113 protein-coding genes and 1 tRNA gene (1 of these 114 only partly in view) are annotated in these 112,920 nt (G+C 61.9%); 62 read left to right on the plus strand and 52 right to left on the minus strand.

The genetic code is table 11. The features are described 5' to 3' along the window. Positions 1-303: 303 nt before the first annotated feature. Both CIT26_RS20745 and CIT26_RS20750 read right to left on the minus strand, forming a co-directional pair. The gene (locus tag CIT26_RS20745) at positions 304-1,404 is read right to left on the minus strand and encodes a CobW family GTP-binding protein (RefSeq protein ID WP_095494305.1); all 1,101 of its coding nucleotides are present in this window, start codon (positions 1,402-1,404) and stop codon (positions 304-306) included. Between the two features lie 4 nt (positions 1,405-1,408). After that, positions 1,409-2,572 carry a D-alanyl-D-alanine carboxypeptidase family protein gene (locus CIT26_RS20750; protein WP_095494306.1) on the minus strand — a complete coding sequence of 388 codons (1,164 nt, stop codon included), beginning with the start codon at positions 2,570-2,572 and terminating at the stop codon, positions 1,409-1,411. Between the two features lie 231 nt (positions 2,573-2,803). Between CIT26_RS20750 and CIT26_RS20755 the strand changes: the two genes are divergently transcribed. After that, positions 2,804-3,967, plus strand: coding sequence for a M20 aminoacylase family protein (locus CIT26_RS20755; protein WP_095494407.1), 1,164 nt, complete (start codon positions 2,804-2,806; stop codon positions 3,965-3,967). Between the two features lie 107 nt (positions 3,968-4,074). Here CIT26_RS20755 and CIT26_RS20760 read toward each other — a convergent pair whose 3' ends face one another. After that, a complete protein-coding gene (locus CIT26_RS20760) occupies positions 4,075-4,368 on the minus strand; it encodes a DUF768 domain-containing protein (protein WP_095494307.1) in 294 nt (97 codons plus the stop codon). A gap of 214 nt (positions 4,369-4,582) precedes the next feature. Here CIT26_RS20760 and CIT26_RS20765 point away from each other — a divergent pair. After that, positions 4,583-4,659, plus strand: a tRNA-Arg gene (locus CIT26_RS20765). Positions 4,660-4,664: 5 nt separating this feature from the next. Here CIT26_RS20765 and CIT26_RS20770 read toward each other — a convergent pair. From CIT26_RS20770 to CIT26_RS36710, 3 genes are all read right to left on the minus strand, one after another. Beyond that, positions 4,665-4,919, minus strand: a complete 255-nt coding sequence (locus CIT26_RS20770) for a hypothetical protein (protein WP_095494308.1) — start codon at positions 4,917-4,919, stop codon at positions 4,665-4,667. Between the two features lie 21 nt (positions 4,920-4,940). Further along, complete coding sequence (locus CIT26_RS20775; protein WP_095494309.1) at positions 4,941-5,567, minus strand: imm11 family protein; 627 nt, start codon at positions 5,565-5,567, stop codon at positions 4,941-4,943. A 749-nt stretch (positions 5,568-6,316) separates the two neighbouring features. Then, positions 6,317-6,502: a hypothetical protein gene (locus CIT26_RS36710; RefSeq protein ID WP_167391488.1), complete on the minus strand. Its 186-nt coding sequence runs from the start codon at positions 6,500-6,502 to the stop codon at positions 6,317-6,319. A gap of 852 nt (positions 6,503-7,354) precedes the next feature. Here CIT26_RS36710 and CIT26_RS20780 point away from each other — a divergent pair. Beyond that, complete coding sequence (locus CIT26_RS20780; protein WP_095494310.1) at positions 7,355-7,573, plus strand: Flp family type IVb pilin; 219 nt, start codon at positions 7,355-7,357, stop codon at positions 7,571-7,573. Positions 7,574-7,968: 395 nt separating this feature from the next. On the opposite strand, the gene CIT26_RS20785 is transcribed toward CIT26_RS20780, so the two are convergent. The 5 genes from CIT26_RS20785 to CIT26_RS20805 are packed head-to-tail and all read right to left on the minus strand — an operon-like array spanning position 7,969 to position 12,431. Then, the gene (locus tag CIT26_RS20785) at positions 7,969-8,493 is read right to left on the minus strand and encodes a prepilin peptidase (RefSeq protein WP_095494311.1); all 525 of its coding nucleotides are present in this window, start codon (positions 8,491-8,493) and stop codon (positions 7,969-7,971) included. 9 nt (positions 8,494-8,502) lie between these two features. Further along, a complete protein-coding gene (locus CIT26_RS20790) occupies positions 8,503-9,048 on the minus strand; it encodes a tetratricopeptide repeat protein (RefSeq protein ID WP_167391490.1) in 546 nt (181 codons plus the stop codon). A 57-nt stretch (positions 9,049-9,105) separates the two neighbouring features. Beyond that, positions 9,106-10,056: a type II secretion system F family protein gene (locus tag CIT26_RS20795; RefSeq protein WP_095494313.1), complete on the minus strand. Its 951-nt coding sequence runs from the start codon at positions 10,054-10,056 to the stop codon at positions 9,106-9,108. Between the two features lie 18 nt (positions 10,057-10,074). Continuing rightward, complete coding sequence (locus tag CIT26_RS20800) at positions 10,075-11,046, minus strand: type II secretion system F family protein (protein WP_095494314.1); 972 nt, start codon at positions 11,044-11,046, stop codon at positions 10,075-10,077. Then, positions 11,046-12,431 (minus strand): TadA family conjugal transfer-associated ATPase, encoded by a 1,386-nt coding sequence (locus CIT26_RS20805; RefSeq protein ID WP_095494315.1) that lies wholly within the window; start codon positions 12,429-12,431, stop codon positions 11,046-11,048. Before CIT26_RS20805 ends, CIT26_RS20800 begins: the two co-directional genes overlap by 1 nt. A 525-nt stretch (positions 12,432-12,956) precedes the next feature. Between CIT26_RS20805 and CIT26_RS20810 the strand changes: the two genes are divergently transcribed. From CIT26_RS20810 to CIT26_RS20855, 10 genes are all read left to right on the plus strand, one after another. After that, on the plus strand, positions 12,957-13,175 hold the full coding sequence (locus CIT26_RS20810; protein ID WP_029348654.1) for a Flp family type IVb pilin: 219 nt from the start codon (positions 12,957-12,959) through the stop codon (positions 13,173-13,175). A gap of 90 nt (positions 13,176-13,265) precedes the next feature. Next, positions 13,266-14,306: a Flp pilus assembly protein CpaB gene (gene cpaB / locus CIT26_RS20815; RefSeq protein WP_095494316.1), complete on the plus strand. Its 1,041-nt coding sequence runs from the start codon at positions 13,266-13,268 to the stop codon at positions 14,304-14,306. Positions 14,307-14,349: 43 nt separating this feature from the next. Beyond that, positions 14,350-15,789, plus strand: a complete 1,440-nt coding sequence (locus tag CIT26_RS20820) for a type II and III secretion system protein family protein (RefSeq protein ID WP_095494317.1) — start codon at positions 14,350-14,352, stop codon at positions 15,787-15,789. A gap of 4 nt (positions 15,790-15,793) precedes the next feature. Beyond that, positions 15,794-16,060 carry a hypothetical protein gene (locus CIT26_RS20825; RefSeq protein WP_245319501.1) on the plus strand — a complete coding sequence of 89 codons (267 nt, stop codon included), beginning with the start codon at positions 15,794-15,796 and terminating at the stop codon, positions 16,058-16,060. A gap of 60 nt (positions 16,061-16,120) precedes the next feature. Continuing rightward, positions 16,121-17,656, plus strand: coding sequence for a TadE/TadG family type IV pilus assembly protein (locus CIT26_RS20830; protein WP_095494319.1), 1,536 nt, complete (start codon positions 16,121-16,123; stop codon positions 17,654-17,656). 5 nt (positions 17,657-17,661) lie between these two features. Beyond that, a complete protein-coding gene (locus CIT26_RS20835; RefSeq protein WP_280951123.1) occupies positions 17,662-18,186 on the plus strand; it encodes a TadE/TadG family type IV pilus assembly protein in 525 nt (174 codons plus the stop codon). 2 nt (positions 18,187-18,188) lie between these two features. After that, positions 18,189-18,824: a TadE/TadG family type IV pilus assembly protein gene (locus CIT26_RS20840; protein ID WP_095494321.1), complete on the plus strand. Its 636-nt coding sequence runs from the start codon at positions 18,189-18,191 to the stop codon at positions 18,822-18,824. Continuing rightward, the gene (locus tag CIT26_RS20845; protein ID WP_095494322.1) at positions 18,821-19,984 is read left to right on the plus strand and encodes a CpaE/TadZ family protein; all 1,164 of its coding nucleotides are present in this window, start codon (positions 18,821-18,823) and stop codon (positions 19,982-19,984) included. Before CIT26_RS20840 ends, CIT26_RS20845 begins: the two co-directional genes overlap by 4 nt. Further along, positions 19,968-20,558: a L,D-transpeptidase gene (locus tag CIT26_RS20850; RefSeq protein WP_095494323.1), complete on the plus strand. Its 591-nt coding sequence runs from the start codon at positions 19,968-19,970 to the stop codon at positions 20,556-20,558. The genes CIT26_RS20845 and CIT26_RS20850 overlap by 17 nt, the downstream gene beginning before the upstream one ends. A 2-nt stretch (positions 20,559-20,560) precedes the next feature. Then, positions 20,561-21,142, plus strand: coding sequence for a hypothetical protein (locus tag CIT26_RS20855; protein WP_245319504.1), 582 nt, complete (start codon positions 20,561-20,563; stop codon positions 21,140-21,142). Positions 21,143-21,697: 555 nt separating this feature from the next. Here CIT26_RS20855 and CIT26_RS20865 read toward each other — a convergent pair. Next, positions 21,698-22,237 (minus strand): hypothetical protein, encoded by a 540-nt coding sequence (locus CIT26_RS20865; protein WP_095494325.1) that lies wholly within the window; start codon positions 22,235-22,237, stop codon positions 21,698-21,700. 296 nt (positions 22,238-22,533) lie between these two features. On the opposite strand from CIT26_RS20865, the gene CIT26_RS20870 reads away from it, so the two are divergent. The 4 genes from CIT26_RS20870 to CIT26_RS20885 are packed head-to-tail and all read left to right on the plus strand — an operon-like array spanning position 22,534 to position 28,118. Then, positions 22,534-23,982, plus strand: coding sequence for a TolC family protein (locus CIT26_RS20870; RefSeq protein WP_095494326.1), 1,449 nt, complete (start codon positions 22,534-22,536; stop codon positions 23,980-23,982). A 40-nt stretch (positions 23,983-24,022) separates the two neighbouring features. Beyond that, the gene (locus CIT26_RS20875; RefSeq protein ID WP_095494327.1) at positions 24,023-26,152 is read left to right on the plus strand and encodes a type I secretion system permease/ATPase; all 2,130 of its coding nucleotides are present in this window, start codon (positions 24,023-24,025) and stop codon (positions 26,150-26,152) included. 48 nt (positions 26,153-26,200) lie between these two features. Continuing rightward, positions 26,201-27,490, plus strand: coding sequence for an HlyD family type I secretion periplasmic adaptor subunit (locus tag CIT26_RS20880; protein ID WP_095494328.1), 1,290 nt, complete (start codon positions 26,201-26,203; stop codon positions 27,488-27,490). Continuing rightward, entirely contained in the window at positions 27,480-28,118 is a 639-nt protein-coding gene (locus CIT26_RS20885; protein ID WP_095494329.1) for a ribbon-helix-helix domain-containing protein, read from the plus strand. The genes CIT26_RS20880 and CIT26_RS20885 overlap by 11 nt, the downstream gene beginning before the upstream one ends. Before the next feature lie 181 nt (positions 28,119-28,299). Here the strand turns inward: CIT26_RS20885 and CIT26_RS20890 are convergent, their stop codons facing one another. Beyond that, a complete protein-coding gene (locus CIT26_RS20890) occupies positions 28,300-29,253 on the minus strand; it encodes a transglutaminase-like cysteine peptidase (RefSeq protein ID WP_095494330.1) in 954 nt (317 codons plus the stop codon). Between the two features lie 322 nt (positions 29,254-29,575). Between CIT26_RS20890 and CIT26_RS20895 the strand changes: the two genes are divergently transcribed. From CIT26_RS20895 to CIT26_RS20930, 8 genes are all read left to right on the plus strand, one after another. Next, complete coding sequence (locus CIT26_RS20895) at positions 29,576-31,843, plus strand: Ig-like domain-containing protein (RefSeq protein ID WP_095494331.1); 2,268 nt, start codon at positions 29,576-29,578, stop codon at positions 31,841-31,843. Next, complete coding sequence (locus tag CIT26_RS20900; RefSeq protein ID WP_095494332.1) at positions 31,840-33,243, plus strand: calcium-binding protein; 1,404 nt, start codon at positions 31,840-31,842, stop codon at positions 33,241-33,243. The genes CIT26_RS20895 and CIT26_RS20900 overlap by 4 nt, the downstream gene beginning before the upstream one ends. Positions 33,244-33,303: 60 nt before the next feature. After that, positions 33,304-33,675 (plus strand): hypothetical protein, encoded by a 372-nt coding sequence (locus tag CIT26_RS20905; RefSeq protein ID WP_095494333.1) that lies wholly within the window; start codon positions 33,304-33,306, stop codon positions 33,673-33,675. A gap of 36 nt (positions 33,676-33,711) precedes the next feature. Next, the gene (locus tag CIT26_RS20910; protein ID WP_143747882.1) at positions 33,712-33,993 is read left to right on the plus strand and encodes a hypothetical protein; all 282 of its coding nucleotides are present in this window, start codon (positions 33,712-33,714) and stop codon (positions 33,991-33,993) included. 86 nt (positions 33,994-34,079) lie between these two features. Then, the gene (locus CIT26_RS20915) at positions 34,080-35,276 is read left to right on the plus strand and encodes an ABC transporter substrate-binding protein (protein WP_095494335.1); all 1,197 of its coding nucleotides are present in this window, start codon (positions 34,080-34,082) and stop codon (positions 35,274-35,276) included. A gap of 57 nt (positions 35,277-35,333) precedes the next feature. Further along, on the plus strand, positions 35,334-36,014 hold the full coding sequence (locus tag CIT26_RS20920; protein ID WP_245319506.1) for a thermonuclease family protein: 681 nt from the start codon (positions 35,334-35,336) through the stop codon (positions 36,012-36,014). Positions 36,015-36,379: 365 nt separating this feature from the next. Beyond that, positions 36,380-37,126, plus strand: coding sequence for a GGDEF domain-containing protein (locus CIT26_RS20925; protein ID WP_245319507.1), 747 nt, complete (start codon positions 36,380-36,382; stop codon positions 37,124-37,126). A 506-nt stretch (positions 37,127-37,632) separates the two neighbouring features. Next, the gene (locus CIT26_RS20930; protein WP_095494338.1) at positions 37,633-37,863 is read left to right on the plus strand and encodes a hypothetical protein; all 231 of its coding nucleotides are present in this window, start codon (positions 37,633-37,635) and stop codon (positions 37,861-37,863) included. Between the two features lie 303 nt (positions 37,864-38,166). On the opposite strand, the gene CIT26_RS20935 is transcribed toward CIT26_RS20930, so the two are convergent. The 8 genes from CIT26_RS20935 to CIT26_RS20970 form a co-directional block, all read right to left on the minus strand. After that, positions 38,167-39,225, minus strand: a complete 1,059-nt coding sequence (locus CIT26_RS20935) for an ABC transporter ATP-binding protein (protein ID WP_095494339.1) — start codon at positions 39,223-39,225, stop codon at positions 38,167-38,169. A 45-nt stretch (positions 39,226-39,270) separates the two neighbouring features. After that, entirely contained in the window at positions 39,271-40,092 is an 822-nt protein-coding gene (locus CIT26_RS20940; protein WP_095494340.1) for a carbohydrate ABC transporter permease, read from the minus strand. Further along, positions 40,093-41,094, minus strand: coding sequence for a carbohydrate ABC transporter permease (locus tag CIT26_RS20945; RefSeq protein ID WP_245319508.1), 1,002 nt, complete (start codon positions 41,092-41,094; stop codon positions 40,093-40,095). Continuing rightward, complete coding sequence (locus CIT26_RS20950) at positions 41,094-42,431, minus strand: ABC transporter substrate-binding protein (protein ID WP_095494341.1); 1,338 nt, start codon at positions 42,429-42,431, stop codon at positions 41,094-41,096. The genes CIT26_RS20945 and CIT26_RS20950 overlap by 1 nt, the downstream gene beginning before the upstream one ends. A gap of 62 nt (positions 42,432-42,493) precedes the next feature. Continuing rightward, the gene (locus CIT26_RS20955) at positions 42,494-43,153 is read right to left on the minus strand and encodes a GntR family transcriptional regulator (protein ID WP_095494342.1); all 660 of its coding nucleotides are present in this window, start codon (positions 43,151-43,153) and stop codon (positions 42,494-42,496) included. Between the two features lie 23 nt (positions 43,154-43,176). Next, a complete protein-coding gene (locus CIT26_RS20960; RefSeq protein WP_095494343.1) occupies positions 43,177-44,061 on the minus strand; it encodes a dihydrodipicolinate synthase family protein in 885 nt (294 codons plus the stop codon). Between the two features lie 149 nt (positions 44,062-44,210). Beyond that, a complete protein-coding gene (locus CIT26_RS20965; RefSeq protein WP_095494344.1) occupies positions 44,211-45,497 on the minus strand; it encodes a D-tagatose-bisphosphate aldolase, class II, non-catalytic subunit in 1,287 nt (428 codons plus the stop codon). Continuing rightward, the gene (locus CIT26_RS20970; protein WP_095494345.1) at positions 45,494-46,438 is read right to left on the minus strand and encodes a sugar kinase; all 945 of its coding nucleotides are present in this window, start codon (positions 46,436-46,438) and stop codon (positions 45,494-45,496) included. Before CIT26_RS20970 ends, CIT26_RS20965 begins: the two co-directional genes overlap by 4 nt. A 243-nt stretch (positions 46,439-46,681) precedes the next feature. Between CIT26_RS20970 and CIT26_RS20975 the strand changes: the two genes are divergently transcribed. Then, positions 46,682-47,704, plus strand: a complete 1,023-nt coding sequence (locus CIT26_RS20975; protein ID WP_167391492.1) for a LacI family DNA-binding transcriptional regulator — start codon at positions 46,682-46,684, stop codon at positions 47,702-47,704. Here the strand turns inward: CIT26_RS20975 and CIT26_RS20980 are convergent. Further along, complete coding sequence (locus tag CIT26_RS20980) at positions 47,692-48,666, minus strand: alpha/beta hydrolase (protein ID WP_095494409.1); 975 nt, start codon at positions 48,664-48,666, stop codon at positions 47,692-47,694. The genes CIT26_RS20975 and CIT26_RS20980 overlap by 13 nt on opposite strands. 19 nt (positions 48,667-48,685) lie before the next feature. Then, complete coding sequence (locus tag CIT26_RS20985) at positions 48,686-49,834, minus strand: Gfo/Idh/MocA family protein (protein ID WP_095494347.1); 1,149 nt, start codon at positions 49,832-49,834, stop codon at positions 48,686-48,688. Positions 49,835-49,999: 165 nt separating this feature from the next. Between CIT26_RS20985 and CIT26_RS20990 the strand changes: the two genes are divergently transcribed. From CIT26_RS20990 to CIT26_RS21055, 15 genes are all read left to right on the plus strand, one after another. Then, positions 50,000-51,346 (plus strand): ABC transporter substrate-binding protein, encoded by a 1,347-nt coding sequence (locus CIT26_RS20990; protein WP_095494348.1) that lies wholly within the window; start codon positions 50,000-50,002, stop codon positions 51,344-51,346. 3 nt (positions 51,347-51,349) lie between these two features. Then, complete coding sequence (locus CIT26_RS20995; RefSeq protein WP_095494349.1) at positions 51,350-52,282, plus strand: carbohydrate ABC transporter permease; 933 nt, start codon at positions 51,350-51,352, stop codon at positions 52,280-52,282. Then, on the plus strand, positions 52,279-53,115 hold the full coding sequence (locus CIT26_RS21000; protein ID WP_095494350.1) for a carbohydrate ABC transporter permease: 837 nt from the start codon (positions 52,279-52,281) through the stop codon (positions 53,113-53,115). Before CIT26_RS20995 ends, CIT26_RS21000 begins: the two co-directional genes overlap by 4 nt. A gap of 4 nt (positions 53,116-53,119) precedes the next feature. Then, positions 53,120-53,941, plus strand: a complete 822-nt coding sequence (locus CIT26_RS21005; protein WP_095494351.1) for a sugar phosphate isomerase/epimerase family protein — start codon at positions 53,120-53,122, stop codon at positions 53,939-53,941. 10 nt (positions 53,942-53,951) lie between these two features. After that, positions 53,952-55,028 carry a Gfo/Idh/MocA family protein gene (locus CIT26_RS21010; protein WP_095494352.1) on the plus strand — a complete coding sequence of 359 codons (1,077 nt, stop codon included), beginning with the start codon at positions 53,952-53,954 and terminating at the stop codon, positions 55,026-55,028. After that, the gene (locus tag CIT26_RS21015) at positions 55,028-55,846 is read left to right on the plus strand and encodes a sugar phosphate isomerase/epimerase family protein (RefSeq protein WP_095494353.1); all 819 of its coding nucleotides are present in this window, start codon (positions 55,028-55,030) and stop codon (positions 55,844-55,846) included. Before CIT26_RS21010 ends, CIT26_RS21015 begins: the two co-directional genes overlap by 1 nt. After that, entirely contained in the window at positions 55,846-56,679 is an 834-nt protein-coding gene (locus CIT26_RS21020; protein WP_095494354.1) for an alpha/beta hydrolase, read from the plus strand. The genes CIT26_RS21015 and CIT26_RS21020 overlap by 1 nt, the downstream gene beginning before the upstream one ends. Further along, the gene (locus CIT26_RS21025; protein WP_095494355.1) at positions 56,676-57,398 is read left to right on the plus strand and encodes a ribulose-phosphate 3-epimerase; all 723 of its coding nucleotides are present in this window, start codon (positions 56,676-56,678) and stop codon (positions 57,396-57,398) included. Before CIT26_RS21020 ends, CIT26_RS21025 begins: the two co-directional genes overlap by 4 nt. Beyond that, positions 57,398-58,435, plus strand: a complete 1,038-nt coding sequence (locus CIT26_RS21030; RefSeq protein WP_095494356.1) for an ROK family protein — start codon at positions 57,398-57,400, stop codon at positions 58,433-58,435. Before CIT26_RS21025 ends, CIT26_RS21030 begins: the two co-directional genes overlap by 1 nt. 14 nt (positions 58,436-58,449) lie before the next feature. Further along, positions 58,450-59,517, plus strand: a complete 1,068-nt coding sequence (locus CIT26_RS21035) for an ABC transporter ATP-binding protein (protein WP_245319509.1) — start codon at positions 58,450-58,452, stop codon at positions 59,515-59,517. 198 nt (positions 59,518-59,715) lie between these two features. Beyond that, positions 59,716-59,877, plus strand: a complete 162-nt coding sequence (locus CIT26_RS36715) for a hypothetical protein (protein ID WP_167391493.1) — start codon at positions 59,716-59,718, stop codon at positions 59,875-59,877. A 14-nt stretch (positions 59,878-59,891) separates the two neighbouring features. Further along, on the plus strand, positions 59,892-60,884 hold the full coding sequence (locus CIT26_RS21040; RefSeq protein WP_095494357.1) for a sugar ABC transporter substrate-binding protein: 993 nt from the start codon (positions 59,892-59,894) through the stop codon (positions 60,882-60,884). Continuing rightward, the gene (locus tag CIT26_RS21045) at positions 60,881-61,882 is read left to right on the plus strand and encodes an ABC transporter permease (protein ID WP_095494358.1); all 1,002 of its coding nucleotides are present in this window, start codon (positions 60,881-60,883) and stop codon (positions 61,880-61,882) included. Before CIT26_RS21040 ends, CIT26_RS21045 begins: the two co-directional genes overlap by 4 nt. After that, the gene (locus CIT26_RS21050; protein ID WP_095494359.1) at positions 61,879-62,643 is read left to right on the plus strand and encodes an ATP-binding cassette domain-containing protein; all 765 of its coding nucleotides are present in this window, start codon (positions 61,879-61,881) and stop codon (positions 62,641-62,643) included. Before CIT26_RS21045 ends, CIT26_RS21050 begins: the two co-directional genes overlap by 4 nt. Before the next feature lie 77 nt (positions 62,644-62,720). After that, positions 62,721-63,806, plus strand: coding sequence for a Gfo/Idh/MocA family protein (locus CIT26_RS21055; RefSeq protein WP_095494360.1), 1,086 nt, complete (start codon positions 62,721-62,723; stop codon positions 63,804-63,806). A 10-nt stretch (positions 63,807-63,816) separates the two neighbouring features. Here CIT26_RS21055 and CIT26_RS21060 read toward each other — a convergent pair whose 3' ends face one another. After that, on the minus strand, positions 63,817-64,086 hold the full coding sequence (locus tag CIT26_RS21060) for a hypothetical protein (RefSeq protein ID WP_095494410.1): 270 nt from the start codon (positions 64,084-64,086) through the stop codon (positions 63,817-63,819). Between the two features lie 195 nt (positions 64,087-64,281). Here CIT26_RS21060 and CIT26_RS21065 point away from each other — a divergent pair, with 195 nt between their 5' ends. Together CIT26_RS21065 and CIT26_RS21070 are read left to right on the plus strand one after the other, a co-directional pair. Further along, positions 64,282-65,256, plus strand: coding sequence for an ABC transporter substrate-binding protein (locus tag CIT26_RS21065; protein ID WP_095494361.1), 975 nt, complete (start codon positions 64,282-64,284; stop codon positions 65,254-65,256). A 78-nt stretch (positions 65,257-65,334) separates the two neighbouring features. Beyond that, on the plus strand, positions 65,335-67,011 hold the full coding sequence (locus CIT26_RS21070; protein ID WP_095494362.1) for an ABC transporter permease: 1,677 nt from the start codon (positions 65,335-65,337) through the stop codon (positions 67,009-67,011). Between the two features lie 6 nt (positions 67,012-67,017). Here CIT26_RS21070 and CIT26_RS21075 read toward each other — a convergent pair whose 3' ends face one another. Continuing rightward, on the minus strand, positions 67,018-68,076 hold the full coding sequence (locus CIT26_RS21075; protein ID WP_095494363.1) for an ABC transporter ATP-binding protein: 1,059 nt from the start codon (positions 68,074-68,076) through the stop codon (positions 67,018-67,020). Between the two features lie 214 nt (positions 68,077-68,290). After that, entirely contained in the window at positions 68,291-68,827 is a 537-nt protein-coding gene (locus tag CIT26_RS21080) for a TetR/AcrR family transcriptional regulator (RefSeq protein WP_095494364.1), read from the minus strand. A 151-nt stretch (positions 68,828-68,978) separates the two neighbouring features. Between CIT26_RS21080 and CIT26_RS21085 the strand changes: the two genes are divergently transcribed. Further along, positions 68,979-70,244: an efflux RND transporter periplasmic adaptor subunit gene (locus CIT26_RS21085; RefSeq protein ID WP_425350365.1), complete on the plus strand. Its 1,266-nt coding sequence runs from the start codon at positions 68,979-68,981 to the stop codon at positions 70,242-70,244. Then, complete coding sequence (locus CIT26_RS21090) at positions 70,241-73,324, plus strand: efflux RND transporter permease subunit (protein ID WP_095494365.1); 3,084 nt, start codon at positions 70,241-70,243, stop codon at positions 73,322-73,324. The genes CIT26_RS21085 and CIT26_RS21090 overlap by 4 nt, the downstream gene beginning before the upstream one ends. Positions 73,325-73,421: 97 nt before the next feature. On the opposite strand, the gene CIT26_RS21095 is transcribed toward CIT26_RS21090, so the two are convergent. Together CIT26_RS21095 and CIT26_RS36720 are read right to left on the minus strand one after the other, a co-directional pair. Continuing rightward, positions 73,422-73,895, minus strand: a complete 474-nt coding sequence (locus tag CIT26_RS21095; RefSeq protein WP_095494366.1) for a L,D-transpeptidase — start codon at positions 73,893-73,895, stop codon at positions 73,422-73,424. Positions 73,896-74,205: 310 nt separating this feature from the next. After that, positions 74,206-74,475 (minus strand): hypothetical protein, encoded by a 270-nt coding sequence (locus CIT26_RS36720; RefSeq protein ID WP_167391494.1) that lies wholly within the window; start codon positions 74,473-74,475, stop codon positions 74,206-74,208. 170 nt (positions 74,476-74,645) lie between these two features. Between CIT26_RS36720 and CIT26_RS21105 the strand changes: the two genes are divergently transcribed. Further along, positions 74,646-74,813, plus strand: a complete 168-nt coding sequence (locus tag CIT26_RS21105; RefSeq protein ID WP_023797130.1) for a hypothetical protein — start codon at positions 74,646-74,648, stop codon at positions 74,811-74,813. A gap of 39 nt (positions 74,814-74,852) precedes the next feature. Here the strand turns inward: CIT26_RS21105 and CIT26_RS21110 are convergent, their stop codons facing one another. Next, the gene (locus CIT26_RS21110) at positions 74,853-75,539 is read right to left on the minus strand and encodes a response regulator transcription factor (protein WP_065007437.1); all 687 of its coding nucleotides are present in this window, start codon (positions 75,537-75,539) and stop codon (positions 74,853-74,855) included. 46 nt (positions 75,540-75,585) lie between these two features. On the opposite strand from CIT26_RS21110, the gene CIT26_RS21115 reads away from it, so the two are divergent. Then, positions 75,586-76,365 carry a response regulator gene (locus CIT26_RS21115; protein WP_206072793.1) on the plus strand — a complete coding sequence of 260 codons (780 nt, stop codon included), beginning with the start codon at positions 75,586-75,588 and terminating at the stop codon, positions 76,363-76,365. A gap of 57 nt (positions 76,366-76,422) precedes the next feature. Then, positions 76,423-78,510, plus strand: a complete 2,088-nt coding sequence (locus CIT26_RS21120) for a PAS domain S-box protein (RefSeq protein ID WP_167391495.1) — start codon at positions 76,423-76,425, stop codon at positions 78,508-78,510. Positions 78,511-78,644: 134 nt separating this feature from the next. Here CIT26_RS21120 and CIT26_RS21125 read toward each other — a convergent pair whose 3' ends face one another. The 6 genes from CIT26_RS21125 to CIT26_RS21150 form a co-directional block, all read right to left on the minus strand. After that, entirely contained in the window at positions 78,645-79,052 is a 408-nt protein-coding gene (locus tag CIT26_RS21125) for a hypothetical protein (RefSeq protein WP_095494412.1), read from the minus strand. A gap of 276 nt (positions 79,053-79,328) precedes the next feature. Continuing rightward, positions 79,329-80,615, minus strand: coding sequence for a flavin monoamine oxidase family protein (locus tag CIT26_RS21130; RefSeq protein WP_095494369.1), 1,287 nt, complete (start codon positions 80,613-80,615; stop codon positions 79,329-79,331). A gap of 136 nt (positions 80,616-80,751) precedes the next feature. Beyond that, complete coding sequence (locus CIT26_RS21135) at positions 80,752-81,810, minus strand: dipeptidase (protein ID WP_095494370.1); 1,059 nt, start codon at positions 81,808-81,810, stop codon at positions 80,752-80,754. 183 nt (positions 81,811-81,993) lie between these two features. Further along, positions 81,994-82,293, minus strand: a complete 300-nt coding sequence (locus CIT26_RS21140; RefSeq protein WP_095494371.1) for a GNAT family N-acetyltransferase — start codon at positions 82,291-82,293, stop codon at positions 81,994-81,996. Between the two features lie 3 nt (positions 82,294-82,296). Further along, positions 82,297-82,920, minus strand: a complete 624-nt coding sequence (locus CIT26_RS21145) for an alpha/beta hydrolase (protein ID WP_095494372.1) — start codon at positions 82,918-82,920, stop codon at positions 82,297-82,299. 10 nt (positions 82,921-82,930) lie between these two features. Next, on the minus strand, positions 82,931-83,863 hold the full coding sequence (locus CIT26_RS21150; RefSeq protein ID WP_095494373.1) for a VOC family protein: 933 nt from the start codon (positions 83,861-83,863) through the stop codon (positions 82,931-82,933). 218 nt (positions 83,864-84,081) lie between these two features. On the opposite strand from CIT26_RS21150, the gene CIT26_RS21155 reads away from it, so the two are divergent. Next, on the plus strand, positions 84,082-85,659 hold the full coding sequence (locus tag CIT26_RS21155; RefSeq protein ID WP_095494413.1) for an alkaline phosphatase family protein: 1,578 nt from the start codon (positions 84,082-84,084) through the stop codon (positions 85,657-85,659). Positions 85,660-85,711: 52 nt separating this feature from the next. On the opposite strand, the gene CIT26_RS21160 is transcribed toward CIT26_RS21155, so the two are convergent. After that, the gene (locus CIT26_RS21160) at positions 85,712-87,166 is read right to left on the minus strand and encodes a PRC-barrel domain-containing protein (protein ID WP_095494414.1); all 1,455 of its coding nucleotides are present in this window, start codon (positions 87,164-87,166) and stop codon (positions 85,712-85,714) included. A gap of 293 nt (positions 87,167-87,459) precedes the next feature. On the opposite strand from CIT26_RS21160, the gene CIT26_RS21165 reads away from it, so the two are divergent. Continuing rightward, positions 87,460-88,380 (plus strand): diacylglycerol/lipid kinase family protein, encoded by a 921-nt coding sequence (locus CIT26_RS21165; protein WP_095494374.1) that lies wholly within the window; start codon positions 87,460-87,462, stop codon positions 88,378-88,380. Positions 88,381-88,409: 29 nt separating this feature from the next. Here the strand turns inward: CIT26_RS21165 and CIT26_RS21170 are convergent, their stop codons facing one another. Next, positions 88,410-88,610 carry a hypothetical protein gene (locus tag CIT26_RS21170; RefSeq protein ID WP_095494375.1) on the minus strand — a complete coding sequence of 67 codons (201 nt, stop codon included), beginning with the start codon at positions 88,608-88,610 and terminating at the stop codon, positions 88,410-88,412. 182 nt (positions 88,611-88,792) lie between these two features. Between CIT26_RS21170 and CIT26_RS21175 the strand changes: the two genes are divergently transcribed. Next, positions 88,793-90,325 carry a sensor histidine kinase gene (locus CIT26_RS21175; RefSeq protein ID WP_206072792.1) on the plus strand — a complete coding sequence of 511 codons (1,533 nt, stop codon included), beginning with the start codon at positions 88,793-88,795 and terminating at the stop codon, positions 90,323-90,325. A 100-nt stretch (positions 90,326-90,425) separates the two neighbouring features. Here the strand turns inward: CIT26_RS21175 and CIT26_RS21180 are convergent, their stop codons facing one another. Then, complete coding sequence (locus tag CIT26_RS21180; RefSeq protein ID WP_095494377.1) at positions 90,426-90,890, minus strand: hypothetical protein; 465 nt, start codon at positions 90,888-90,890, stop codon at positions 90,426-90,428. A gap of 12 nt (positions 90,891-90,902) precedes the next feature. Then, the gene (locus CIT26_RS21185) at positions 90,903-91,229 is read right to left on the minus strand and encodes an ElaB/YgaM/YqjD family protein (protein WP_095494378.1); all 327 of its coding nucleotides are present in this window, start codon (positions 91,227-91,229) and stop codon (positions 90,903-90,905) included. A gap of 333 nt (positions 91,230-91,562) precedes the next feature. On the opposite strand from CIT26_RS21185, the gene CIT26_RS21190 reads away from it, so the two are divergent. Further along, positions 91,563-91,943: a response regulator gene (locus CIT26_RS21190; protein WP_095494379.1), complete on the plus strand. Its 381-nt coding sequence runs from the start codon at positions 91,563-91,565 to the stop codon at positions 91,941-91,943. 38 nt (positions 91,944-91,981) lie between these two features. On the opposite strand, the gene CIT26_RS21195 is transcribed toward CIT26_RS21190, so the two are convergent. Both CIT26_RS21195 and CIT26_RS21200 read right to left on the minus strand, forming a co-directional pair. Further along, complete coding sequence (locus CIT26_RS21195; protein WP_029348707.1) at positions 91,982-92,533, minus strand: RNA polymerase sigma factor; 552 nt, start codon at positions 92,531-92,533, stop codon at positions 91,982-91,984. A gap of 3 nt (positions 92,534-92,536) precedes the next feature. Beyond that, positions 92,537-92,737 carry a NepR family anti-sigma factor gene (locus CIT26_RS21200; protein WP_095494380.1) on the minus strand — a complete coding sequence of 67 codons (201 nt, stop codon included), beginning with the start codon at positions 92,735-92,737 and terminating at the stop codon, positions 92,537-92,539. Between the two features lie 236 nt (positions 92,738-92,973). Between CIT26_RS21200 and CIT26_RS21205 the strand changes: the two genes are divergently transcribed. From CIT26_RS21205 to CIT26_RS21230, 6 genes are all read left to right on the plus strand, one after another. Continuing rightward, positions 92,974-93,768, plus strand: coding sequence for a response regulator (locus CIT26_RS21205; RefSeq protein WP_065007451.1), 795 nt, complete (start codon positions 92,974-92,976; stop codon positions 93,766-93,768). A 239-nt stretch (positions 93,769-94,007) separates the two neighbouring features. After that, on the plus strand, positions 94,008-94,175 hold the full coding sequence (locus tag CIT26_RS21210; RefSeq protein WP_023797107.1) for a DUF1328 domain-containing protein: 168 nt from the start codon (positions 94,008-94,010) through the stop codon (positions 94,173-94,175). A 149-nt stretch (positions 94,176-94,324) separates the two neighbouring features. After that, the gene (locus tag CIT26_RS21215) at positions 94,325-95,359 is read left to right on the plus strand and encodes a sensor histidine kinase (protein WP_095494381.1); all 1,035 of its coding nucleotides are present in this window, start codon (positions 94,325-94,327) and stop codon (positions 95,357-95,359) included. Positions 95,360-95,514: 155 nt separating this feature from the next. Beyond that, positions 95,515-95,697 (plus strand): hypothetical protein, encoded by a 183-nt coding sequence (locus CIT26_RS36725; protein ID WP_095494382.1) that lies wholly within the window; start codon positions 95,515-95,517, stop codon positions 95,695-95,697. Positions 95,698-95,830: 133 nt separating this feature from the next. After that, a complete protein-coding gene (locus CIT26_RS21225) occupies positions 95,831-96,157 on the plus strand; it encodes a hypothetical protein (protein WP_095494383.1) in 327 nt (108 codons plus the stop codon). A 79-nt stretch (positions 96,158-96,236) separates the two neighbouring features. Then, on the plus strand, positions 96,237-96,479 hold the full coding sequence (locus CIT26_RS21230; RefSeq protein WP_095494384.1) for a YMGG-like glycine zipper-containing protein: 243 nt from the start codon (positions 96,237-96,239) through the stop codon (positions 96,477-96,479). Between the two features lie 95 nt (positions 96,480-96,574). On the opposite strand, the gene CIT26_RS21235 is transcribed toward CIT26_RS21230, so the two are convergent. From CIT26_RS21235 to xylF, 4 genes are all read right to left on the minus strand, one after another. Next, on the minus strand, positions 96,575-98,218 hold the full coding sequence (locus CIT26_RS21235; RefSeq protein ID WP_095494415.1) for a CHASE domain-containing protein: 1,644 nt from the start codon (positions 98,216-98,218) through the stop codon (positions 96,575-96,577). Between the two features lie 113 nt (positions 98,219-98,331). Further along, positions 98,332-99,126, minus strand: a complete 795-nt coding sequence (locus CIT26_RS21240; RefSeq protein ID WP_095494385.1) for an ATP-binding cassette domain-containing protein — start codon at positions 99,124-99,126, stop codon at positions 98,332-98,334. Between the two features lie 93 nt (positions 99,127-99,219). Beyond that, positions 99,220-100,551, minus strand: a complete 1,332-nt coding sequence (locus CIT26_RS21245; protein WP_095494386.1) for a sugar ABC transporter permease — start codon at positions 100,549-100,551, stop codon at positions 99,220-99,222. A gap of 127 nt (positions 100,552-100,678) precedes the next feature. Beyond that, the gene (gene xylF / locus CIT26_RS21250) at positions 100,679-101,719 is read right to left on the minus strand and encodes a D-xylose ABC transporter substrate-binding protein (RefSeq protein ID WP_095494387.1); all 1,041 of its coding nucleotides are present in this window, start codon (positions 101,717-101,719) and stop codon (positions 100,679-100,681) included. 266 nt (positions 101,720-101,985) lie between these two features. Between xylF and CIT26_RS21255 the strand changes: the two genes are divergently transcribed. Continuing rightward, positions 101,986-103,233: an ROK family protein gene (locus CIT26_RS21255; protein ID WP_095494388.1), complete on the plus strand. Its 1,248-nt coding sequence runs from the start codon at positions 101,986-101,988 to the stop codon at positions 103,231-103,233. Between the two features lie 175 nt (positions 103,234-103,408). Here CIT26_RS21255 and phoB read toward each other — a convergent pair whose 3' ends face one another. From phoB to CIT26_RS21285, 6 genes are all read right to left on the minus strand, one after another. Then, positions 103,409-104,098: a phosphate regulon transcriptional regulator PhoB gene (gene phoB / locus CIT26_RS21260; protein ID WP_023822590.1), complete on the minus strand. Its 690-nt coding sequence runs from the start codon at positions 104,096-104,098 to the stop codon at positions 103,409-103,411. A 16-nt stretch (positions 104,099-104,114) separates the two neighbouring features. Beyond that, on the minus strand, positions 104,115-104,822 hold the full coding sequence (gene phoU, locus CIT26_RS21265; RefSeq protein WP_095494389.1) for a phosphate signaling complex protein PhoU: 708 nt from the start codon (positions 104,820-104,822) through the stop codon (positions 104,115-104,117). A gap of 38 nt (positions 104,823-104,860) precedes the next feature. Beyond that, complete coding sequence (gene pstB, locus CIT26_RS21270; RefSeq protein ID WP_095494390.1) at positions 104,861-105,676, minus strand: phosphate ABC transporter ATP-binding protein PstB; 816 nt, start codon at positions 105,674-105,676, stop codon at positions 104,861-104,863. A gap of 12 nt (positions 105,677-105,688) precedes the next feature. Continuing rightward, on the minus strand, positions 105,689-107,302 hold the full coding sequence (pstA, locus tag CIT26_RS21275; RefSeq protein WP_095494391.1) for a phosphate ABC transporter permease PstA: 1,614 nt from the start codon (positions 107,300-107,302) through the stop codon (positions 105,689-105,691). Next, positions 107,295-108,683: a phosphate ABC transporter permease subunit PstC gene (pstC, locus tag CIT26_RS21280; protein ID WP_095494392.1), complete on the minus strand. Its 1,389-nt coding sequence runs from the start codon at positions 108,681-108,683 to the stop codon at positions 107,295-107,297. The genes pstA and pstC overlap by 8 nt, the downstream gene beginning before the upstream one ends. Positions 108,684-108,801: 118 nt before the next feature. Beyond that, positions 108,802-109,806, minus strand: a complete 1,005-nt coding sequence (locus tag CIT26_RS21285) for a PstS family phosphate ABC transporter substrate-binding protein (RefSeq protein ID WP_095494393.1) — start codon at positions 109,804-109,806, stop codon at positions 108,802-108,804. 724 nt (positions 109,807-110,530) lie between these two features. On the opposite strand from CIT26_RS21285, the gene CIT26_RS21290 reads away from it, so the two are divergent. Together CIT26_RS21290 and CIT26_RS21300 are read left to right on the plus strand one after the other, a co-directional pair. Next, entirely contained in the window at positions 110,531-110,893 is a 363-nt protein-coding gene (locus CIT26_RS21290; protein WP_095494394.1) for a hypothetical protein, read from the plus strand. A gap of 376 nt (positions 110,894-111,269) precedes the next feature. After that, positions 111,270-111,506, plus strand: a complete 237-nt coding sequence (locus tag CIT26_RS21300; RefSeq protein ID WP_095494396.1) for a hypothetical protein — start codon at positions 111,270-111,272, stop codon at positions 111,504-111,506. Between the two features lie 112 nt (positions 111,507-111,618). On the opposite strand, the gene CIT26_RS21305 is transcribed toward CIT26_RS21300, so the two are convergent. Then, a complete protein-coding gene (locus CIT26_RS21305) occupies positions 111,619-111,990 on the minus strand; it encodes a hypothetical protein (RefSeq protein ID WP_095494397.1) in 372 nt (123 codons plus the stop codon). Between the two features lie 450 nt (positions 111,991-112,440). Here CIT26_RS21305 and CIT26_RS21310 point away from each other — a divergent pair, with 450 nt between their 5' ends. Beyond that, positions 112,441-112,920, plus strand: the 5' portion of a protein-coding gene (locus CIT26_RS21310; RefSeq protein WP_245319510.1) for a hypothetical protein. Its footprint extends 405 nt past the window's final position; 480 of the gene's 885 nt are visible here — the first part of the coding sequence; its start codon is at positions 112,441-112,443; its stop codon lies off the right edge, out of view.

Genomic DNA, 112,920 nt, shown 5'->3' on the forward strand with positions numbered 1-112,920 from the left:
TCCCAAGAATCCACAACCCGGCAATTGGCAAGCCATTTTCCAACTACTCAAATGCGATTCCCCTGCCCTTGTGGGGAGGGTTAGGGGTGGGGGTACATCGTAGAGCGAAAGCCTCGGCCTGCGATAGCCCTGCCTTGAGGGTGAGATGCCAAGTTTTGGCAAAGAGGGCAGGCCAGAGGGGGCTGCCGCGCGTGAAGCGCCAACCTTTTCTTTCGAACTACCGGGCGTCGCACCAGCCGAGGCGACCCCCTCTGTCGCCTTCGGCGACATCTCCCCCTCAAGGGGGAGATTGGCAGCTTCAAGCTACCGGCCGGCGATGGCCAGCGGGTTGTTTTCCAGCGCTGCGCGGTCCGGTGTGTCGATCGATGGCCGGTTGGTGAAGGCGGCAAACAGCCGGCGGACGTAATCTTCCGGCATGTCGAGCGTGATCAGCACCAGCCTTGTGCCGCGTTGGCCGTCCGGCCAGGACGGCAGCCGCGCCGGCGGATGCAGGATCTTCTGCACGCCGTGGACGACCAGTGGCCGCGATGGGTCTTCCAGCAATTCGATGACGCCCTTCATGCGCAGCAGGCGCTCGCCATGCGCCGATCGCAACAGGTCGAGGAACATCTCGATCGCCGAAAACGGCACCGGCCCGTCATGAACCAGCGAGTAGTTGCGTACGCGGGAATCGTGCCGATGATCGTGGTCATGGTCGCCGTGGTCATGATCGCAGTGGTGATCATGGGCGGCTTCCTCGCCGAGCCAGCGCCGCGCGTCGGCGGACTTGGTGGCTGGGTTGTAGAGGCCGCAATCGAACAGCGCCGCTACATCGGTCCTTCTGTCACCGGCATCGAGCAGCTCGGCACCCGGATTGATCTGCCGCAGCCGGGCCCGCAGGGCCTCGACGTCGCGCGGATCGGCGGCCAGATCGGCTTTCGTCAGCACGATGCGGTCGGCGACCGCCACCTGCTTCACCGCCTCGACATGGGCGTCGAGCGTCGCATTGCCGTTGACCGCGTCGACCAGCGTGATGACGCCATCGAGCCGGAAGGCATGGACCAGCGCCGGATGCGCCATGATCGACTGCAGCACCGGCGCCGGATCGGCGAGGCCGGTGGTTTCGATGACGACGCGGGCAAGCCGGGCGATGCGGCCGGTCTGCAGCCGGTCGACGAGATCGGCCAGCGTGTCGACCAGTTCGCCGCGCACCGTGCAGCAGAGACAGCCGTCGGAAAGCTGGATGATGCCGTCGGAGGCCTGTTCGACCAGGAGATGGTCGATCGCCACCTCGCCGAACTCGTTGATGATGACCGCGGTGTCGGCAAGCGCGGGATCCCTGAGCAGCCGGTTGAGCAGCGTCGTCTTGCCGGCGCCGAGAAAACCGGTCAGCACCGAGACGGCGATGGGAAAGCCGCTGCTCATCAGGCTAGTTCACGGCCTTGGCGGGCTCCTGGGCCGCAGTTGCGGAACCGATCACTGCCGGCTCGGCGCCGGGCGGCGGCGGCAGGTCGGGCCGCCAGTTCGGCAGCGGCACGTCTGCATATTCCCGGCCCGATGCATCGAGCATCGCCTTCGGCTTCGGCCCGGTGGCGCCGCCAAGGCCGACGGCGACCAATGTCGGCACATGGTCGAGCTTTTTCCGATAAGGAGATTTTGGCGCATTCTTATCGCCGACAGTGACAGCTTCCGACTGCTCCTTAGCCGGCTTCTTCCTGCAAATCTCGTCATTCAGGTTGTTGACCGATGTGGTGTCGCCATAGGAAGGCAGCGCCGCCACCGTCAACCAGCCCGGTGTCGGCGTGGCAAAGCCGTGGTCGAGCAGCCTGGCGACGGTCTCGGCGCGGGTGACGGCCGACTTCTCGCCAAGCACCACCGCCACCAGCGTGCGCCCGTCGCGTGTTGCCGAGCCGATCATGTTGAAGCCCGAGGGACAGACGAAACCGGTCTTCATGCCGTCGGCGCCGGGATAGCGGCCGATCAGGAGATTGTAGTTCGGGATCTGCTTCTTGCCGACGGCCAGGCCCTCGATCGAGAACCATGGGGCATATTGCGGAAATTCCGTGCGGATCGCCATCACCAGCAAGCCGAGGTCGCGCGCCGTCGTATACTGGTCCGGCGAAAACAGCCCGTTCGGGTTGACGAAATGCGTTCCGGTCATGCCGAGCCGGCGCGCCTCGGTGTTCATGCGTTCGGCGAAAGCGGCCTGCGAACCGCCGATGTTCTCGCCGACGGCCATGGCGACGTCGTTGGCCGACTTGACCAGTATCATCTTCAGCGCGTTGTCGAGCCGCATGACCGAGCCCGGCTTGAAGCCCATTTTGCTCGGCGGCTCGCCGGCGGAACGTTTCGTGACCTTGATCGGCGAATCGAGCTGGACCTCGCCCGCGGCAATCGCACGAAATGCCACATAGGCGGTCATCAGCTTGGTCAGCGAGGCAGGATACCAGCGCTTGAAAGCCTCCTGGTGCTGGAGGATCTTGCCGTTCCCGAGGTCGAACACGATCGTCGGATTGGCGAGAGCCGGTCCGGCCAGCACCGGAAGCGCCACGGCGCCCGCCAGCAATAGTTTGAGGAAATGCCTGTACCGCATGGTGGAATCCGAAATCGCCTCTTGCCGCAGTCGCCTCTGGCTCCGTAAGATTTGTTACGCGATCGCCAGCATGGTGATCCGGCCCCTATCCGGATCGCAATCTTGCGGTGCTATTTAGCCTATGTGACGTCAAGATGGCAAAGTGCCTGAATGACAATTGTAAAACAGCAGGCACAATTTGCAAAGCAGCAGGCAGAGGCCCGTCTGCTCCAACAGCGAGATGGAACCATCATGCCGATCCTGAACCGCGCCGCCGAAATGCAAGACGAGGTCGCCGGCTGGCGCCGCCATCTGCACCAGACGCCGGAGCTGAATTTCGACGTCTTCAAGACCGCCGCCTTCGTCACCGACAAGCTGAAGGCCTTCGGTTGCGACGACGTGGTGACAGGCCTCGGCAAGACCGGTGTCGTCGGCATCATCCGCGGCCGCCTGGGCGAAGGCACGAGCATCGGCCTGCGCGCCGACATGGACGCGCTGCCGCTCAACGAGATCACCGGAAAACCCTACGCCTCGACCATTCCGGGCAAGATGCACGCCTGCGGCCATGACGGCCACACCGCGATGCTGCTCGGTGCTGCCAAATATCTTGCCGAGACGCGCAATTTCGCCGGCTCCGTCGCAGTGATCTTCCAGCCGGCCGAAGAAGGCGGCGGTGGCGGCAACGAGATGGTCAAGGACGGCATGATGGAGCGCTTCGGCATCTCCAAGGTATTCGGCATGCACAACATGCCAGGCCTGCCGGTCGGGCAATTCGCCATCAAGCCGGGCCCGATCATGGCGGCGACCGCCGAATTCACCATCACCGTCAAGGGCCGGGGCGGGCATGCGGCAATGCCGCACGGCACGATCGACCCGATCGTCATCACCAGCCAGCTCGTCGGCGCTCTGCAGACGATCGCCTCGCGCAGCACCGATCCGGTCGAGGCTGTCGTGGTGTCGGTGACGAAGTTCCACGCCGGCGACGCCTACAACGTCATTCCCGAGAGCGCCGAGATCGCCGGCACCGTGCGCACGCTGAAGAAGGAGGTCGCCAGGAAGGCTGAGCAGCGCGTGCGCGCCATCTGCGAGGGCGTGGGCGCGGCCTTCGGCGCAACGATCGAGGTCGACTACAACGCCAATTATCCCGTCACCTTCAACCATCCGGAAGAGACGGCCTTTGCCAGCGACGTCGCGGCTGATGTCGCCGGCGAGGCCCATGTGCACCGCGCCATCCAGCCGGTGATGGGCGGCGAGGATTTCTCCTATATGCTGGAGGCGCGGCCCGGCGCCTTCATCTTCATCGGCAATGGCGACACCGCCGGTCTCCACAATCCGGCCTACGACTTCAACGACGAGGTCATCCCGCACGGCATGAGCTATTGGGTGAAGCTCGCGGAGACGGCGCTGGCCGCCTGATGCATGCCCCGAGGGTAGGCAGCCAACGCGACGCCGATAATCATGGGCGGTCATGTAGGGGGAGCCGCAACCGCTCGGGCGAAAATCAATCGATGGTACCTGGACCGCTATGGTCCGCTCTTCGGGTCGTCGACCTCCAGCGCCTCCATGACGGGCGCCGGATCACTCTCTTCGGCCGCAGCCTGCGGCTCTGCGCCTGCCCTGGCCTTGCTCAGGGCTTCCGCAATAGCCTCTTCAATGTCGCCGATCTCGTCTTCGCGCACCTCGCGACCATAACCGGCCGCGTCGGCATCTTGTTCGAATTGCTGCGCCAAGACCGCCACGCTCACCTCGCTTTCAGCGGGCAGGTCGCCGACGTTCTCCTGGAGCCAGGTTTCAAAGAACTCTTTCGTAGCACTCATGCGGCATCTCCTTCGGCACACTAAAGCGCGGCGGTGATCCGAAGTTCCGCTATCCCCAGCTCATCTTTGCGATCCAACCCTCGTGGTTCAGTCGTAAAGTGAGGATACAATTTCGAATTGTGAGCAGAAGCCTCTCGACGGCTAGCAACCGACCGATTGCGTCAAGCCTGCCTCTTGGCGAAACGATCCGAAGCGGCTATGTGTCGGGCCGCGTGGTCCCGTAGCTCAGTAGGATAGAGCGGCAGATTCCTAATCTGTAGGTCACAGGTTCGATTCCTGTCGGGATCACCACTCAGTCACGGTCCATTCTGGACCGCGCTGCCGAAATCGCTGTCGTAGTAGACGTTGCTTCCGTCGCCCCCCGTGAGCGCCCGCACATAGACTGCAACTTCGGAATCGGTAAAGAGCGCGATCTCGTTTCCGGCCATGTCCATTGTGAAATTGGTGCCGGTTTCGGCGAACAACCGCTGCAGCTGCTCACGAATGTCCAGATCGTCAAACAGCGCTTCTGGAAAAGTATGATGTATCTCGAACGCAAAAGGTACCGCCATCGATCTGCCCCGAGATGAATTCTAGCTAGCTTCGACAATGCGACAGGTGCGAAACCCGAAGACCCTGCCCATTTTTGCCGCCCGTAGCGCTTGGGTCAGCCTGTCACTCAAGAAAAAGATACGTTTCAAAGGCGGGCTTACCCACAGATCGGATCCTTCAAGTGCGACCCCGCTCACCGCAACGTCATCGTCATGAAGGTTTGGCGGCATTCTGAAACCGCCGATGCCGTATTCAATAACCTTCTGTGAATACTCGCGCAGAAAAGCATCTTTGCGCTCGCCGATATTGAGGCAAAAATATTCGCCCTCCACCGGCGTCTTGCGATCATGCTGGAAAAGCTTGATCGGATAAAGAGAGGAATGGCCGAGATCGAATTGCCGCAGCACATCGGCGCAGGCCGCCGACACCACCACCGCGCCCGCAGCAAGCACGAGATCCGCCTGCTTCTTTTCTTTCCTGTCCGGATACTTGGCGAAGATCTCCTTCGGAAAATGCTCAGCCGACATCCGTTCGCCCGTTTCATTCAACTCGGCCATCTGGCCAAGACGCATGCCAGTCGGTAACGGGTCGGCGGTGAACCCCTTGATTCGTGATGAGTCCATGAAGGCGCGGCTGGCCCAGACCCGTGCGTTTTGAGACTGCGTCATTGCGACAATAATCCCCGGAATTCAGTTTCCGAGCCATTCCTATCAAGAAACTTGCATCGAGAAAGGCGACCGGCTTCGGCATCGTATCTTCCCTCAATCTTCGATTTTTCGCGACCCCACGCCGTCGGCTACGCGCCTAGCGACATCCCGCGCCAAATGATGAAACGCGTCGGGTTCTTTTTCCGCATACCTGTTGAAAAACTCGAGCAACTTGGATATTTCCCTAATCTCCCGCAAATTTCTCGAGATCAATTCATCGTTATCTCTAAATGGATGTTGCCGTACGATCCCGATGTACCGCCAAATCTACTCTATAAACTGGGCGCTCCCCGCCGCGCCGGCTCCCAGCCAAATACTAGCACAGACGCAAAGCCTCGCGTCTCGTAAGCACCTGATGTGAAAAGTCAGGGATGGCGCTTTGCGCCATAAATACCCCTCGCCGCCTCAGTCGATTCAACCGCGACTACACCCCACACCGCCCTTCACCATGCTTTTCAACTACTTTGCGAGTAATCGCCGTACTTTTAGCTAAGTGCGGCGAATTTCGTAGGCCTTCAGACTCTGGGCATGCATGCCCCAAGTACGAGTGGAGAAATGCCGGCCGCAGAAGCGCAGGACGCCCTTGCGCGACATGGCGGACTTGCATGGAAGCCCAAGAGAACATCCACAACACCTGGGCCCCTCAAGCTGGTTCGCACGGCTATTGAACAGACCTGCCGGCCGGCCTGCTGCCGAGCGAGGAAGCCGTGCTACTGCTCTACGGCCGCGAGCCTATCCATGAAGGCAAAGCCCTTGCCAAAGCCATCATTGAGACGGTTGAAAGGCTGGCCCGATGATTCGCCTTGAATCAGTGCCGCGACGAGGAGCGAGCAATCGAGCTCCTCCGGAAACGAAACATTCAAGTCACTCTGAGTTGCCATGCGAAGCGATTTCAATCTTGCCGTCTTTGCGGCGCGTTCGGCGCGCTCAGCCTCAGCGATTACCTTCGCGGAGCGCCTAACTGTACTATTTCCCAGCCAACACATCTATTCGATCCAGCAGAATTCCGATGCGCCGGTCATGCCCTGACTCTTTGAGATTGTCGCCGTTCATTGTGATGAAGTCGGTTTCGATCGGTGAGGTTAAAACCTGCACTCCCGCGATGCGCGGGCCGATCGCCTTGGGAATAGCCGTTGGCTTGGCGCGCGCCGCCTAAAGCCGACCCTTGGGCGCGCGTCTGGACTCCAATCGGCAACAAACGCATTGTTGACTCTGGGAGTGGGAGGAGTGGAAAAATCGCGCTACGATAATCGGTCTGGCCAGTGGCGAAAGCGGCTAGACACCGCCGACACTGGCGACCTTCGCGCGATGCGACTTGGTGGGCGTCGGTTGCTGCGGCAAGCGCAATCCTGATCGGCCTGATCGTCCTCAAAGGCGGATATCCTTAGGCGCACTGCAAACGTTCATTGCCACCACCATTCGCGATCGCGGGCTAAAAAATGCGGAAAATAGTCGTCTCTCTGGGTGTGCTGCTAGTTATCGCGGCGGGGGCGGTTGGCGCGATGTTCGCTACGTCGACAGGGGTTCTCTATCATCAGGCGAAGAGCCCAGCGGGTGGATCCACCTGCCATTATTTCACGGGAGTAGGGACGTTCACGACGCCAAGCTATGCGGTGACTGGCTGCCCGCAGTTTATCAGAAATGGGTTCTAGGCGGGCTCTAGTCCCTCGTTCGAATGATGCTATTGCATTAGCTCTCGCGCATTTTACTCGGACGACGTCGACACGTCGGGTTAACAGGGGAACTCCATGGACACACTCATGACCACGGCCCGGCAGTTTTGCCAAGACGATTCAGGCGCTGCCATGGTCGAATATTCCATCCTTGTCGGCATCATCGCCGCAGCAGCGATACTTGCTATCTTGGCGATCGGCGGCTGGGTGAGCGGTCGCTTTACCGGCCTATGCGCCGCGCTGGAAGCCTCGCCACTCGGCGCCTGCGACGTAACGACGGGCGTCGGAACCTGACGCGTTTGGGTAGCAAGTTCTGCTTCTTTCCCTTTGGAGAGGCGAGCTACTTGTTACCGCATAAGAAGGGCCGGCGTACACGTCGCGCCGGCCCTTTTTTATTCTACACGAACGATACAGCAAACAGAGCCTCAAAACCGGCAGACGAGGTTTCCTGCACGCTATTGATGGCAGTGGCACTCAGGCCAGTTGCATGGCCGCGGCCGTCCGCATGGCGGCCAACGTGCCTGTCGACTGGCCTTCAGCGCCCAGTGAGACTCCAGAGAATGACATAGCTCCTGTCGATGGTTCGACCCGCATGCGGCGCCCCGCCCGTACCTGCGATCCAAGCACTTCGCCGGTTCAGTGCAAGTTACTCGCTTCTGAGCATCGAAAGGATTTTCGTGCGTTCCATTTCAGGCTGGTACTCCGCCATGCACCATCATGTTGGTATAAATCTGAAACACTATCGTGCAGATCGCTGCGAGCGAGATCGGCACGCCAAACGGCACAACGCCTTTGCGGTCCAGGTGCTGAACATACAGGCGAAAGACGCCTTGCGGCAGCATGAGCGGATATTTGACGACCATCGCTGTGGCGAGAGCGAAAACCAGCAGCAGCACTGAAAATACGACGAGGCCGCTGCCGCCGATCAGCAACGGCACCACCGCCATCAGCTTGACGTCGCCGGCCCCGATCTTGCGCAGGGCCCAGAACGGGAAGAGCGCAACAAACAGCAAAAGCCCGGCAAGCCCGCTCAGGCCCATGTCCCACCACGACCCGGATTGCACCGATAGGAGCTGCAGCGAGCCCAAACCCAGGCAAAGCAGCAGCAGCACATTCTGGTTGGATATCTTCTGGGTGGTGAAGTCGAGCCAGGCGATCCTTGCCAGCAAAGGAATGGCTAGTCCCTTCAGCAGCAGCGATGCGGCGAGCAACATGCTATCGCCTTACCGCTCGAGATTCTTCACGCTGGACGACAGGAGCAGCAGATTGTTGGCCACGGTCGGATCGTTGGGCGCCAGCTCATAAGCCTTGAGGAAATTGCTGCGCGCGTCCTGCAGCTTGCCGCGCAGCAGATAGGAATAGCCGACATTGTTGTAATATTCGGGTGTCCCGCCGACCAGCCGGAAGGCCTGGCGATAGGCCAGGTCGGAGAGGTCGAAGCGGCGGATGCGATCGCTAGAGGCGGCCAGGCCCATCCAGGCACCACCATCATTGGGCGCCAGTTGCGTCGCCTTGTAGAACAGGGCGCCGGCGTTGCCGTAATTTTCCGCGCGGAACTGGTTCTTGGCTTCGGCAACAGCCTGGTCCGAGGCATAGTACTCGACGTCGCTGACCGTCTTCAGCCCGTCGAAAGCATCGCCAAAGGCTGTCACGTCACCTTTTGAGGGCTCGTTGGTGCGGACGACGCCGTTGGTACCAGCCGTCTGACAGCCGGAAAGCACGATAAACAGCAAACCGGCTACGGCTGCGAGGCGCATTGGCCCTGTCATTTCGTCCCCCAAAAGAGTTCTCTCCGACTCTGTATTTCGACCAAAGCACAGACGTGCCTAGAAGAAAACACCCCTCATTCGAATGATCACCGGTAACATGATGACCATCAACACGACCGGGAAGATGCAGAGCCCCAATGGGATCATCATCTTGACCGGCAAAGCATTGGCGCGCTCTTCGGCACTTAGGATTCTCTGGCTGCGCATTTCGTCGCTGTAGACGCGCAAGGCGTCGGTGAGACTAGTGCCAAGTTCTTCCGACTGCCTGAAAAGCACAGCCAGCGCCCGTGCCTCGTCAAGACCAATGCGGTCGGCAAGTTCGCGCAAGGCCTCGCGCAATGGTTTGCCGGCGCGCAACTGCAAAGTCATGATCGAAAGCTGGATGCCGAGCCATCTGTGGGTGCCGGCGAGTTCACCGCTGACACGCTCGACGGCCGCCTCGAGGCTCATGCCTGCGTCGGCGCAGGTTATCATCATGTCCATGAAATCGGGAAAGCCACGACGATAGATCCGCTTTTGTCCCTTCTCGAAGCGATCGAGCAGGACGCTTGGAATCACCATGCAGGCGAGCCCAAACAAAGCAGAACCGGCAAAGGCTATGAAAGCGGGCAATTGAGGCGGCAGGACTCGTGACAGTAGCGCATAGGCCGCCAGAAAGCCGACACAGACCGCGCCAAGCCGCGACAAGGTGTAAATGAGTGGAGCGCTTGACTGGTAAAAGCCGGCGCGAAAGAGCTTCGCGTCCAAGGCGCTGGGCTCGTCCCGCTCCTTTTCGATCGAGCGAAAATATGCGTCCACTGGCCGCTGCGCTGCGATCTTGGCAAGCTGCTCCTGTCCAACGAGCGAACGGCGATCGGCAATACCTTCGGCCATCAGGCTTTTTGCGACCAGCTTCCGCGTCTGCAGCGCCGGCAAGAAGACGAGCGCGCCGAACAGAAAAAGTGCCACCGCCGCCACGAAGACGGCAATGGAAACCAAGACACTCAGATTCTGGACGTTCGAAAACAAGTTATGCTTCGCTCCTGTTCAGAAATCGAAATTGACCATTCGATACATAATGAAATCACCTAACAGCGCCCACGACCCGAAAATCAGGAACACAGGCATGATGACCGGATTGTTCCAGACGGTTCCATAGTAGGCTGGGGCAAGTATCTGAAGGACCAGGAACATCGCGACCGGGAATAGTGAGATGATCCATGCCGACACTCGGCCCTCGGACGAAAGCGCCCTGATTTTCATTCGCAGTTTCTGCCTCTCGCGCAACACTGACGACAAATTGTGTAGAATCTCGGTGAGATTGCCGCCGGTCTTGGCTTGAATGGACAGCGACACCGAAAGCAGATGAAGACCTTCGAAGCCTACGCGTTGTGAAAGCTTGCGCACGGCTTGTTCAATACTGAGTCCAAAGGTGATTTCGTCGGAAACGATGCCGAATTCGGTGCCGAGCGGATCAGGCATTTCGCGGGCGACGAGACCAATCGCCACCGAAGCCGGATGTCCAGCGCGCAGTGAACGAACGATCATGTCCAGCGCATCCGGGAGCTGTTTCGCGAATTTCTGGATTCGCTTGTTGCGGGCGCGCCGAAGAACAAGAAGCGGCAGCACGAATCCGACCACCAGAAAAACGATGAGCGAAACCAAGGTCGAGAAACCCAAAAAGATCGACAACAGCGACCCCAATGCCAGGCCAGCGAGCAGGAAGGTCGCGGCGAAAGACAGCGGGTTTCCGGTGATACCGGACTGGGTATAGAGCCTGTTCAGCCCGATCAGGCCAAACAGAAAGTCGCCCGAGTCCGTCAGCCCGCGTTCGCGCAGCAATCCTTGCAAGGTAAGTTCGGCCGGAACGTCATCAACCAGACGCTTCATCCGGCGGTTGATCGTGCTGACTCGCGAGCGGCGCTTGACAAAGGAAAAATACAGGGCCTCACCAGCGAGAATCGTCGAGGCGGCCGCGAGCACATAAATGAAGTAGAGCAAAGTCTGACCGGAGGGCATCAGAGCGCAACCTGCGGATTGAAGGCGTCCTTGGCAAAATGATGGCCAAGCGTCGCCGCCTCCGGGGCAAAGCGTGGACGGATGCCGGTAGCGCGGAAATCGCCGATTATTTTGCCCTCCGGCGTCACCTCCCGGCGGACAAAATGGTAAATCTCCTGAAGCTGGACGACATTGCCCTCCATGCCGGTCAGTTCGGAGATTGAAACGACCCGCCTGCCACCGTCCGAAAGACGCTGCGTCTGCACGATGATGTCGATGGCCGACGCGATCTGCGCTCGAATGGACTCATGGGTCATCGGCATGCCGGCCATGCCGACCATCTGTTCCAGCCGCGATATTGCATCGCGCGGCGTGTTGGCGTGAATGGTTGTCATCGAACCTTCATGGCCGGTGTTCATCGCCTGCAGCATGTCGAAGGCTTCCTCGCCGCGCACCTCGCCGACGATGATGCGGTCCGGCCGCATGCGCAGCGCGTTCTTGAGCAGCTCGCGCTGACGAACCTCGCCTTTTCCCTCGACATTGGGCGGACGCGTCTCCAGCCGGCCAACATGCGGCTGCTGCAGTTGCAGTTCCGCGGCGTCCTCGATGGTGATCAGGCGCTCCCGGGACGGGATGTAGCTCGACAACGCGTTGAGCAATGTCGTCTTGCCGCTGCCTGTGCCGCCCGAAACCAGGATCGACTTGCGCGCCTGCACGGCAATGCGCAGCAGGTCGATCATCGGCTGGCGGATCGAGTTGAGCACCATCAGTCGTTCGAGCGAGTAGGGATTCTTCGAGAATTTGCGGATCGACACCAGTGGGCCATCCACCGAGATCGGCCGCACCGCGATGTTGACGCGCGAGCCGTCTTCCAGGCGCGCATCCACCATCGGCGACGATTCATCGACGCGCCTGCCGATGGCCGAGACGATCTTGTTGATGACGCGCAGCAGATGCGCCTCGTCACGGAAGCGGATCGCCGTCTCCTCGATCACCCCGCGCCGCTCGATGAAGACGCGCTTGTGGGTATTGATCAATATGTCGGTGATCGAGTCGTCCTTGAGCAGCGGCTCGATCGGCCCAAGGCCCAGCATCTCGTCGGCTGTCTCACTGGTCAGCCTGTCGAGCTCACGCGCGTTCAGCGGTACAGCGCGAGCACGAACGAACTCGCGAACGATTGGCCGGATTTCGTTCAGGATCTCATCCTTCGATGCCGTTTCAAGCGCGGCAAGATTGAACCGGTCGATCAGATGGCGGTGAAGCTCGACCTTGAGCGTCAGGAAACCGTCACCTTCCGATTCGATGTCGGCTGCAAGGGAAAGCGCCGCGACTGGCAACGTCACGATCGGCTCAACCCTTGGCTCGGCCCGCGGTTCGCTTGGCCCCTTGGTGAATCGGCCCAACATGATGCTTCTTCCCCGTTTAATCCCCACGCTGAAACTAAGCGTTAACCACAGATGGCACAAGCGCCAGCCGCGCACCATGCAATTTAATACTTCAGACATAGTTAAGATCAAGCATCAGAAAACGCGACGTTTATTTGGTCAGCGCCGCTGTCCTAATGGAACACGAGGACTCGCTTTTCAATGCAAGTGCCTTTTTTGCCACAAAGGCGTCATGGAGCCCACCTAAGGCCTTAGATATAAAGGAATATGCACCATCGCTAATACCGCCCCACTTCCGCCATACCCACGGCCAAATTATGAACGAATGGTTAAGAGGGGTTGAAAAACGAGCCGAATCAATGTTTTGGTCCGCCTGAGATCGGCAATATTCTTGCCAAATCATGTATAGGAAAGTTAAGCAATCCTTAATCCCGTTTGACTCTGATTTTCGTCGGGACTTAGATCGAGATGACGGGGGATGCTTGGGTATGGATTTCATCCTTGGCTCGTCTCGTCGGGTTCAAACCTCCAAAGGGAGAAATTGGCATGAAGAAGCTCATGACGATGACCCGGCAGTTCCGCGACGACGAAAACGGCGCTGCCATGGTCGAATATTCCATCCTTGTCGGCATTATCGCCGCAGCAGCGATACTTGCTATCTTGGCGATCGGCGGCTGGGTGACCGGTCGCTTTACCGGCCTATGCGCCGCGCTGGAAGCATCGCCACTCGGCACTTGCAACGTAGGAACGGGCGTCGGAACCTGATCGCCTGATCACGCTCAGGCCCGGGTCCCATCCGATCCGGGCCTGAATCCAATCGCGGCGGGCGAATTCCCGCACTTGGGGCTTGGGGCTATGCGTGCGAATACACTTATCATGATCGTTCTTGCGGGCGTGTTCGGCGTCCTGGCGGTGGTGCTCGCCAATGTCTGGCTGGCCAGTCAGCGTAGTGCGATGGCGGAATCAAACGGAATCCAGCGCGATACGGTCGTGGTGGCGGCGGTGGCGCTGAAATTCGGCGACACTCTGTCGGCCGACAAGCTGCGTGAGATCGCCTGGCCTGCGGGTGCCATTCCGGCCGGAGCTTTCAAGACAACGAAGGAGGCGCTGGCTGGCGAAGGCACCAGGCAGGCGCTGCAGGCGATCAGCGCCAACGAGCCTGTTCTCGCCACTAAGATCACCGGCCCCGGCCAGCGGGCCACGCTCTCGGCGGTGCTCGGCGAAGGCATGAAGGCCGTCTCTATCAGGGTCAACGACGTGCTCGGCGTCGCCGGATTTGTCTTTCCCGGCGATCGTGTCGACGTGCTGCTGACGCGCACAATGCGCGGCGATGGCGGCGCGGATAGGAGCTTTGTCGACGTGCTGCTGCAGAGCATGAAGGTGCTCGCCGTCGACCAGGTTGCCGACGAAAGCACCGACAGTCCGACGGTGGTGAAGTCGGTCACGCTCGAGGCCAGCACCAGGGACGCACAGAAGCTGACCTTGGCCGCCGACGCCGGCCAGTTGTCCCTGGCGCTTCGCCAGGCAGCCGCCAGCGAGGGCGAGACAACCGAACGCGTCACGCTTTCCGACCTGACCGGCGACACGCCGGCCGATGTTGCCGCCAGGGAGGCCGAGCTCGCCAAGCAGGCAATAGCCGAGGCTGAGGCCGCAGCCGAACGAAAGCGCGCGGACGACAAGATCAATGGGCTGACCCAGGCCGTGGAACGGGTGGGAAGCAGGCTCGACCTGTTGAGCGCCGCAAAACCTGCTCCGGCAGTGGCCTCAGCACCCCAGGTGCAAGAAGTGGTTAAGGAAGTGATCAAATATGTGCAGCCGGAGCCGCCGGCGCGTGCGACAATCGGCGTGTTCAGGGGTGTGAAGCTTGAATCTTACGACGTGCCGCGACAAAAGTAACACCGGCGTATTGCCGAACGAATCGGCAAGGGGGGTAGCCTAGATGCGAATGTTCCGGGGACCACTGGCGGCTGCCGCGCTGGCCTGTTCGGTGATGCTATTGCCGATCGATCTTGCTGCTCATGCAGCCGACCGCAAGATCGATGTATCTAACCCCAGCGTCCACCGTGTTTTCCTGCCCATGTCGCAGTCAGTGACGATCCAGGTGAACGCCACGCTGGGCGACATCGTCGTCGGCGACGAGAAGATCGCCGACGCCCAGCCAATGACCGACCGGACGCTCTATGTCATCGGCAAGAGCGCCGGCACCACCACCGTCAACCTCTTTTCAGAAGACAAGCGCTCCCTTGGCGTGATCCAGATCGAGGTCGGCGTCGACGTGAGCGACATGGCGCAAGCGATCCGGCAGGTGGCGCCCAATTCGCGCATCGACATCGGCTCGGTCAATGGCAAGGTCAGGCTTGGCGGCCATGTCAAGGACGGCGCCACACTGGCGGCGATCCTGCAGGTTGCCCAGCAATACGGGCCCGACGCGATCATAAACGCGGTGACCGTCGACGACAGCCAGCAGGTTAATCTGGAAGTGCGGGTGCTGGAGGCAAAGCGCAATGCCGGCCGCGATCTTGGCGTCTCGATCAGAAGCAACAGCGGCTCGACCCGAACCGGAACCGGAATTGCCGCCGTCGACGAGGATGGTGCCGTGCTGGGGCCGGGCGACCTGCTCAGCGGCCTGCTGTCGAACGCCAATCCTTTCGCGGCGCTGATCACCCGCGTCATCGACAGCAACATCAAGGTCGACCTGATCATCGAGGCGCTCGAGGCCAAGGGTGTTGTGCGCATGCTGGCCGAGCCCAACCTCACCACTCTGTCCGGCGAGCCGGCCAGCTTCAACGCCGGTGGCGAAGTACCTATCCGCACCGACGACGGTGATGGCGAGATCAGCGTCGAGTTCAAGCAATTCGGCGTCAATCTGCTGTTCACGCCGATCGTTCTTGACGACGACAAGATCAACATCAGGCTGGCGCCGGAAGTCAGCGACCTGACCGGCTTCACCACCGCCGGAGACCCGATCTTCACCAACCGCAAGCTGTCGACCGTCGTCGAATTGCGCGACGGCCAGAGCTTCGCGATCGGCGGGCTTCTTTCCAGCAAGAACACCAAGATCCAGGAACAGGTGCCGTGGCTCGGCCAGGTGCCGATCGTCGGGGCGCTGTTCCGGAATTCGAGCAACCAGAAGGAAGAGACCGAACTGGTCGTGATCGTGACGCCGCGTATCGTGCGGCCGGTGAAACCAGGCGAACAGCTGGCGACGCCGTTCGACAAGACACGGCCCGCCAACGACCCCGAGTTTTTCGTGCTCGGTCAACTGGAAGTGACCAAGGACATGGTTCGCAAATATGAACTCGGCCAAGGCGTGGTCGGTCCCTACGGCCACATGCTCGACCTCAAATCCAAGGACAAGATGCTCTATGTCAAGAAATAGGATCTTGCTCATCCTCTTGTGCGCCGGCTTGCTGACGGGCTGCGCCGATTATTTGAATCGCTACGATACAATGACCTTGGCCGCAGGCGACACGCAGAAATACAACTCGCTTCTGCAGACGGTCGACCCGCTCAATCCGGCCTCCAGGAACACGACGATCAAGGGCGACGGCGTGCGCGCCGCCGCTGTCGCTGAGAGTTACAGAATTCCACCGCCACCACCGCCGCCGCCGGCCATCACAGTCAATGTCGGCAACACCGGGGTTGAATAGAAGGATGCGGGTTCAGCGTTAGGCAAAGGGACTGGCGTCAGGGGAGCTAAGAGTAAGGCCATGCTGCGGATTGTTCGCGCGTTCTGGCACGATCAGAGGGGAATAGCGCTGATTCTCGTCAGCGTGACGCTGCCGGCGATCATCGGCTTTTCCCTGCTGGCGATCGATATGAGCCGGGTCAACAACCTCCACAACGATCTTCAGAAGGGCGCTGACGCGTTTGCGCTCGCGGCGGCAGCGGAACTGGACGGAAGCAGCGGTTCCTGGGCGCGGGCCGAACGCGCCATGGCGACGCTCGTAGACAATGAAAGCAACTTCTCCACGGCAGGCAGGTTCACTCTGACCTCCGGTCAGCCGGGAGGCACGCAGCGCTGCAACAGTGCTGGCAACATTTCCTGGTGCTTCCTCAAAGCGATCCCTGCCAACGACGGAACCAAGATTACAGCAGCCAATCAGGCCAACTATCTTGCAGATGCCAACCTGGCTGTCGGACAGGCGGAAACACAGTTTATCCAGGTGACAGTCGCTCCCCAAGGGTTTGCCGCGATCTTTCCCGCCTCATTTGTGACATCCGGCGCCAGCGACAGCTTCAATGTCGGGGCAGTCGCGGTAGCGGGCTTCACCTCCGGCGTCTGCGATTTCACACCGGTCTTCATGTGCAATCCTTATGAGATGGATGAAGACGGAACGAATGACGCCGGCGGCTACACGCTTGAGCAGGCCGTTGCCAATCCGGCCGTCCATCGCCGGCTGATCGAACTGAGGAAGGTCGGAAATGGGGCTGCGGCCGGCCCGGGCAACTTCGGCTTCCTCGAGCCTCCGCCAAATGTGGGAAACGGTGCCCAAGCGCTGGCCCAGACCATCGCAACATCGACGCCGATCGGCTGCTACAATTCCGCGAACGTAACGACGAAGACCGGTCAGAATGCCGGCCCGGTGCAAGATGCCTTCAACGTTCGTTTCGGGATTGGAGCCAACGGCAACCACTTCGACAGCCCCGAGTACGGTCCGGCCGCCAACGTCCGAAAGGGGGCGATACAGACCACCGGCAGCACCAATCAATGCGCTGCCATGAACCAGCTTTCGTTCACCGAAGCTGGAACAATGGGCCTTCCGCGCGATGCGACCACCCCGTATCTGGGCGGCAGGATGGGCGACGGAAATTGGGATTTCTCCGGCTATTGGAGCACCAACTTCGGGTCCGCCTCCTATCCATCGTCATGGAATACAACCAAGCCGACGCGCTATGAGGTCTACCGTTACGAGATATCGGCCGGGTTGGTGGGCACCGCGTCGACAGGTGGAGAGATCGGAACGCCGTCCGCGGCTTGCCAACCGCCCGTCACCACAGTTGATCGTCGGTTGATTTATGGCGCTATCCTGAACTGCAAGGCACTCGAAGCTGCGGGCAACGGCCTGTCCGGCCATAGCACCAATCTGCCGGTCGAAGCCTTCGGCAGTTTCTTCCTCACTGAACCCGTACCGTCAGCATCGGAAGATGCGTCGGTGATGGTGGAACTGGTCGACGTAACCGGCGGTGCCGGCCAGGGCACGCTCGACAATTTCCTTCGCGACGAAGCCCAGCTCTACCGGTGATGGCGATGATCGGAGCGCTGTATCATCATCTCCACAGATTTCGACGCGAGCAGCGCGGCACGGCTCTCGTAGAAATGGCGCTGATCGCGCCGCTGATGCTGATTCTGTCGGCGGGCGTGTTCGAGTTCGGCAATATGATCCACAAAAAGCTGCTGATGGAGGCCGGCCTTTCGGACGCGGCACGATTTGCCGCGCGCTGCAACAGCCAGTTGTACACCAAGGCCGGGCTGACGATCAATTGCGCCGATACTGCCACAAACATCGCGGTGTTCGGCAATGCTGCGGGGACAGGGAATGCGCGCATCGTCGGCTGGCAGAAGGCGAATGTGACGGTGACCATTGCCGCCTCAGGCTCGTGCCATGACGCGGTGGTCGCAGGTGTCACCCTATATCGCGCTACAACTGCCCAGGTCTGCATCGTCAGGGCGGCGGGGACGTTGGCCTATGGTGGCATTGGAATGCTGTCTCTGGTCGGCATTGGCCCTATGACGCTAAATGCCTCTCACGAGGAGCGGTTGATCCGGTTCTGATTATGATCAGGGGTTTCGCAAAATCGGAAGGCGGCGCGACGACGGTGGAGATGGCAATCGTATCGACACTGCTGTTTGCCCTTGTTCTCGGCTTCGTCGATTTCGGTTACGCCCTCTATCAGTGGAACGCCGCCAACAAGGCCGTGCAGCTCGGCGCACGTCTGGCCTCGATTTCCGATCCGGTTGCCACCGCGCTAGCTTCAGCCGCACCGACGACGACACCGGGCGCCCCGGTGGTTGCTGCCGCTTATGGACCCTTCGTCTGCACATATACCGCCGGCACGGGCGCTTGCACCAATGGCGGCACATTCAATGCCGCCAATTTCAGCCGTATCTTCCGCGGCGATACGGCAGTCACTAACGACGACGCCTGTGTCCCGCTGGCGACAGACCAGCGGCCGGGTATGTGCCATTTCTTTTCAGGCCTTCGGCGCGACAATGTCGTCATCACCTATTCCGCCACCGGCTTGGGCTACCAGACCCGGCTGGGCGGACCGGTGCCGACAATCACCGTCAGGCTTCAGAACCTGACCTTCCAGTTCTTCTTCCTCGGCGGCCTGCTCGGATGGGGAAACCTTACCATGCCCTCGATGCTGAGCACGGTCACGGGCGAAGACCTGAGGAGTACATCGCCATGAACGCCATCAACACCAAGGTTCTGCCGACCAAACGAAAGCAGGTCGCCCTCTTCTCCTCGGATCCGCAGTTCAAGCGCGAGGTGGCGACGCGGCTCGACGCGCTGGCCATCTACGATGTCAGGATTTCCGAGACGGCTGACTTCCTCAACGGTCCGCCCGCTGAAACGCGCCCGGGCATCGTCATCCTCGACCTGGCCAGTGGCGAGCTGCTCGGCGAGCCCGGCATAGTCGCGGCGCGCGCCTTGTGGGCATCCGTGCCGCTGATCGCGGTCTCCGACGAATTGACCTCCGAACAGACGCGTATCCTGGTTCGCATGAACGCCTCGGACTGGCTGCACAAGCCGCTCGACGCCAAGGAACTGCTGAACGCGGTCACCTTTCACGACACCGGCAACCAGGGCACCAAGAGCCGCATCATCACCTTCATCAGCGCCAGCGGCGGCGCCGGCGCCACGACGCTCGCTCTGTCGGCGGCGGAATTCCTGGCGTCGAAATCCACCGAACGGGCGGCTTCGACCTGCCTCGTCGACCTCGATTTCCAGAGCGCCAATTGCGGCGCCTATCTCAACCTGTTCAACCAGTTCGACCTGGCCGGCATCATCGGCCAGCCGGAAAGGCTCGATGTCGAACTGATGGACGTCATTAGGCTTTCGCGTCCGTCCGGCCTGACCCTCTATTCGTTCGAGAGGCCGCAACTGCCGTTTGAGCCGCAGGGCGCCGATTTCGTGTTCCGGCTGCTGGACCTCGTCGCCTACCGGTTCGACGACATCATCATCGACCTGCCGAATATCGAAACCCCCTGGCAGAATTCCGTGCTTTCGACGAGCGACGAGATCTTCATCGTCTTCGAGCTCAACGTCGCCTCGCTGCGGCAAGGCAAGCGGCTCTACACCAAGATCCGCGAACTGCGCGGCAATTCGGTAAGCATGACGCTGGTCGCCAACAAGCATAAACGCAAATGGTTCGGCAACCACTTTTCGCGCAGCGAACTCGAGAAGATCTTCAAGGCGCCGCACATCAAGTCGGTCGGCCTGGACAATGCGCTGCTGACCGACGCACTGAACCGGGCCATCCTGCCTTCCGAAGTGGATAGGCGGGCGCGCTTCAACAAGGACCTGAAGCGGATGTTCAAAGAGCGGCTCGATGACGCTGCACGGTAGATATCGCATCGTCCCGAGGCTTGCCGGCGCCTGCATCATCGGCCTTGCCTTGGGGATGCCGGCCTGGGAATTCGCCCATGCCCGATCCGCGCTGTCGGACCGGCCACCGCTGCCGGCAATGGGCCCCAGCCTGCGCAAGGCGGTTGCTCTCCAAACCGCGGAACAGCCCGGCACGATCATCATCCGCAAGGATGAGAAGGCGCTTTATCTGGTGACCCGGCAGGGCCAGGCGCTGCGCTACCAGATCAGCGTCGGACGCGACGGCTTTGGCTGGACCGGCATCGTCAAGGTCGGGGCGAAAACGGAATGGCCGGAATGGCGCCCGCCCAGGGAAATGCGCGCCCGCCGGCCGGAGCTGCCGGAAATGGTGCCCGCCGGTCCCTACAATCCACTCGGCGCCAGGGCACTCTATCTGCTGCGGGACGGGCGCGACACGCTCTACCGCATCCACGGCACCAACGATCCCAAGGGCATCGGCTTCGACGGAACATCGGGATGTTTCCGTCTTACCAACACTGATGTGATCGATCTCTTCAAGCGCGTCTCGGTCGGCGCAAAGGTGGTGGTCCAATGACGATGATCAGCGACCCGGATATGCCGGCAATCGACATTGGGCCGGCAACCCACCCTGAAGAACAAGCTGCAGTGGGGAAACCGAGCAATGCAAGGATGATCGGCGTTGTCGCCGCCGGCGCCTTGCTGATCACGGCGGTGAACATAACGGCCGCGGTCTATTTCTACCGCGGCATCAACGATCTGCGCCTTGTTGAACGGCGGCTGGAACAGCTCGGATCGTTCGAGCAACGGATCGCAGCCCGGCTCGATACGGTCAACAACGGCTTCCAAAGCCGGTTCGAAAAACTGGACAGTCAACTTCAGGGCAGCTTCAACGAAGTCAAAGGCAGCATTGCCCGGCTTGAACAGGTGGTACCCCTGGACAGTGACGACGACATGTCGAGCATCGCGGAGCCTTCCGTGATCGCGACCAGCGCCATGGCGGAAGCAGCCACCGATCTCGAAGAAGCGACCGAACCCAGTATCGTCGACGCGCCGCGCCCGCCCAAAAAGAGGATCGCGGCGCCGCCCCCTGCCCCAAACCCGTCCTACCAGCGCATAGTGCAGCCTGACGGCAAGATCCACTACAAGAAAATCAACTAGTTCCTCTACACAGGGGATTTGGTTCTTAGCCTGAAAGGGACTGTCGTCGACGGTCACTGCCGACCGGCCTGCAGCTGCACAATCTCCAACGTCTGCGATTAGCCGTAAGCCCCCGCGCCTTCGTCGTCCTAGGGCGAAGCAAGGAGCGAAGCGACGCGGCGCAGACCCTAGGATCCATGCCGTTACCTCTGCCGAACAATGCAGCGACTCAGAATAAAAGCGCTCCGTAGCGATCCTTCGCGCCCCCCTCTGTCCTACCGGACATCTCCCCCACTTGTGGGGAGATCGGCCATCACCACCGGCTTCGCGAATCGCTACCGTCGCAGGAGCGAGCGGAGCGCTGAAGCTGCCAATCTCCCTCCTTGTGGGGGAGATGTCCGGCAGGACAGAGGGGGGCGCTGTCCCTCGGCATTAAAGGTCCTGAGCCGCAGCAGCACTCTCACGTAACGGCATGGATCCTCGGGTCTGCGCCGCGTCGCTTCGCTCCTTGCTCCGCCCTGGGATGACGAAGTGGAGGGATGGTTCGGCCAATCGAGAAGGGACGGCCCCCGGGTCCTAGAGATCCCGCTGCAGAGCAATAAGCCGTACGGCGAGCGCTCGGGAACGCTGTCGCGCTTCGCCGAGAAACGCAACATGACAGTAGGCGCAGGCTGCGGTGCCCAGACCCAGCACCAGGCTGTTCTGCCATGTGAAATCGAGGATCAGCGAGAATGGATGGCCGCTCGGCGCGGTGAATGCCGCAATCGTGCTCGCTGTTTCAGAATGGCTGCTGGAAGCGACCATCATCGCGGCGAAAAGCAGAGCGACGTGGTTGGCAAGGAAGAAGAACGCGGCCGATTTTCGCGTCCGGCAAGCCATCCAGCAGACGATCGATGCGGCGGTCAGGATGGCGGCATCAAGGGCCATTGAACCGCTGAGATAGAGATCGACCTGCTGCCAGAACATCATCGACAACGGCCGCAGTTCAAGCCAGATCCGCCACAAAGCGGGGCTGGCCGGATAGGTTCCGAGCAGGAACGTCGCTGCTCGCCCCCCTGCAAGAATCAGAAGGATGAGAGCCGGGAAGGCAAAAAGCAGTAGCGGCTTGCGCGTCATGTTCCCTCGCCAATCGACAAGCAGAATAGGCTGCAAAGATTGCGCGAAGCTTAAGGAAGGCGGCGAGCAGCATTAATACAGGCGCAGGCGCAGCCCACAACCGTGGCGAGCCGCCCGTTTTATGTGCCATTTTTGCTACATCCCCGAAACTTTATGGCCCAAACCCTATTTAGAGCCGGCCCTAAATCAATAAACTCTCACGTATTCGAAGAATTTATCGGATAATTTGTCAAAGCTTCGGTGAGAAGGCTTGGCCATACAAAAAGTACCGGGCAGAAGCGTGGGTGGGGTAGACCATGAATACGACAATCAAAGTGGCCATTGGCAAGCGCCTTGGCCTGCTCATCACATTTTCGATGCTGGCTTGCGGGAGCGCTAGTGCCCTCACGCTCAAGGAAGCGATGGCCGTGGCCGTCGAGTCCAATCCGGAGATCGGCCAAGCGGTCGAAAACCGCGAAGCAATCGAATTCGAACTGCGTCAAGCGAAAGGGCTCTATCTTCCCAGCATCGATCTCGAGGCATCTGCGGGAGCCCGTCACCTCGACAATTCGTCCCGACGAGCGCTCTCTATAGAGGATGACGGGCTCTATCCGGCGGAAGCGGGTGTCGTGATATCGCAAACGCTCTACGACAGTGGAGCACGACGGGCCGAACTGAACCATCAGGCGTCGCGGGTCGATGGGGCTTCTTTCAGGGTACTGGAGCGATCTGAATTCATCGGGCTCTCCGTCGTCCAGGATTATCTTGAATACATGCTGCAGGCCTCGATTGTTTCGGAGGCGAAAAAGAACCTGGGCTTCCATCAGGGGATTCTCGGAGATATCCGGCAAGGCATCGCGGGTGGTGCGTTGAACGAGGCCGACCGGCAACAGGCCGAGGAGCGCCTCTTCGCCGCCAAGGCACGCATGCAGGAAGCCACCGAAGAACTGGAAGCGGCCAAAATACGGTTCTTCAAGACCGTCGGCAAGCCGCTGACCAACGCCTCAAGGCCAGGGAGTGTTGGCGGCGCGCTGCCAAGGTCGCTTGATGAGGCTCTGGGACTGGCGCGCGAGAACAATCCGCGCGTTCACATGGCCAACAGCGATATCGACGCTGCTGCTTCACTGGTGGACGCAGCCCGGGCTAAATTCGGGCCCGCTATCGTCGCTGAAGGCCGTGCCCGGGCCGGATATGATATTGATGGCGATGACGGCGACGCCAGCGACCTGCAAGCGCGGGTCGTGCTGCGCTGGAATCTCTATCGCGGAGGTATCGACAAGGCCAACGAACAAGAACAGATCCGCCGCACCAGCGAGCAGCGACTCGGATTGCATCAGGTCTTGCGCGAAATCGAGGAAGCCGTCCGCATCTCGTGGGATCGCCGTTTCCGGCAAGCCGAACTTGCAAAGACGTTGAGGCAGCAAGCCTCCGCAAGCGAAAGGCTCGTCGCCTCCTATCGCGAACAATTCAAGGTCGGACAGCGTTCGCTGCTCGACGTGCTTGATGCGCAAAATACGCGGTTCAACACCGCAACGCTGGCGGATACTGCCTCCTACGCATCGCTGTTCGCCGAGTATCGGCTGCTGGCGGCGACCGGGCAGTTGCTGAAAACGATGAACCTTCAGCCGGCAAAACAAGCGGCGGCTTATGCCAGGACCGAGTTTGCAACGCCGGAGACTGCTGACACCGAAACCTATGCGCGCACCCCGTCGGAACAGAAAAATGATCTGCCTTTCGACATCCTCGCCCCGGTCAGGAAAAAATAGCTTGGTTTAAGGATCGATCGAGAGTCCTTGCGGGCAGATCGTGAACCAGCAACCCAACATCCTCTCCCCTAAAGAGGCATTCAAGGCCTGCTTTTCGGCTGTTGCCGGATATCTCGGCAGACCGAGCGCCGAAACAGTCCTGTTCGCCGGGGTTCCGCTTTCGGAGACGCGAATAGAGGTGGAGGACATCAGGCATCTTGCCGAACGGATCGGTCTGGAGGTCCAGGAATTCAGCCACCGGGATTTTCTGCGCGGTCGTGTCGATCTTCCCGCCATTCTCTTTCGCGTCAGCCAGTTGCCTGTTGCCCTGCTGGCAGAGATGCAAGACGGCGCATATACGACCGCCCCGCAGGAAGATGGCCGCACGATCATCGCCAAATCCGAGCTTGCCGCCAGTTTCATCAGTGGCGGGGTTTCCTTTTCGATAACCTATGCCAATGCCGCCGAAGGAATGAAGGTCGGTTCCGCGGCGAAGATAGAAAGGCGTCACTGGCTGACGGGAACGATGGGCGCCTTCTGGCGCACCTATTCGAAAGTGGTCCTGTCGGCGATATTCATCAATCTGCTGGCCATCGCCTCGCCGATCTTCACCATGAACGTCTACGACAGAATCCTGCCGAACAAGGCAACTTCAACGCTGTGGGTTCTGGCAATCGGCATCGGCGCCGTCATTCTGTTCGATCTGCTTTTGAAGACCGCCAGGGCGTCTCTCATCGACTATGCCGGGCGCAAAGCAGATCTGCGAATATCATATCTTCTATTCGAAAAAGTCCTCAACTCGTCTCTGTCAGCGCGCCCTGGCTCGACCGGTGAATACGCAAATCGCGTGACCCAATATGAATTCGTGAGGGAGTTCTTCACCTCCAACACCATCAGCGTCTTCATCGATACGGCTTTTGTGTTCGTCTTTCTTCTGGTCATCTATGCGATAGGCGGCTGGCTGGTGGTGATACCGGCATTGGCCTTCGTGGCGTCGGTCATCGTCGGGCTGATTACGCAGCGACGTATCGGCAAGCGAGTCGCCGCCTCGATGAACGAAGCTTCTCAGCGCCAGGCCTTGCTGGTCGAATCCATTTCGACGCTGGAGACGATCAAATCGCTGCGGGCCGAAGCGTATCTGCTGCGGAGATGGGGCGAGCACTCCAAGAACGCTGCCAACACGTCCGAAAAGATCAAGCAGCTTTCGGCCGCCGCCGGCAACATCACCCAGGCCATACAGCAGCTTGTGACCGTCGCCCTGGTCGTAGCCGGCGCCTATGCCTTCTCGGAAGGCCATGTTTCTACGGGAGCAATAATAGGCACGGTCATGCTGGCGAGCCGCGCGGTTGCTCCGCTTGGCCAGATCGCCATCACGCTTTCGAGACTGCGGCAAGCCATGCTCTCGTTGAGAATCATCAATTCGATCATGGCTCAACCGGAAGACCGACCGGACACGGTGGGCTTCGTCAACCGCCCCATCCGCAACGGTGCGATGGTGTTCAGGAATGTCGGGTTCGTCTATCCCGGTTCGGAAAACGAGGTTCTGACCGGCCTCAATTTTTCGGTCAAACCGGGAGAACGGATCGGCATCATTGGCCGCATAGGGTCCGGCAAGACAACGATGGGTCGCCTGATCGGCAGGCTTTTCCTTCCGACCTCGGGAGAGCTTTTGCTCGACGGCATCGACATCCGCCAATACCACCCGTCGGAGGTTCGCGCTGCGGTAGGAATCGTCGCCCAGGCCGGCGATCTGTTTTCAGGCACCATCAAGGAAAATCTCCTGATGGCGTGCCCCGAAGCGACCGATGAGGAAATCATCGACGCCGCAAAGGCTGCCGGCGTCGACGAGTTCGTCTCTCGCCACCCGCGCGGCTATGACATGAATGTCGGCGAGCGGGGTACCAATCTCTCGGGGGGGCAGCGACAGACGGTGGCAATTGCGCGCCTGCTGCTGACCAAGCCGAAAATCGTCTTCCTGGACGAGCCGTCAGGCTCAATGGATCTCGCCTCGGAAAGACAGTTGATCAAACAGCTCAAAATGGCCTTCGATGAAAACACGACGCTGATCGTGTCAACCCACCGCTACAGCATGCTTGAGCTGGTGGATCGGCTTGTCGTTGTCGAGCAAGGCAGGATAGTGGCAGACGGGCCAAAGGAACAGGTCGTAAAGGCACTGCAGAAAAGTGGCTGATAAAAATAGATTATATTGAGCGAGTTCAATATAATGGGGCGTAAGGAAATGCTTGCCAAAGAAGATCGTCCGCCGCTTTTTGCGTCGGCGTCCATATTCATCATAGGAGCGCTCTTCGTCGTTTTTGTTGCTTGGGCGTCTTTTGCCGAAGTCGATGAAATCGCACGCGGCGACGGCAAGGTCATCCCGGCGTCCAAGACCCAAATCATACAGGCCAGCGAAGCCGGCGTCGTCCAGGAAATCGCCGTCAAGATTGGGCAGGTCGTCAGGAAAAACGACCTGATCATTCGCCTCGACAACACGCTGAATACGTCCAGCCTTGGCGAGCAGCAGGCCAAGTCACGCGCGCTGGAAGTGCGGATCGCAAGGCTCAAATATGAACAAAGCGGCAATCTCGCAGGGCCCTTTCCGTGCCCGGCCGACATTCAGTCGATCGCTCCGCAAATCTGCGAGAATGAACAAAAGCTCCTCACAGCCCGGCGCGAAAACTTCGACAATAAATTGTCGGTTCTCAAATCGCGCCTCGACCAGCGCGAGAAGGAACTGGACGAAGCAGCCGCCAATTCCGACCGCCTCACCAAGAATCTGGCTGTTAGTGACCAAGAGGCAAAACTGGTTGGATCAATGGTCAAAAAGGGGCTGATGGCCAGGACAGAGCAAATCCGGGTTGAACGGGAGCAGACCGAACTCAATGGTCAGCTGAACCTGTCCGGTGAGACAGTCAAGAAGATCAGGTCAACGATCACCGAAGCCCAGCTCCAGGTCGAGGAGCTTGGCCTCCAGCTGCAACAGGAAGCATTGGATGAACTGACGCAGGCGCTGGCCGAGCTTTCGGTCGTGGACGAAACCATTCGTGGGGCCACCGACAAGGTGGCGCGCACCGATATCCGTTCGCCGGTGGACGGCATCGTCAATACACTGGAGCTAAACACGGTTGGCGCCTTCGTCCAGCCTGGCTCGGTCGTGGCAGGCATTGTGCCCACCTCCGAAACCTTGCTGGTCGAAGCGCGCGTCTCGCCACGCGATGTCGCTTTCATTCGTCCCGACCAGGAGGCGCTGATAAAAGTCACCGCTTATGACTTCTCGATCTTCGGCGGCATCGAAGGCAAGGTCTCCAACATCACCGCCGACAGCCTGGTCGACGAGAAAACGGGTGAGCCCTTTTACCAGGTGCGTGTCGCGACGGACAAGTCGACCCTTGAAAGGGACGGCAAGGCCTATTCGATCATCCCCGGCATGATCTGTTCAGTCGATATCAAGACAGGACGCAAGACGATCCTCAGTTACCTTTTGAAGCCGATCAACAAGGCGCGTCAGGAGGCGATGAGTGAGCGGTAGCGCCAATTCTCCTCCCAGCAGCCATGATCGGTTGCTTCTGCCGATCACCAGAGAGGATTTCGGGCTGGAGTTCCGGGTTGTCGCGCGTGGCGGCATACGCCGCGGCATTCGTCTGGAAAAGGCTTTCTGGATGTCGCTGAAGCAGATGGCTGAAAATAGGAAATGCACGATCGGCATGCTGATCGACGAGATCGCCAAAAATCAAACCAAGACTGGTAATCTGACGTCGGCGATACGGGTGGCCTGCATACTCGGGCTGGCGGATGAAAACCTGATCCTACGAAAGCTTGCATCGATCAGAACGATCAATGCCATATTGGTTGCCTGCCCCTCGCCCGCTTTTGCCTTGGCGTCATCGAAGAAGATCCTGACTTTCAATGCTCCGTTCCAGCAATTGGTCAAGCGTCAGTTGCCGACCGGACCAAACAACGATGCACGACAAGATCTCAAGCTGGCGCTGGATCTCAATGTCGCCGACATTTTTGCCCGACTCGATGCCAATGGCGACGTTCCGATCGCCAGCGGCTTCGTCATCGGCGCCGGCGAACGTCGGTATCGGGGTCAATTGAATGCAGTGCGGGCGCCCGTACCGGAACCGGAGCTGCTGATGGCGTTCGTCAACGGCTAATGCATGTCGCGCAAAAGCTTGCCCTCGGGCTTGACCCGAGGATGCGCAGCGGTTTTTGCGATATGCATAAAAACAAGAACTTAAAGCGCGTCGCATGAATCCGTTCAGATGCGACGCGCTTTAGAGCTGCCGCTCCGGGCAAGTGCAGCTCAATCCTGGCTGACGATGCTTTGCGTAATTTTCACAGGGACACATCCGGCTCCGAACCTTCGCCAGGAGCAACCGTTGCGAAAGCGCCTTTGACGTCGGCCATTTGCGCGCCCCCTGGTTTTGCGCCATGGATCCACGCACGGTCAGTGCTGAAGGAATACAGCGGCAGATAATCAGGGAGATCGCTGTCTTTCAAAACAGTGTTGTTGAGACTGTCGAGGATGAATGTGCCGCTGTCCGTACTCACCGACAGCACGGCATGAAAGAATTTTCTGCGGCGATCCTGGAGAACAACAAGCGACATGCTCTGCGCCGGGATGCCGGCCCGCAGCAGTGCCGCCATCTTGAGGATGGCAAAATCCTCACAGTCGCCAGCCCGCCGCTCGAGGATTTCCGAAGGCTTCGCCCAATAGTCGAGCCTGCTGTAAACTGCACTGTCTTTCCTGTAGGCAAGCGCGCGGTTTATGCTGCTGTTGACGAAGGACAGCTTGTCGCTGAATCCCCGGTCTTTGACAGCGTTAACGATCTCGGCAAAAGCAGCGCTCTTGCGCTCGCACGCACTGCTCGCAGAGCAGCCGGCGATGGCCCTGTAGACAGGTGCCCAGCGCGCCGAGACGGGAGCGTTGCGCATGGACAAGGCAACCGATCCGAACACACCGGGGATTATCGCCGCCGTCTGCACAGGATCTATGCCGGCATCGCCTCGCGACGTCGAAAGAGCCTCCCCGTAATCAGCAACGGCTGGCCCGTAGCTGCCGGGAAACATCTCTGTGCGGTAAGCTTCAGCAGGCCGCCAAGGCTGAAATCTCGCCAGCGAAACGCCGCCGAGGCATGGCGGCGCCTGCACCTTTTCCAGCAGCGCGCCGGCCGCAGCGACATCCGCCACGATGGCATTCGCGAGTGCTGGCTGCGACAGGCCGACAAGGCCGATCGCCAACAAAAGCATTTTGAGCCCGGTTGCCAGGCCAGCCTTTTCTTTTTTCATAACGCCCACCTTTGACTGTGGACGCTACCAATCTTGTCTCAAATTATTGGAAAGGAAGGTGGATAACTTTGTCGCAAAGGGCTACGTCTATTTTGTATAAAATTTTATATATATTTATACTTATTTTTCCGCATCGTTGTCGTAAGGATTGCCAGTAAATTGGCCTGCGGCGGCAACATATATTGGGTTATATAAATGTGGTTTACCATGCGTAAAAAATAGTGGCAGATGCATATTAGGATATATGGAATAGATTACCAGACTGTTGCAAAGCCGAGGTGACCGCTGTCTCTTCCAGAGAAATACCGGAGGGGTTTCAGCTATGGCGACCATTACCGAATTGGACAGTGTTTCAGGTCCCTCGGACGAACATTCTGCTTCCAATGAACACAGCGGCCTGGCATCGGTGGCAGGAATCCAGGTCGCGCAAGCAGCCTCGACCGGGCAACCGGCAGCAGCCGAGCCGGTGCCGGCGGATGTGGGCAACGGCGCACCAGTGCAAACGGAAGCGCCGGCAGCGGCCAATGCACCAGCGGCTGCGGCGCCGCATGAATATGTGGCCGACGCCAGCAACACCGTGAGATTTCCGGCCAACGTCGCCATCGACAATATCCGAGTCGATGGCCGCCACCTTCTGCTCGAACAGCCAGACGGCTCGGTGGTCGTCATCAAGGACGGTGCCCTGAACGTGCCGACCTTTATTCTCGGCGACGTTGAGGTGCCGCGCGTCGCCTTGCTGGCGGCGCTTGAAGCAAGCCATGTCGACATTGCGTTCGGCGCCGACGGCTCGATCTCGGCGGGGCCGGGAAACGGGACGCCGGGCAGCGCCGGCGGAAACTTCGCGGTTCCAGTCGGCGGGATCGGCAATGGATTCGATCTGTCAGCGTTGCTGCCGCCGACGGCCTTGCAGTTTGGCCGTTTGGAGCCGCGGGAACTGACGATTGGCGTCAGGGAGAAAGACTCTATCCCTTCGATTGATCCTGTAGCCTCGGCCACGGTCTATGAGGCTGGCCTGCCGGCACGCAACGGCGAGTCACAAGGCTCGAATGAGCCTGCGGCCTCGGAGACGACCTCTGGCACGATCGGCTTCACCTCGCCGGACGGCGTGTCGGAAGTCTCGCTGGGCGGCCACGTGCTGACCGGTGTGCCCCAGACCTTCACCGACGCGACCGGCTCGCTGACGGCGAGCTATGTCTATGATCCCGCGACCGGCCTCGGCACGATCAGCTATTCCTATACGCTCATCGACAACACCTCCGGCGACGCCACCAGCGTAAACCTCCCGGTCGCGGTGACGGACGCCGACGGCGATCCGGCAGCGCCAGGCAACCTGGCCATCAACATCGTCGACGACGCGCCGACGGCGATTGCCGACACGGACAGCATCGCGGCGGGTCAGTTCGGCCCCGCGACGGGTAATGTGCTTACTGGCGGGACAGACGGCCTTGACGTCAACGTGACTGACGGGGCGGCCGACACGCAGGGCGCCGATGGTGCGACGGTGGTCGGGGTCACGAGCGGCACGACGAATTCCGATCTGGACGACGCTGGTACGCTTGGCGTGCAGATCCAGGGGACTTACGGAAAGCTGACGCTGAACGCGGACGGCACCTACAGCTATGCGCGCGATGCCGGCACGCCCGGCGGCGTCGACGACGTGTTCACCTACACCATCAAGGATGGCGACGGCGACCTGTCGCACACGACACTGACAATCTCGATCGGCGATGCACCGCCGGTGATCAGCGACCTGACGCCCGAGGCCCGTGGCGGCGACGTGACGGTGAATGAAGAGGCATTGAATGTCGGGACGCCGGGCGGGCCTGGGTCGAACCCGTCAAGCACGGCCGAGACCGGTACGGGCACCTTCACCATCTCCTCGCCCGACGGCATTGCCTCGCTGACGATCGGTGGTCAGGCCTTCATCACCAACGGCGTGTTCACGGCGGGCTCGTTCACGACGCCGGAGGGCAACACGCTGGCTGTGACGGCCTACGATGCCGCGACAGGTCAGGTGAGCTACACCTACACGCTCCTCGACAATGAGGCACATCCCACCGCCCTCGGTGAGAACAGCCTGTTCGAGAACTTTGCAGTGGTGCTGACCGACCAGGACGGGCAGAGCGCCAACGATACGCTCACCATCGACGTCGTCGACGACGTGCCGACGGCGAACGCCAACACCAACAGCGTGGCCGAGGGCGCCGTCGCCACCGGCAACGTGCTGAGCGACGGCACCGACGACGTGTTCGGCGCCGACGGTGCGGCCGCCGGTGGCGGCGTTGTCGGCGTGGCCGCCGGCAGCAACACCGCCAGCCCGGTGAGCGGCGGGCTGGGCGGCGCCGGCATTGCCGGCACCTACGGCACGCTGACGCTGAACGCCAACGGCACCTACAGCTATGACGGCTTTGCCAACGCCGTGCCGGCCGGCGGCGCCACCGACACGTTCGTCTACACCATCATGGACGGCGACGGCGACCTGTCGACGACGACGCTGACCATCACCCTGTCGGACAGCGNGTCAACAATGCCCCGGTTGCCGCAAACACCCAGAACTGGATGTCGAGCGATCCGGCACAGCAAACTTTGAGCACGCCGAGCTATCCCGACGGATATCCCTTGCTGGTGACCATCCCGACCGATGCGGATGGCGATAACCTCATCGTCACCGCGACGGGGACGATCCCCACAGGCACGTTCTATTTCGATGGCGTCACCTACATCGCCCTGACGGCCGGCACTGTGCTCTACGATCCGGCCGGCGGCATCAACCTGCTGGACGACCTGGTCTACAGGCCGACCGCAACGGTAACCGACACCGTCAACGTCAATCTATCGCTGGACGTCTTCGACGGCACCGCCCACGTCACTCAGACTGTCGGCATCCACGAAGTCCCGCCGACCAGCTTGCCCAGCGATACCGCACAGGTGGGTAATGGCAACAGCCCGCTCACGTCCGGAAATGACCAGACCCAGAATCTGAGCCTGTCCCAAGCCACGGTAAGCGCCATAACGGCAGATCCTCATGGCTCGACAATAGTAGTCTACACCGACTTCCAGGAGTCGCCCTTCGTAACTCCGATCCCGCTAGGGGAACGCAATCCAGGTGTCTTCGGAGACGGCAGTGCGGGATCGCATCGCGAGCAGGAAGTTCAAGTCGAGATCAGGATCGGAGCGAACCGTTTTGCAGTTATTGAAGACGATTTGACTGGCGGAACATTCGAGCAGAGTTGGACCTACGACCCGGCCACCGGCCTGATGAAGGCGACCGTCGACTATGACCATATCTTCCTTCTCGACGGCGCCGGGGTCGCAACGACGACGACGCTTGCGGACTATCTGATCGCAAATCCACCGGCCGCCGGCGACACATGGACAGTTTCCTATTTCGACAATGATGGCGGCAACTACCAGGCCCGCGCAGTCAGATTCGAATTCTTCTCCCATGATCCAGGCGATCCCGGAATAACGGTGAATGGCGATGCCACCTTGGCCGACCAGATCTATGGCACATCCGGTATCGACCACCTCAATGGCAATGGCGGCAATGACGTCATCATAGGCAGGGGAGGCAATGATTTCCTCAGCGGCGGCGGTGGCAGCGATCTTATCAGCGGTGGCGACGGCAACGATCTCCTCGTTGGAGGTTTCGGCCAAGACACAATGACTGGAGGAAACGGTGCTGATACGTTCAAACTCGACCAACTGGACATCAAGGATCTCATCTCCGACTACAGCGGCGCCGGCGGCCAGGGCGACGTGATCGACCTGACGTCGTTGTTCGACACAGCCCCCGGGGGGGCCAATATCGGCGAGTTCGTGAACTACGATGCGGGAACCGGCACGCTAAGCGTCGATGCCGACGGTACGGCCAACGGCACCAATTTCGTGGATGTGGCCACGCTAACCAACGTGCCGGTGTCCAGCACGATCACGCTGCTTTATGACGACGGGATAACCCAGCATACGACCACGGCCAATGCGGTTTAGATGAATAGTGCACGGGCTAGGTGCCATGCTATACATTCGAATGGTAGAGGGGAATTCATCATGAAAAAGTCTGCAAGACTTCTGGCTGCCGGTGCAACACTGTTCCTGGCTGTTGGATCGACGGGGTATGCCGCCGACATCATCGAAGGTCCGTCGGTCGATTATTGTCGCGTCGTCGGCACGTCCAACCTGGTGCAGACCGACAACATCGTCGATCTCAAGAACCAGGTAGTGCAACTGATGGACGAGTCTGTCGCCGTCGCCAACAGCTCGGAATGGATCCATTCGTCACGGCCTGTCTTCGTCTGGGCCTCCGAGGCCAAGGTCGCCTGCGGCAAGGCTTACGGCTATTTGAAGACAAATTATCGCGACGACGACTACCTCAATAAATGCGAGTGTTTCCACGACCGCATGGTCGAGTACATGAACTGACCAAAACGGCGGCGACGCGCCGGCTGGCTGACAATGATGGCCGACCGAACACTGCTGCGGGCGATCGCCGGAACGATCGCCTTGGTCGGTTTTGACCTGCTTGCCATGCATGCCGGCGCGGGTGCGTCGGAACAATCCACTAAAATACAAAATGCTTTGCCCGAACGGTTGCGGCCGACGCGCTGCGATGCCACCCAGGAATGGACGAGAGAAACGCTGAAGGCATTTGCGACCTGCCAGTCGTCGATCTACGGCCTGGAGCCGCGGCTGGCACACGCCGTGATCAGGACGCTCAGAGCCCGGCTTTTTGCAGGCTAAAGAACCACAAGACGGCGCAACTCAGCCGTGACATGACTGGAAGATCAGACCGGGAAGTGACCCGGCGGCACGTAGGGTGGAAAATCATGGAAGCTGGCCGACAGGTCCTCTGGCTGCGGACGAGGGCAATCGCCTTTGCGCTCGCCGTGACATTGTCAGGTTGCCAGTCGAAAGGCAGCGTTTCCGAAGCGCTCGATCCGGCTGCAATCGCCGCACCCGGAGTGCAGAATGACGCCGCAGTTGCGGGCCGAGCCCAGGCGACGCAATCGATCGGCAGTGGTTCGACGAAGATCACGATGCTGCTGCCCTTGTCCGCCCCTGGAGCCACGGGGGAAACCGGCAGGAAGATGCTCGATGCCGCAAAACTCGCAATGGCGGATCTTGACAACGGATTGCTCACACTGACGGTCGAGGACACGCAGGGCGACAGTGCACACGCCAGCGAATTGTCGATAAAGGCGATCACGACGGGGGCGAAAGTCGTCATCGGTCCGACCGAACTGCCGGCGGCGCAGCGTATTGCCAAATTGTCGGGACCGAAACGGCCGCCGGTGTTGGCACTTGCCAACAATTTCGCAGGCGGTCCAGGCGTTTATGCCGTGCGCCTCAGCGAGGCAGACAGCGCGGCGGCGGGCGCCGCAGGCATCGCGGCGAAAGGCAGCAAGAAGTTCGTATTGCTTGTCGCAGGCTCGAATGGCAGTGCCGTTGAAAAGCGGGTCGCGAACAGCCTAAGCATCTATGGCGCAACGCTGGCGGTCACTATCCCGTACTCGGCAGGCGACGGCGGCACCAAAGCGGTCACCGACATGAACTCACTCGTGGATGCTCCGGACGCCGTCATTGTCGCCAGCGGAGACGACAGCCCGCTGCAAATCCTTGCCGCCCTGAAATCGAAGGGTATCCCGGGAAGAACAATCGCTGTGGTGGGAACAAACCGCTGGCTGGAACGCCCCATCGAACCGCTGTTTGAAGGGGCCTATATCGCCACGCTCGATCCGCGCGAAACCGGACCAATCGCCGACCGCTTCAAGACGACCTATAACTATCAGCCCGACGTCAATGTCGCCTACGCCTATGATATGGTTGCCCTGACTGCTGGGATCGCCAGCGCGGTTGGACCCGATGGCTTCAGCAAACAGGTACTCGAAAATCCGAGCGGGTTTCGCGGATCCACAGGTCTATTCCGGTTTCGCGCCGACGGATCCAGCCAGCGATCGATGCCGTTCTATCGAGTTGAAAAGGGTGCGCTCAAATTGGTTGCCAAATCGACGTCGGGTTTTTGACCCGGCGGGAACCCGTAGGGCCTTCTCGACCTGATGGGCAGGCCGAGCCGCATCCGCTTGGCTGTAGCGCTCGCAGGCCTGGAGCTTCTGGCCGGGCTCCTCCTGATCATTCAGGGCGGGGCTTTGCTTTCGGTCGACCGGCCTGTTCCTGCGCCGTCTCATGATATTCGCAGCAAACAGCTAACCCGACCGGGCGCAACCGTTCTCGACGCTCAACGGCGAGTGCCGGCACGCAAGATTGTTCAGGACCTCATCGCTCCGCCACAACTTGATTCTTCGGAAATCGAACGGATCGAGCCCCGTCCGCCACTCAGCGAACTCGGTCTCGCCGTGCCCCCGAAAACGCCGATGCCGCAAGATTGGGGGGAGGTCCTGCTCTACGCTCCGATTGCGAGTTCGTCCGCGATCTTCGAATCGATGGGACGGACGGTGGTCATCAGCGGGGTCCAAAGCATTGACATGGACAAGACCTGTTCCTTTGTTGACGTCGTCTGGCCTTGCGGCCAACGCGCGCGCGCAGCCTTCAACTCTTGGTTGCGCGGACGCGCACTGAATTGTCTCGTGCCACCGGAAGTTGATCGTTTCGCTATCGCCGCCCCATGCAGGCTCGGCAGGCAGGATGTCGGTGCGTGGCTGGTTTCCAATGGCTGGGCCCTGTCATTGCCGAGCGGGATCTACGGCAAGGCGGAGGTGACAGCTATGGATACGGAGATGGGTATATTCGGCCCGCCTCGATAGTCAGCTCGCCGTAGAGCCCTCAGGGACCGTACTTGCCGAAGCTGGAGCATGATACCGAAAGTGGAATCCGGTTTTCGGGAAAAGATCATGCTCAAACAAAAAAATAGAGCCCCATCCAAATTTTATCGGGGCAGGCTCTAGAGCAGCATGCTGATACAGGCGGTTGCCTGCGCTGCTGGTTGTTCAGCCTGCGCCGACACTTAGTTTGTTAACTTTTGTCTTCCACCTTTCTCGCGGGCAACTCCAGCTTCATCTGTGGGTCAGCCAGAGCTCATTCAGTCCGATCGATCAAATTGTATTGGCTTTTGAGACCGAATTTGTAACTTGCCGGCCTTATGCCAGCCTATCTGACAGGAGATCGGTTAGTGACAAAATCGATGGCGAACAGCTCTGCCCAGGCGTGGAAGAGTATCGCATGGCTGACGCTTCTGGGGACCGCCGGGAGTTTGGGCTTTTCGCTAGCCCTCAACTATCTGCTCCTGTTCGCCGATGGGCTCACGCCGTTCGGACGCGGCGTTGTCACGGCAACGCTCGTCCCCCTCGCCATTGGGCTACCACTTTTCCTGTTGATCGGCTGGGGTCGGGTTGAGATCCGCCGCTATCGGCAAGAGTTAAACAAGTCAGCGACCTACGATGGCCTGACGGGCTGCTTGAACGGAGCGGCTTTTACTTCGATCATCGAACGGAGAGTAAAGAAGCCGTCTGCGCGTGGCTCTCGTTCGGGCGCCTTCCTGGTCATCCATCCCGAACACCTTCGATCCATCAACCTGCGATTTGGTATTGAATGGGGCGACGAGGCCTTGCGGCTCATAGCCTCGACCATAAAGTCATCAGTGCGCGAGGAGGATCTGATCGGCCGCATAGGGACATCCATCTTTGGGGTATTTCTACCTGGTGCCACCGAAGAAGACGCCAAGGAGGTCGGTGAGCGTATCCGGGCGCGCGTTGCGCAAGTCTATTTCGCGCCAAAAGGGGCGGAGGATGTCCTGAGCATAGGCGTCGGAGGGGTAGTCTTCGAGAATGAACTCGCGTTTGACGACATGTTCCGGTCCGCCGAGCAGCTGCTATCCAGAAATGGAACCGACTTCGAACTGTCTCGTCTGCCCAGTTGACGATCAAAGAGGGGCTAGGACGCTAATCGGAGTTTTGGTCTATGGATCTCCTCTAACCAGATATCTGCACCTGCTTTGGGCCGCGGCCGATTGGAAGGTTAGGTCATCCGCCGGGATGATGGGAGGCTGACCGACCCAGACCGTGCTGCCGTCCTGGCTTGGCCAATCGGCTTCCCCGCTTGCAGGACGGCAACTTGCTCCGCCTGCGGTGTGAACCGCCTGCAGGACAGGGCAAGGCGAACGACGATGAGGATACACCCGATCGCCCCAGGCGGAGCCATCCGCGAGAATCGCCTCCACCAGCTTTTACACCCTTCGTTGGCAGCCGACAGACCGCCGGAATTAAACAACTTTAAACTGAAGGTTGCATGTCGCAGCCGCTACCCGACATGGTACTTGCGCAACCTCTAAAATAATGGGATGTTGGTTCGGGGTATCGAGTACCGAGTATTGGATTGGGAGAGCCTCTCGGCTGTTGTCAGCTCCGGGACGCTTTGAAAAGACTGATGAATGTTTCTCAGGTCCTGGTGGGGATACTCACTACGTCGTGCCTTGTGTCGATCTCGATTTATTGGGCAACGGGTTCAATCGGCTGGGCGATCATTAGCCCGATAGTTTTGCAGGTCGGGTATTTTGTCTACATGCTCTGGACGGTCTACGGCGCAGAAGCCGCAGAAGCTGATGCGGAACCCGAGAGCGTTGGCCCGCTCGACCGTAAAGATGGTATCTGGCTCTAGCGCATGACCGACGAACCGAAGGTCGGCGTCACCGAAAATCGGAGTTTCTTCCAGGGCCCAAGGCCGGGTCATGCGGCAGCTCAAAGTGCCGCAGCGCCGTTGCGTGCAGGAGGATAGGCGAGTGGTTAGCGGCTTCGGAGTTGCAGGCCATTGAACTGTGATGCCCCGCTGGCATGCTGTAAGAGCGGTAGCTGTCTTGAGGCTCTACCGCCGCAGTGCTCAATGACGTTGTCGGGATCACCATAGTTTCAAAGTGTTAGTGAACCTCCGCCGTGAGCGAACCCGCCGCGCAGGCCACGCCAATCACATACGCCGGCCGGTTTTCGCGTCGAACAGGTGTGCGCAAGCGCGATCGACCTCGATCCGTATCTGCGCGCCCTGCTTGAGCGGCAGCCGCTCGCGGAACAGGCAGGCAATTTCCTCGCCGGCGCAGTCGACCTTTGCGAAGATTTCCGAACCCGTGGCTTCCAGAAGCGTGACCGTGCCCGGCATGCCCTGGGCAGTTGCGCGGATGTGCTCGGGACGGATGCCGTAGACAAGTTCGCGTCCTGCAGCGTCGGTCGGGCGGGCGCCTTCCGGCAGCGGCAGGATCAGCCCGCCGGCGCTGCGGAACACGCCTTCCTCGATGCGGCCGGCAATGAAGTTCATGGCGGGCGAGCCGATAAAGCCGGCAACGAAGAGATTGGCCGGCTGGTCGTAGAGGTCGAGCGGCGCGCCGATCTGCTCGACCAGGCCGTCATGCAGCACGACGATCTTGTCGGCCATCGTCATCGCTTCGATCTGATCATGCGTGACGTAGATGGTTGTTGTGCCGAGCCGCTGGTGCAGCGCCTTGATCTCGCCGCGCATCTGGACGCGCAGCTTGGCGTCGAGATTGGAAAGCGGCTCGTCGAACAGGAAGACCTGCGGGTCGCGCACGATGGCGCGGCCCATGGCGACGCGCTGGCGCTGGCCGCCGGAGAGCTGACGCGGATAGCGCTCAAGCAGCTTTTCAAGGCCGAGGATGCTGGCGGCATTCCTGACGCGGCCGGCGGTATCGGAAGGATCGGCTTTCTTGATCTTGAGCGCAAAGCCCATATTGTCGGCCACCGTCATATGCGGATAGAGCGCATAGTTCTGGAACACCATGGCGATGTTGCGGTCCCGCGCCCGCAGATTGTTGACCATGCGTTCGCCAATGGCGATCTTCCCGCCGGAGATCGTTTCAAGTCCGGCGATCATGCGCAGCAGCGTCGACTTTCCGCATCCCGACGGGCCGACCAGGATGACGAACTCGCCGTCGGCGATGTCGACGCTGACGTCGTGAATGATCTTGGTGGCTCCGAAAGCCTTCTGCACGTTGTTGATGGTTACCGATGCCATTGGATTTCTCCGGGGAAAAGAGTGATGTCGAGCTGGAATGCGGCTTCAGCCGCCCTTGACCGCGCCGGCGGTCAGCCCGGCGACGATCTGCTTTTGCGCGAACATGGTCAGGACCAGCACCGGCAGCGTCACCACCAGTGCGGCGGCGGCGAGCGGCCCCCAGCTCACCTGCTCATAGGAAAGCATGTTGTAGACGGCGACCGGCAATGTGCGCGTCTCACGGCTGGCGAGCACCACGCCGAAGACGAAATTGTTCCACGAAAAGATGACCGACAGGATGAAGGCGACAACGATGCCCGGCTTGGCGATGGGCAGGGCAACCAGCCGGAACACCTGCCAGGAGCTGGCGCCGTCGATGTTGGCCGCCTCTTCCAGCTCCATCGGCGTGGTCTCGAAATAGCCGATCATCACCCAGACCACGATCGGCACCGTCACCACCAGATGGATGATGATCTGCGGCCAGAGCGTGCCGAGGATCCCGATCCATTGGAACAGCAGAAACAGCGGGATGAGATAGGACAGCCCGGGCGTCATGCGGGCGATCATGATGACGACCGCCGATTTTTCGGCCTTGAGCCGCGCTATGCCATATCCGGCTGGTACGCCGATCAGCAGCGCCAGCAGTGTCGCCGTGCCGGTCACCAGAACCGAATTCCAGAGATAGAGCAGGAAATTGTTCTCCTCGAACACCTTCACATAGTTCGACCAGGCGAAACGTTCGGGGATCAGGATCGGCGGATAGGCGCCGTTGTCGATCTCGAATTTCAGCGACAGCGAGATCATCCAGAGAAAGAACAGGATCGCCGGCGAGACGATGACCAGAGCCGCGAAAAACAGGCCGATCTGGTTGACCAGACGTGAGCTCATCTATTTGCCCTCCGCATCGTTCCACTGCGAGCGCTGGCGCAGCATCAGGAGAATGAAGGACAGCGCCACGATGACGATGAAGAACACCACGGCCATGGCCGAGCCATAGCCGATGTCGTAGTAGGAGAAGGCGGTGTTGTAGAGATAGATGTTGATGGTTTCCGACGCCGTGCCCGGTCCGCCCTGGGTCATCGCATAGATGATGTCGAAGCTCTTCAGCGCATCGATGGTGCGGATGATCAACGCAATCATCAGGAACGGCGCGATCATCGGCAGGGTGAGGTAGCGGAATTGCTGCCAGGCATTGGCACCGTCGATCTCGGCGCTCTCGAACGGCTCGCGCGGTACCGAGGCCAGCCCGCCCAGCACGATCAGCATCACCAGCGGCGTCCACTGCCAGGTCTCGACCGCGACCAGCGAAGGGATGACCGTGTTGGCGTTGAATATCCATTCCTGCGCCGGGATGCCGACCAGCGATAGAAGGTAATTGAGCACGCCGAGCTGGGGATGGAACATCATGGTCCAGACCAGCGCCACGGCAACTGGCGTTGCCATCATCGGCATAACGAAGACGCCGCGCAGCAGGCCGCGCAGCGGAAACCTGGCGTCGAAGATCAGGGCGGCGACAGTGCCCAAGAACATCGGCGCTGCCACCGAGAGGGAGGTGTAGGTCAACGTATGAACAAGGGATTCCCAGAATCGCGGGTCGCTGGCCAGACGGAGATAGTTTTCCATCCCGGCAAAGCTCCGCGACTGGCCGAGCGTCCAGCGGTTGACGCTCATCCAGAGCGTGAAAGCCCAGGGAAAGACGATCACGGCGCTAACGACGACGAGCGCCGGAACGACGAAGGGCCAGTAGTTGGGAGCCAGTCGGACCGACTGGCTCTCCTCGATGGCTTGCGTCGTCGCGCCGCTGCGTTTCGTCGTCACCTCGGTGCGATCCGTCGTCACCTCGGTGCGACCTGTCGTCACCCCGGTGCGTTCAGGGGCGATGGTCGACATCAGCCCTGCTCGCTCCTGTCGAGAACCGGCTGGAACTGCGCGGTGGCCTTCTTCAGTTCTTCGGCAGGATCGGCACCGGCAATCATGTTGGTCAACGCCACGCCGTAGATGTCGCGGAACTCGGTGACCGGGATGATCACCGGCAGCGCCAGCCTGCTGATATTGCCGGACTGAACCACGGCATCGAGCCAGCTTGCCGGCATGGTGACGCCTTCGCGCACCTTGGGATCTTCCAGCACCGACTTGCGGAAGGGCACGCCGGCGCCGGCCTGGAGCAGGCGCGCGCCCATGGCCGGGGAAACCGCCCACTGACAGAAGAGATAGGCAGCTTCCTTCTTTTCGCTGGAGGCGGTCACGCCGAGGCCGTCGCCAAACGTCCCGGAGGCATGCGCCTTGGGCCCCTTGGGCATGACGCCATAGCCGACCTTGCCGACCACGCGCGACTTTTCGGGATTTTCCATCGGCGGGGCAAAACCGACGCCATCGAACCACATGCCGATCTTGCCTTGCAGGAAGGCGGACTGCGCTTCAGCCCAATTGAAGCCGGTGACACCCGGAGGAGCGGACTTGGTCATCAGCCTCTGGTAGAGGGCAGCGGCCTCGATCGCCTCGGGCGTTTCGGTGCGCAGCTTGCCCTTGTCGTCGAGCGGCGTCATGTCGTAGCCGAGCATCAGCGACGTCCACACCGGCGTGTTGGCATTCTTGAGGCCGCGGGCGACGAAACCGAAAGTGTTGGTCGATGGATCGGTCAGCGCTTCGGCGGCGGCCACCAGCTGGTCGAACGATTCAGGGTATTTGAGGCCCTTGGCCTCGAACAGCTCCTTGTTCCAGTAGACGATCCAGTAGTCCACCGAGAAGGGCAGCGAACGCAGCACGCCCTGGTTGTCCTTGGCGAACAGCATGCCGGCCTCGGCGAAATCGCTTTCGACCAGGCCGGGATCGGTCAGGGTCGGATCGGCGAGATAGCCGGCGATGTCGGCGAGCCAGCCACCCTTTTCGAACTGGCGCTTCTGCACGTGATAGCTCAAATGCACGACATCGAAGCTCGGCTTGCCGGAGCTCAGCTCGATCACCGTCTTCTGCCGCTGCTGTTGTTCCGGCGTCGCCTCGGCATTGACCTTGATGCCGGTCAGCTCCTCGAATTCGGCGATATATTTCAGGATGGTGTCGCTGCGCGGGCTTTTAACCAGATTGACGTCGAGCGTGGTGCCGGCAAAGCGCTTCCAGTCGACGCTGGCGGAAAAACTCGGGCGAAGGCCCGCCAGGCCCGCGGCGGCGAGCGCCGTGGTTCCTGCAAGGACTTGCCTTCTCGTTGGCTTAAACGGATTGGACGACATTTCTTCCTCCCTGGGTTGCTGTCGTTGTGGATAGTGTCGCGGCAGCCGCGAACCATACGTCCTCAGATCTGGAGCGCCAACCGGCGCGCGTTGTCGATATGCCGGCTGATCGCCTCGACCGCCTTTTGCGGGTCGCGGCTCTCGAGCGCTTCGATCACCGTCAGGTGCTCCTGCATTACCGGCACGACGCGCCCGTCGATACGGAAACGCTCCTGGTGGATTAGCCTGATCTTTACCGAATTGACCAGATACGCCTTGGCGATGATCTCGTTGCCCAGCGCATCGATGAAGGTGTCGTGCATGGCCCAATCGATGTTCTGGGCCTTGGCTTCCATTTCCGGCGTCGGCGCCTGCGACAGCGCTTGAGCCAGCATGTCCTCATGCTCGTGCCGCAGGCGGGCGAGCTCGGCGTCGGAGGCGTTGACGGTGAACAGCGCCACCGCTTCGCGCTCCATGAACAGGCGAAACTGAAAGGCCTCGCGGATCAGGTTGATGTCGATATGGGCGATCTGCATGCCGCGCTGCGGGATGGTCGTCAAAAGCCCCTCGGCCTCGAGACGCGGCACGATCTCGCGGATGGCGCCAAGCGGCAGCCCGGTAAAGGCAACCAGTTCACGCTGCGACACGAACTGTCCCGGTCGCAGATCGCGGGCCAGCAAATGCCGCGTGAAACTGGCATAAGCTCTTTCCCTGAGGGTTGCCGGTTCGCTGCTGTCGTCCATTTCAGCGCGCTTCCCTTTGCCGGTCAGGCCGGCTCTGTCGCAAACAGCCTGTCATAAGCGGCAGCAAGCTGTTGCCGCCCCTGCGAAGCGATCGGCTCCAGCGGCGGACGGACAGCCAGCCAGCGCTCATCGCCGGTCTTGCGCGCCACCATGACCTTCACCGCCGGGGTGACCGGATATTTGAGCAATTCGAGCACGAAGCTCTCGACACGGGCATCGTCGCGCCCATCCTCGGCCATGGCACGGATTTCACTGGTGACGAAATTGGCCATGCCGGAAATGGCGCCCTGCCCGCCCTGGCGCACACTTCTGGCCAGGTGCCGCTCGTCGCCGATCAGGATCACCAGGTCGCCATGGGCTCTTAGCAGCGCCTCGCTGTAACTCCAGTCGCCACCCGAATCCTTGACGCCTGCGACCACGCCGGGGAAGGCCGCACGCAGCCGACCGATCAGGGCAAGCGGGAGCGGCACCATGGTGACAGAAGGGATGTTGTAGAGGAGGACGCCACGGGCCAGTGGGCCGAGCGCAGCGAAGACGGCGGAAAACCATCCGAACAACCCGTCCTCGCTGACATTCTTGAAGTAGCTCGGTGGAGCCAGCAGGATGTTGCGAACGCCGCACTGCAAGGCATGCCGCGCCTGTTCGGCAGCGTCTTCGGCCGCATCGACCAGCACGCTGGCGACGAGCTGATGTGCCGGAATGCCGGCGGCCAGCATGGCCTCGGTGACGATCCGCCGCTCTCCCGTGCCCACCGAGGCGCCTTCCCCGGTGGTGCCGAAGAGCGTTGCGCTGCTGCAGCCGGCGCCAAGGCAAGCCCGGGCCTGCGTGATCATGGGAGAGATGGCGATTTGCCCGGAAGCCTCGAAAGGCGTGGTGAGGGCTACCGAAAGACCAAAGCGCGAGGCCACTGCTATTCTCTCCAGATATCAATGTGCAGCAGTCCTATCACGCTAACATGTTAGTTGTAAATTGCGGCGGCGCCCTTTTCGAAACGACGTCGACAGCGGGCTCTATGAGGCGGATTTGGGCGGCTGCCGTCTTTCCGGCGGCGCGATCCCTACTGTCCCGTCGCGTCCGCGTAGATATCGAGGACACGGGTGATGCTGCCGATCAGAAGGTCGTGCGCGAGAGGCTTGACCCGGCCTGCCGCAACCTCGGCGTCGAGCTGCCCCAGATACTGGCTGATCAGAGGCCGGGGGATATCCTTCTCGCTCAGGACGTCCAGCAGCGCCTGCATTGCGCGCTGCGCCTCCGGCGTCGGCCAGTAATAGCGGATGCGGTCGCTGAACGAGAAATGCCGCTGCACGCGCTGCTCTTCCGGAGTACCCGGATAGTATTTCTGCCAATTTTCCGGAGACGCCAGCATGATGCGTTCCATCGCGGCAGGTAGGCTTTCGCGCGAAGGGTCCGGCGCGAACATATCGGCTATATGGCTGAGCCCATACAGCGCTTCGCGAAGCGCGAAGGTCAGCCAGGGGCCGACCTTGAGGATGGCAAAACCGTCGCGAACGAGAGCGTTAAGCGCTTCGGCCGGCTGGTAGTCAGTCGAATGCGCTTCAAAAACGACTTTTGGCATGCGGTCGAGCACGGCTGCGAGTTCGGTCGCCTTGGCCTGCGCATAGGGCACGATTTCGGTGTTGCCGAACTCGACGCCCGGCTGGACGACGACGCCTATCGCTCGGGCAAAAGCGGCCTCGAGGCCGGCGCGGGAAAACGCTCGGGCGTGTACCTCTACCGTTCGCAAGGCATCGTCAGGCGCCGTCACATTCAGGTGGTCGAGCGCCTCCAGTGCACCGCCCGGCACCGGCACTTCGGTGCCGATGACGTAGACGGGCTTCTCGCTGCCGGCGCGCTCGACCGCCGCCTCGGCGATTGCAGCAAGTTCGGCCGCGCGTGCGGCGATGATCTCATCGGCAAGCACGGCTGGATCATCGGCGCAGGCCATGCTCGTATCCAGATGCATCTTGGTGAAGCCGGCGCTCGCATAGGCATCGATCATCGCCCCCGCCTTCTTCATCGCGGCGGCCGCAGCCATGTGCTTCCACGGATTGGGTCCGAGATGATCGCCGCCAAGGATCAGGCGATCGACTGGGAAACCCGCTTTCAGCGCATGCGCCTCGACGAAGCTGCGGAAGCCGGCGGGCCTCATCCCGGTGTAGCCGCCCTCGTGGTTGACTTGGTTGCAGGTGGCCTCGATCAGCACATCCGCGTGCCGCGCGACGCCGTGGCGCAGGGCAGCCTCGATGACCAGCGGATGCGCCGAGCAGACCGAGGCGATGCCGCTTCTCTCGCCTGCGGCGCGCCTGGCCGCAATGTTCGCAAACCTTCGCGTCGCGTCACTCACTGCGTGTTCCCCGTGACGATGAATGCCTCGACCGCTTCAAGCGGGAAAATGCCTTCCATCGGCCCCTTGCGGGTGACGGCAAGCGCACCGCAGGCATTGGCGATCCGCAGGGCTTCGGCAGGAGCCGCCCCGCGCAGCCAGAACGAGACGAAGGCAGCACCGAAACAATCGCCCGCGCCGGTCGGATCGACCTCGTCGACGGCAAAGCCGGACGAGGCGACCGCACCGTGATGATCATGATAGACGGCGCCGGCGGCGCCTTTCTTCAGGACGATGCAGGACAGGCCACGGGCCAGCAATTCGTCGACCGCGCCCTTCTCGTCCTTCGCCGATGAAAACAGGAAGAGCTCCTCGCCGCTCGGCAGGAAGATGTCGGCTCGCGCCAGCACATGATCGAGCGCCGCGCGCACGCCGGACGCCTGCATGATCTCCCGGCGGATGTTCGGATCGAAGGACACCGTTCCACCTTTGGCCTTGACAGTCTCGATCGCCGATAGCGTCACCGCAACGGCGCGGTCGGAAAACAGCGACGAACCCATGACATGGACGTGATCGGCGCTAGCGAGCAAGTTTGTTGCCGCCCCGTCGGTCTCGATCAGGCCGGAGGCGCTGTTGCGGATGTTGAAGACGAAATGCCGGCTGGCGTCGGCCCGGTAGGTGACGAAGGCCGTGCCCGTTGCATGGCCCTTGTGTACCGCGATCGCCGACACGTCGGCGCCCAGTGCCCGCAACCGCTCTATATTCAGCCTGCCGAAATCGTCGTCGCCCACGGCGCCGATGAGACCGGCCGGCTGGCCGAGCGCCGCCGCCTGGCCGATGAAGATGGCAGGCGCTCCGGACGGGTAGGGTCCAAGCAGCGGACCAGGCTCGAGAAAGCTCTGGCCGATCCGCTCGGCCATGATCTCGACCAGAATCTCGCCGGCACTGACCAGCTTCCTCATCTCGCGGAATCCCTCCCGGCGTTTCGCCCCGGCCTCGCTTCTGATGACCGCGCGAGCACTTTCCGGGTGACATGAATTTCGAATTCGCCCACGGAGGTGAATACGGCTTGTGCTTTTTCGCGTCAATTAATAAATTGACGCATGGAAACTACCGAAATTGTCTGTAAAGTTTCGCCTTGCAGTTGCGCGCTGGCGCACCGTATGTAGAGACCGGGCAGCGCTCGTAGCAGCGCGAGGGCTTTGATGTCGATGACACACAAGACGATGGAGGATTTTGCTCGCTCTTGCGGCGTCTCCAGGCCGACACTGTCGAAATATTTCGACGATCCGACCAGCGTCAAGCCGGCGACACGTCAGCGGATCGAGGTGGCGCTGCGCTCGTCCGACTACCAGCCAAATCTCTTTGCGCGAAACCTGAACCGCAAGCGGACCCGCAGCATCGGCATCGTGGTGCCGACGGTCGCCGATCCCTTCTATTCCGAGATGGTCAGCCGAATCGAACTCAGGCTGCGCGACGAAGGCTACTGGCCGATCGTGATCTCCTCGCACGGCTCGCGCGAGCTCGAAGTGGAAGCAGCGCGAACCATTCTTTCGCTGAAAGTCTCCGGCGCGCTGATTGCGCCGCTCGGCCTGCGCTCAGACCACCGCACGCTGGAGAAGCTGACACAGACCATACCGATCGTCTATTTCGACACTTACCTCGAGGGCGACACGCCATTCGTCGGCAACAACAACAGCCAGAGCGTCTCGACGATCGTCGATTATCTCTGCCGTTCCGGTGACGCCCCGGTCTATTTCGACATCCCGCACGTCAACCACAATTCGCGCGAACGCCTGAACAGCTATGTCGGCGCCATGCAGCGGCTTGGGCATGAGCCGGTGCTCATCGGCAACACCTATGACTACACCTGGGATTTCGAACGGATCGGCTACGAGCAGATGGAAGCGATGCTCGCCCGTGGCGGTCTGCCGGGCAAGACCATTCTGTGCGCCAACGATCGTCTCGCCTTCGGCGTGATGGCTGCCGCCTACTCGCAAGGCCGCAAGGTCGGCCGCAAGGGCGATTGCGACCTGCGGGTCGCAGCCCATGACGACCATCCGCTGAGCCGCTACACCTGCCCTGCCCTCACCACCATGGCGCAGGACTTCGCTTCCATGGCGGGACGCAGCGTCGAGACGCTGCTGGCCTTGCTGGACGAGGACGACGCGGCAGTTGCCCCCAAGGTCAGTCTCGACGCGACGCTGGTCATGCGTCAGTCGGCCTGAGCGTTTCCAAAGACAGGATCGAAGCCGCGCCATGCGGCAACCGCCGCGCTGACCGCTTGCCGCGCCGCCGGACCATGACGGCCCATCGAGACGAAGCCGTGGATCTGGCCGGGCCAACGCCGCAGGACGACCGGCACACCGTCATCTTCCAGACGCTTGGCATAAGCCTCGCCTTCATCGGCGAGGATGTCGTGACCGGCGATTGCGACAAAAGCCGGCGCTGCGCCGGCAAGGCTCTCGGCGTTGAGTGGCGACACGCGCCAATCGTCGATATCGCCGGCATCGCGGATGTAGTGGTCGCGGAACCAGGCCATGGTCGCCGATGTCAGGCCATAGTCCTCGGCAAAACGGCGGTAGCTGTCTGCCGCCTGCGAGGCGTCCGTGTTCGGATAGAACAGGAGTTGCGCCGTCGGCGGGTTCTTGTCGCCGCGCGCAAGCAGGCAAAGCACGGTAGCGAGATTGCCGCCAGCACTGTCGCCGGCCACAGCGAGCCGCTCTGCATCGATGCCGAGATCGCCCGCGCCGTCCTGCATGAAGGAAAGTGCGGCACGGCAATCTTCGATCGCCGCCGGAAATTTGTGCTCCGGCGCCAACCGGTAGTCGGGAGAGACGACGACGCAGGCCGCCATATTGGCAAACCACCTGCAGATCTCGTCATGCGACTCGAGATTGCCGATCACCCAGCCGCCGCCGTGCAGATAGAGCAGCGCCGGGGCAGCGGCCCCGCTCACGCCCTGTCCGCGATAGATCCTGAGCGTCAGCGGGCCGCCGGGTCCGGTGATGGTGCGCTCGGTCAGCGAAGCGACAGGGTCACGCTCACCTTGCAATGCCGGAAAGCCCTCCTCATAGGCGCGGCGCGCCTCTTCGGGCGTGCCGCTTTCGAACGGCGGGGCTGCCGCTTCCCGGTCGAGGTCGAGCACATGCCGGGCCTCCGGATCGAGCAAGGGCGAAAGCGACGTCATCATCGTAAGCCCTCCGATGTCAGGCAAGCAGGCTGGCCGCTTCGTCCTCCTGGAGGAGCGGCGGCTGATCGACGGTTGCGTAGACGGCGACGGACTCGCGGCTCTCTCCCGAAGCGAGGATCGCCTCCATGATCTCGAGCACATGCAGCGCAAGTTCGCCGGACGCCCGCGGCTTTCTTCCGGTTGTCAGCGCGCGCGAAAGATCGGCGACGCCGAGCATGCGATAGTTGGCGCGGTCCGGCGCGGCGTAGGGCCAGTTGCACGCGCCATAGAGTTCGCTCTCACTGTGGAAGTCGGCCCAGTCGGCCCCACGTTCCGACAGCGAGACGGTGCCGCCGAACGTGTCCGGATCGGGCAGCCTGAGCGAGCCTTCCGTCCCATGCAGCTCGATCGGGTGGTTGGAGTGCCTGAAGACAGCCCACGAGGCGCCGAAGGTGACGGTGGCGCCTGAGCTGAACTCCAGCAGCGACAGGATGTTGGTCGGTGTGCCGACCTTGAAGCTGGTGTTCCGGTAGGGGCCTTCGGCGATGATCAGCCGCTCCTCCTGGCCCCGCGTCGCCATCGCCATCACGCGGGCCACCGGCCCGAGCAAATTGACCAGCATCGTCAGGTAGTACGGACCCATGTCGAAGACCGGTCCGCCGCCGGGCTGATAGTAGAATTGCGGATTGGGATGCCAGTGCTCCATGCCGCGCCCCATCATGAAGGCGGTGCCGGTCACGGCACGGCCGATCGCGCCGTCGTCCATCAGGCGGCGTGCCCACCGTCCGGCGGCGCCGAGGAAGGTGTCCGGGGCTGAGCCCAGCAGCAGCCCGCGCTCCGCCGCCTCGGCGACAAGGCGGCGACCGTCACTGGCCGAGGTCGCCAGCGGCTTTTCGGTGAAGACGTGCTTTCCCGCCGACAGCGCCGAAAGCGAAATGTCGAAATGCGCCGCGGGGATGGTCAGGTTGAGGACGAGATCGATCTCGGGATCGGCCAGAAGCTTATCGACGCTGAGAGCCCGAATACCGTATTCGCTGGCACGCAGCGCCGCCATATCTGGCGATATGTCGGCGCAGGCGCGCAGCTCCACCTCGCCGAACAGAGCCGCATTGCGCAAATAGGTCATCGAGATGTTGCCGCACCCGACAACGCCGATGCCGAGCTTAGCTGCTGATTTTCCTGGCATTTTCTATTCCACCTCCCGACGTCGCAACGCTTTGACTGACCCCTTGCACCAGCAAGGGACCACATTCGAAAGCCGCTTTACAGCTTTTAAATGTTGACGCGCGTAAAATTTTTATGGAACATGCGGAAATGCTGGTTGGGAGGCTGCCAGCGCAAGGAGGAGAAAATGACTGACATCAAAAAAGGGCCGGTCTCCGGCTCGAAGCCTGCGGCGCATGTGACGATCGCCGACCGCCGGCAGTTTCTCATCGGCAGCGCCGGCCTGCTGGGTGCGGCGGCACTTGGCCTTAGCACCGGGCTGGGCGTTCGGCGGGCGCGCGCACAGTCGCGCGCCGAAATCAGCTTTGCCAGCGCCGCCTTCTTCGGCAAGGAGACTTTCGGCGACCTGATCAAGGCCTTCAACGAATCGCAGGACCGCGTTCTGGTCAAGAACATCGAGCTGCCGCCGCCGAGCTCATCGACGGAAGTCTACCAGAGCCTCGTCCAGCAGCTCGCCCGGCGCACCGGCACGCCTGATGTCTTCAGCCAGGACGTGATCTGGATCGCCGGCTTTGCCGCCGCCGGCTGGGCGCTGCCGCTTGACGAATACTTTCCGGCGGACAAGCGCAGCGCCTACTTCTCCGGAACCCTCAACGCCTGTACCTATGACGGCAAGCTGACTGCCCTGCCCTGGTTCATGGATTCGGGCATGTTCTATTACCGCAAGGATGTGCTGGAAAAGCATGGCGGCAAGGTGCCGGAAAACTGGGCCGACATGGCGACCATCGCGGCCGCCGCGCAGAAGGCCGGCGATGTCGATTTCGGCTATCTCTGGCAAGGCAAGCAGGCCGAGGTTCTGGTCTGCGACGCAGTCGAGATCATCACTTCCAACAATGGTGCGATCCTGGCGCCCGACGGCAAGTCGTCGCTGATCAACCAGAAGGCGGCGGTGGACGCGATCCAGTTCCTGCACGACACCATCAACGGGACCAAGATCAGCCCGCAGGACGTCCTGTCCTGGGACGAGGAGCCGTCGCGCCAGCCCTTCACCTCAGGCAAGGCGATGTTCATGCGCAACTGGTCCTATGTCTATCCGATTGCCCAGGACGCCAAGGCTTCCCAGATAGTCGACAAGGTCGGCGTCGCGCCGCTGCCGTCTTTCCCCGGCGGCAAGAGCTCGGCCTGTCTCGGCGGCTACCAGCTCGGCGTCAACGCCAACTCCAAGCAGCGCGAAGCCGCGATCGAGTTGCTCACCTGGCTGTCGTCGACCGAAACCCAGCATCGCATCGCCTTGAACTTCGGCCTTGCGCCAACACGCCCGGCGCTGTTCCAGGACGAGAAGATCAAGGCCGAACAGCCGTTCATGGCGAGCCTCGAGAAGGTGTTCACCGGCGCCACCGCCCGACCGATCACGCCCGAATATGCAAAGGTGACGCTGGCCTTGCAGTCCGGCATCTCCAAGGCGCTGGTCTCAGGCAATGTCCAGGCCGAGATGGACGCGCTGGCGGCGCAAATCGACCAGATCGTCGGCTGAACCATGACCGCGGCGGCCACTGTTCCTGGCATTGGCTGGCCGCGGCGGTTTGGCAAGGCACTTCCAGTCTCATTGTGGGCCTTCCTCCTGCTGACGCCGGCCTTCGTGTCGCTGGCGTCGGTTTCCTTCTACCCGATCATCAACGGGCTGTATCTCTCGCTCACCAACACCTCGCTGATCACGCAGGAGAACGAGTTCTCGGGCTTCTCCAACTATGTGCAGCTATGGGGCGACGCCCAATTCTGGAATGCCTGGTGGCACACAATGTGGTTCACTACGGCATCGACGATACTTGAGACCGTCATCGGGCTCGGCATGGCGCTCATCCTGTGCGAGGCCTTCAAGGGCCGCGGTCTGGTTCGCGCCGCCATGCTGGTGCCCTGGGCGATGCCCACCGTCGTCACCTCCAAGATGTTCGGCTGGCTGTTCGACGGCCAGAACGGCATCATCAACTATATCCTGCTGCATGCCGGGCTGATCGACCAGAACGTCAACTGGTACGGCTCGCCCGACACGGCAATGACGACCATCATCATCGCCGATGTCTGGAAGACCACGCCGTTCATGGCGCTGTTGCTTTTGACCGGGCTGCAGACTGTGCCCAATTCGCTGATCGAAGCGGCGCGCATGGATGGCGCAAAAGGCTGGATCACCTTCTGGTACATCCGCCTGCCGCTACTCATGCCGACCTTGCTGATCGCCGGTCTGTTTCGCGCGCTCGACGCGTTCCGCGTCTTCGACCTCGTCTATGTGCTGACCGGAGGCGGTCCGGCCGATTCGACCGAGACGCTGTCGACACTGTCCTACAAGGTGCTCTTCTCGACGCTGCAATTCGGCTATGGCTCCGCCGTTTCGACGGCAATGTTCGTCACCGAAGGCATCATCGCACTGGTATTCTGCCTCTACCTCATCAGGCAAATCAGGAGGGCGCAATGAACGACACGCGTTCGCCGCTGCAGACCATTGTCATTTACCTTGGCGCACTGCTCATCCTTGTCTGGTCGGGTGGCCCGTTCATCTGGCAGTTCTCGACGTCGTTTCAGCTCGACAAGGCGCTGACGTCAGGCTCGCCGTCGCTGATCCCCGCGCCTTTCACGCTTGAGCACTACTACAATGCCTTCGTCGAGAAAGAACTGCACCGTTATGTCTGGAATTCGCTGGTGGTGTCGCTGGCCACGACATTCCTGTGCCTCTCCGTCGGGTCGCTGGCCGCCTTCGCGCTGTCGCGGCTCAACGTCAGGGGCCGCTTCGGCATCCTGATGGTCATCCTTTCGGTGTCGATGTTTCCACAGATCGCGCTGGTCGGGCCGCTTTATCTGGTGGCGAGCAATCTCGGCTTGCTCGATACCTACACGGCGCTGATCATAACCTACCTCGCACTCGGGTTGCCGCTCGTCACCTGGGTGCTGTTCGGCTATTTCGAGACGCTGCCGCGCGAGATCGACGAGGCGGCGCGCATGGACGGCGTCAGCGTTCCCGGCCTGCTCTGGCATATCATCCTGCCGATGTCGCTGCCGAGCCTGGTGACCACAGGCCTGCTTGCCTTCATCACCGCTTGGAACGAGTTCCTGTTCGCGCTCGCCTTCACCTCCAACATCGATCGCCAGACAATCCCCGTCGGCATCGCCAACTTCACCAATCTCTATTACGTGCCCTGGGGCGACATCGCCGCAGCTTCGGCCGTCGTCACCGTCCCTTTGATCGTGCTGGTGCTGTTCTTCCAGCGGCACATCATCGAAGGGCTGACGCAGGGCGGCATCAAGGAATGAAAGGATGAACGTGAAAGACCTGAAAGTCGGTTGCCAGACCTTTACCTGGGAAATGCTCGGAGACCGTTTTACCGGTGGTCCCGACGATCTGCTTAAGGCGATCGCCGATGGCGGTTATGACGGCATCGAGATCACCGACACGATGATCGGCCGCTATGCCGACAGGCCTGTGGAATTCGCTGCCGCGCTGAAGTCGTCCGGCCTTGCCCTCGTCTCCTTAGCTTTCGGCTCGAAGAGCGGCTTCACGCTGAAGGAGAAGATCGGCGCCGACCTGGAAACCGCGCAGCGCTGGATCGATTTCGCCGCTGCATTCCCCGGCGCCCTCGTCTCCATTGGTTCGGCCACCGTCGTGTCCGACGGCCCGCGTGACGACAAGTTTGCCATCGCTGCGGAGTTCTACAACAAGGCCGGCGAATTCGGACGCAAGGCCGGCGTCGATATCGCCGTCCATCCCAGTTCCCACCACAACACGCTGCTGTTCGACCGTGCCGACTATGACCGGATTTTCGAACTGATCGATCCGTCGCTCGTCGGCTGGGTGCCCGACACCGGCCACATCCTGCGCGGCCATGGAGACATGATCGACACGCTCACCACATACCGGGACCGCATCCGCTACATCCACCTGAAGGACGTCGATGCCAGCGGCACATGGGCCATGCTCGGCAAGGGCGTCTGCGACACCCAAGCTGTGATCGATATCGCCAGCGCCGCGCCACATTTCAACGGCTGGCTGGTGTTGGAAGAAGAATCCGAGACCGCCGCCGCCGATCCGGCCGCCGCGGTCAAGACCAACCGCCAGACCATGCGCGACTACGGCGCGTGAGGAAGAGACCATGATCCGGAAGCAAGACCGTCGCCTTCGTGTCGGCGTGCTCGGCTGCGGGCCGATTGCACAATTCGCCCATCTCGAATCCTGCGTGAAGGCCAGGAACGCCGACCTCTATGCGATCTGCGATGCCGCCCCCGATCTTCTGGCGCGCATGGGCGCGACCTATGAACCCGAAAAAATGTATGGCGATTACGATGAGATGCTCGCCGATCCACAACTGGAGGCGGTGATCGTCGCGACCTCGGACGCCTATCACGTGCCGATGTCGATCAAGGCGCTCGAGGCCGGCAAGCACGTGCTGTGCGAGAAGCCGATCGGCGTTTCGGTCGAGGAAGGTGAGGTGCTCGCCGATGTGGTCAGGCGCTCCGGCAAGGTGCTGCAGGTCGGCCATATGAAGCGTTTCGACCCGGCACTGGAAGGGGCGCGCGATTTCGTCCGGGACGAGATCGGCGAGATCCTGGCGCTAAAAGCCTGGTATTGCGATTCCACTCACCGCTACACCAACACCGACGCGGTCCAGCCGCTGCCCGTCACCAGCAAGCTGGCGCGCAAACCGGGCGGCGATCCGAAGTCCGATCTCAGGCAGTATTTCATGCTCGCGCACGGCTCGCACCTGGTCGACACTGCGCGCTTCCTGTGCGGCGAGATCGTCGCCGTGCGCGCCCGCCTCAACGAGCGTTTCGGCGCCTATTGCTGGTTCGTCGAAACCGAGTTCGCCAATGGCGCGCTTGGCCATCTCGACCTCACCGTGGCTGTCCGCATGGACTGGCACGAGGGCTTCCAGCTCTATGGCGAAAACGGCTCGGTGATCGCGAAGACCTTCAACCCCTGGTATTTCCGGGCGAGCGAAGTCGATATCTTTCACGAGAAGGATGCGACATCGCGAAGGCCGCTCGGCGCCGACGGTCATTTCTTCAGGCGGCAGCTCGAGGGTCTCGCCGACACGGTGCTCGACGGCGCGCCGCTGCGCGGCGCCGATGTCGAGGACGGCCTCGCCTCGATCCGCGCCATGGTGGCGATCGCCCGCTCCGTCGAAAGCGGTGAGCGCGTCGAGACCGCCAGCGTCACGGGAGCGGTCTGATGCAGATCGGGGTGTTCGCCAAGACCTTCCCTGGCAGCGAACCGGCCGGCGTACTGGCAGCGGTCCGCGACGCGGGATTTGCCGTCACCCAGTTCAACCTGGCCTGCGCCGGCCTGCCGTCGATGCCGGATGCGGTGCCGGAAGACGCCATTAATGCCATCGCGGCCGCGTCAAATGCTTGCGGTGTCGCGCTGGTTGCGCTCTCCGGCACCTACAACATGGCCCATCCCGACAGGGCTATGCGCGACGACGGCCTGCGCCGGCTTGGCGTGGTCATCAAGGCCGCGGCATCCCTGTCCGTTCCCTTGGTCACCCTGTGCACGGGAACGCGCAACGCGGACGATCAGTGGGCGTATCACCCTGACAATGCCGCCCCTGAGGCATGGGACGACATGGCGAGCGAGATGGAAAAGGCGTTGCAGCTCGCCGAGCGCCACGGTGTCGATCTCGGCATCGAGCCCGAACAGGCCAACATCGTCACCTCGGCGTCGGACGCGATGCGCCTCATCGCCGAGATGGGCTCGAAACGGCTGCGCGTCGTGCTCGATCCGGCCAACCTGTTCGAGCAGGCGAGCCCAGCCGAAGCACGCGACATCGTCGCCGCCGCCGTCGAACGCACAGCGGGCCACGTCGCCATGGCCCATGCCAAGGACCGTTTAGCTGACGGCCACTTCACTACGGCCGGTCGGGGTGTCGTCAATTTCCCGGATTTTGTCGCCCGACTGAAAGTATCAGGCTTTGACGGGGCGCTGGTCACGCACGGCATTTCGGCCGACGAAGCGCCGGGGGTTGCCCGCTTCCTGAAGGGGCTGACCTGATGCCCCGCCTTGCCACGCTGCTTCGCGATGACGCCGCGCTTCAAGTCTCCGACCATGGCGACGGGCTTGCGGTCGTCTTTCAGCACGGGCTGGGCGGTGGCGAGGCGCAGGTCGCCCAGGCTTTCCCTTCCGGGCCGGGGTTGCGGCGCATCACGCTGGAATGTCGCGGGCACGGCGCCTCCGGACTGGGCAGCCGCCGTCCGTTTTCCCTGAGCATGTTCGCGGACGATGTTGTTGCCGCCGCCGATCAGGCCGGCCTCGATCGTTTCGTCGCCGGCGGCATTTCCATGGGCGCGGCGATCGCCATGCGCCTGGCCTGCCGTCATCCGGACCGCGTCGCGGGTCTTCTCCTGGTGCGGCCGGCCTGGATTTTCGACAGCGCGCCGGTGAACCTGCGGCCGATCGCCGAGGTTGCCAAGCTTATCCTGGATCGTGGCCCCGACAAGGCGAGGGCGATCTTCGCGCAATCGGAAACCGCCGCGCGCCTGCAGCGTGAAGCACCCGACAACCTTGCCTCGCTGTTCGGCTATTTCGACCGGCCGGACGCCGCGCCATTCGCGCAGGTCCTCGCCGACATTGCCGCCGACGGCCCGGGCGTTTCGGCGAGTGACGCCGCTGCCCTTGGCATCGCCACGCTCGTCATCGGCAATGCCATGGATGCGGTGCATCCGCTGACGGCGGCCCATACGCTCGCGGCGGCGATCCCCGGCGCAACCTTTGCCGAAACCTCTCCCAAGGCACTCGACAGCGTCAGGCATTTCGCAGAGCTGCAGGCTGAGATCACGATCTTCCTTCACACCTACTCGAGTTTCCGGAGCCTCATTCCGTCATGACGAACAAATCCTTGTCCGGTCCCGACGCCATCGCCGCCCTGCCGCGCAACCGGCTGCTCAACGAATTTTCCTTGTGGTCGGCCGATCTTGCCAATATGGAGCGCGATCTGAAGCGCATAGAACCTCATGTCGACCTCCACCACATCGACGTCGCAGACGCCCGCTTCACCCCCGGCTTCCTATTCTTCCCGGATCTGGTAGCGCGGATCGCCGGGCTGACGGCAAAACCGATCCATGTTCACCTGATGGTCGAAGCGGAGATCGTCGAGGAGCAGACGCGCCAGTTCATCGAGGCCGGTGCCGACCTGATCAGCGTCCATGCCGAAAACGGCGAAGCCGGCCTGCGCGCCGTGCGGCTGGCGCATGAACTCGGCGCCGAGGCCGGCGTCGTGCTCAGGCTGGAAACGCCGGTCGCTGCGGTCACCCCGTTCCTGCCCGAAGTCGCGTTTGTGACGCTCCTCGGCACATCCATCGGCGTCAAGGGCCAGAGCCTTTCCGATCAGGCTTGCCCCCGTCTGATCGAGGCACGCACGCTGATGCAGCAAGCGGGTCGCGAGACCGACATCATCCTGGCTGCCGACGGCGGCATCCGCCACGAGACGGTGCCGCGCCTGCGCGCCGCCGGGGCCGAGACGGTGGTGCTCGGATCGCTGGCATTCGGCGACCCCGACCTCGCGCAGCGCATGGCTTGGCTGCGTGGGCTGAAGGTCGCCGCCTGATGACAAGACTGGCCCTCGCCTTCGATCTCGGCGGAACGGAGCTGCGCGGCGCGCTGGTCGAAAGCGGCGGCGGCGTCGTCGCGCAGGTTTCGGCGCCGACGATGGCGATCGCGGGATCGGATGCGGTGATCGGCCAGATCATCGCACTGGCCGGGGCTCTTCTGACACAGCGCCCACAGGCGGACGTCGCCGGGATCGGCATCGGCGCGCCGGGACCGCTCGATCCCAAGGCCGGCATCGTGATCGCGCCGCCGACGCTGGCCGGCTGGCACGACGTGCCGTTGATCGACATTCTCGGCAAGCATTTCGGCCTGCCGGTGCGGCTGGAAAACGACGCCAACGCGGCCGCCCTTGGCGAATGGCGCTTCGGCGCCGGCCGAGGCAGCGGCTCCCTGGTGTTCGTCACCGTGTCGACCGGCATCGGCGGCGGGGTCGTTGCCGACGGCCACATCTATCACGGCCGGCGCGGGCTGGCGGCCGAGATCGGCCACATGACCATCACCGGCGAGGGCGACCGCTGCTTCTGCGGCGCCGTCGGCTGTTTCGAGGCGGTCGCCTCCGGAACCGCGCTCGGGCGGCGTGCCACAGCGCTGACAACGCCGGGCGACGGCTCCCTGCTCAGGCGCCTTTCGGCTGACGGCGACGTTTCGGCCAGGCACGTCGTCGAAGCCGCACGTGCCGACGATATCAGCGCGCTCGAATTGATCGAGGCGGAGGCGAAGTGGCTCGGCATCGGCTTCACCAACCTGCTTCACCTCTATTCGCCGGACCTGATCGTCATGGGCGGCGGCCTCGCCAATGGCTTCGACCTGTTGGCTCCAACCATCAGGGCGACCGTCGAGCAGCGGGCGATGCCGGCCTACCGGGATGTGCCGATCGTGCCGGCGCAGCTTGGCGACCGCGCAGGACTGATCGGCGCGGCCAGCCTGATCCTGTGGGAAGGCGAACCGGGCGCGCCATTGGCGATGGCGCAGGACGAGGACAACAAAGACGGCGCGACTGAGTGTGCCGGCGCCAGGGAGACAAGCCATGGCTGAGCTCAAGCTGCGCGGTGCGCAAATCCTACGGGTCCGTCGAGATCATCAAGGGCCTTGATCTTGACGTCGAGGACCGCGAATTCGTCGTCTTCGTTGGCCCGTCCGGCTGCGGCAAGTCCACGCTGCTGCGCATGATCGCCGGGCTGGAAAAGATCACCGCCGGCGACCTGCTGATCGATGGCGTGCGCGCCAACGAGATCGATCCGTCCGAGCGCGGGCTCGCCATGGTGTTCCAGTCCTACGCGCTCTATCCGCACATGACGGTGGCCGAGAATATGGGCTTTGCGCTGAAGATCGCCGGCGTTTCCGCCGCCGAAAAGGAACGCAAGGTGCGAGAGGCAGCCGAGGTGCTGCAGCTTTCGCATCTACTCGACCGGCGGCCGAAGGCGCTGTCGGGCGGCCAGCGCCAGCGTGTCGCTATCGGCCGCGCCATCGTGCGCAATCCCAAAGTGTTCCTGTTCGATGAGCCGCTGTCCAATCTCGACGCCGCCTTGCGGGTCAGCATGCGGCTCGAGCTGATGCGCCTGCATGAACATCTGGCTGCGACGATGATCTATGTCACCCACGACCAGACCGAGGCCATGACCATGGCCGACAAGATCGTCGTGCTGAACGGCGGCTCGATCGAGCAGGTCGGCTCGCCGCTCGATCTCTATATCAGGCCGGCAAACATTTTTGTCGCCGGCTTCATCGGCTCGCCGAAGATGAACCTGCTGAAGCTGAAGGTGGCGTCAGCCGGCCCCGAAGGCGTCACCGTGACCTTGCCGGACGGCGAGGCGTTGACCGTGCCGGTCGCCGCCGGCGCAAGCAAATCCGGCGACGATCTTCTGCTCGGCATGCGGCCGGAACATCTCCGCATCTCGGCCAACGGACAGTTCAAGGGGCAAGCCGTGCTGGCGGAGCGGCTTGGCAGCCTGACCATCCTGCATGTCGAGATCGCGCCTGACATCACGCTGGTCGTCCAAGCCGAAGGCGGCGACAGGACGCCGTTGCACAGCCCGATCGCGCTCGACATCTCGCCATCGGCTTGCCACCTGTTTCGCACCGATGGCCCAGCGCTGGCACCTCTGCAATCGGCGTGAGCGGTGGGCTCATAGTTTGAAACCAGACAACTGACGATGCCGGCATCAAGCCTGCTTCGACATCCCTGCAGTATCGATTTCTGCTGCATCGCAGCACATCAAAAACCACTGCACACCATTTAAATCTTGACGCGTGTCAAATTTTTCTAAAACATGCGGAAATGCTGACAGGCATCGGTCAGCGCTCTGGGAGGAGAAATGCCTGACACGAACAATGACCCGGAACGGTTCCTGAACCGGCAAGCCGCATGGCAATCGCCGATTGGTCGGCAGCTTTTCGCAAGTGCCGGGCTGGCCTTGGCCGGCACAGGCATTCCGTTCGCCGAACAACGGGTCAATTGCGGCACAACCAACAATTAGGAGGAGGCAGAAGCATGCGTATGTTCAATTGCCTGTCGCTTGGCGCAGGCCTGTTTGCAACCGTTATTTCCATGCCGGCCCAAGCCCAGGACGCGGCCCGCGTCGCGGCTATCGTCAAGGGTCTCGACAATCCCTTCTTCCAGTATATGCACCAGGGCATCGAAGAGCAGGCCAAGGCCGACGGCGTGGCCGTCACTATCCAGGCAGCCGCCAATATGGGCGACGCCACCGGGCAGGCCGATCGGTTGACCGCCATGGCCATGCAGGATTTCGATTGCTATCTGGTCAATCCGATCAGCGTCAGCAACCTCGTCCAGGCACTTGTGCCTGTCGCCCAGAAGAACAAGCCGATCGTAAACATCGACAGCACCATCGACGCCGAACAGGCTAAGGCCGCCGGCTTCACCATCTCAACCTATATCGGCACAGACAACGTTGCCGCCGGCGTGCTGGCAGGCGAAGAGATGCTGAAGCTGGTTCCTGCAGGCTCCAAGGTCGCGCTGGTGGCCGGCATCGTCGGCGATGTCGGCAGCAATGCCCGGATCAAGGGTTTCAAGCAGGCCGTCGAAGGCAAGCTCGACGTCGTGGTGATGGTCAGCGCCGACTGGGATCGCGAGAAGGCGCTAACCGCGGCTACCGACATCCTGGCCGCACACCCGGATCTCGCCGGCTTCTTCGCCGCCAACGACATCATGGCGCTCGGCGTCCAGCGCGCCGTCCAGACCTCGGGCAAGGACGTCAAGGTGATCGGCCTCGACGGCATCGTCGACGCCTTGAAATCCGTTGCCGCCGGCGAACTCGCCGCCACCGTCGCCCAATATCCCTATGTTGTCGGTGCCATGGGCGTGGAAGCCTGCGCCGCCGCGGCCAAGGGCAAGACGCTTCCTGCGAACGTACCGGCGCCGGTGCTGCTGATCAACAAGGACAATGCGGAAGCCTCGTTGAAGAATTTCCCGCGCCCCGGCGGCGACTACCCGGACCCATTCCGCGAGATGTTGCAGCAGTGAGCGCTCCCGCCGAGAACGCGTCCTCGCGGGAAGCGGGCGCGGCGGAGGAGAGCCCTCCCTCCCTGGCGGCTCTCCTCCTGGATCCTTCCTTCTGGGCCGACTGGGCATCGGTCGTCGGCCTCATCGGCCTCGTCATCGTGTTCGGCATCGCCCAGCCGGTCTTTCTCAGCGTCGCCAATTTGCAGGCCCTGCTGCTGGCCGCGGCGATCCTGGTCGTGCTGTCGATCGGCCAGACCTTCGTCGTCGCGACCGCCGGCATCGATCTCTCCTTGGCGGCAGCCGTCATGCTGGGCGCCATCATCCTCGGCCTCGTCGATGCCGCGGGCTATGGCATCTTCCTCGCCTGCGTGCTCGCCGTAGCCGCCACCAGCGCGGTCGGTTTCCTTAACGGCGTGCTCATCACAGCCGGGCGAATACCCGACTTCGTGGTAACGCTCGGTACGCTTTCGGGCGTCACCGGGCTCGGCCTGATCTTGTCGGGCGGCGAGCCGATAATGGTCGGCTCGACTTTCCTGCTGCGGCTGGCCTCGGGCTCCTTTGGACCGTTCGGCTATCCCGTCTGGGTGGCGATATCAGCCGTTCTGGTGGCGCATATCGCGCTCTACCACACCCGCTTCGGCGTGCATCTGCTGGCGACCGGCGGCCAGGTCGAAAGCGCCAGCGCGCTCGGCATCCACACCAACCGGGTCAAGATTGCCGCCTATACGATTTCAGGCTTCTGCGCCGGCATCGCCGCACTGCTCCTGGTCGCGCGCATCGGCTCGGCCGAACCGCAGATCAATACCAGCCTTCTGCTCAATTCGGTGGCGGCAGTCGTCTTGGGAGGCGTCAGCCTGTTTGGTGGACGCGCCAGCATTCTCGGCCCGGCGATCGGAGCGCTGATGCTCACCGCTCTCGTCAACGGGCTGACGCTGCTCAGCGTTTCGGCCTTCTACCAGCCCCTGGCCGTTGGCGCCATCGTGGTGCTGGCGGCACTGATCATGCGGTATAAGAAATGAGCGCCGTCAATCACTCCCCGTCAGCCGACGCAATCCTCGCCTGCGAAGGACTGAGCAAGCATTTCGGCGGCATCCGCGCCTTCACCGATGTCGCCTTCCAGGCCCGCCGTGGCGAGGTCACCGCGGTGATCGGCGACAATGGCGCCGGCAAGTCGACGCTGATACGCTGCCTGGTCGGCGTGCATGTGCCGGACGCCGGAGACATTTTTTTCGACGGCCGGGTGCACCCCTTCGCCAATCCCGACGAGGCGCGCAAGGCCGGCATCGAGACGGTGCACCAGAACCTCGCGCTGATTGACGAATTGACAGTCGCTCAGAACCTGTTCCTCAACCGTGAGATCGTGCGCCGGATCGGCCCGCTCGCCCTGCTCGACCGCAAGGCGATGAAGCAGCAGGCGCGCGCCATGCTGTCGCGCCTGTCGATCAACATGCCTTCGGTCAGCCAGCGCGTGCGGCGTCTGTCGGGCGGACAGCGACAGGCGATCTCGATCTGCCGCGCCGCAGGCTCCGGCGCCAAGCTGGTGGTGATGGACGAGCCAACCGCAGCGCTCGGCGTGCAGGAAACGGCCAACGTCGAAGCCCTGATCCGGCGCCTGCGCGAACAGGCCGTCAGCATCATCCTGGTCAGCCATAATTTCGATCAGGTGCGGCGCCTGTCCGACCAGATCTGGGTGATGCGAGCGGGACGGATGGTGGCGACGGTGCGTGCCTCGGAGACCACCGGCAACGAACTCGTTGCACTCGTCACCGGCGCCGCATGACGGACGGCCGGGTCGAGCCGCACCTGTCGCTATAACGAGCTGTTGGCTGAAACAATTGGTTGCAAAGGGAGTGTGCCGTGGCGGTGATCCGTGTCGGGCTAGTGGGTCTTGGAGAGGTCGCGCAGTCGATCCATCTGCCGGTGCTGAGCGACCAGCGCGATCGCTGGGTCATATCAGGCGTTTATGATGTGTCACCGAGCCTGACAGCGCTGTGCACATCCGAATACCCGACTGCCAAGGCCTTCGAAACGGCAGAGGCGCTGATCGGTTCGCCGGATATCGACGCGGTTTTCCTCCTCTCGTCCGACGAGACCCACAGCCGTTTCGTCCGTGCCGCCGTCCAGGCGAACAAGCATATCCTCCTGGAAAAGCCGGCCTGCCTGACGGTGCGCGAGATCGACGAGCTTCTGGCGCTGACGCCAAACTACGCCAAGACGATCTTTGTCGGCTACATGCGCCGTTACGCGCCGGCCTATCTGGCAGCGATGGAGGAACTGCCTGACTTCGCCGACATTACCCATGTCCGAATCTTCGACCTGATCTCCGAGGGCCGACATTTCCTGAAGAAGAGCCAGAACGTCCTCTATCCCACCGACATCGATCCGGCCCTTTTGGCACGCGGCGCCGAGGAGCGCGAGGCGCTGATCCGCGAAGTGGTGGGCAGCGATGCGCCCGCCGATCTCGTACGCGCCTATCGCGGCCTGACGGCGCTCTCCTCGCACCATATTTCGGCGATGCGCGGGCTGCTCGGCGAACCGGCCCGTGTGCTGGCGGCGCACCGCACCAATGGCGGCGCCAACACCAGCGTGACATTCGACTACGGACATTTCGCCGCCTGCTACGATGCGGTCGTCGACGATCTCGGCCTGTTCGACGCGATGATCGAGGTGCGCTCGAATACCAAGCGGGTCCGCATCATCTACGACACACCCTACATCCGCAGCCTGCCGACGCAGCTAGAAGTGACGGAGGCCGGCGCAGCCGGTCCGGTGACGCGGACATACGGGCCGCTCTATGGCGACGCCTTCTCGAATGAACTTGAGACCTTCCATCGCCACATCACCGACGGGACAAAGCCGCTGACCGACCTCGCCGATTCACGTCGCGACCTGGCGCTGATGGCCGAGATCATCGAGCAGATGAAGAAGACTGGCGGGCGCTGAAGCCTGCCGCCTACTTGCCGCAATGGTGATCGTTGATCTTGTTCAACGCATTCGCGTCGGGTCCGACCCTGTGGTAGGAGCAGGGTCCTGCGGCTGTCGTGAACAACTGCTGGTCATAGTAGCGCGGGCCGCCGAACAGAATGTCGATGATGTCGCCTTCGGCGGGAACGTAGCGTTCACGGTCAGCCCGTTGGTCGCGACTCCCAGCGAAGGCCGAGGCGGAAATGCTGCAGCCCATCGCGAAAATGAGCGCGCGGATCGCAAAGCGTTTTGTCGTCATCGGCAATCCCTTCTGGCCGTTCGGCTTCTCACCATACATCCAAAATCGCCAGCCGAACAAAAGTTCCCTGGCCCTGGCCAACCAACTCAACCATGATCCCACCTGTCACAATAGGTTTATCCTGCGGCGCTAGGGAGAGGGTTCTCGCATCCGGCGCCCGGCCGGATCCGTCTCTTCACACGAAGTGGGGTTTCCATGCGCAAGATCATTCTGGCCGCCATGCTTTTGGCATCCGCCATCGCAGGCGCTTCGGCTGCCGAAGGCAAGCTGGTCGTCTACACGAGCCAGCCCAACACCGACGCCCAGCAGACCGTCGATGCCTTCATGGCGAAATACCCCGCAGTCAAGGTCGAATGGGTGCGCGATGGAACGCCGAAGATCCTGGCCAGGCTGCGTGCCGAAATCGAAGCCGGCCAGCCGCAGGCGGACGTGCTTCTGATCGCCGACGTCGTGACCATGGAAGGGCTGAAGCAGGAAGGCCGGCTGCTCGCCTATGCCGAGGCTGATGTCTCCGGCATCGAGGCTGCGCTCTACGACAAGGACAAGACCTATTTCTCGACCAAGCTGATCACCACCGGCATCGTCTACAACACCAAGGCACCCTTCGTGCCGGCAAGCTGGGAAGATCTCACCAAGCCGGAGGCGAAGGGCCTTGTCGCGATGCCCAGCCCGCTGACCTCGGGTGCTGCAATGATCCACACCGTGACGCTGACCGGCAACCTGCCGCAAGGCTGGGACTATTACGACGCGCTCGCCAGGAACGGCGCCCAGGCAAGCGGCGGCAATGGCGACGTGCTGAAGGCCGTCAGCGGCGGCGACAAGCTGTTCGGTATGATCGTCGACTACATGCCCATTCGCGAGAAGGCCAAGGGTGCGCCCGTCGAGTTCGTATTCCCCAGGGAAGGTGTCTCGGCCGTCACCGAGCCGGTCGCCATCCTGTCCACGGCCAAGAACGCCGACGCCGCCAAGGCCTTCGTCGATTTCCTGTTGTCCAAGGACGGACAGCAAGCCGCCGCCAAGATGGGCTACATTCCGGCGCGCGCCGATATTGCCTTGCCGGCCGGCTATCCCGACCGCTCGTCGATCAAGGTGCTGGGCTATGATGCGGCCGCCGCGCTCGCCAACGACGCCGCCAACAAGGAAAAGTTCGGCGCCGTGATGAGCCAGTAGCCAGCCCGTTAGCCAGTGGTGTCATCCGCGCCGGATATCCTCCCCGGGCGGTCCGTGCCGGCTCGGCGCGGGCCCGGGGTGCGGGCCACGTCAGGGTTTCGCGCGTCGGCGCTCGCCGTTCTACTGGTCATCGCTCTGCTCAGTCTGCTGCCGATGGTCAGGCTCCTCGTCGCGGCCGTCGCGCCGGGCGGCGAACTCGACTTCGGCGCATTCGCCGAACGCCTGGCCAAGCCCGCCGCCTTTCGGGCGATGTGGCATACGCTGGATACTGCTTTTTTCGGCGCCGTGCTGGCGGTCTGCCTCGGCAGCCCCTTTGCCGTCGCCATCACGATGACCGACCTGCCGGGACGAAAGCCCCTCGGATTCCTGCTTTTGCTGCCGCTGATGATCGCGCCACAGGTCACCGCTTTGTCGTGGCTGCATCTGTTTGGCCCATCCAGCACGCTTCTCGGCATGGTCGGCATCGCGCCTCCGCCAGGAACACCCAATCCGATGCTTGGCCGCAACGGCATCATCCTGCTTTACGCCGTCCAGCATGCACCGATCGTCTTCATCACGCTGCGGGCCGGACTAGCGCAGATTCCTCGCGATCTCGTCGAGGCGGCCAGGGCCTCCGGCGCCAGGCCGCTATCCGTGCTGTGGACCATCGTCCTGCCGGTTGTGCGTCCATATATCGTGGCTGCGGCGGCACTCGCCTTCGTTTCGGGCGTCGGCAATTTCGGCATCCCCGCTTTGCTCGGAATGCCGGTCAACTATCTGACGCTGCCGACGCTGATCTATCAGGACCTGTCGAGCTTCGGGCCCGGTGTCCTGCCGCAGATCACGGCGCTGTCGGTGCTGGTCGGCGTGCTGGCGCTGGCCGGCGTTGCTTGCCAGTCGCTGGCTTTGCGTGGCGCCGCTCACCGCTTTACTTCAGGCACGCCGGCGCGTTTCGAGCTCGGGCGCTACCGCCTGTTGCTGGCCTGTCTCGGTTGGCTGGTGATCGGTTTCATCCTTGTGCTTCCGGCTTCCGCGCTGCTGGCAACGTCGCTCGTCCCGTCCTTCGGTGTGCCGCTGGGCTGGCAAACGATGACCGCGTCCAATTATTCCGAGGTTCTGGTCGGCCAGGCTTCAACCGTCCGTGCCTTCCGCAATTCCCTTCTGTTTGCCGGCAGCGCAGCACTGATCCTCGCCATCGGCGTCATACCGGTGACCGTCACCCTCGAACGGCTCGGCCGGCGTTGGCAGCGTCTGCTCAGCGGCATCGTCGACCTGCCCTATGCGGTTCCCGGCGTCGTGCTTGCCATTGCCTGCATTCTGTTGTTCCTGCGCCCGCTGCCGCTGGTCGGCAGCCTCTATGCAACAGCCTCGATCATTATAGTCGCCTATGCGATGCGGTTTTTCACGCTTGCCTTGAAACCGGTGGCGACCGCGGTCGGGCAGATTTCACGCGATCTCGACGAGGCGGCGGCGGTGTCGGGAGCCGGCTCGCTGCGCCGGCTTGCAACCATTACCGCGCCGCTCGCCGCACCGGCAGCGGTGGCGGGCGGACTGCTGGTCTTCATGAGCGCCTTCAACGAACTGACGGTCTCGGCCTTGCTCTGGTCGAGCGGCAACGAGACGTTGGGCGTGGTGCTGTTCAGCCTCGAGGAAGCAGGCTTGGGAACGCAGGCAGCCGCGATCGCCATTTCCACGATTGCCATTGTCGTCGTCCTGCTGCTTGTGCTCGACAGGTTCGGGCGGCGGCTTCCGGCAGGCGTCTTGCCCTGGCGGTAAGCAGCGTCAGGCGCCTGGAATGATCCAGGCGTCCGAGACGGTCAAATGCACTCTCTGGCCGACTGCAATTGCCTCGGTGCTGTCAATCAGCAGTTCCTGCCCCGGGTCCTGTCCTGGCAGCATCGGCAAGGCCAGCCGTACCTCATGGACCGGGCCGCGATAGATGCTGTCGAGCACCGTCGCCGGCATGCCTTCAGGTGAAATCCGCAGCGCTTCCGGCCGCAGCAGGATTTTCACCGGCCCAGCCGATGTCCCGGCACTCCGCACCATGAGGCGATGCCCTGCTATGTCGACTGTCGCGCTTCCTTCGGCGTGATCGATCGCTAGGCCCGCAACGATAGACCCGCGACCAACGAAGCCAGCAACCGTGGCATTGGCCGGCGCGCGATAGACCTCCTGCGGCGCGGCCGCCTGCAGCACCTTGCCTTCGCTCATGATGGCAACGCGGTCGGCCAGCGCCAGGGCCTCGGCCTGGTCGTGGGTGACGTAGACGATGGTGGCGCCGGTGCGGCGGTGGATGTCGCGAAACGCGTCGACCATCGACGAGCGCAGATGCATGTCGAGATTGGCGAGCGGTTCATCGAACAGGATAATTTTGGCGTCGGCAACGAGGCAGCGCGCCAGCGCCACACGCTGGCGCTGGCCGCCGGACAGTTCCTCGATACGGCGGCTTTCAAATCCGTTGAGCCCAACGATATCGAGAACCGCGCCGACACGGCCGGCGATCTCGCCTCGTTTGACATGCCGGGCTCTCAGCGGATAGGCGACGTTTTCAGCGACATCCATATGCGGCCAGAGTGCGTAGGACTGGAAGACGACCCCAACGCCGCGCGCTTCCGGCGGCACCTGCTGCTGCGGATCGGCCATCAATTCGTCGCCAAAGAGCACGCGGCCTTCGCTTGGCGCCTCGAAGCCGGCGATCAACCTCAGCATCGTGGTCTTGCCGCAACCGGACGGACCGAGCAGCGCGGTGAACGAGCCCGCCGCAAACTCGAGCGAAACGGCGTCCAGCGCGGCGGTTTCGTTGAACCGCTTGGTGAGGCGCTCCACCCTGATTTCGCTCATGCTTTACCCATCGGTATATCATTGCGCCCTGTGCCGGCCGCTCGCACGGCCGTTGCATGACCAGGCCGGCAATACGTTGGAAATCTGGCCATGACAATGATGCAGGCGGCCCGCGAGATCAGGATTCCCGCAACGCAGCTGCCTCGATGGGCAGGCATCAATGTCGAGAGGGATGTGTCTTGCCGCAGGTGCTTCGCCCGGCCTACGCGGCAATCTATCCCGCGATCTCCAGCAAGGACGATACCAGCAACCGGCGTTCGTCGACCGAAAGAACATCCGAATCGAACAAGTTCATGCTGCGAAGTCCTTCGATGGCGAGGTAGCAGACCAGCAGCGCCTTGAGGTCCGGCGTCTCTCCCTTGAGGCGCTCGAAAACCTGCCGCCTGAACGATTTTATCGGTGTCAGGAAATCGGGATCCTCGGCGATCGCTGAAAATATCCAGGAAGCCGACGGTTTCGATTCCGCGGCATGTTCGGCCGAAAGCTTGATGTAAGTCGCAAGCGGGCTTTCGCCGCCGACGCCGGCCGTGCGGGCGGACTCCAGCGCCTGCTCGAAGGCGCGCAGGTAATCCTCCACCAGCGCCTGCATAAGTTTCGCCTTGGTCGGGAAATTGTACAGCAAGCCGCCTTTCGACACGCCGGCTCGGCTGGCGACGGCGTCCAGCGACAGGCTGCCGGGGCCCGTCTCGCGTGCCACATCGGCGGCGGCGGCGAGAATCTTATCACGCGAATTTGCTCTGCGGGCCTTCATCAGTCGCTCCCCATTTCATTAGCCTACGCGGAATTGACAATACCGTCCAGACGGTACAGTAAGATCGCCGTCATTTGAAATCGGGACCAGTCACAGGTATGTGTTTCGGTCATCCGACTGTTATGCCGGGCCATGGCCAAGGGGACTGTTCGTGATCAAGCGTTTTATCATTGCCTTCATTCTGCTTGTGCTGGTGTGCGGCGGCATCGTCGGCTGGCAGCTTTTCCGCGATAGGATGGCCCAGCAATTCTTCGCCACCATGAAGCCCCCGGCCGCGACCGTGTCGACGACAATCGTCAAGCCGACGAACTGGACGCCGGGCGTCGAGGCGATCGGCACTGTCAGTGCGGTCCGCGGCGTCGACCTGACCGTCGAAACCACCGGCATCGTCAAGGACATCCTGTTTCACGCCAATCAGAAGGTTGAAGCCAAGGCGGTTCTCCTTCAGCTCGACGATACCGCCGAGCGCGCCGATCTCGATGCGACGAAGGCGCAAGCAGCGCTCGACCAGACGGCGTTGACACGCGCCCTTGAATTGCAGAAACGCGGTGTCGGCTCGGAATCGACGCTCGATACGGCGCGAGCAACCGCATCGGCTTCCACTTCGCGGGTCAACAGGCTGCAGGCGGTGCTCGATCAGAAGCTGCTGACAGCGCCCTTCGGCGGCACGGTGGGTATCCCCAGGATCGATCTCGGCCAGTATCTCTCACCCGGCACTTCCGTAGTGACCTTGCAGGATCTGGAGACGATGCGGGTCGATTTCTCGGTTCCCGAACAGCAGCTTCCGCTGCTGAAGATCGGCCAGAAGATTCGGCTAGGTATTGGCGACGGCGAGCTGCCGTTCGCCGGCACCATCCGCGGCATCGACCCCAAAATCGACCCGACCAGCCGGCTGGTGACGGTCAGGGCCGAGGTCGCCAACCCTGAAGGCAAGCTGACCCCTGGCCAGTTCGTTCAGGTGCGCGTCGAACTGCCCGAGGAAAACAACGTGCTGACGGTGCCGCAGACCGCGCTGACCTCCAGCCTCTACGGTGACTTCGTCTTTGTGGTGCGTCCGGCAAAGCCCGCCGCCGACAGCGGCGCCGCCCCTGCCGCCGCGGCCAACCCTGCAGAAACGCCCGCCACGGATAGTGCGAAGCCCGCGGCTGAAGCGCCCGCGGCAAAAACCGAGGAACAATCGGCTGCTAATCCGGCCGAGCCGACGGCGGAAGAGCAGAAGCCGCAGCTCGTGCTTGCCCAGTTGTTCGTCAAGCCAGGCCGCCGCAATGCCGGCCTGGTTGAGATCCTGGAAGGCATCGCGCCCGGCGACGAAGTCGTTACCGCCGGCCAGAACCGTCTTTCCAACGGCATGTCCGTTGCCGTCGACAACACGATCGATCCGACCAAGCCGGCAAACCAGCAGGCAGCCCAGAAATGAGCTTCTCCGACATCTTCATTCGCCGTCCGGTCCTTTCGACCGTGCTCGCCTTGATGATCCTGCTTCTGGGTTTCCAGGGCATCTTCAGCCTCTCGATCCGGCAGTATCCGGAGGTCGAAGAAACGGCCATCACGATCACCACGGCCTATCCCGGCGCCAGCGCCGACCTGATCCAGGGGTTCATTTCCGCGCCGATCGCCCGTGCCGTCGCTTCGACCGAAAACATCGATTATGTCACATCGGCGAGCCGGGCGTCCTCCAGCACCGTGACGGTGCAGATGAAACTCGGCTCCAACCCCGACGTCGCGCTGAACGAAGTCCTCTCGAAGGTACAAGGTGTGCGCGGCGACCTGCCGGACGAGTCCGAAGACCCGGTTATCGTCAAGGGCACCGGCGAGCAGTTCGCGATGATGTATATCTCGATGCAGAATCCGAACATGACGCCGGAACAGCTCACCGAATATATCGAGCGCGTCGTGCGGCCGCGCATGTCGACGGTCGAGGGTGTCGCCGACGTGCAGATCTTCGGGGCCGCCGAATATTCGATGCGCGTCTGGATCGACCCGATCAAACTGGCAGCGCGCGGCGTGACGGCGTCGGAAGTGCTGACCGCCATCAACGAATCGAATTTCCTGTCAGCACCCGGCAACACCGAAAACGAATACGTCGCCTCCTCGATTACCGTTCGCTCGACGCTGCAGACGCCGGAAGCTTTCGCCGCTCTTCCGCTCCGATCGAAGGACGGCAATGTGGTGAGGCTGCGCGACGTGGCGCGCGTCGAGCTCGCCGCGGCGAACACCGACACCAGGGTCACTTTCAACGGCAAGCCCGGCATCTTCCTCGCCATCTTTCCGACGCCGGCCGCCAATCCGCTGACGACAGCGGAGGCGATCCACGAAATCGTGCCGACGATCCAGGAGACGCTGCCGCAAGGCATGACGATCGAGATCGTCTACGATTCGACTGAGCAGATCAGCGCATCGATCGAGGAGGTGTTCAAGACCATCGGCGAGGCAGTCGCCATCGTCATCGTCGTCATCCTGCTCTTCCTCGGCTCGTTCCGCTCGGTGCTGATGCCGATCGTGACCATTCCGCTGTCACTGATCGGCGTCTGTTTCCTGCTGTTTTCGCTGGGCTATTCGATCAACCTTTTGTCGTTGCTGGCCATGGTGCTGGCGATCGGCCTCGTCGTTGACGATGCCATCGTGGTGGTGGAAAACATTCACCGCCATATGGAGGAAGACGGTTTGTCGCCGATGCAGGCGGCGTTCAATGGAATGCGGGAGATCTCGTCCGCCGTCGTCGCCATGACGATAACGCTGGCCGCCGTGTTCGCGCCGCTGGCCTTCACCGGCGGCCTGACCGGCGCGCTGTTTCGCGAATTCGCGGTGACGCTTGCCGGCTCGGTGGTGCTTTCGGGTGTCGTCGCCCTCACCATCACGCCGATGATGTCGGCACGCATCCTGAGGGCCGGCTCGCACAGCCGCTTCCAGCGCATTGTCGACACCACATTCAGGCGCGTCGAAAACGTCTATGAGCGGCTGGTCAGCGGCTCGTTGAAATACCGCCCGGTGACGCTGATGATCGTCATCGCACTGGTCGCCACGACCGGCTTCATGTTCACCAAGACCGCGAGCGAACTGGCACCGGAAGAAGACCAGGGCTTCTTGCTGTCTATTGTGAATGCGCCGCGCTATGCCACGTCGGACTACACCGAAACCTATGTGAACCAGATTCTCGGGCTGATGAATGATATCCCCGAAACCAGGGCGCGGTTCTCCGCCGTTGCGTTCCAAGGCCCGACGAACAACGCCTTCGTCGGCTTCGCATTCAAAGACTGGGCCGAGCGCGCGCGCAGCTCGAAGGAACTTCAGGAAGACATCACGGGTCGCCTCAGCAAGGTTGCGGGCGTCGAAGCTTTCGTCTTCGCCCCGCCGACGCTGCCCGGCTCCGGCGGCGGCCTGCCGGTCACGATGGTGGTGCGCTCGACCGGCGATGCCTCGCAGGTGTACGAGGCGGCTGAGGACATCAAGAACAAGGCGCAGGCCTCCGGTCGCTTCCTCGCCGTGCAGAATTCGATGTCCTACGACGCGCCGCAAGTGACGGTGACGATCGACCGCGACCGCGCCGCGGCGCTCAACCTGCCGATCGCCGACATCGGCCGGACGCTGACCCTCTTGGTCGGTGGCGCCGAAGTGGCGCAATTCGACCGCGAATCCAACAGCTACGACATCATCCCGCAGGTGCCGCAGAACTTCCGCGACAACCCTGAAAAGCTGGCCGAGTATTTCGTGCGCAGCGCGTCGGGCGAGATGGTGCCGCTCTCGGCGGTGGTGAAGATCTCGACCAACGCCTCGCCGGCCGTGATCGAGCAGTTCAACCAATTGAACTCCGCCACGATTTCCGCTCTGCCATTGCCCACCCTAACCACCGGTGACGGGCTGAGGACCATCGAGGACATCGCCAGGGAAAGCCTGCCCGACACGTTCTTCATCGACTACACCGGCCAGTCGCGGCAGGAGAAGGAACAGGGCTACACGATCATCATCGCCTTCGCGGCAGCCGTTCTCGTCATCTATCTGGTGCTGGCGGCGCAGTTCGAAAGCTTCCGCGATCCGCTGATCATCATGATGTCGGTGCCGCTGTCGATCTTCGGCGCGATCGTGCCGCTCAATCTGGGGCTGGGAACGCTCAACATCTACACGCAGGTCGGCCTGATCACGCTAATCGGCCTGATCACCAAGCATGGCATTCTTCTGGTCGAGTTCGCCAACCAGCAGCGCGAGCACCACGGGATGCGGCGGCGCGATGCGATCGTCGCCTCGGCCAGGGTGCGGCTGAGGCCGATCCTGATGACGACCGCTGCGATGGCGCTCGGCGTGGTGCCGCTGATCATCTCCAGCGGCGCGGGTGCGGCAGCGCGCTATTCGATGGGCCTGGTGATCTTCACCGGCATTCTGGTGGGGACCATGTTCACCCTGTTCGTGGTGCCGATGTTCTACACCTTCATTGCCAGCAAGGACCTGCCGCATCACGCCGAGAAGCCGGACCCGAAGCTGATGCCGGCGCCGGTTGATTGATTGACAAAAGGCCGGAAATTTCCGGCCTTTTTCTTGGGCAGCAATGTGTCCGACCCGCAATGTATTTATACCCGGCAGGCGGATCGTCTTTGCTTATCTATTTGACGATGACGATCCTGGTATTGGCCGGACCGAAAATCTCGACAAGCTGGTAGAAATCGGCGGCGTTGTCCGGATGCAGCCGCACGCAGCCATGCGAGGCCGGGCGGCCGAGACGCTTGACGAAATTGGTCGCATGAACGGCATAGCCACCCTTGAAGAACACCGAATGCGGCATCGGCGCGTTGTCGTATTTTCTTGAATACCACATTTGGTGCATGCGGGTCGGCTTGAACGAGCCGGTCGGCGTGACATGCGCCCTGTCGCCGGTCGAGACCTTCCACGCGAAGGTCGGCCGCCCGTCGACCAGGACTTCCATCGTCTGCTGCGAAAGCGAAATCCGCGCCACGATCTGATTGGCTGCCCGGTTGGCGGCATGGGCAACGCCATTACCGACGCCGAGCAGAAGGGCCGCACCGGTGAGGACGGCGGCAGGGATGTTGATGAGCTTGGCAGAAATGGCAGTGCACATGATGTCCCCCGTCTGCCGGACATGGCCGGCTCCAAATTCGATGACCGGCTTATCGTTGCGTCATGTTTCGAATTGATTTCGCATGGCAGACGTTTCTGTTTCGAACCTGTTTCCTCTGGTTAACGGCCGGAAGCCCCTCCGAGGGAAATCCTCAAGCGCGGACCATGGGCAAAAACCATGAGCATAACGCCCTCGGTGGCCGAGCCCAGACCTGCGGAAAGGTACCGCCATCTCCAAACGAAAGTGCGATCTTGCCTCATGTGAAAGAAATTTGACTTGCCTCGAAACCAATCTGCAACAAAGCGCGGGCTCAAGCGGCATGATCTGGATACAGGTCGCCGGCAAAGTTGACCCAACGAAAACAGCCGGCACAAACGAAGATGAACATGCAATCGAACGCGATCTCCTGGCTTTTCAGGATAAGCATAGCCGCAGCGATCATTGGCGGCGTCGGCACCTTCGCCGGCAACCCGATGACAAAGCTTGCGGAGATGACTTCAGGCGAAGTTTCGACGCTGCATGCCGCACTGTTTTTCGCCACGGTCTGGATCGTGTCCAGTCTGCGCATCAACCGGCTCAAGGCCCTCTGGCGGGTCGGTTTTGGGCTGAAGAAGATGCGCGGCCCCTCCGGCAACTTGCAGCCGAGAGGACCGAAGGCCCGCGCCGCGACGGGGGGGCTCCGCTGGCGGCGCGGGCACTTCGGGGGTTTCCCTGAAGCGAACCTAAAACCAAATTTGGGGGACGAAAACGATGAACACGAAATTTGCAGCTTCGGTGCTTTCCGCACTGCTCTACGCACAGGGCCTGCTCGGCTTTGCCGGCCTCGCCACCGTGCTCCTTAGGGATCGTGCCCATGCGAGCGAATTCGTCGCGGCCAGCGAAATGCCGTCAGGTCCGTCGCTTCTCGTGGTGCGTTGAGCGCCTGGGCCTGTGGACAGTACGGTGAGGGCCCCGGCCTCAGTCGGCGAACTGCGTCGGCGGATCGAACCGGTAGCCCGCACCCCTTATGGTGGTGATGGTTTCGGTGTCGAGCTTGCGGCGCAGCCGCACGATGCGCGAATCGATCGAGCGATCGAAGGCATCGGCATTTTCGGCGGGCGCGGCGGCAATGATGTCGTCGCGCGTCAAGACCTTGCGCGGACTGGCCAGGAACAATCTGAGCAGCGCCACCTGACCTGGCGACAATTGTTCTTCCGTGCCGGAGCGGTGCATGACCATGGCCGACCGGAGGTCGACCGTCGCGTTCTCCAGCACGACCAATTCCCCGGCGTTCCTGCCGCGCCGTGCCAGCAGGCCGCCGATACGGGCGGCGAGTTCCCTGACGTTGAGCGGGCTCTCGACGACGTCGGCGGCGCCGAGTTCGAGCGCCAGCACCTTGTCGACGAGATCGGCCGGCCGGCAGATCAGGATGAAATCCGGCCCGCCCTCGCCGCCATGGCGCCTGAGCAGATCACGCCCTTCCGCCTGGCTGAGGCTGTCGCCGACGACGACGACATCGATGCCCTTTCCGGAAAGCAAGGATTCGGCCTCCCACGGCTGCCGCACCGCGCGCACGTCATGACCACGCCGTTCGAGATGGTCGGCGAGATCGGTCGCGACCACTTCCGCGACGGAAACAAGCGCGATGACGGATCGTGCAGCCATTTTTTTCCACCCTGCAACCGGCAACCCAAGATGAGTGCTGGACATGATGTTTATACCCAATCTACTTTCCGCTGAAAGCGGGAGCGAGAGCATAGTGCGGGCACGAATTGTCATCGTCGAGGACGAGCCCGATCTGAGGGACGCGGTCGCCGAGTATCTCAGCGCCAGCGGCTACGATGTCGCGACGGCCGAGAGTGCCAGCGCCGCGCGAACCTTGCTGGAAACGCAGTCGTTTCATCTGGCCATCCTCGACATCGCCATGCCAGGCGAGGACGGCCTGTCGCTCGGCCGCTGGCTGCGCTCGAAAATGCCTATCGGCATCATCTACGCCACTGCCGCCGGTACCGCGCTCGATCGCATCGTCGGGCTGGAACTCGGCGCCGACGACTACATCGTCAAGCCTTACGAATTGCGCGAGGTGCTGGCGAGGGTCCGCAGCGTGCTGCGCCGCGTGCCGCAGCCGGCCGAACCACAGGGCGCCAAGGCCGAAACAACTGCCAACCGCCGCTTCATGAGCTTCGGCCCTTTCCATGCCGATCTCGACGGCCGGTTCGTCACCGGCACCAATGGGACGGTCATCGACATGGCCAAGAGCGAGTTCGACGTGCTGGAGGTCTTCCTGACGCGTGCCAACCGTTTGCTGACGCGTGCGGCGATCTCCGAGGCGATCGGCTTCGTGGAAGATCCTGAATCCTCACGCGCCGTCGATATCCGCATCATGCGGCTGAGAAAGAAGATCGAGGCCGACCCGGCCAATCCGAAATTCCTGCGCACAGTCCGCGGCGAAGGCTATATCTTTTCGCTGCCGACCGGCGAAGGCAACTGAGCGGCGCGACCACTGGTAACCACTCTCGGTGGCACGACTGTGAAATGACGGCTGACCATGACGGCTGAAGCAGCACGCAGCGATAGGCACGGCGTCAGGCAGGGCGCGGCAATGGCGGCTGTCCATGTCGTTCGCCGGCTTCGCGAAGCCGGCGACTGGCAGCGCGAGATGGACAGCATTCTTGAAACGCTTTGCGCGGCGATGGATTGCCAGCGCGGCATCCTGTTTCGGCTGCGCGAACTGCCCGGCCAGGGCTTTGCCCAGTCGGTCTCGGCTTACTGGATCGACCCCCGTTTTGGCGGCGAACTGGCGTCACCAACGGTGATAATGCAGTCGGTTGTCAATTCTGACCCACTGCTGGAACGGTTGGCGGAGGACGAACGGCAAGGCAAGATCTTCGCCGGACACACGCGCGACCTCGAAGGCTTTCTGAGAACCGACTTCGAAAAGCAGCGCATCAAGTCGTTCCTGTCGGTGTCGGTCTTTGCGCATGGCCATTTGTGGGGCACGCTGGCGGTCAACGACTGCGTGAACGAGCGCGAATGGACCGACGAGGAAGAGGCAACACTGCACATCGTGGCGCTGGCCATCGGCGACGCCATCGAACGATCGCTTTCCGATGCCCATGCCAGCGAAGTCATCCGCCGCACCATGCTGCAGGCCTCGCTCGACGCCATCATCGTCATCGACGAGACCGGTTCGATCATCGAATTCAATCCAGCCGCCGAAAAGATGTTCGGCTACCAGCGCAGCAACATCCTCGGCAAGGACCTGCTCGACACCGTCGTTCCGGAATATTATCGCAAGGGCTATGTGTCGGGCGCCGAATACATGTCGGGCCGCGGCGCGCCGATGGTCGGCCAGCGGATCGAGACGGTCACCCAGAATGCGGCCGGCGAGGTCTTTCCGATCGAACTGACGGCGACCGAGATGCGGGTCGCCGACCGCCGCCTGATCTTCGGCTCGATTCGCGACCTTCGCGATAAATTGCGCGCCGAGGAGGAGATCGGCCGCCAGCGCGAAAAGCTGCACCAGAATGAGAAGATGGCGGCGATGGGTTCGCTGCTTGCCGGCGTGTCACACGAGCTCAACAACCCGCTTGCCGTGGTCGTCGCCCAATCGACGCTGTTGCACGAGTTCGCTTCAGACCCGCAGACCAAGGTGCGCGCCGAAAAGGTGCGCGCCGCCGCAGAGCGCTGCGGCCGCATCGTCAAGAGCTTCCTCTCCATGGTCCGCCTGCATCCGGCGTCACAGGCCGAGACCGACCTCAACCAGGTGGTCCGCGCGGCACTCGAAGTGACTGCCTACGGCGCGAGGTCGACCGGCATCATTATCGATACCGATTTCGCCAGCGGCCCGCTGCTGGCCATGGCCGACGCCGACCATGTGACGCAAGTGGCCGCCAACTTCCTCATCAACAGCCAGCACGCTCTGGCCGGCATCGGCGGCGACCGGCTGATCAAGGTTCGCACGTTTCGCAGCGATCGCGGCAATCCCTGTTTCTCGGTCGAGGACAACGGGCTGGGCGTGCCGGAAGCGATACGCTCTCGCATCTTCGAATCGTATTTCACCACCAAGCCGGTCGGCGTCGGCACCGGCATCGGCCTGTCGATCTCAAAATCGATCATCGAACGGCACAATGGCAATGTCTGGTTCGAGGAAGTTCTGCCGCGGGGCGCCCGTTTCGTCGTCCAGTTGCCGGCGATCTCCGCCGGCGCGGCCGCCGCCGGCGAAACCCCGTCGCGCTCGAGCGGATTGCGCCATGCGCTGATCATCGACGACGAGCCGGATGTCGCGGCGTCGCTGTCCGACATTCTGGAATTGATGGGCATCAAGTCGCGAGTCGTGCCGGCCTGGGAATCGGCCGCTGCGACATTGACCGGCCACATGCCACCGGACATCGTCTTTTCCGATCTGCGCATGCCCGGCACCAGCGGCATATCAGTCTATCGCGAATTGCTCGCCGAAAAGCCCGATCTGGCGCGGCGCTTCGTTCTGGTCACCGGCGACCTGATCGGAGCGAAAGCCGAAATCGAGGCGTTGCCCGCGCCGCAGCGTCCGCAGATCCTGGAAAAGCCGTTCAGCACGCTGGACGTGCGCGGCGTGCTGTCTGCCATTGCCGAGCAGGCCGCATTGGGCAGCTAGAACTTCGGACTGGTGGAAATCGGTTTTTGAAAAAATCCGATGCTCAAACAAGGGCTAGAGTCCAGAGAAAAAAGACTCCCGGCCGAGGATGCGGCGGGAGCCTGCCTAGAGCGCTGGAGGGTCGCTCGGGGGGGTCAAAAAACGTTCGGCGTATCGGTCAGCGGCGCGGCATTGGCAATCACGCGGACCACGCGAGCCTTGTGAATGCCGGACTGCTCGGCGATGACGCGCAGGCAGTCCGCACTTTCGGCGCCCCAGGCCTGCCCCTTGCAGGCAAAATCGATCTCCGGCATCGGCAGGCGCGCGGTCTTTGTCGTGGTCGGCGCGCCGTCGACGATGTTTGCCGGCGGGTTCAGTGAAGCAAAGGCTGGACCAACCGTCGGCGCGAAGGCCATGCCGACGAACGCGACGGCGCCCAGCACCACGAACAGCGCCATCGGATGGTCGTTGGCGCGCCGGCGCAGCGCCAGCTTCGGCCGCCGATCGTTGCGCTCCGGTGCCTGCAGGCGGTCATTGTAGGCAGTCTGGATTTTCGTATGCATCGCCAATCCCTTCATCGATTTTCTTTTTCTGTTGAAACGAACTTAGCCGCACCCGGTAACGGACGAACGACGCACGCAAACTGACCGTGTAACAGATTTGAAACCGGAATTCGGGCAGTACCGGGCATAATCGGTCATGCGAGGGCGAGGGAGTTCGTTGCCGAACTGTTTCATGCAGTCGCATGTTCACGGGATCAAATCACGCCGCCGCTGTGGCCCGGCGACGTCCGGTCGCCACCTTGAGACGCCTCACCTGCGACCATGAGGCGCTTGTGACTATTGCGGATTAAATTCCGAGAGGATTTTCTGTGCAGCAATGCGCCCAGCCACGATTGCGCCTTCGACATAGCCCGGAAATGACGGCGACAATTCCGAGGATGCGAAATACACTGGCGGCGCGCCGGCCAGGATGGTTTGCTCGGCGTCGGTGGCACTCGTATCGATGATGAGATCGCTGTAGCCGCCGCCGCTCCAGCGATCATCGGTCCAGTCGCGACAGCTGAAATCGGTGAAGCTGCCTGCGTCCGTGCCGAGCGCCTCCTTGAGCCGCGCCGTAACCTCCGCGCGCAACGCGGCATCTCCCAATTCCCGCCAGCGTAGGGCAAGCGGCCCGCCGACGAAGACGACCAACGCAGGGTGGCCGCCATCCTTGCTGACGTCACAGGCAAAAAGTGCCGGCGGATCGCGCCACATCACCATGCCGCTCAAGCCCTTGGCGCGCCAAAAGGCTGTGGGGTAGCGCACCTGCATTTTGATCACCGCGCCGCTTTGCCAGACACCGAGGGCCTTTTCCAAGGCAACCGGCAGCGCCGGCGCGAAATCCAGCTTCGAAGCCATCATCGGCGGCATGGCGATCAGCGCCATTCGCGCCGTGATCGAGCCCGTCGTCGACGCGAGACGAACGCCTCCCAGTCTGCGCTCGATCGTTCTGACCGGCGTGTTCAATCGCAGGCGGTCGCCGAGATCCTCAGCCAGATCATCCGCCAGAGACTGCATGGTTTCGTGCACGAAATACTGCAGCTCCGACACCTCATTGGTGATACGGCGGTCATTGTCGATGAGGTGCCAAAGCGGCAGTTTTTCGAGCGCCTGGCACCACAGGCCCTCGATCATCGAGCGAAAAACCGCCTTGGCCTCACCGGGATCGTTCTGGCGATCGAGCCATGCGGCGACGGTCAAGCCGGCAATAGTCGGATCGCCCGGTGCAATCGCGTTCATGCGGTCGCGGATCGCCATCGAGGTGTAGTAGATTCGCTCGGCTTCCTTTTCGCCCGTCAGCGGCTGGGCAATGACATCGCCCTTAACATAGGTCTTGACCAACGTCTTACCGCGCGTTCGCACCAGGGCCATCAGTTCCGGCATGTCCTCGCACAGGAACTGACCGCCGCTGTCGATCAGCTCGCCAAGCCCATTCCACTTGGACTCGACCCGCCCTCCGACGCGGCCGCGCGCCTCGAGCAGCACAAAATCAATGCCGGCCTTGTTCAATTCATGCGCGGCTGACAGGCCGGTAAAGCCGGCGCCGACGATGGCGACATCGGTTCGTACGGTCTGGCGCTTCAAGAGCCGGCCCTGAAGTTCTCGAAGTCCGCAATCATCCGCGGCTTGAGCTCCGGAGACAACGGTCTTGTCGAGATCATCAAAACCCCGCTCGATCGATATATTGCAGGTCGCTGGCTACTCTGCCGGGCGACACGCTTTACCCGATGGTCTTTTCCAGCATACTGATCCAGTTGCGATAGGCGATCTTCTCGATCAGCGCGCGACCGAAGCCGCGCTCGGCGAACGCATCGAGCAGCTTCGGCAGGCCGGTGACGTCGCCGATCACGGCCGGGATCATGGCGCCGTCGAAATCGGACCCGAGGCCGACGCCGTCTTCGCCCAGCGCCTGCAGCAGTGAATCGACATGGCGCACCATGATGTCGAGACTGGTATCGGCATTCATCCTGCCGTCCTCGCGCAAAAACCCGGTGGCGAAATTCAGTCCGACCATGCCACCCGACTCACGGATCGCGCCGAGCTGCCAGTCGGTGAGGTTGCGGGAATGGCCGCAGATCGCATGGACGTTCGAGTGGGTCGCCACCAGCGGTGCGTCGCTGATCTCGGCGACGTCGCGAAACCCCTTTTCGTTGAGGTGCGAAAGATCGACCATGATGCCGAGCTGGTTGCAGGCCTTGACCAGTGCCTTGCCGGCATCGGTCAGGCCAGGTCCGGTGTCGGGCGTCGACGGGAAACGGAACGGCACGCCGTGGCCGAAAGCGTTCGGGCGGCTCCAGACGATGCCGAGCGAGCGCAAGCCGGCCGCATGCAGCACGTCGAGCATCGTCAGTTCGGGGTCGATCGCCTCAACGCCTTCTATATGGAACACCGCCGCGACCGACCCTTGCGCCATCGCGTTTCGCACGTCGCCGGCGCTGCGGCAGACGGTGAGCGCCGACGCTCGTTCCAGCCTGAACAGGATCGAGGTCATGGCGATGGTGGAAGCGAGCGCGTCGGCGCGCGGAAGCTCGGGCGGCAACGGCTCAGTATCGCTCGGCGCAGGTGGAACCGTACTGCGCTTGGATTTCTCGACCGGCGGCGGAAAAATCGCGAACATGCCGCCGGCAAAGCCGGCTTTTTTCGCACGCGGCAGGTCGATGTGGCCACCCGATGTTCCCTCGATGAACAGCTTTTCGACATCCGCGTCCTTCGACTGATGGAGCCTGAGCAGCGTATCGTTGTGGCCGTCGAAGACGGGAACAAGATCGGTTTCGGTCATCAAGGGATCATTCGGTTCGATTGGTCGGGCGGCAATATACCTACTTAGGCAAGGCAATACCCACTAGGCAAGACAACCCACTGGGTAGGACGGGCGATCTGCGCAAATGCCACAGCGATGCCCGCCCTTGGCTGCCCGCCCTCAACCGTCACTGCGGGCTAAGGCCTGTGGGTAGGACCAGCGCTATTGCTTCAGCACGTCGGCCCATTCCGGGTGACGATGGAACTGGGCATTGGCGAACGGACAAAGCGGGATGATCTTCTTGCCCGCCGCGCGCGCGTCCTCGACGGCGCGGGTAACGAGGCGAAGCCCCGCGCCCTGGCCGCGAAACGCATCCGGCACCTCGGTGTGGTCGATGATGATCTGGTGCTCGCCGATCTTGGTGAAGGTCATCTCCGCCTCGGCGCCATCAGGCCCGCGCAAGAGATAACGGCCCTTGGAACCGCGATCCTCCAGTTCGATCTCCGGCAATTGGTCAAGCATTGCTTACGCTCCTTCCACCGGCGTAGCGGACAGGAACCGCCGCGCCGCCTCGATCTCGTTCGACTGCACCTCATGGCCGCCGTCGTGCCACTCCACTGTGACATCGGCGCCATCGGCGCGCAAATAGGCTTCGAGCCGAGCGGTCAGCTTGGGCGGACAGATCGGATCGCGCCTGCCTGCTGTGACCAGGATGCGGCGGCCGGCGAGACTTCCCTCGATTTCCGGCTCGAACGGAATCAGCGGATGCATCAGCACCGCCGCATCGAACAGAGAGGGCGCCGCGAACACCACCGAGGCCAGGATGTTGGCGCCGTTGGAATAGCCGAGGCCAAGCACCGACGAGGGCTTTGCCGCCTCGACATGTGCCTTGACGAAGCCGACCATCTTGTCCGTCGCCCGCGCCAGGTCGTCCATGTCGTAGACGCCCTCGCCGGTGCGGCGAAAGAAGCGCGCCGCTCCGTGTTCCGAGACATCGCCGCGCGGCGAGACGATGGTCGCCTGCGGCGCGAGATCACGCCCGAGCGATAGAAGCTGGCTCTCGTCGGCCCCGGTGCCATGGAAGACGAAGAGCAGCGATCCATCAGGCGAACCGGGCAGTGTCTTGTAGATGTAAGCGTCCTTGCGCATGGCCTTGTCCTCAGCCTTCCAGCTTTTGCAAATGTTGCTCGAGATAGGGCCTCAGATGCTGGTGCTGCGACGGCAGCTTCAGCGCCTCGCCGAGATGGGCGGTGTCCTCGTCGCGGTCGAAGCCCGGCTCGTTGGTGGCGACTTCGAACAGCACGCCGCCCGGCGTGCGGAAATAGATCGCCCAGAAATAGTCACGATCGATCACCGGCGTCACCTGATAGCCGGTGTCGATCAGCGCCTTGCGCACTTCGAGCTGCTTGGCGCGGTTTTCGACGGCGAAGGCGACGTGGTGGACGGAGCCGGCGCCGAGATCGGCAAAAGCGGCGCCCGGCAGCGATTCGATGTCGACGATATTGGCGCCGTTGCCGTTCTTCACCGCCAGCCTTTTTACACTGCCGGATGTGTCGACTTCTTCATAGCCCATGAATTTCAGCAACTCTTCCGTGGCGCCGCCATCCTTCAGCCTGAGCGACACCGAGTGAAAGCCGCGGATCGCCTCGTCGGAGGGAACATCGCCCTTCGCCCACGGCGTACGGGTGTCGGCCTTGTTCTCGACCAGCGCAAACCCGTCGCCGTCGGGACCGGCGAAGCCAAGGCGCTTCTCGCCGAAGCTCTCGTCGCGCGAGAGGCCGGCGACGCCCTCATCGGCAAAACGCTTTTCCCAATAGGCAAGCGTGCCTTCGGGCACCGAATAGATCGTGGTGCCGACTTCGCCGACGCCGTGGCGGCCCTTGCCGATGTTGGGGAACGGAAAATAGGTCATCACCGAACCGGGCGTGCCGACCTCGTCGGCATAGTAGAGATGGTAGACATCCGGCGCGTCGAAATTGACGGTTTTCTTGACCCGGCGCAGGCCGAGCCTTTTTGTGAAGAATTCGTTGTTCTGGCGTGCATCCCTGGCCATCGAGGTGACGTGATGCAGGCCCTTGATCTGGTCGAGCATTTTCCTGCTCCTTCCCTTGTCCTGTGCGGCCCATGCCGCGCTCCACGCCAATATGAGGACCCGCCGGCCGGCGGCAAAGGCCGCAAACACAGAATGGACTGTGCTCTATAAGTGAACAATAAGACAATTTTTGTTCACCGTTTCGCGAGCACCTCAGGCTTGCGTCGCCACAAAAATTCGGCTCCATGAGCGGCACGTTTTCAATGAAGGATACAGCAGTGGTCAGAAAAGACAGACGCCTGAATGTTCTCCTGATCACCTGCGATCAGTGGCGCGGCGACTGCCTGTCGGCGGCAGGCCACAAGGTGGTGCGGACGCCGAATGCCGACGCGCTCGCCGCCGAGGGGGTATTGTTTCGGCAGCATTATGGCGGCGCGGCGCCCTGCTCGCCGGCACGCGCCTGCCTCTACACCGGCCTCTACCAGATGAACAACCGCGTCTGCCGCAACGGCACGCCGCTCGACGCCCGCCACGGCAACATCGCGCTCTCGGCGCGCAGCCTCGGCTATGATCCAACGCTGTTCGGCTATACCGACGTATCGCCCGATCCGCGCACGCTGGCGCCGGGCGACCCGCGGCTGAAAAGCTACGAAGGCGTGCTGCCCGGCTTCACCGCGCGCCAACTCCTGCCGGAGCACCAGAAACCGTGGCTGTCGTGGCTCAAGGCGCGCGGCATTGATAGCGGCGCCGGCTTTCCCGACATCCATCGCCCAGCGGACGAGCTTGGAGGCACGACCGACAGCGCGGTGACCAACGCGCCGCCCGTCTACTCGAAGGACGAAACCCCAGCCGCTTTCCTGACCGGCGAATTCCTCCGCTGGCTTGGCGAACAGGAGCGCGATACACCGTGGTTCGCGCATCTTTCCTTCCTCAGCCCGCATCCGCCGTTCATCGTGCCGGAACCCTACAACAGCATGTATGATCCTGCCGAGGGACCGGCTTTCCACCGCGCCGTGAGCTGGCAGGCCGAGGCAGAAAGCCATCCCTACCTTGCCTACAACCTTGACCTGCAGGAGCGTTCGAATTTCCGCCCCGGTGCCGAGGGCAAGGTGCGCGATTGGGGCGACGACGATTTTGGCCGCATCCGCGCGCTCTATTACGGCATGATCTCGGAAGTCGACGCGCAGCTTGGCCGCATCTGGCAGGCGGTCAAGGCAGCGGATGCCTGGGATGACACCATCGTCGTGCTGACCTCCGACCATGCCGAAATGATGGGCGACCATTACATGCTGGGCAAGGGCGGCTTCTTCGACGGCAGTTATCATATTCCGCTGATCGTCCGCGACCCGCGTCGCCACAAAGCGGCCGGGGCCAGCGTCGACCGCTTCACCGAGGCGGTGGACATAGCGCCGACCTTGCTCGATCTGCTTGGCGAGGAAACCCCGCCGCATCTCGACGGACAGTCGCTGAAGCCGTTCCTGGATGCCGGGGAGCCGGGGAACTGGCGCGAGGCCGCGCATTGGGAGTTCGATTTCCGCTCGGTTGCCGACGGTCATGCCGAGCGCCATTTCGGCATCGGTCCGCGCCAATGCAATCTGGCCGTTATCCGCACGAAAGAATTCAAATATGTACATTTCGGCGGCGGCCTGCCGCCGCTGCTGTTCGACCTGGAGAAGGATCGGGACGAACTAACCAATGTCGCTGCCGACCCGGCCTATCTGCCGGTCCGGCTGGAGCTTGCCGAAAGGCTGCTTGCCTGGCGGGCAGAACATCTCGATCAGTCGCTGGCGCTTGCCGAACTGACCGAGGATGGGGTTGCCGGCCACGTCGCAGGCCTGCCACCTTTCCAGTCATGAAAAAAGGCCCGCGCCGTTGCCGGCGCGGGCTTTTTTTCGTCGTTAGAGCGAATTACCGCATCATCATGCGCTGCTCGTCGCGCTTCTCTGCATAGGTGCCCTTGTCGTAGGCGACCTGCGCCTCGAGCTGCTCCTTGGTGAAGTTCGTGTAGAGATAGCGGTTGCCATCCTTGTCGGTCATGAATTTAAGGTTGTCCATGCCGACCGCCACTTCCTTCTCGCCAACGCCGAGGAAACCGCCGACGTCGATGATGACGGCGTCGACCTTCTTGTCGCCCGTCAGCACGACGTCACCAATCTCACCGACGTTGACATCATTGGCGCCATAGACGGTGGTTCCAACCAAATCCTCGGACCGGATTTCGTTGATCGGCATTTCGGTCAGCGCCGACTTGTCGATCGCCGCGGTCTGCGTCTGGTCGGGGGCTGCGGCGTCAGGCGTTGCTGCTGGAGCCTCGGCTGTCTTGTCCATTGGAGCCGGAGCAGCGGTGTCAGGCGTTGCCGCCGGGGCCTGCGCCGTCTTGTCCGCCGGTGCCGGAGCAGCGGGTTCAGGCGTTGCCGCCGGAGCTTCCGCGGTCTTCTCCGCCGGGGCTGGAGTGACAGCAGGGGTGGTGGTCACCGGCGCCGGCGTCGCCGCGTCAGTCGATGCGGTTGTCGCCGGGGCGGGATCATAGGGCTCGCGGTTGAACTCCGGCAACGCCTCCAGACCCTCCCTCGTGGTCTCGGCTACCAGCCAGCGATCGCCATCCCTCTCAGCCCACTTGGCCTTGTCGAACTGATAGGCGACATTCTTTTCGCCAATCTCAAGGAAGCCGCCGACGCCAATGATCAGCGACTCGGCCTTGCCATCCTTGGCCAGGACGATGTCGTTCACGTCACCGATGTTTTGAGCGTCGTCGCCGGTGCCGTTGTAGACGGTCTCACCGATGATGTTGGTGGCAAGGTTGCCATCGGCGCGCTTCACGGGTTCGGCCGGAACCGGTTCGACCGGAGCCGCCGGAGCATTCTGTGCGGTGGTATCGGTCGTGCCAGAAGGGGCTGGAGGAGCCGTGGCCGTGGTGTCGGTGGCCGCAGGAACCGGATCGTAAGGCCTGCGGTCGAAGTCCGGCTGAGCCATCAACTCATCCTTTGTGGTTTGGGCAATCAGCCAGCGGTCGCCATTCCGTTCGGCCCATTGCAGCTTGCTGTAGTCGAAAGTGACATTCTTGGCGCCGACGCCAAGAAAGCCGCCGACACCGATGACGACGGATTTTGCCTGACCGTTTTCATCGAAGACGACATCGCTGACATTGCCGATGTTCTCGGCATCGTCGCCTGTGCCATTATAGACCGATTCACCGACGATGTTGGTCATCAGGCTGCCCTCGGCGCGCGCAACGGGAGTCGCCGGAGCTGTATCCTGAACTGCCGGGTCCTGCGTCGGCGCCGGAGTTGTGGTCGACTGCGCATAAGCACCGGTCGCAAGCAAAGCTGCGAGTGCGGTGGTGGTTAAAAGGGTGCGGATCATCATAATCTCTCCTCGTGCGTTATTCATTCACGCCACGAGCCGCCGGGTGGGAGATTGGTCGCGGCGTTACATATTCACAACGTCGTGACCGCGCCGTTGTTCCGACACCATGGCGAGCGTCGTGAAAAAACCACCCGAATCGCGCTCAATCATGCGTTCGGCCGGTGAGATTCGCTCCTGTATTTTCGTCAGAGCTGCGGAACTTTTTTTCAGCCGCCCCGTTCCAGCCTGTGGCTGGGTCTGTCTTGGCCGATGATTATCCAATGGTTGGCAAGAAAAAACGGAGCGGGGGGATGCGATTTGCGGCGGTGCTGAACCAGGAGGGCGGCACCCTGCGTACGATTGATCTTTCCGCCTTCACGGACCGGATGCGCCAGACGTTGGAGGCAGCAGGTCACTCCATCGATATCGACATCGTTGCCGGCAAGGACATCGTCGCAACGCTGGACCGCTTCGCTTCGAAGCACAGCGTCGACATTGTGCTGGCCGGCGGCGGCGACGGCACCATTTCGGCCGCGGCGGCTCGGTTAATGGGCAGGAAGAAGGCACTTGCCATTTTGCCGGCTGGCACGATGAACCTGTTCGCGCGCGGGCTCGGCATCCCACAGACCCTGGACGCGGCCGTGAAATCGTTTGCCGACGGCGAGGTGATCGCAGTCGATATGGCAACCGCCAACGGCAAGCCATTCGTGCATCAGTTCTCGATCGGCATGCATGCCAGGATGGTTCAGCTTCGCCAGACTATGGAGTTTGGCTCGCGGTTGGGAAAGATGCGGGCTTCAGTGAAGGCTGCCTGGGCAGCGATCAACAACCCGTCGGCAATGGAGGTGACGCTGACCATCGGCGAAACCGAGATCGTGACGCGCACCACCGGCATCGGCATCACCAACAATCTGTTCGGTGAGGGTCACCTGCCCTATGCCGACAATCCCGCCGGCGGCGTGCTCGGCATCTATGTCACGGTGGCGCGGCGGCGTGGCGAACTGGTCAAGGTCCTCTTCGACATGGCGCGCGGCAAATGGCGCGACAGTGAACATGTGGAAATCCACCAAGCTGACCGGGCCGTTTTGAAAGTCCACTCGGCTGCGAAGAAATTCCGCGCCGTCATGGACGGCGAACTGGTCAGGCTTGACCGCGAAACGACGATCGAAATTCATCCTGGCGCGCTGTACGTTCTCGTCCCGGCGCGCGCCGTCCAAGCGAAGGCAGCGTGATGCAGCTCGGCACAGTCGATCGGATAGCTTCAGCCTTTGGGAATCTCGCCCTGTTCGTCCCTGGGAAGCTCGCCCTGTTCGGTTGTCGACGTCTTGTCTATCATGTTGCCGTAAATCTCCGCGATGCCCCAGGCGATAAACGCCAACAGCAGCGCGGCGATCAAGATACGGAAAGTATGCCACCCCCAGCGTCCCTGGCGGGCTTTGTCTTCAGGAACGATCCTGGGCATGATCGGCCTCCATTTCGTTTGGCGCCGGCACGTCGTTTAGCGCCGGCAAGTCGTTTGGCGCCGGCGGGCGCGGCTGGCAAAACGTGGTTGAGTAACGGTTCCTCAAGGCGAAGGTTCCGGTTTCAGAGCCAGGCAACTGGCCTGGCGCGAATGGCTGCAACCCGATGCATTTGGGGGGCCTTGTGGATAGCAGGGTAGAGAAAAAGCCGAATCTGCCGGTCGATGTCCTTAGCGTGATAAGGGCTCAGGATCGGCTTGCGGTACTGCACGGTCTCGATGCAATCGACACGGCGGCCGATCCTGACTTCGACCATATCAGCGGTCTTGCCGCCGCGGTGATGCAAACGCCCATCGCGCTGGTGACGCTCGTCGATGTCGAGCGGCAATGGTTCAAGTCCTGTGTCGGCCTGGATGAGACCGAGGCCGCGACCGATACATCTTTCTGCGCCCATGCCATTGCCGCCGGCGACGAGCCGATGGTGGTGACCGATGCGACCACGGATCCACGTTTCGACGCCAGCCCGCTGGTCACTGGCCAGCACCATGTCCGTTTCTATGCGGGGGTGGCGATTGTGGTGGCCGGCGCCCGGATCGGCACGCTCTGCGTGCTCGACCGGAAGCCGCGCGCGTCCCCGTCTGCCGCCCAGCTCGAACAATTGATGGCGCTCGCCGGCCTCGCCGCCAGCTTGTTCGCATTGAAGGACGCCACTCGCAACGGCGCCAGCATCGCTGCAGCGCTGGCGCGCGAGGAAAAGCGGCGCGGCATCGCGCTCGATGCCGCCTCGCTCGCAAGCTGGGCATGGGATATCCACACCGATGTGATCGAATGCGATGTCCGGTTGTCCGAGCTGTTCGGCCTGCCGCGCTCGAACCGGCTGAGGGCGCGCGATATCCTTGCCGCCATCGACCCGCGTGATGTCTACCAGACCGAGACGCGCTTTCGTGACGCGCTGACCGGCGGCGACGATTATTTTGGCGAATACCGCGTCAAGGGCTTCACTCCGCCGCGCTGGCTCGCTACGCGCGGCCGTGTCATCGAGCGCGACGGCGACGGCAAGCCGACGCTGATCTTCGGCGTCAATTACGACATCACCGATCGCAAGCTCGGCGACGAGCGGCAACGTCTCCTGCTGCGCGAGCTGAACCATCGCGTCAAGAACACGCTGGCGACCGTGCAGGCGCTGGCGACGCAGACCGTTCGCCATGCCCGCCAGCCGAGCGATTTCCTCGAAGCCTTCAGCGCCAGGCTTCAGGCGCTGGGCGCCGCCCACAGCCTGCTGTCCGACCGCGAGTGGCGCGGTATCGGCATTCGCGAACTCGTCCAGATCGAGGTCAAGCCGTTCGACACCGCCGAACGGCCGCGCATGACGATCTCGGGCGCCGACCTGCTGCTTTCGCCCGACCAGGCAGTCGGGCTTGGCCTGATCCTGCATGAACTGGCCAGCAATGCGCTGCAATACGGATCGCTATCGACGGCTTCGGGAAAGGTCGATCTCGACTGGCAGGCACAGGGCCGGAAAGGCGCACGGCGCCTGGTGCTGACCTGGCGCGAAAGCGGCGGGCCTGAAGTTGCCTCGCCCGAACGCCACGGCTTCGGCTCGATCCTGATCCGCCGCAGCCTGGCCAAGGTCATCTCCAGCGAAGTGACCCACGAATTCCGGCCGGAAGGCGTGTTCGCCGAAATATCGATGCCGCTGGAGGATCTGCCGAAGTGACGGCTCGACCATGATCCCGAACCGAAGGTCCGCGTCAGCGAAAAGTGGAGCCCGGTTTTCGGATAAGATGTGGTCAAACAACAAGAAGAATCGCTTCGAACTATTTCGCTTCGCCGGCATCCGGATCGTCGGCATCGGGCTTCACGTTCTCGCGGTAGATGGCGTAGGCGGCGAGTGCAATCGCCGGGCCGAGTAGGGTGCCCAGGCCGCCTTTCCCCTTGAGTAGCGCCGGCAGCACGGCGAGCGCGGCCGTGATGCCGACCGCCTTCATATCGGCTTGGCGCCTCCGCGCCCGGCGTCGGGCGCGCGCGCCGGCCGACAGCTGATGGAAGAGCAGGAGAAGCCCTGCGATCACCAGGAGGCCGACCCCGAAACCAAGGCAGGCTGCCATCGGCCCATAGAGACCCGCCACCCAGATATAGGCCGCTCCGACGAGGAAACCGACGCCGCACAGTGCGGCAAGTGCTGCGAGCGCATAGACGATTGCAGCCGTGCGCGCGCGGCGCATGGCTGCAAGGGCTTCACCCGAGGCGAGGCCCGAGATCAACGATGCCAGCATTCCCATCTGGGCTGAGGCTTAGCGGCGCGCGAGAAGCGCGAACAGAAAGCCGACGCCTGCCGCGATCGCCAGCGACGTCACCGGCTTTTCGCGCACGCTCGCCACCACTTGCGCTTCGAGGTCCTTGGCGTTGCTGCGCAGGGTATCGAAGGCTGCTTCGCCCTGGGCGCGCAATTGCTCGACACCTTCGGTCGCGGCGCGGCGGGCCGTCCCGTAACCATGTTCACCGGTCTTGGCCAATTGCTTGGTGAGTTTTTCGATATCGGCTTTTAATTGCCTGATGTCGGCCTCCAGATCCGAATCCCCCCGGCTTGCGTTCGCGGCCTTTCCTGCGGCAGTCGCCATTGCTTAACTCCTTGCTTCTTGGCTCCAAACGCTCGATACACGCCAAGGTTCCGAAATCGGAACGAGGTCCATGAAAGGGTGTTTCGGCGTATGAGTCCAGCTCGACTCGAGCATCCCGGGATCGGCGTCAGATCAGCGGCCGGCGATCCTCGCTCAACCTCTCCCAGCGAGGTGAGCTTTCGTCAAGGATCGAGGTTCCGTCGTCTGCGACCGGCATGCCTTTAGATGACAGGATGCCAAATAACTTTAGATGACAGGAAGCCAAATAGAGACCATGACTCCTCTGTTCCCTGCGCTTCCCCTTTTCCCCGCGCTCCACGGAGACATTGCCACGTGCCACCCTTGCTTGACGGATTGCGGATTCTTGTCCTGGAGGATGAATTCCTGATCGCCATGGATGTCGAGCAGCTTTGCCGCGACTATGGTGCCGGCGACGTGATCGTCGCCCGCGATCTGGGTGAGATCGATCGGAAGAGCGTTGCCTCTCAATTCGACGCAGCCATCGTCGATCTCATGCTGGGCGGCGCTTCGACACTCGATTTCGCTTCGCGGCTGCGCGAATCGGGCGTGCCTTTCGTCTTCGCCTCGGGCTATTCCGACATGGACGAAATCAAGGTGTCCTTTCCGGATGTCAGATTGGTCACCAAGCCTTATTCGGGAGACGATCTCGTGCAGGCAGTGGCGGCGGCGTGCGGGCGCGGCCCTCTTGTCTGATGTCCGGAAAACCGGCCCGTATTACCGGGGGTCAGTATTCAGGCGGCGTTCGACCCCGTCACCTGAGCCGATATCGCATCCGGGCCAAACTCGTCATCGCCGGAAATCTTTAAGATTTCCTGCAGCCGCGTGCGGGCGCGGCTGACGCGGCTCTTGATCGTTCCGACAGCACAGCCGCAGATCTCAGCAGCTTCCTCGTAGGAAAAACCCGAAGCGCCGATGAGAATGATGGCTTCGCGCTGGTCCTCAGGCAATTGCTCGAGCGCGCTACGAAAGTCCTTGAGGTCGAGCTGACCGTGCTGGGCCGGATGAACGGCTAGCCTGGCTGTCATGATGCCGTCGCTGTCCTGTACCTCGCGGCCGCGCTTGCGCATCTGCGAATAGAATTCGTTGCGCAGGATGGTGAACAGCCATGCCTTGAGATTGGTGCCCGGCTCGAAGCTTTCATGCTTATCCCAGGCCTTCACCAGCGTTTCCTGCACCAGATCGTCGGCCTTGTCGGCGTTTTGCGTCAGCGACACGGCAAAGGCCCGCAGGCTCGGAATCGAGCCGAGCAGATCGGTCTTGAAGCTCTGCGAGACGGCCGCCATGCCTCAATCCTTTTTCCGTGCAGGTGCAGGTTGGGCCTGTTCCAACTGTCTGAGCAATTGGGCGAAACGATCCGGCACATTGTCGGAGACCAACTCGTCGTAATATTGTTTGAGTTTGCGGCCGATTTCCGAGTTTGGCCCGAGCGGGTCGCCGGAAGCTGCCCGGCGCCTGTTTGCAGCGCCAGCCGTGGTATCTTTCGTCATGTCTTCATTTCGCCCTTGTTCCCAGTACCCTGCCGCCCTTCAATACAAGACGCAACGCAAGCAGCACCCTCGTCTGGTTACCCCATCCCGACCTCAAACGCCGTCCCATTATATTAGTTCCACAACCATCGGAACTTTTTCGGAAATCCGGCGTTTGTGTTTTCAGGGCTATTTTCGGGGCTTGTAATCAGCTTGGTCTGCAATCTACGCAATTACGTCAGAGGGAGACGTCCATTATGAGCCTATCCGCAACCATCGCTCCGCACCTGCCGTTCCTGCGCCGCTTCTCGCGGGCCGTTTCCGGATCTCAGGAGAGTGGCGACGCGTTGGTCGCCGCGATGCTCGAAGCTATCATCGCCGACGTCGACATCTTTCCGGACGCGTCGAACGACCGCATCGCGCTCTACAAGGTCTTCGCCAGGCTGTTCACCTCGGTCGCCATCCGCGTTCCGCAAGAACACCCGCAGTCGGCGTGGGAACAGCGCGCCGCCGCCAATCTGAACGCGATCTCACCCCGTCCCCGGCAGGCGTTCCTGCTGGTCGCCGTCGAAGGTTTTAGCGAAGACGAGGCGGCGGAGATTCTCGACGTCGACGATCAGGAGTTCTCCGAACTTCTCGCCGAGGCCAGCAACGAGATTTCCCGCCAGGTGGCAACCGATGTGCTGATCATCGAGGACGAGCCGCTGATCGCCATGGACATCGAGCAAATGGTCGAAAGCCTGGGCCATCGCGTCGTCGGTACTGCGCGTACCCACGCCGAAGCGGTGGCAATGTTCACAAAGACGCGGCCGAAGATGGTGCTGGCCGACATCCAGCTTGCCGATGGCAGCTCGGGCATCGAAGCGGTGAACGAGATCCTGTCGTCCACGCCAGTGCCGGTGATCTTCATCACCGCCTTTCCCGAGCGCCTCCTGACCGGCGAGCGGCCGGAGCCGGCCTTCCTCGTCACCAAGCCGTTCAATCCGGATATGGTCAAGGCCCTGATCAGCCAGGCGCTGTTCTTCGACCGGCATGCGAAAGCCGCTGCATAGGACCGGGCGGCCCAGCCTTCGAGCGCCCGTTTCCACAGTTCCACAGATCGCCCGTTTTCCACAGATGAATGACGCTGGCCGCTTGCGGCCGGCAAACGTCACTTGCGCCTCCAACTTCCCCCTGCGCATGACGATTCAATTCGGGCCGGAAAGATTTCCAGGGATCGTCTTTTTCGGGAAATGGTGGAACAAACGGCAGCGAAAGACGTTTTTGCCGTACCATTTGAAGGAGATGGATCATGCTTTACTGGGCGCTCGTGTTTCTCGTCGTCGCGATCATTGCAGGCGCTCTTGGTTTCGGCGGTATCGCCGGCACCTCGGCAGGTATAGCGCAGATATTGTTTTTCATCTTTCTCGCTTTCCTGATCATTTCCCTTATCGCGGGCTTGTTTAAACGCGCGTCGTGAACTGCGATCGAACACTGGGAGCCGCACCCCTCAAGCGGTTTCCAGCTACCGCCGGGCGGAGTCCTTACTGGACGTCGCTCGGCGGACCTCTTTTGGGAACCCAATTTTCCGTCAGCCGTTCAGCCTGCATTGGGCGGGTGAAGTGACCGATGCAATCCAGAGCCGGAGACATGAAAGACAGCGGACGGAGCGATGAGATCATCGCTTTGCAGTCCGCTGAGAGTGGAATGCAGCTTGGCCGGGCCCTTCTCCATGCGCTGCACAATGCCGGCATTTCGGTTCTCTATCAGGATCGCGAGATGAAAACCATCTGGGCCCGCAACATGCGCCCGCCATGGGCGTCCGATACGGCCGACAGCAACGGCATCCTGCCGCTGGCGCAGGCGGAGCGTATCGGTGCGGCCAAACGCAAGGTCGTCGCATCCGGCAATCCGGAACATCTTGAGCTCAGCATTCCCGCCGACGATGGCGTCCGCTGGTTTCAGGTATGGGTAGACGCGGATCGCGACGGCGGCGGCGCCGTACAGGGCGTCGTCACCACCATGGTCGAAACGACCGAGCAGAAACGTCGCGAGCAGACCCTGAAGACGCTGCTGCGCGAGGTCAGCCACCGCTCAAAGAACCTTTTGGCAATCATCCAGAGCATCGCCACCCAGACCAGCCGTTATTCGGACACGCTCGGTGATTTCCTGACACGCTTTCGCGGCCGGCTGCAGTCCCTTGCCTCATCCCAGGACCTGGTGACCTCGTCGAACTGGCGGGGAGCGGCACTGCGCGAACTGGTGTCCGGCCAGGTCGGCCGCTATGGAGCCGACCCTGTGCGCAGCTTGCGTTTCCAGGGTGCAAATCCGTACCTCAACCCCAATGCCGCCCTGCATATCGGCTTGGCCATGCACGAGCTTGCCGTCAATTCGGTCAGCTACGGCGCTCTGTCGCGAGCCGACGGATTCGTCGAGGTGACGGCCGATCTGACGGCCGCTTCCGCTGGCGAGACCGCACTGTCGCTGACATGGGCCGAAGCCATCGGAGCCAATGACAATCAGCCCAGTGAGAAGCGCTTTGGCAGCGTCGCGCTCGAGCGCGTCGTGCCTGCGTCGTTGAACGGTACGGCGACACTTGAAATCACCGGGGACCGCCTCGAATATCGTCTTGTCGTTCCTCGCGGCAATTTCGAGACGGATTGACCGGACAACAGCCAAGCCAAAGAGGGCTGGGGCAAGAGGGTTGGTACCGGCCGCGCCGGGTTAACCATCTGTTCACCATAAAGTCCGATGCTGTTTTTCCCAGACACCGCTCCGCATGACGTTTTCGATCGCAGTTGCTGCGCAGTACGGGAGGAATGGCTTTGACGGTTGCCGACATCAACAGGCTGGAACAGGCCGCACGCGTTTCGATGGGCGGGTTTCAGGATCTCGAAGCATCCGCGATGCCGTCGCCCCGTGCTTCCCTCCCGACCCCCGGCCTCGCCGCGATCGGGCTGGCTGCAGTGGTCGTCCTGGCCGCCGCGTTCCAGTTGATCTAGAGCGTCGGACCCAAAGTGGCCGGCGGCTTGTGCTTGCCTCATGTCGATTTGTTCTCCAATCAGTCGCGCGCCAGCCTACATCGCAGGAACTTTGATGAATGTGGCCCGTTCTTATGGCGGGAGGACCGTCGCCATGGAACACATCGCTGCCGTGTTGCTGGTCATTGGCTGTTCGAACACGATGACCGAGTGTCGCGAACTGCCCGTATCGGTGAGCGTTTTCGAAACCGCTCAGGAATGTACCGCTGCGCGTCCGTTTGCGTTGAGCGATGTGCAGGGTCAGGCTCCGCGCATAATTGGCAAATGCCTTTCCGTCGATCCGGCACTTGAGGATGATTACGACCAGATCGTCTGGAATGTGCGTCCGGACGGCACCCTCGACGCTTCCGTGGAGATTTCCGATCTTGAGGTTGCCTCGAACGGCGCGCGCCCCGAAAAAGATTCTCTTAGCCAACAATGAAATCGAGCAGGCAAAACGCTTTTTCGCATGATAAATGACGGGAGGAGCTACAAGTGGGACAAAAGCGAGGAGTGACCCTATGCGGAAGATGATTATTGCCATGGTTGCCGTGATCGCGGTCAGCGGTTGCAGCACCACTGAGCGGGATGTCGGCGTCGGCGCCGGTGTCGGCGCTCTGGCCGGCGGCCTGATTGACGGCGGCAAGGGCGCGCTCGTCGGCGCAGCCATCGGTGCCGGTACCGGCCTGCTGGTGCGCAACCTGCGCAATGGCTATTGCCAGTACCGCGACAACCGTGGCCGTCTGTTTACGGCTCGCTGCTGATCCGTTTCAAACGCAAGAGGCAATAGAAGCGGAGACCGGACGGGCCGGTCTCTGTTTACTTGCGCCTTCGAAAACGGTCGGTTTGCGGCAGCGTTTCAGCTCGACAATGGAATCCTGATTTCCACGTTCAATCCGCCATCGTGAAAATCGCGATTGATCGTACCGCCCAATTCGCGCGTGACGTTCAAATCGATCAGCTTGGTGCCAAAACCGGTTTTGACAGGTGCTTCGAGCTTCTTCTGGCCGGCTTCGCGCCAGTTGAGAACCAGCGTCCTGTCGCGCCCGCGGCCTTCGACCGACCAGTCGACCTTGAGCGCCCAGTTGCCCTTGAGGGTAGTGGCCGAATTGCCGGCTTCGCCATATTTCAGCGCGTTCGTCGCCAGTTCGTGAAAGGTCAGGCCGAGCGCTTGCGTCGTCGTCTCGTCGAGCAGCACCTCTGGCCCCGACAATATCCCCTCGGGAAGCTCCTTGCCGAACACCTGGCCAAGCTCGATGCGCAAGAGATCGCCGAGATCGGCCTTCTGCCAGCGCGAGCGCGTCAGCATATCCTGGGAAGCCGCCATCGCTTGCAGCCGGGCCGAAAAGGAAGACGAGAACTCGTGGACGTCGGTGGCGTGCGATGCCGTCTGGCGCGCGATCGCAAGCACCCGCGTGATGGAGTTCTTGATGCGGTGCTTCATCTCCTGCAGCATCAGGTCTTTTTCGAGCAGGCTTTTTTCCGTCGTTTCATGAAGCAGCGAGACCGCGTCATAGGCCCGCTCCTGATAGCGGGCCACCAACGCGATGGTTCCCGCGAGCAGCAGTCCGAACAGGCCGAGCATCACCGGAATGGCGCGCGAGGAAGGTTGCGAGAACGCGCTTGTCGGCCTGAACAGGACGGTCCACGGACGTCCGGCGATGGTGAGCTCGCGAGAAACCAGCAACCTGTTGCCGAAGCTCGACGCCGGCGGCGTTTCCGACTGGAACAAAAGATGGTCGGCATCCACCTTGCCGTCATAGATTTCGATGTTGACCGGCAGCAGCGGCGTCCGGCTGAGCGCGGTCTGAAACAGGTCGCGGGCGCGGAAGGCCGCATAAAGAAAGCCTGATGTCGAGGATCTGGACGCAGCGATGCCGTCCTGGGCGGTTTCGACGTTGAGCCGCACGAAGACCAGGAAGCCGGTGAAGGTCTGCGCAGCACCTGTTTCCTGGCCTAGCTGCACGCGCCCGCTCGCGTGCTGCTGGTTGTCGGCCATCGCCCTTTCGATCGCCTCGCGGCGCACCGGTTCGGTGAACATGTCGTAGCCGATGCTGGATCGATTGGAAGGGTCCAGCGGCTCGAACAGCGTGATGGGCGTACGCCATGGCAGCGTTGTCGTAGCCGGATAGATCGCATCGCTGGCGCCATAGTCGTGCAGGATGGCACGCTCGACCGCTGCCTCGTCGCCGGCTCTCACCAGCCGGAGAAAGCCGATACCGCGCAGGCCGGTAAAATTGTCATTGATACCAAGTGCTTCGAAGAACGCCTTGAACTCGCCCCGCGAAATGCCACCATTGCGCGCCTCGAACAGCGCATGGGTCGATCGCAGCAGCGACAGATGCAGGTCGATGCGGCTATCGATCCGGTTGAGCGCATCGTCCGCCGTCGCCTCGAACTTGATGCGCGCTGCTTCCTGCGTGGCGAAATAGGCGAATCCCGCCATCGTCAGGCTTGCCAGCGCGACGGCGATGAAAGCGACGATCGGAAAGAGCTTCTTCAAGTTGCTGCTGCGGCCCATGGTTCCCCATCTTATGGGCAAGTCCCCGTGGCAACACAATGGCGCGGCCAAACCATCATGACGGCTGGCATATCACATGACAGGTATTTGAAGCTTCAGGCGGCGATTTTCAGCGCACCTGGCCCCGGAATGGCACCGGGCGGGCACTTGCCCAGGATGATCATGCCGAGCACCTCGTCCTGGGTCACGTCGCTGGTGCGCGCCGTGCCGACGACCCGACCATTCTTCATCACGCAGACGCGGTCGGCAAGCTCGAACACATCGTGGATGTCATGGCTGATCAGGAAGATGCCGATGCCGTCGGCCTTGAGCTGCATGACCAGTTCGCCGACCTGCGCCGTTTCCTGCGGCCCCAGTGCCGCCGTCGGCTCATCCATGATCAGGATGCGGGCGTTGAACAGGATGGCGCGCGCGATTGCCACCGACTGGCGCTGGCCGCCCGAAAGTTTGACCACCGGCTCCTTGAAGCGCTGGAAGCGGGGATTGAGCCTGCCCATCACCTTGCGCGCCTCGGCCTCCATGGCGCCGTCGTCGAGCGTGCCCCAGCCGGTCATCAGCTCGCGGCCGAGGAAGAGGTTGGCGGCGGCGTCGACATTGTCGGCGAGCGCCAGCGTCTGGTAGATCGTTTCGATGCCGTATTTCTTGGCGTCGCGCGGATTGGAGATCGAGGCCTCCTCGCCATTGACGAAGATCTGGCCCGAGTCGCGCTTGTAGGCGCCGGACAGGATCTTGATCAGCGTCGACTTGCCGGCGCCGTTGTGGCCAAGCAGCGCCACGACCTCGCCGGGGAAAAGGTCGATCGACGCATCGTCGACAGCGCGAATGCCGCCAAAGGCAATCGAGATGTTGCTCATATCGATCAGTGGCGTGGGAACAGTTGTGTCAGCCATGATCGTTCCTCCCTATGGTTTTTGCTTGAGCATGGTCTTGTCGAAACCGGCGTCCAATTTTCGCTGACGCGGACCCTCGGTTCGGGATCATGCTCAGACCCGCTTGCGGTAGACGGTGTCGAGCCAGACGGCGACCACCAGGACGGCGCCGACGACGACGCTCTGAAGCGGTGAATCGATGCCGAGCAACACCATGCCGGACTGCAACGACTGCATCAGAAGCGCGCCCAGCATGGCGCCGAGAACCGTGCCGGATCCGCCGGCCAGCGACGTCCCGCCAATGACCGCAGCCGCGATGACCAGCAACTCGTCCAGCGTACCCAGCGCATTGGTCGACGCATTGAGACGGGCCGACGCAATCGCCGCGCTGATCGCGGCCAGCACGCCCATGATCATGAACACCTTCATGGTTACCCAGCGCGTGTTGATGCCGGCGAGTTCCGCCGCTTCCGGATTGCCGCCGATGGCAAAGACATAGCGGCCGAAACGGGTGCGCCTGGTGATGAAAGTCATGACGATGCCGACGGTGACCGCGATCAGCACCGGTATGGCGATGCCATGGGCGATGAACAGCCCGCCTTCCGGGACGGTGATGCCGGTCCGCTGGGCGTATTGGCGAACGATGCCGATCGGCCAGGGGTAGGAATTGGCGACCCAGACGGCGCCGAGGATGGCGGCGCAGGCGACAACACCAAGCAAGGTCTCCGCCCAGACCGGCCGCAGCGGGAACTTGAACCGCTTGCGCTGCGATCGGCCGTTGAGCAGCATGAAAGCCACGGCCACACAGGCGAGAATGCCGACGATCCAGCTTGCGGTTGCCCCGATCGAGCCACGCGGCCCGCCACCCATGAGCTGGAATGTGGCGTCGAGCGGCGCGACGGTGCGCCCGCTCGTCATCAGCCACGCCATGCCGCGCCAGATCAGCAGGCCGCCCAGCGTCACGATGAAGGCCGGAACCTCGAGATAGGCGATGATGAAGCCCTGGAGCGCGCCGATCATGAGGCCGAGCGCTACGCCGACAGCCAGTGCGATGATCCATATCCAGGGATTTCCAAGCTGAAACCCCATGACCCGGATCAGGAATTCGGCCTGGGCGACGCCCATCACCATGCCGATCACGCCTTCGACGGAGCCGACCGAAAGATCGATGTTGCGCATCACGATGACCAGCACCATGCCGGTCGCCATGATCGCGACCGAGGAGGTCTGCACCGACAGGTTCCAGAGATTGCGCGGCGTGAGGAAGAGCCCGCCCGACAGGATGTGGATTCCAACCCAGATGACCAGCAGCGCGCCGACCATGCCGAGCATGCGTATGTCGAGCTCGGTTGCCTTGAGGAAGCGGCCAACGGAGCTGAGCTCGGATTCACGCGCCCGATCGGCAGCTGTATCGGCGGCCGGCGTGTTGGAAGTCGTGTCGGTCATGATGTCCTCCCACCGGGTTGCCGTCTGCCGCGCTTAGAAGTTATCCGCGAGAAGCGGAAAAACAATTCTTTTGAAAAAACGCCGCGGCGTGAAGCCGCGGCGTTTCAGGCTTCTTCCGAAGGCCGGATCAGTTGCAGACCGGGACGGTGCCCGCTGCCACGCCGGCGCAGACCTCTTCCTTCTTGATCCAGCCCGCGTCGATGACGACGTTGAGATTGTCCTTGGTGATGGCAATCGGCGTCAGGAACAGCGACTTGACGACATTGCCGCCCGGCGTGGTGAAATCCTTGACGCCCGCAATGTCGGTCATCTGCTTGCCGTCGGCCAGTTGTGAGGCGATCTCGGCAGCGTTCTTGCCGAGCTCGCGCGCGTCTTTCCACACCGATACGGTCTGCGTGCCGAGCGCGATGCGGTTCAGCGCGGCATGGTCGCCGTCCTGGCCCGACACCGGGACGGATCCGGCCAAGCCTTGCGCCGTCAGCGCCGCGACGACGCCACCGGCGGTGCCGTCATTGGCGGCAACCACCGCATCGACCTTGTTGTCGTTGGCGGTCAGGAACTGTTCCATGTTCTTCTGGGCGTTGGCGGGAAGCCAGCCGTCCGTATAGGCCTCGCCGACATTCTTGATCTTGCCGCTGTCGATGGCATCCTTGAGCACTTCCATGGAGCCGGCGAACAGGAAATCGGCATTCGGATCGGCGCCCGAGCCCTTGATAAAGACGTAATTGCCTTCCGGCGCCACCTTGAACACTTCGCGGGCCTGCATGCGGCCGACTTCCTGGTTGTCGAAGGTCAGATAGAACACGTCCTTGTTCTCGATCAGCCGATCATAGCCGACGACCGGAATGCCTTCGTCCAGCGCCTTCTGCACCGCCGGCCCGATGGCCGAGGCATCCTGCGCAAGGATGATCAGCGCGTTGGCGCCCTGCGAGATCAGGCTCTCGACATCGGTCAGCTGCTTTCCGGGATTGGACTGTGCATCGGCGGAAATATACTTGTCGCCGGCTGCCTCGATCGCCGTCTTCATGGCGGCTTCGTCGGTCTTCCAACGCTCTTCCTGGAAGTTCGACCACGAAACGCCAATGACCTTGTCCTTGGCCTGTGCGACCGACGCGAGCGTCAGCGACATGGCGACCCCCGCCAGAATGGCGGCTGCGAATCTCTTCATGATATTCCTCCCTGCGCCGCGTACGGCACGACCAACTGGCCCGAAGGCCGGCACAAAGGCCCTATTTTTTCGAGCCTCGAAAAAATACTGGTCCAACGCCGAAGCGCTGTCAACATCAATTCCGATGGATTTTGATGTCCCTGCCGACTTATTTCGAGCCTCGGAATAAACAATGACAGGGCCCGCTGCTTCTGCGACTATTTGTCGGACATTACCGACGGTTTCCGATTCATGAGCGGCCGCGGCAATAGGGAGGAAGCAAAAGAATGTCGGTTGGAATCCGTCATGACGATTTGCGCCGGCGCAACCGGGCCATGGTGATTTCGGCGGTACGCCGGGCTGGCCAGCCGTCGCGGACCGAGATCGCCGCAACCACCGGCCTCAGCCATTCGACCATATCGGCGATCTCTTCCGACCTGATCCAGGAAGGCATCCTGACCGAGATCAAGGCGAGCGAGACCGTTTCGATGAAACGCGGCCGACCGCAGGTCGGCCTCAGCCTCAATCCGGAAGCCGCTGCGGTATTGGCGGTCGTGTTGTCGCTGAATTTCCTGTCGGTCGCCGTCATCGACTATGCCGGACAGGTGGTCGCCGAGGAACAGCGCCGGCTGGACACGCTGACCATGTCGCGCGACGAGCTGATCGGCGAATGTGTCGCCATCGTCCGGCGGCGGCTCGAAGACCCCGACCTCGATGTCCAAAGCGTCGCCCGCATCGCGCTGGCGATCCAGGGCATCACCGATTCGCATGCGCGCGCCATGTTGTGGTCGCCGATCACGCCGCAGACGAATATCGCCTTCGCCGACATTCTGGAACGCGAGTTCGGCATCCCGGCCATCATGGAGAACGACTGCAACATGATGGCCGTGGCGCTGCGCTGGCGCGACCCGGATCGCTACCGCGACGATTTCATCGCCATCCTGCTCTCGCACGGCATCGGTATGGGGCTGGTGCTGAAGGGCGAACTGTTCACCGGCACCCATTCCTCGGGCGGCGAATTCGGCCACATGATTCATCGGCCGGGCGGCGCGCTTTGCCGCTGCGGGCGGCGCGGCTGCGTCGAGGCCTATGCTGGCAACTACGCCATCTGGCGCAACGCAAGGCAATTGAGCGAGAACGCAGAGCCGGTCGCCGATGTCAGCGACGCCGAGATGCGGGCACTGGCGGCCCGGGCGCGCCAGACGGACGGACCGGAGCGCGAAGCCTACCGCAAGGCCGGCGAAGCGCTCGGCTTCGGGCTCGGCAGCCTGTTCGCGCTGATCGATCCGGCGCCGGTCGCTATGGTCGGCGCCAGCGCTGCCGCCTTCGACCTGATCGAGCCGGCCCTGCGCGAGGCCATCGCCCAGACCGCCGGCGGGCATCATTCGGGTTCGATTTCCTTCGACACCGAGACGAACGAGCTGCCGCTGATCCGCGAAGGCTGCGCCTTGCGGGCGCTGAGCTTCGTCGACCAGGAGATTTTCGCGCCGGGCACCCAGGCACGAGCCAGCTCGGTCGGAAAGAACGTGGCTTGAATTCGAAGGCAGGGATCCCCGGATCGCGACTTGGGGATGTGTTGAGATTCAGGTCAGGCCGAGTCGAGAACAGTGGGTTCCGAGAACCGGAGCAGAGCGTACTTTACTTTTGGGCACGTGAGCAGCGGAAGCGCAGGAAGCCGCCGGTGGCAGGCCGGCATCACTTGAATATCAGCTAGTCTTCCCTGATCGCATAGCCCGCGCCGCGGATGGTGCGAATGACATCGGGCATGCGACCATTGTTGACCGCCTTGCGCAACCGTCCGACATGGACATCCACCGTGCGCTCGTCGATGTAGATCGTCTCGCCCCAGACATTGTCTAGCAACTGGCTGCGCGAGAAGACCCGACCCGGGTGCCGCATCATGAATTCGAGCAGCCGGAATTCGGTTGGCCCGAGCCGGATCTCGCTCTTCTTGCGATAGACCCTGTGCGATTCGCGATCGAGCACGATGTCGCCGACCTTAAGCACGCTGGACAGCACTTCGGGCTTGGCGCGGCGCAGCAGCGCCTTGACCCTGGCCATGAATTCCGGCGTCGAGAACGGCTTGACCAGATAGTCGTCGGCTCCGGTGGAAAGGCCGCGCACCCGGTCGCTCTCCTCGCCGCGCGCGGTCAGCATGATGATCGGCAGCCGCTCGGTTTCGGGACGCACCCGAAGGCGCCTGCAAAGTTCGATGCCGGAAACCGCCGGCACCATCCAGTCGAGCACCAGAAGATCGGGCACGTTTTCCTGCAGCCGGATTTCGGCCTCGTCGCCGCGCGTCACCACCTCGACCTGATAACCTTCGGATTCCAGATTGTAACGGAGGAGGACGCCCAGCGGCTCTTCATCCTCCACCACCATGATGCGCGGCGCGATCATCGGCCGGTCACTCCTGTCATGTCGCCGGCGCCGACATCGTCGTTTCGTCTAGCTTCGGGCGATCCGCCGGCAATTGCTGCCCGGTCACGACAAAGTAGGCGTTTTCGGCGATGTTGGTGACATGATCGCCGATACGCTCGAGATTCTTGGCGCAGAACAGAAGATGCGTGCAGGCGGTGATGTTACGCGGATCCTCCATCATGTAGGTCAGCAGTTCGCGAAAAACCGCCGTGTATTTCACGTCGATCTTCTGGTCGTCGGCGCGCAGTTCTTTCAACGCGCCGGCATTGCGCGACACATAGTGCTCGATCACGCCGCGGAGCTGCACAAGAACGAGATCCGCCATAGCGTCGATACCGTGCGACAGATTACGCGGCGTGGCGCTCTGCCCGACTGCGCTGACCCGCTTGGCTATGTTCTTGGCCAGGTCGCCGATGCGCTCGAGATCGCCGGCCATGCGGATTGCGCCAACCACGGCGCGCAGATCTTGCGCCATCGGCTGCCGCTTGGCGATCAGCGTGATCGCACTATCGTCGAGTTCGCGCTGCCGCGCATCCATGATGGCGTCGTCCGAGACGACGCGCTGCGCCATCGCATTGTCTGACGCAAGCAACGCGCGGATCGAGGCTGCGACCATCGCGGCGGCGAGCTCGTCCATGTCGCGGATCAGCCTGTCGATGTGCTCCAGTTCCTCGTCGAAAGATGCGACGGTGTGTTCACCCATGATACTGTCCTCGTGTTCGAAATTCGCCGCCGGACTGCTCAGCCGAACCGGCCGGTGATGTAGTCCTGGGTGCGCTTGTCGTCGGGGTTGGTGAACATCTTGTCGGTCGCGCCCTCCTCGACCAGATAGCCGAGATGGAACATCGCCGTGCGTTGCGACACGCGCGCTGCCTGCTGCATCGAATGAGTGACGATGACGATCGTGTAGTTCTGGCGCAGTTCGTCAATCAGTTCCTCGACGCGGGCGGTGGCGATCGGATCGAGCGCCGAGCAGGGCTCGTCCATCAGGATGACTTCAGGCGACACCGCGATGGCGCGAGCGATGCACAGGCGCTGCTGCTGGCCACCGGAAAGGCCAGTGCCCGACTCGAGCAAGCGATCCTTGACCTCGTTGAACAGGCCGGCCTTCTTCAGGCTCGATTCCACGATGCCATCCAGCTCGGCCTTGCTCCTGGCCAGGCCGTGAATGCGCGGACCGTAGGCGACGTTTTCGTAGATCGACTTCGGAAACGGGTTCGGCTTCTGGAACACCATGCCGACGCGAGCTCGCAGCTCGACGACATCGATTTTCGGGTCGTAAACATCCTCGCCGTCGAGCGTGATCTTGCCGCTCACCCGCGCGATGTCGATCGTGTCGTTCATTCGGTTCAGGCAACGCAGGAAGGTCGACTTGCCACAGCCCGATGGGCCGATCAACGCCGTCACCTGGTTCTCGCGGACATCGAGATCCACGTCGAACAGAGCTCGCTTCTCGCCGTAATGAACAGAGACCTTTTCGCCCTTCATCTTGATCGAAGGCTCGTTGGTTCCGCTACTCAGTTTCTGTTCGACGCTGGCTTCCGTCATGATGTTCATATCCTCTACTCCTTACCAGCGCCGCTCGAAGCGCCTGCGCAGTATCACCGCGATGGCATTCATAATGACCAAAAACACCAGCAAAATCAAAATCGCCGCCGAAGTCTTCTGCTGGAATCCCGCTTCCGGAAAATCGGCCCACATGAATATCTGCACCGGCAGGATTGTCGCGGGATCGGTGAAGCCGCCGGGAATGTCGACGATGAAGGCGACCATGCCGATCATCAGCAACGGCGCGGTTTCGCCCAGCGCATGCGCCATTCCGAGGATGGTGCCGGTCATGATACCCGGCATCGCCAGCGGCAGGACGTGATGGAACACAGTCTGGACCTTGGACGCTCCGATGCCAAGTGCTGCCTCGCGGATCGACGGTGGCACAGCGCGCAGCGAAGCGCGCGAGGCGATAATGATGATCGGCAGGGTCATCAGCGCCAGCACCATACCGCCGACCACCGGGGCCGAGCGCGGCATGCCGAAGAAATTCAGGAATACGGCAAGTCCAAGCAGGCCGAAGACGATCGAAGGCACCGCTGCCAGATTGTTGATATTCACTTCGATGATCGTCGTCAGCCGGTTCTTGGGGGCAAATTCCTCAAGATAGATCGCCGCCGAAACGCCGATCGGGAAGGCGATGGCGAGCGTAACGATCATGGTCAGGAACGATCCGACGACCGCGCCCCAGACACCGGCCAGTTCCGGCTCGCGGCTTGCGCCGGTGAAGAAGAAGATCGAGTTAAACCGGCTTTCGATCAGGCCGGCGCTCTTCAGCGTGTCGAGCCAGACGATCATCTTGTCGGAAATCTTTCGCGATGCTTCCGGCGTGTCGATGACGCGCAGGAATGCCTGGCCGCTCGCGGCGGGCGCCGTGCTGTCCAGCGCCTCGATCACCGTGCCCTTTGCGACCGCCGTCCCGCTGGCCCCAGGCGACAGCGCGGTCAGCTTGACGGTACCGCCATTGAACGCGACCAGCAGCGACGATGCGCCGCTCGTCAGCGTGAGCATACCGTTTTCGCCCTCGGTCGCACCATGGCCACGCGCCAGCGTCAACATGGCGTCGTCGCCGAAGGTCAGATCGATGTCGCCGCTGGTTTCCGAAGGCGTGACGCTTGTCGAAATCGCTTCGTCCGAACCGACGTCGGCAAGCAACCCCTTGAGATAAAGGTCGGCAAAATCGTCAAGTGGAACCGCATAGTCCACCGTTCCTCCGAGCATCCCCGGATCAGCCGCAATATCTTTGCGCAGGAAGACGCCTGTGCCGGTGGAAATCAGTCCGCGCAGCAGGCGCTTGTCCTGACGGCTCGTCACATCAGGAAATTTTGCCGTAAGCGCTTCCTGAGCGATGGCGTCATAGTTGGCGGCGTCGAGTTTCGCCGGGTCGACCTTGGCCGCCGAAAGATCGATCGGCAGCGTCAGATAGTTCTGCCGCAGCGCCGGGATCGCCTGCGTGACGATCGTCGACAGGAGCAGCACAAGGAATAAGCCGGCCAACGCGACGGCTGCGGCGCCAAGCCATTTGAACCACGTTTCAGTGCGGTAACGACCTTTCAGCCGCACCTTCGCGGCATCGTCGGTATGAATGCTGACCGGCCGTCCGACGGCGCCGAATGACGAGATCGCATTAGTCATATTGCTCTCGGTATTTCTGGACGACGCGCAAAGCGACGATGTTGAGGGTAAGCGTGATGCAGAACAGCACCAGGCCGAGTGCGAAGGCTGCAAGCGTCTTGGCGCTGTCGAATTCCTGATCGCCCACAAGCAGCGTCACGATCTGTACGGTCACGGTGGTGACCGCTTCGAGCGGGTTGGCCGTGAGGTTTGCCGCCAGCCCCGCCGCCATGACCACGATCATTGTTTCGCCGATTGCGCGGCTGACGGCAAGCAGCATCGCCGAAACGATGCCCGGAAGGGCAGCGGGAAGGACCACCTTGCGGATGGTTTCCGACTTGGTCGCACCGAGGCCGGCGGAACCGTCTCTCAGGGATTGCGGAACGGCATTGATCACATCGTCGGAAAGCGAGGAAACGAAGGGAATGATCATGATACCCATGACCACGCCTGCGGCGAGCGCGGATTCGGACGCGACGTTGAGGCCCAGGCTTTCGCCGATACCGCGGAAGTAGGGCGCAACCGTCAGCGCGGCGAAGAAGCCGTAGACGACGGTCGGAATGCCGGCGAGGATTTCCAGTACCGGCTTTGCGATCGCGCGGACGCTTTTGGAGGCGTAATCCGAAAGGTAGATGGCAGCCATCAGCCCGATAGGCGCAGCCACCAGCATGGCGATGAAGGTGATGAGCAACGTGCCGGCAAAGAGCGGCACCATGCCAAAAATATCCTGGTTGACCGCCCCGGCTTCCGTTCCGGCGCCGGTGAAGGCGCTCTGCGGCGACCAATGCGTGCCGAACAGGAACTTATAGAATGGCACCTGTTGGAAGAACCGCAAGGACTCGAAGATAAGCGACAGGACGATGCCGATCGTCGTCAGGATCGCGACCACCGAACAGGCGATCAAGAATGCGCGAAGAACGCGCTCGACCACGTGGCGCGCCCGGTAGGCCTGTGCGATACGCGAATAGGCCCAGTAAAATCCGGACGCGGAAAGCACGAGCGCGACGGCCCAGATGATCCAGGTGCTGGTCGTATGGATCGATTTGTAGACGGCCGCGGCCGCCTCTTTCGCCGGATCGGCGAAGCCGACAAGCCCGCCAAAGGCCATCGCGCGAGCGTCCCGGATGAAAGCTTCGACCTGAGGAACGCCCATTCCCGACAACTCGGAGGAGAAGCGGTCGGCAATGATCGACGATTCAATTCCCGGCGTCACCAGCGACCACAACACGATCGCAAGCAGCGCGGGACCGGCAGCAAAAAGCGCCAGAAACATGCCATGTTGGCCAGGCAGCGAATGCAGTCGCGCGACGTCGCCATTGACACTGGCAATGGCGCGTGTCCGGCCGATCCAATAGGCGGCTGCGGCCAGAACCAACAGAAGAACAACGAGATAACCGACCATGATTCGGGACGTCCCCTCGACCGCCGGTCATTCACCGGCTCAAAGCACGGGACCTATGGTCCCGCGCTTTGTGCTTTAGAATATGAGGGTCAGAGCGGTACGCTCGGACCCCGAAACATCAGGAGCCCATGCCCTTCAGGGCCTTGGCGTTTTCGGCCCATTTGGCGCGCTCGGCGTCCGGCAGCGGGATCAGGCCCTTGTCGGCCAGATAACCATCAGGACCCCATGCAGCCTCCGAGGTGTACTCGGCGATGAACTCCTGCATACCGGGGATGACGCCAACATGCTCTTTCTTGGCATAGACATAGAGCGAGCGGGAAACGCCGTAATCGCCGGATGCGATGTTCTCGAAGGTCGGCTCGACGCCGTCGATCTTGTGACCCTGCAGCTTGTCGGCGTTCTGGTCAAGGAACGAGAAGCCAAAGACGCCGAAGGCATTCGGGTTGGCTTCCAGCTTCTGGACGATCAGATTGTCGTTTTCGCCGGCCTCGACAAAAGCGCCGTCTTCGCGGATCTCGCCGCAGCCCTTTTCGTTAGCCGCCTTCACTTCTTCCTGGCAGGCCGCATCCATGACGAGTTCAACGAAGGCATCGCGCGTGCCGGATGTCGGCGGCGGGCCAAGCACCTCGATCTTTGTCGCGGGAAGCGACGCATCGACATCCGACCAGTTCTTGTAGGGGTTGGGGACGACCTTGCCGTCAACAGCGACGTTCTTGGCGAGCGCCTTGAAAACCTGTTCCTTGGTCAGATCGACGACAGTCCCTGCCTTCGAGTTGGCGAGCACGATGCCGTCGAAGCCGACCTTGATCTCGACCGGCGTCACGCCGTTTGCCTTGCAGGTCTTAAGTTCGCTGTCCTTGATGGCGCGCGACGCATTGGTGAAGTCAGCGGTATTTTCGCCGACGCCCTGGCAAAACAGCTTCATGCCGCCGCCGGTGCCAGTCGACTCGACGACCGGGGTCTTGATCTTTCCGCTCTGGCCGAGCTTTTCAGCGACAGCCGTCGTGAAGGGGAACACTGTGGACGAACCGACGATTTGAATCTGGTCGCGCGCGGCGGCATAACCAGCCGACGCGGCGAGCGCAAGCGCCGCGGCCGACGCCGTAAGGAGGAATTTCTTCATGTGGCCTGCTCCTGTTCGGAAAATGGTCTCTCGGCGCCATTCCTTCGGCGCCCGCTGAGGCCAATAGCCCCCGATTATTACAGTCACATGACAGTTTGATGTCAGCCCGGTAACGCGGCACTGCCGTGTCGAAAAGGAAGCGCCGCGGGTCGCGCCGGCACAGCCGTGGTTTGCCGCTGGAATCAGCAGCTTGCACGATTTCCGGCCGACATTTGCCCTCGACAGGCGAGACAATTGGCGCCGAAAAAGAAAATCCGGGCGGGAGCGCGTTGCATGCGGCCAAGGAGGTCATGGCCGCGCCATCGCCGAAACAGGTCCGTTGGGGTAAATCTGACCCTGCTTCTTGCCGGCGGTCGCTGCTCCCGCCCGTAACTGGAGGAGCGGAACTCGATGCGCTTATTGTCCCAACCGGACGCGCGCTTTGGTATGGTGCGATCGCACCATAGTTTTGTCTGCAACAACGTCGCCGAATCTCGGCTGAGCTCTACAGCCTGACGCGGATGCCAATCCCGCGTTGCGCTGGATTTCTCCGTCCGCGCCGAGCGACAGCGCGGCGCGCCCTTTCCGACGCGCTAGGGACGCTGCGGCATTTTGATTTTTGCGCACGATCCCCAGCGAAATCGATACCGATTCTCCGGGTCATGCGCTAGCCTTGCCCGTGATGTATTCCGACGGTTGTCGGTGGAACCGAGGCCGCGTTATAAATCCCGCAAGGGTGTTGCCGATGTTGGGACGGATCCTGCCTTTTTTCCTGTGCCCGATGCTGCTGTTGGGGAGCGGCTGCTCGCGCAGCTACGACGGCACCGTCGTCATTCCGAGGCCGCTTGACGTCCGGCGGTTCTGGGACAGGCCGCCGCAGCAGGCGCAGCCCGAACAGCCGCAGTTGCTGCAGACCGATGTCTTTCCTGTGGCGCCCGAAACGCCGAAAAGGGCGGCGGCCCCCGGTATCAAGACTCCTGTGCCGCCGAGAAGGCACACCCGGAGGATTTCCAACGATCCGCCGATGCCGTTATCCGAGCCGACAAAACCGCTCACCTGCAGGAACGTCAGCCAACCCGGGAAACGGGTCCGCATGGTCTGCGAATAGCCGGCATTCAAACGGTGGCAGCCAAAATATCCCCTCCTCAACGCTACTGCGCACCTGACGCAGCGGTTCGGTCAGACGCGCACGCGATCGCCGAAAGCATGAACTGACTGGTGGGTTTCGGGCTGCCCGATCGATCCGGCGCCCCGATCAATCCGGTGTTACCGCCCGCCACGTTGAAACCTTATCCCGCCTTCGACGTTAAACGGCCATTGCAGCGCCGCGCGTCCCTATTGCGGCGCCGCGCGTCTCTTGGACGCAGAAAGGGCCGCTGTGACGTTCGTTTGGCGCATGGTTCTTGCCGAACCGAAGGGCAGCGTAGCGAAGGTTGATCCCGATTTTTTGGGTCATGCGCTGGATGGTCAAAAGGAGACCGCACATGTCGATTCACTTCACTGTCTCGGGCCTGACCAGAAATCTGTTTCACTCGCCCAGAAATCTGTTTCACTCGCTGGGACTGGACCATGAGCGCGCGCCGAGACCTCTCAGGCCTGAGCAAAGTCTTTTGCTGGAATGTTATCTGGCCGGCCAGATTCCGGAATCGGCCTGGAGCGACTATGTCTTCGAGACGCCGGAATTGGCACGCCATGTCAATGCGAGGCGCGCCCAACACTGACATCTCGTGAACCTAGAACCGGTCCGATCGCTTGAGGTGACGCCGCCTAGCAACGCTTGGCTGAAATTGCCCGCTCGGAAAACGAGCGGGCTTTGCCTGGGATGACGCCCGGTTACTGTTTGGGCGAGCCGAATTGCAAGGTGAAGACGCTGCCTGCGATCCCTTGGGCGAGCGCCGGCGAAAAGCTCAGCGGCAAGCAGCGTTCCAGGGCGGCGATCGCTGCATCGACAAAGGATTGCCGCACCTTCGCGTCGCCGGTCACATTGATGGCAGTCGGCCTGGGCGGGCCGATCAGCGTGCCGTTGCGCTTGAAACTGAAACTCAATGTGACGGTTGAATTCCCTGCATTCGCCGGCGGTGTCCAGCACGCGTGGATCGCAGCCCCGACATCGTCCATGGTGTTCAGCGATGCGGCATTCGATTGACAGCTGGCGCCTGCCAATATCGAGCCGGCAATCACCGACAGTCCTGCCGTGCGTTTCATTGCAGGTCCTCGTCCTCCGCCTCGCCCGCACAGCAATATGGTACGGACAATGGCGGCGAAGACAATATGTTTGCAAAGGCCAGATGTTTTGCAAAGGCCAGATGTTTTGAAGGCTTGATACCCAACGACAATCGCGAAGTCAGGCCGCAGCTTCCCGGGAAACGAAACAAAAAGGCCGGCACATGGCCGACCTTTCCTTCCACCTCGACCGCGCCAGTACATCCGTGGTCACGAATTGGAGGTGAATTGCCGATCAGTAGATAGGGATTTGGTTAACGAATCCTTAGCTGACGGGGGCTGCTCGTCGACGCGTCATGGCCAATCTGATCTGCGTTTTCGTGATGAGTGCGGAAAGTCGTCTTTAAATGCGGCACATATTATTAATCGTTGTACACCAATGTGTTAGCATGTGAAGCATATCCAAGTAACGATCGTGTTCTGGGGTTTATTATGGCCGTACTTGGCGCTCTCCCTCCCGGCGTTCGCTGTCGACCAATTCGCGAAGCCGATTGGGAAGGAGTGGTCGACTGCCTGTGCCGGGGGTTTCCGGAGCGTGACCGGAGTTACTGGATACAAGCGCTGACCCGATTGTCGCAGCGGCCTGCTATCGCCGAATGCCAACAATACGGCTTTGCTTTGGAGAAGACTGGTCGGATCGTCGGCGTCGTGCTGACCCTTTATACCCGTTATCGCAGGCAGGAAGGCGACGAAATCCGCTGCAATCTTTCAAGCTGGTCCGTCGACGAAGAATTCCGCCCCTATGCCATCAAGCTGATTACGACGATTCTCAAGCAAAGAGACGTGACTTACACGAACGTTTCGCCGGCGCCTGCTACATTAAAGCACAATTTGGCGCTCGGCTTTCGCCTCTTTTCCAGCGGACAATTTGCCTTCTTGCCGGCCTTCAGCTCGGTGCAGCGGTCATGTCGC

Source organism: Mesorhizobium temperatum (assembly GCF_002284575.1).
GTDB classification, from domain to species: domain Bacteria; phylum Pseudomonadota; class Alphaproteobacteria; order Rhizobiales; family Rhizobiaceae; genus Mesorhizobium; species Mesorhizobium temperatum.

Excerpts from the sequence above, each read along its gene's own strand:
- pstA (WP_095494391.1), bottom strand. The coding sequence starts at position 107,302 with ATGACTAATGCGATCTCGTCATTCGGCGCCGTCGGACGGCCGGTCAGC.
- CIT26_RS20905 (WP_095494333.1), top strand. The coding sequence starts at position 33,304 with ATGAAAAAGTCTGCAAGACTTCTGGCTGCCGGTGCAACACTGTTCCTG.
- CIT26_RS21180 (WP_095494377.1), bottom strand. The coding sequence starts at position 90,890 with ATGGGAATGCTGGCATCGTTGATCTCGGGCCTCGCCTCGGGTGAAGCC.
- CIT26_RS21030 (WP_095494356.1), top strand. The coding sequence starts at position 57,398 with ATGACAAGACTGGCCCTCGCCTTCGATCTCGGCGGAACGGAGCTGCGC.
- CIT26_RS20980 (WP_095494409.1), bottom strand. The coding sequence starts at position 48,666 with ATGACGTCGCTTTCGCCCTTGCTCGATCCGGAGGCCCGGCATGTGCTC.
- CIT26_RS20800 (WP_095494314.1), bottom strand. The coding sequence starts at position 11,046 with ATGCCCTCCGGTCAGACTTTGCTCTACTTCATTTATGTGCTCGCGGCC.
- CIT26_RS20780 (WP_095494310.1), top strand. The coding sequence starts at position 7,355 with ATGGACACACTCATGACCACGGCCCGGCAGTTTTGCCAAGACGATTCA.
- CIT26_RS21245 (WP_095494386.1), bottom strand. The coding sequence starts at position 100,551 with ATGACCGACACGACTTCCAACACGCCGGCCGCCGATACAGCTGCCGAT.
- CIT26_RS21165 (WP_095494374.1), top strand. The coding sequence starts at position 87,460 with ATGCGATTTGCGGCGGTGCTGAACCAGGAGGGCGGCACCCTGCGTACG.
- CIT26_RS20755 (WP_095494407.1), top strand. The coding sequence starts at position 2,804 with ATGCCGATCCTGAACCGCGCCGCCGAAATGCAAGACGAGGTCGCCGGC.
- CIT26_RS20855 (WP_245319504.1), top strand. The coding sequence starts at position 20,561 with ATGATCAGCGACCCGGATATGCCGGCAATCGACATTGGGCCGGCAACC.
- CIT26_RS20945 (WP_245319508.1), bottom strand. The coding sequence starts at position 41,094 with ATGTCGACCATCGCCCCTGAACGCACCGGGGTGACGACAGGTCGCACC.
- CIT26_RS21150 (WP_095494373.1), bottom strand. The coding sequence starts at position 83,863 with ATGCTCGACCAGATCAAGGGCCTGCATCACGTCACCTCGATGGCCAGG.
- CIT26_RS21010 (WP_095494352.1), top strand. The coding sequence starts at position 53,952 with ATGATCCGGAAGCAAGACCGTCGCCTTCGTGTCGGCGTGCTCGGCTGC.
- CIT26_RS21300 (WP_095494396.1), top strand. The coding sequence starts at position 111,270 with ATGTCGATTCACTTCACTGTCTCGGGCCTGACCAGAAATCTGTTTCAC.
- xylF (WP_095494387.1), bottom strand. The coding sequence starts at position 101,719 with ATGAAGAGATTCGCAGCCGCCATTCTGGCGGGGGTCGCCATGTCGCTG.
- CIT26_RS21000 (WP_095494350.1), top strand. The coding sequence starts at position 52,279 with ATGAACGACACGCGTTCGCCGCTGCAGACCATTGTCATTTACCTTGGC.
- CIT26_RS21135 (WP_095494370.1), bottom strand. The coding sequence starts at position 81,810 with ATGACCGAAACCGATCTTGTTCCCGTCTTCGACGGCCACAACGATACG.
- CIT26_RS20915 (WP_095494335.1), top strand. The coding sequence starts at position 34,080 with ATGGAAGCTGGCCGACAGGTCCTCTGGCTGCGGACGAGGGCAATCGCC.
- CIT26_RS21080 (WP_095494364.1), bottom strand. The coding sequence starts at position 68,827 with ATGAAGGCCCGCAGAGCAAATTCGCGTGATAAGATTCTCGCCGCCGCC.
- CIT26_RS21065 (WP_095494361.1), top strand. The coding sequence starts at position 64,282 with ATGCGCAAGATCATTCTGGCCGCCATGCTTTTGGCATCCGCCATCGCA.
- CIT26_RS20865 (WP_095494325.1), bottom strand. The coding sequence starts at position 22,237 with ATGACGCGCAAGCCGCTACTGCTTTTTGCCTTCCCGGCTCTCATCCTT.
- CIT26_RS21015 (WP_095494353.1), top strand. The coding sequence starts at position 55,028 with ATGCAGATCGGGGTGTTCGCCAAGACCTTCCCTGGCAGCGAACCGGCC.
- CIT26_RS21090 (WP_095494365.1), top strand. The coding sequence starts at position 70,241 with ATGAGCTTCTCCGACATCTTCATTCGCCGTCCGGTCCTTTCGACCGTG.
- CIT26_RS21240 (WP_095494385.1), bottom strand. The coding sequence starts at position 99,126 with ATGGCTGACACAACTGTTCCCACGCCACTGATCGATATGAGCAACATC.
- CIT26_RS21120 (WP_167391495.1), top strand. The coding sequence starts at position 76,423 with ATGACGGCTGAAGCAGCACGCAGCGATAGGCACGGCGTCAGGCAGGGC.
- CIT26_RS21255 (WP_095494388.1), top strand. The coding sequence starts at position 101,986 with ATGTCGGTTGGAATCCGTCATGACGATTTGCGCCGGCGCAACCGGGCC.
- CIT26_RS20835 (WP_280951123.1), top strand. The coding sequence starts at position 17,662 with ATGATCGGAGCGCTGTATCATCATCTCCACAGATTTCGACGCGAGCAG.
- CIT26_RS21040 (WP_095494357.1), top strand. The coding sequence starts at position 59,892 with ATGCGTATGTTCAATTGCCTGTCGCTTGGCGCAGGCCTGTTTGCAACC.
- CIT26_RS20760 (WP_095494307.1), bottom strand. The coding sequence starts at position 4,368 with ATGAGTGCTACGAAAGAGTTCTTTGAAACCTGGCTCCAGGAGAACGTC.
- CIT26_RS36715 (WP_167391493.1), top strand. The coding sequence starts at position 59,716 with ATGCCTGACACGAACAATGACCCGGAACGGTTCCTGAACCGGCAAGCC.
- CIT26_RS21230 (WP_095494384.1), top strand. The coding sequence starts at position 96,237 with ATGCGGAAGATGATTATTGCCATGGTTGCCGTGATCGCGGTCAGCGGT.
- CIT26_RS21095 (WP_095494366.1), bottom strand. The coding sequence starts at position 73,895 with ATGTGCACTGCCATTTCTGCCAAGCTCATCAACATCCCTGCCGCCGTC.
- CIT26_RS21115 (WP_206072793.1), top strand. The coding sequence starts at position 75,586 with ATGTTTATACCCAATCTACTTTCCGCTGAAAGCGGGAGCGAGAGCATA.
- CIT26_RS20935 (WP_095494339.1), bottom strand. The coding sequence starts at position 39,225 with ATGGCATCGGTAACCATCAACAACGTGCAGAAGGCTTTCGGAGCCACC.
- CIT26_RS21025 (WP_095494355.1), top strand. The coding sequence starts at position 56,676 with ATGACGAACAAATCCTTGTCCGGTCCCGACGCCATCGCCGCCCTGCCG.
- pstB (WP_095494390.1), bottom strand. The coding sequence starts at position 105,676 with ATGAACATCATGACGGAAGCCAGCGTCGAACAGAAACTGAGTAGCGGA.
- CIT26_RS21170 (WP_095494375.1), bottom strand. The coding sequence starts at position 88,610 with ATGCCCAGGATCGTTCCTGAAGACAAAGCCCGCCAGGGACGCTGGGGG.
- CIT26_RS21020 (WP_095494354.1), top strand. The coding sequence starts at position 55,846 with ATGCCCCGCCTTGCCACGCTGCTTCGCGATGACGCCGCGCTTCAAGTC.
- CIT26_RS21050 (WP_095494359.1), top strand. The coding sequence starts at position 61,879 with ATGAGCGCCGTCAATCACTCCCCGTCAGCCGACGCAATCCTCGCCTGC.
- CIT26_RS20745 (WP_095494305.1), bottom strand. The coding sequence starts at position 1,404 with ATGAGCAGCGGCTTTCCCATCGCCGTCTCGGTGCTGACCGGTTTTCTC.
- CIT26_RS20890 (WP_095494330.1), bottom strand. The coding sequence starts at position 29,253 with ATGAAAAAAGAAAAGGCTGGCCTGGCAACCGGGCTCAAAATGCTTTTG.
- CIT26_RS21210 (WP_023797107.1), top strand. The coding sequence starts at position 94,008 with ATGCTTTACTGGGCGCTCGTGTTTCTCGTCGTCGCGATCATTGCAGGC.
- cpaB (WP_095494316.1), top strand. The coding sequence starts at position 13,266 with ATGCGTGCGAATACACTTATCATGATCGTTCTTGCGGGCGTGTTCGGC.
- CIT26_RS21305 (WP_095494397.1), bottom strand. The coding sequence starts at position 111,990 with ATGAAACGCACGGCAGGACTGTCGGTGATTGCCGGCTCGATATTGGCA.
- CIT26_RS21185 (WP_095494378.1), bottom strand. The coding sequence starts at position 91,229 with ATGGCGACTGCCGCAGGAAAGGCCGCGAACGCAAGCCGGGGGGATTCG.
- CIT26_RS21215 (WP_095494381.1), top strand. The coding sequence starts at position 94,325 with ATGCAATCCAGAGCCGGAGACATGAAAGACAGCGGACGGAGCGATGAG.
- CIT26_RS21140 (WP_095494371.1), bottom strand. The coding sequence starts at position 82,293 with ATGCTTGACCAATTGCCGGAGATCGAACTGGAGGATCGCGGTTCCAAG.
- CIT26_RS20845 (WP_095494322.1), top strand. The coding sequence starts at position 18,821 with ATGAACGCCATCAACACCAAGGTTCTGCCGACCAAACGAAAGCAGGTC.
- phoB (WP_023822590.1), bottom strand. The coding sequence starts at position 104,098 with ATGATCGCGCCGCGCATCATGGTGGTGGAGGATGAAGAGCCGCTGGGC.
- CIT26_RS21290 (WP_095494394.1), top strand. The coding sequence starts at position 110,531 with ATGTTGGGACGGATCCTGCCTTTTTTCCTGTGCCCGATGCTGCTGTTG.
- CIT26_RS20790 (WP_167391490.1), bottom strand. The coding sequence starts at position 9,048 with ATGACAGGGCCAATGCGCCTCGCAGCCGTAGCCGGTTTGCTGTTTATC.
- CIT26_RS20805 (WP_095494315.1), bottom strand. The coding sequence starts at position 12,431 with ATGTTGGGCCGATTCACCAAGGGGCCAAGCGAACCGCGGGCCGAGCCA.
- CIT26_RS21110 (WP_065007437.1), bottom strand. The coding sequence starts at position 75,539 with ATGGCTGCACGATCCGTCATCGCGCTTGTTTCCGTCGCGGAAGTGGTC.
- CIT26_RS20810 (WP_029348654.1), top strand. The coding sequence starts at position 12,957 with ATGAAGAAGCTCATGACGATGACCCGGCAGTTCCGCGACGACGAAAAC.
- CIT26_RS20830 (WP_095494319.1), top strand. The coding sequence starts at position 16,121 with ATGCTGCGGATTGTTCGCGCGTTCTGGCACGATCAGAGGGGAATAGCG.
- CIT26_RS21285 (WP_095494393.1), bottom strand. The coding sequence starts at position 109,806 with ATGAAGAAATTCCTCCTTACGGCGTCGGCCGCGGCGCTTGCGCTCGCC.
- CIT26_RS20850 (WP_095494323.1), top strand. The coding sequence starts at position 19,968 with ATGACGCTGCACGGTAGATATCGCATCGTCCCGAGGCTTGCCGGCGCC.
- CIT26_RS20995 (WP_095494349.1), top strand. The coding sequence starts at position 51,350 with ATGACCGCGGCGGCCACTGTTCCTGGCATTGGCTGGCCGCGGCGGTTT.
- CIT26_RS36725 (WP_095494382.1), top strand. The coding sequence starts at position 95,515 with ATGGCTTTGACGGTTGCCGACATCAACAGGCTGGAACAGGCCGCACGC.
- CIT26_RS21205 (WP_065007451.1), top strand. The coding sequence starts at position 92,974 with ATGAGCCTATCCGCAACCATCGCTCCGCACCTGCCGTTCCTGCGCCGC.
- phoU (WP_095494389.1), bottom strand. The coding sequence starts at position 104,822 with ATGGGTGAACACACCGTCGCATCTTTCGACGAGGAACTGGAGCACATC.
- CIT26_RS21225 (WP_095494383.1), top strand. The coding sequence starts at position 95,831 with ATGGAACACATCGCTGCCGTGTTGCTGGTCATTGGCTGTTCGAACACG.
- CIT26_RS20955 (WP_095494342.1), bottom strand. The coding sequence starts at position 43,153 with ATGGACGACAGCAGCGAACCGGCAACCCTCAGGGAAAGAGCTTATGCC.
- CIT26_RS20750 (WP_095494306.1), bottom strand. The coding sequence starts at position 2,572 with ATGCGGTACAGGCATTTCCTCAAACTATTGCTGGCGGGCGCCGTGGCG.
- CIT26_RS21200 (WP_095494380.1), bottom strand. The coding sequence starts at position 92,737 with ATGACGAAAGATACCACGGCTGGCGCTGCAAACAGGCGCCGGGCAGCT.
- CIT26_RS20990 (WP_095494348.1), top strand. The coding sequence starts at position 50,000 with ATGACTGACATCAAAAAAGGGCCGGTCTCCGGCTCGAAGCCTGCGGCG.
- CIT26_RS21005 (WP_095494351.1), top strand. The coding sequence starts at position 53,120 with ATGAACGTGAAAGACCTGAAAGTCGGTTGCCAGACCTTTACCTGGGAA.
- CIT26_RS20975 (WP_167391492.1), top strand. The coding sequence starts at position 46,682 with ATGTCGATGACACACAAGACGATGGAGGATTTTGCTCGCTCTTGCGGC.
- CIT26_RS20930 (WP_095494338.1), top strand. The coding sequence starts at position 37,633 with ATGAATGTTTCTCAGGTCCTGGTGGGGATACTCACTACGTCGTGCCTT.
- CIT26_RS20970 (WP_095494345.1), bottom strand. The coding sequence starts at position 46,438 with ATGAGGAAGCTGGTCAGTGCCGGCGAGATTCTGGTCGAGATCATGGCC.
- pstC (WP_095494392.1), bottom strand. The coding sequence starts at position 108,683 with ATGGTCGGTTATCTCGTTGTTCTTCTGTTGGTTCTGGCCGCAGCCGCC.
- CIT26_RS20840 (WP_095494321.1), top strand. The coding sequence starts at position 18,189 with ATGATCAGGGGTTTCGCAAAATCGGAAGGCGGCGCGACGACGGTGGAG.
- CIT26_RS21125 (WP_095494412.1), bottom strand. The coding sequence starts at position 79,052 with ATGCATACGAAAATCCAGACTGCCTACAATGACCGCCTGCAGGCACCG.
- CIT26_RS20910 (WP_143747882.1), top strand. The coding sequence starts at position 33,712 with ATGGCCGACCGAACACTGCTGCGGGCGATCGCCGGAACGATCGCCTTG.
- CIT26_RS21105 (WP_023797130.1), top strand. The coding sequence starts at position 74,646 with ATGAACACGAAATTTGCAGCTTCGGTGCTTTCCGCACTGCTCTACGCA.
- CIT26_RS20775 (WP_095494309.1), bottom strand. The coding sequence starts at position 5,567 with ATGACGCAGTCTCAAAACGCACGGGTCTGGGCCAGCCGCGCCTTCATG.
- CIT26_RS20785 (WP_095494311.1), bottom strand. The coding sequence starts at position 8,493 with ATGTTGCTCGCCGCATCGCTGCTGCTGAAGGGACTAGCCATTCCTTTG.
- CIT26_RS21075 (WP_095494363.1), bottom strand. The coding sequence starts at position 68,076 with ATGAGCGAAATCAGGGTGGAGCGCCTCACCAAGCGGTTCAACGAAACC.
- CIT26_RS21160 (WP_095494414.1), bottom strand. The coding sequence starts at position 87,166 with ATGATCCGCACCCTTTTAACCACCACCGCACTCGCAGCTTTGCTTGCG.
- CIT26_RS20770 (WP_095494308.1), bottom strand. The coding sequence starts at position 4,919 with ATGGCGGTACCTTTTGCGTTCGAGATACATCATACTTTTCCAGAAGCG.
- CIT26_RS20880 (WP_095494328.1), top strand. The coding sequence starts at position 26,201 with ATGCTTGCCAAAGAAGATCGTCCGCCGCTTTTTGCGTCGGCGTCCATA.
- CIT26_RS21060 (WP_095494410.1), bottom strand. The coding sequence starts at position 64,086 with ATGACGACAAAACGCTTTGCGATCCGCGCGCTCATTTTCGCGATGGGC.
- CIT26_RS21195 (WP_029348707.1), bottom strand. The coding sequence starts at position 92,533 with ATGGCGGCCGTCTCGCAGAGCTTCAAGACCGATCTGCTCGGCTCGATT.
- CIT26_RS20985 (WP_095494347.1), bottom strand. The coding sequence starts at position 49,834 with ATGCCAGGAAAATCAGCAGCTAAGCTCGGCATCGGCGTTGTCGGGTGC.
- CIT26_RS20820 (WP_095494317.1), top strand. The coding sequence starts at position 14,350 with ATGCGAATGTTCCGGGGACCACTGGCGGCTGCCGCGCTGGCCTGTTCG.
- CIT26_RS20940 (WP_095494340.1), bottom strand. The coding sequence starts at position 40,092 with ATGAGCTCACGTCTGGTCAACCAGATCGGCCTGTTTTTCGCGGCTCTG.
- CIT26_RS20870 (WP_095494326.1), top strand. The coding sequence starts at position 22,534 with ATGAATACGACAATCAAAGTGGCCATTGGCAAGCGCCTTGGCCTGCTC.
- CIT26_RS20950 (WP_095494341.1), bottom strand. The coding sequence starts at position 42,431 with ATGTCGTCCAATCCGTTTAAGCCAACGAGAAGGCAAGTCCTTGCAGGA.
- CIT26_RS21145 (WP_095494372.1), bottom strand. The coding sequence starts at position 82,920 with ATGCGCAAGGACGCTTACATCTACAAGACACTGCCCGGTTCGCCTGAT.